Origin of the sequence: Pseudoalteromonas sp. SR43-2 (genome assembly GCF_014163885.1) — a bacterium.
Classification (GTDB): Bacteria; Pseudomonadota; Gammaproteobacteria; order Enterobacterales; family Alteromonadaceae; genus Pseudoalteromonas; species Pseudoalteromonas distincta.
In genome coordinates, this window is the sequence record NZ_JACJED010000019.1 from 1 (window position 1) to 102423 (window position 102423).

The following is a 102423-nucleotide window of genomic DNA, read 5'->3' on the forward strand; positions in this document are numbered from 1 at the left end:
AAATGCCACTCTAAATAGAGTGGCATTTTTGTTTACTCAGTAATTGATGTATTAAAGATCAAATGTGCGTGAAACAGCAAGTACAATACGCTCATCAGCATAATCGTAATCTAAGCTAGTGTTTTCAGCAGCCACTTCAATACCAAAACCTTCGTAGCTTGTTTGATAAGCTAGGCGGTAGTGCTTGTACGATTTTTTCTGGTTTGTATCCCAAGCCCACTTTTCACCATCAAGTGAGTTTGAAATATCAAAACTTGCACGTAGTGCGTGATTTGGAGCTAGTTCATACGTGTGAGCAACCATTGAAATTACATGACCCGCACCTGTTCCAAAGTAATCCCAGCTATACCAAAAGTTAAGCTCAGTTTGGCCGTATTCACTTGCATAACCAAACTTAGTGTAAGCTTCAGCGTAGTTACCGTCACTGTTATTACCTTGATAAGTGTAATAAGCAATACCGTAATCAACGCTAAATTGCTCATCAAGTTGTACATATTTACCTAAGTAAGCATCAAGCTCAAAATCAGTGTCGTCACCAAAATCTACGTTTGAAGCCCAAACACCAGCGTAAACACCACTATCAAAGGCATAATCTAAGCTGCCTTGAATTGCAGGGTCGCTATCGGTCTGTGTTACACCATTAAAAGTGTAGTCAGACGCCGCAGTGATTGTTGTTGACCAATCAGCTGCTGCAGTTGTTGATAAAAGTGCAAATGGTAGTGCTACTACAAGTTGTTTTAGTTTGTTATTCATTATTAATCCCTAGTGTACTGTGTCTATTTTTGTGTAATCAATTGCGTTTGCTTTTGGTGAGCTATCTATATTCGTTACTGTTTTAAATTTACTGTAACCAATAAAAGCTGCACAAATAAAGAACAAGCCGATAACTAATGCGCCTACCCACTGAATTTGTAAAAATTCTAATTTAAACAATAGTGTAAGTAACGATAGAGCAACAACATTTCCGATTATGTATTTCATTTTGCCAAAACGCTTTACGGTAAAGTTTAGGTTATCTGTATATAAACGCACTAACGAATCAAGTGAGTTAATTACAAATACAATACCTACAAATACCATAGCGAAGTTTTTAATACCTTGAGTTGGAATGCCCGCTTCATGGTAGTGATAAAGTACGCTAAACCAAATCGCAATAGGAATAGAAGGGAAAATCAACATAGCACCTAATACTTGGTATGTTTTAAGTCCACCAACAAAGCGAGATGTAAATTGACCAATCATTATGCTCCACGCAAACCACCAGAATAAGTAAAACTCATGGTAATCATTAAGCGGTAAAACAAATTCATTAATGTTTGCAAAGTAAGTACCAATAGAGCCTAAGTTATCTGTAAATGCAGACATTTGACTATCACCAATCACAAATGCCCCAACCCACATAAATGCGATTAAAGCTAAAAATAACCACGTAGTAGAAATACTTAAAATACGTACATATTTAATATCAGTACTTGAGTAAACAGCAAAACAGATAGCCGCAAAGACAATTAAATAAAACTCAGAAACTATACTTGTTCCATCGCCTAATTCGGGTAAATACCATGGTAGGTTTGTAAGCAGTAAATAAGCGGTAAATGCACATGTACCAATAATTACAACGTTGTTGATAAATTTAACCCAAGGAATTTCGAAAAATTTCACTTTAGGTTCTATTACACAGAAATAAAAGCACGTAAGAAAGTAAAATCCCCAGATCAAAAATCCCCAGTAGCCAAACTCAATAGCCAATGGATTTGCAAACGCGTATTCTGGGCTTGCTTTTATGTCTGCATAACCTGCAAACTCAGTTAAAGGAAACATTATGAGGCCAACATCAAGGCCAGAAGTAAATAGTATTGCTATAAACGTAAAGGTTCTAACTGGTGTTACACCTACTACGCGAACATTACCCCATTTAATTAAAATAGTGATAATAGCAAGTAAGGTAAAAATAATGCCTGCATTAAGCCAAATAGTCATTGTTACCCTCCAATAATGAATAAAAATAATTCATAAGCACTCCGTATTTTATTGTTTTATTCTCGCATTAACACAACGTAACCTATTTACATCGTGTGCCACTGCAAGGCACGCAATGGTTTAGCCCGACGAGGCTAAACCTAAGCATGTGGCTAAAATTAGATCTCCGAGCTACGTTGTGTTTCTTGCCAATTTGTTGTTATGGCAACATTCACATCCGATTTCTGTAATGGTTCTTTACCTAAAATTATGTCAGCTGCTTTTTCGGCAACCATAATAGTAGGCGCATTTAAGTTTCCGTTAGGGACTGTTGGGAAGATAGATGAGTCAACAACACGTAGTCCTTCAATACCATGTACTTGCGTATTTGAATTAACAACGGCCATATCATCCTCACCCATTTTGCATGAGCAAGAAGGGTGGTAGGCACTTTCTACAGCTTGGCGTACAAAGGCATCTATTTCTTCATCTGTTTGAATATGTTTACCTGGTTGAATTTCTTCATCGCGGTATTCATCAAAGGCACTTTGCTCAATTATGTCGCGTGTTAAGCGAACGCACGCTCTAAAGCCTTCAATATCGTCTTGGTGTTCAAGGTAATTAAATAAAATGGTTGGTGGTTGCTCAGGGTTCGCAGAAGCAATAGTGACACTACCGCGACTTTTTGGTTTGTTATGACCAACATGTACCTGAAAACCATGACCTGCAAATGCACTTCTACCATCGTAACGCATAGCCGCTGGTAAAAAGTGATATTGAATATCTGGCCATTCAACACCTGGTTTTGAGCGAATAAACGCACACGATTCAAAATGATTCGTTGCACCTAAACCCGAACGCGTTAATAACCAGCGCGCACCAATCAACCCTTTTGAAACAATGCCTAGTTTGCCGTTAAGCGTGATAGGTTGCTTACACTTGTATTGAAAGTAAAACTCAAGATGATCTTGTAAGTTTTGACCTACACCTGGTAGATGATGCTGTATTTCAACGCCTGCTTTTTCAAGCGCTTGAGTATCACCAATACCAGAGAGTTGTAAAATATGTGGAGAGCCGATAGGGCCTGCACTTAATATAACGTCCTTTGCAGCATGTGCAGTTTTAACGTCGCCATTTACTTTGTATTCAATGCCAGTGGCTTTTTTACCATCTAAAATCACGCGCTGTGCTAGTGCACCTGTAATAATTGTTAAATTACTACGCGATTTAACAGGGTCTAAATACTCACGCGAAGCAGAGCTGCGCACGCCGTCTTTTACAGTCATGTGCATTGGGCCAAAACCCTCTTGCTGCGATGCATTATAATCATCTGTAGACGCGTAACCGGCTTGTACACCTGCTTTGATAAAGGTGCGGTAAAGCGGGTTTTTCATTTCGTTGCCGTTATTAACGCCAAGCGGGCCTTTGCCACCACGGTAAGTATTTTCACCAAGATAAAAGCTTTCTGCTTTTTGAAAATACGGTAAACACGATTGGTAATCCCAGCCGTTTGCACCGTGTTGCTGCCATTCGTCAAAATCTTTTGCATGGCCACGTACGTATACCATGCCGTTGATAGATGACGAGCCGCCTAATACTTTGCCTCGAGGACAATGCATCTCACGGTTATCTAAATGAGGCTCAGGCTGCGTATGAAACTGCCATGCATATTTGTCACTATTCATAGGAATAGATAACGCGGTTGGCATTTTTATAAAAATACTTTTATCACTACCGCCAGTTTCAAGTAGTAACACGCGGTTACTTGAATCTTCAGATAAACGGTTTGCTAAAACACAACCCGCCGAACCCGCGCCAACAATAATATAGTCGTAATGATTACTCATAGTAGGGCGCCTTAAAATGGGCTTTCTATGTCGGCCATACCAACATAAATAGACTTAGTTTGCGTGTATTGATCAAGAGTTTGTATACCATTTTCACGGCCAATACCCGATTGCTTATAACCGCCAACTGGCATTTCAGCAGGTGAGTTACCGTATGCATTAATCCAACAAATACCAGCTTGTAACTTGTGAATAACGCGGTGCGCACGTTTAATATCGCTAGTAAATACGCCTGCGGCCAAGCCTAGGTGGGTTGCGTTAGCGCGTGCAATAACATCGTCTTCGTCGTCAAAAACAAGAACGCTCATTACAGGGCCAAATATTTCTTCTTTAACGATTGTCATATCGTCGTTGCAATCAATGAACACAGTCGGTGCTACAAAATAGCCATTAGGTGCAGATTCAGGTGAAAGCGTTGTACCACCAGTTAATAGCGTTGCACCTTCTTCGATGCCTTTATTAACGTAGCTCATTACTAGTTCTTGGTGCTTTTTAGAGATAAGTGCGCCAAAGTTTGTATTTAAATCTTGTGGGTCGCCAGCAATAATGTTTTTCTCAGTGCGCGCTTTAAGCTCATCAATAAACTGCTGATATACATTTTTATGAACGTAAATACGTGTACAGTTAGTACAAATTTCGCCTTGCGTATAAAAGTTACCTAACATAGCAGCGCTAACCGCTTGCTCTATGTTGGCATCATCAAATACTAATAGTGGAGATTTACCACCAAGTTCCATCGTGACATCTTTTAACGTACCGGCAGCACTCGCTACTACTTTTTTACCTGTGCCTACTTCACCCGTAAACGATACTTTATCAATATCGCTATGCTGCGTTAGCCACTGGCCTACATCGCCTGCGCCTTGAACAACATTAAACACACCTGCAGGTACACCAGCTTCAACAAATACTTCTGCAAGTTTAATAGCGCCAAGTGGTGTTTCTTCAGATGGTTTAAATATAAATGCATTACCAGCAGCAAGGGCAGGGCCCGACTTCCAACATGCAATTTGTAGTGGGTAGTTCCATGCACCTATACCCGCACAGATACCTAATGGCTCTTTACGTGTGTAGTAAAAGTCATCACCAACCATTTGTTGTTGGCCTACTTGTGCTGGCGCAAGGCCTGCAAAGTATTCAATTACATCAGCGCCTGTTTCAATATCAACACAATTTGCTTCTTGCATTGGTTTGCCGGTGTCGAGTACTTCTACAAGTGCCAGCTCATCATTGCGCTCGCGTAAAATAGCCACTGCTTTTAATAAAATACGACTACGTTCAATAGGTGTCATTGCTGACCACTGTGCAAAACCTTGCTTTGCACTGGCAATGGCTGCCTTTTGAACAAATTCGTCGGCAATTTCTACTGCGTAAATAACCTCACCCGTTGCTGGGTTTGTTACATCAAATGTTTTGCCGCTCTGGTTTGCAAGAAAATGGCCGTTAATAAAATTTTGATAGACAGGTGTAGTCACGCTAGGCTCCATATTGCTTGATAAGTGAAAGTACATAGCTCTTTGCTAACTTTTCACTGTGTTTAAACTGATTATTGTCTGATTTACTCAGTACTGCTCTTAACCATAGGCCATCGATCATTGCGGCGCTAAGTTCTGCAGCTTGATTTGCTTGCTCAATAGGCATTAATTGCTTAAAAGAAAATGCTAAATTACTTTGCAAGCGTTTACTGTTTACGTTTTGTAGTCTGTGTAATTCTTCATCATGCATCGATTGCGCCCAAAAACTTAACCACGTTCGGGTTGTATCATTACGCTGTTGTACAAGCGCAAAGTTGGCTTCGATAATAAACATTAAACGCTCAATGGCAGTGGTTTGATGATTTACTTTACTTATTAAGCCTTGCTTTAAGCTTGTTAGTAAGTATCTAACCGTGGCTTCAATTAACCCCTGCTTACCATTAAAATAATGACTAATGATGCCTGACGATAAACCTGCATTTTTACTAATGCTGTTTATTGTTGTGCCTTGTAGTCCCTTAGTAGCAACTGACTCTATAGTTGCGTCAATTAGCTGCTGACGTCTGACAGGTTCCATTCCGACTTTAGGCATAATTTTTATTAATTGAACGTTCAATAAACATAAGCTTAAGGTAATAGCTCTAACAATTCAAGGCTGAAGTAAATGCCTAGATGCCAAAATGTAGATTAATCATTAATAAAAGTGCAATTAATAAGACAAAGAAGATGAGGTTTTTATTTGTTTAATTTCATTTAAAACAGTGGCTTGAGAATTTAATTTTTAAATTTAATAATAGTAATGATTTGTTTACAGCAATAAATGAATAAAATGTCAAAAAACCATTAGAACAATAATAGTTAGAGTACTAATAGTATTATTTTGATACAAAAGAGCACTAAACCTGCAATTACTTAGTGCTCTAATAAATTTATATGGAGAGTAAACTTTGTGGTTTTATCGTTTTAAAGCGCTTGGTATTGAAAGGTCAGGCATTATTAATAACGCCTTTAAAAAGTAGGGGGTAACGTCTTAGTCTATTGCCAATGTAGTCATCAGCTAAAATTTGCTGGCAAATGAAATCAATATCTTTGCTTGCTTCAAATACCCAATCAAAGCGCTCTATAGCCAGTAAAAAACCACGCTTTAAATGAGTTTGAGAACGGTACTGTTCTAGGTTGTCTTGAATAATAGAGACTTTACTTGGATTAGCTTTAAGCTCTTCTACTACTTGATTAATAAAAGTAGTATTGAGCTTACTGGTCGGGCGGTGTCTTAGTTTTCGTGGGTGCATTAGCTCTCGTTTGCAATGTTATATAATTTTTTCAAAAAGTCGTCTTTATGCTTTTCATGTTCGTAGTCTAGGTGGTAAGTATTATGAAAACCAAAGCGCAGTTCTACGCCGCTGCCTTGTAGATATACGGTGTAACCGTCTACGTCTGAATATGCAGTAACTCCCTGATAATGTTTGCCTTCATCAGTCATTTCACCTTTTTGAATTATGCGTTCATATACGGCTAAAATCTGTTTATTGTCGAGTTCGTTTTTCATGCTTTATACCTTTTATTTAGTAACTCATACGATATAGATATGAGGGTCGATCATTTTAAAAACAATAGCTAAAAAAATGTGATATTGCTTTGTAATTTGGCCTTTTTAAATTATGCTCAAAATTCATTTATTGTTGAGCTTACACCATGATAGACAAGGCGTTACTACTAAAAACTCGTGAGTTATCGGATCAATTAATTGCATTGCAAACGCCTATTAGGATACTCGATGCTATTAATTGGGATAAACAAACTAAAGAGGAGTTTTTTAGACAGAAATGTCAAAAAAACCCACTCATCGATCGTGCATACTATCAACAGCGCGATCTTGGTTTTGTACCTAGCGAGTTACGCCAAGCGTTTTCTACTTTGCACCGTAACATTATTAACCAATTGGGGCAGTTAAATCCCATAGCTCAATACATGGGAAAAATGTGCACAGAGTATAAAACAGTATTAAGCATGCTTGAGTATCGTGGAACGCCAGAGTTTCATGACTTATCGGTGGAGTTATTTGGTCACCCTAAAGATTTATTTCATGCCGGTGAGCCCTCACTTTCTGAGCTAGCTAATATGCTAGATAAACCGCTGCAAAATTTACTTATAGCCGACATACTGCCTGACGACCCTAAAAATATTGATGCTGTTGATGCAGTGCGTATTCTGTCTGAGCAAGTAACCGCTAGTATGGCAGGCATAAATGTAGAGGTAATGCTTAGCGATGGTATTGTTAGTGATGCAGCCGCAGGTGCTAATAATATAAAGCTTAATCAAGATGTTAAGTTTTCTCAGCGCGAACTTGATATTTTAGAAGTTCACGAAGGGTGGATACACGTAGGTACCACTCAAAATGGTTTAGCACAGCCGTATTTAACATGTTTGAGTAAAGGCACGCCTAGCTCAACTATTACCCAAGAAGGCTTAGCAGTACTTACCGAAATTATTACTTTAAAATCGACTCCAAGGCGTTTATCTAAATTAGTTAACCGTATTCAAGCGGTTACAAAGGTAATTGACGGTGCTGAATTTGTAGACATTTACCGTGATTACGTAGCGCAAGGTTTATCAAAAGACGACAGCTACACACTCGCGCAGCGTGTATTTAGAGGCAGTACGCCAACAGGTTTGCCTTTTACAAAAGATATTGCCTACATTAAAGGCTTTGTACTGGTTTATAATTTAATACGCGTTGCAATACAGCTTGGTCGAATAGATAGACTCCCTTTATTATTGGTAGGTAAAATATCGATAGATGATTTTAGATTAATATCGCAGCTTCATGATTTAGGTGTAATAGAGAGCCCACAATTTGTGCCACCACACTTTAAAGACTTACGCGGTTTGGCAACTTGGTTGAGCTTCGGTCGTTTTATTGGCGACTTGTCGTTTGAAAAGTTAGAAAACGATTATAAACCGCTATTTTTATAATTAATCAACATAACTTACCGACATAAAAAAAAGCCCGTAACGGGCTTTTAAATTAAAGTACTTTAAATGTAATTATCGCGCGTTAGTGCTTTCAAATATTTTGTCAGCTGAGGCTGCAACAAAACCAGTATAAAGCTCGCCGTCTGCTTGAGGGTAACGAATAGCAAACTCATAAAAACAGCTAGGAATGCTCATATCACCGTCACTAAAGGTAACAGAGTATTCATCAGCAAGTGTTGATGATTGTTCTAGTAACACCTCTGGTGAGCCTTTAACTTCGCCGCCTGATGTATTAAGCGAAAAACCTGCATCTTTTAGAGCTTGGTTAACATCATGAATGTTATCAAACTTAGCAAGCGTATTAATATTTACGGTAAAGTGATTGGCGCGGTAACCCCACGCCGACATCCACGCTGCATATTCGCTTTCAGCTAGCAATTGCTTGTAAGTATCGGTGCTTACTTGCCAATGCGTGCCTGAATACAAGAAGTTGTCTGCTGTAACTGCACTTTCGTCAATTTGACTTACCATATCTGTCACGATGGCTTGTAACTCTGGCGAGCATTTTTCTACTAATAGTTCAGAGATAAATACTTTTGGCTGATTAGGATCGCTATGCTCATAGTGTTTTGCGTAAAGTTTTTTAGCTTCAAAGTGGTATTCACCACATTCTTTGTAACCAATTGCTAAAAAGTGAGCGGCGAGCTTTTCAAGACCCACTTTTTCTATATTAAATGTACGCAGCGCAATATGATCGTTAATGATGTCATCTTTTTGCGTTGACCCTAAAAGGTCGTGAATTTTATCTGCCGATGGAGTTACGTTTAAATAGTTTTCCCAAAGGTTCTCAAATAATGTATTTACATCAGTATGCATGTTAAGTCCTTAAATCTAAAATTTGGTTTTATTGCTTATTCAATTACTAAGCCCGGCGCTAGGGTTTGCGGTAAGCTCACTTTATCTGACTCCACAGATGCGACAGGGTATGCGCAATAATCGGCGGCGTAATAGGCACTTGCTCTGTGATTACCACTGGCGCCAATACCGCCAAATGGAGCTGCACTAGAGGCTCCTGTAATGGGGCGGTTCCAGTTAACAATACCGGCACGAATGCGCTTTAAAAAGTGAGTGTAATCATCTTCACTGTCGCTAAGTAAACCTGCAGATAAACCAAAGCTTGTGTTGTTGGCTTCAATAATTGCGCTGTCAAAGTCGGTGTAACGATACACTTTAATTAGCGGCCCAAAATGCTCTTCATCTGGCATGTCGGTAATGCTTGTTACATCAATAATGCCCGGGCTTACAAAACCTGTGCCTGGTTTTAATTGCTTAAGTTCAACAAGGATTTGTGCACCTTTTGAGACTAATTCACTTTGCGCGGCAACCATACCCAGTGCTGCTTTTTCGCTTATCATTGCACCCATAAAAGGCTGCTCTGTAGCAAAACTGTCGTCTACAACTATGTTTTTAGTTGCGCTTATTAGCTTTTCTAAAATAGCATCGCCGTTGGCTGATTTTTCAATAAATAAGCGGCGTGCACACGTACAACGTTGACCTGAGGTAATAAAGCCTGATTGAATAATATCGTGTACAGCGGCGCTTATATCGCTCACATCTTTTACAATAAGAGGATTATTGCCGCCCATTTCAAGTGCTAAAATTTTGCCAGGATGTCCTGCAAACTGTTTATGCAATAAGTGGCCTGTGTTTGAGCTACCGGTAAAAAACAAGCCATCTATATCTTTATGAGAAGCAAGCGCTTTACCTGTTTCAATTTCACCTTGGACAAGGTTAATAACACCCGCGGGCAAACCTGCTTTTAACCAAAGTGAGAGGGTAAATTCTGCAACGTGCGGAGTCAATTCTGATGGCTTAAATACAACAGTATTACCGGCTAAAATTGCAGGAACAATATGCCCGTTTGGCAAATGCCCCGGAAAGTTATATGGGCCAAAAATAGCCACAACGCCATGCGGTTTGTGTCTAATAAACGCTTTAGCACCGGGCATTGGGTTTTCGGTTGTACCTGTACGCTCATGGTACGCTTTTACAGATATAGCTACTTTACCTGTCATTGCGCCCACTTCGGTGCGGGTTTCCCATAATGGCTTACCCGTTTCGCGTGCAATAATAGTAGCAAATTCTTCGCTGTGTTCTTTTAATTGTGCTGCGAAGTTTTCTAAAATGGCGATACGCTCTTTAAGTGGTTTGTCTGCCCATTGTAATTGCGCGGCTCTAGCTGCTTTTATAGCTGAATTTACTTGATCAGTGTTTGCGCCATTACCTTGCCATACCACATCGCCATTACTTGGATTGATTGACTCAAATGCTGGACCAAGTCCCACATGCCACTGATTATTAATTAGGTGTGTATTCATAAATTATTTACAGGCGGAAAAATCGCGCTGCATCTCCTTGGCTTAAATTAAGCGCCTTAGCCACATCTTGGCTAATGACGAGGGTATGTTTTGCATGATTGTAGTGTGCGTCTTTGGTAAATGTCGCTCTAAAGCCACTTACGCCTTGGTTACATACAGCCAGCGTATCAGAGCTATTTTGTGATATGTGATCAAGCTCGCCAATCGTAACAGGACAAACTTGAGAGTCGCGAATGCTGCGAATATTTCCAAGCTTTGCTTCAACTGTTGGGCCTGCATCAAATAAGTCAACGTAGCCTCTGTGCTCAAAACCTTCCTTTTCTAATAGTTTTAGCGCAGGTTTTGTTTTTTCATGCACATGCCCAATCACTGCTTGGGCTTTTTTACTAAGCAAGTTCACATAAATAGGGTATTTAGGCATTAACTCGCTAATAAACACCTTATCGCCTAAGCCAACTAAGTGATCCGCTTGTGGAAATTCGATACTAAAAAAGTGCTCTTGTAGCCATTGCCAAAAAGGAGAATGACCGTCTTCGTCGCTAACACCGCGCATTTCTGCGATAACAGTATCGGCAAAACGCTCGCTGTGCTGAGCCATAAACAAAAAACGTGAACGAGATAAAAATCGACCCGTTAGGCCTTTACGGCTATTTTCGCGCAAAAATAATGTACATATTTCTGAGCAACCAGTGTAGTCGTTACACATGCTTAAAATATCAACGGTGTTATATACATTTAAAGTAGGCGAGTGGTGTACTGTTTTACCCAAATGATAATGATATAAAGGCACCGATAAACCTACCGCGGCTTCTATAGCGGTTGTGCCAATAACGTCACCTGTTTCACTGTCTTCTAAAACAAATAAATAGCTTTCATCAAGTGGCTGGTTAATGTTTTTGGCAAAGCTTTTTTCAGCACGTTCAATTTTTTCTTTAAGCTGTGTATCGTCCACAGGTAAAGAGGTAAACCCATGACCGGATTCAATCGCTATTTGTTTAAGCGCGTCAAAATCATTAGCAGTAATAGGACGTAATACTTGCATTTATTGCTTGCTCCAATAACACGCCATTAGGCGTGCTAATTTAAACTATATTAACCGTTTACTACGTCGCTAACGGCTTTTTCAAAGCGCGCTAAGCCTTCTTTAATATCTTCAAACGGAATAATTAAAGACGGTGTAAAACGAATTACATTCATACCCGCTACAAGATTCATCAAACCATTATTAGCACTGGCTATTAAAAAGTCGCGTGCGCGGCCTTCAAATTTGTCATTTAGTACCGCGCCAATTAATAAGCCTTTACCACGTACTTCGCTAAATACGTTATATTTTTCGTTAATTGCGTTTAATCCGTCACGGAATAATTGTTCGCGCTCTTTAACACCGTTTAGTACGTCTGGTGTATTTACTGTATCAAATGCCGCTTCGGCCACAGCACAAGCAAGTGCGTTTCCGCCATAAGTAGAACCGTGAGTACCAATTTTTAAATGCTCAGCAATAGGTGTACGAGTGATCATAGCGCCAATTGGAAAACCACCACCCAATGCTTTTGCCGTTGTTAAAATGTCAGGAACAACCCCTAAACCTTCATAGGCGTATAAATCGCCTGTGCGACCAACACCCGTTTGTACTTCATCAAAAATAAGTAACGCGTTATGTTTAGTACAAAGTTCGCGTACTTTTTTAGCAAATTCATCTGTTGGTGTAATAATACCGCCTTCACCTTGTAATGGTTCCATCATAACAGCACATGTTTTATCGCTGATCAGCGCTTCAAATGCCGCTATATCGTTAAAATCACAATGTACTATGTCCGCAGGTTTTGGACCAAAGCCATCTGAATAAGCCGCTTGCCCGCCCACAGTTACTGTAAAGAATGTACGACCATGGAAACCTTTATTAAATGCAATAATTTGCGTTTTTTCAGCGCCATATACGTCCAATGCATAACGACGCGCTAGCTTGAGGGCTGCTTCGTTTGCTTCTGCACCTGAGTTTGCAAAGTAAACTTTATCAGCAAATGTTGCTTCAACCATTTTTTGAGCTAAACGAAGTGCTGGCTCATTGGTCATAACATTTGATAAGTGCCAAATTTTTTCGCCTTGCTCTTTTAATGCTTTAACTAATGCAGGATGACAGTGACCCAAACAGTTAACGGCAATACCACCGGCAAAATCAATGAACTCATTGTTATTTTGATCCCAAACGCGTGAACCTTCACCACGAACTGGGATAATTGCTGATGGGTTATAGTTTGGTACCATTACGTCGTTAAATAAGTCTCTTGTTACTTGCATTTTTACACCTAAATTTAATGGGCTTAGATAAAAGATTAGTTGCTAACTCAAAGAAGAATATAGCCTTTATTCTTCAGCAAACACGTTATTATTTCTGTTAGGTGTCATTATCGAAGGTTAGCTGTTAAAATTGCAGTGCTATTTTGTGAAAAATGATTAAAATAAAAGTCAAAATAACGAAGAAAATAACCATTATGATAACTCCACAAGATGAAAAGCTACTTTCTGTACTAAAAACAAATGCAAGAGCGAGTATTTCTGATCTTGCGCGAATGCTTGACTTGTCTCGTTCAACAGTACAGAGCCGAATGCTCAAATTAGAAGAAACCGGTGTAATTAAAGGCTATAGCGTTGATTACGGTGACGACTACCTTAGTAAAATGGTATCAGCTCATGTGTCTATAAAAGTAAGACAAAAATTAACGACTAAAACAAACATTGAGCTTAAGCAAATTGATGCTATTTCACAGCTATATGCCATAAGTGGTGAGTTTGATTTAATTGCGGTGGTACAGGCTCAAAATTTAGAACAGCTTAGTCATTTGTTGGACGATATAGGAAATCTTGATGGGGTGGAGCGCACAACATCTTCTGTTATTTTAGAAACTAAATTTAAGCGCTAGAGTCAGTGAGTTTTTTGTTTTAGTCGTTAAGTGAACACTCGGTATACTCTAGGTCAATAATAAAAAGGCTAGGGTCTGTTTAACCTTCAAGGTTAAATTAACAGCCCCCAAAAGGTTCTTCCTAGGCGCTATTTTCTCTTGGTTGCCTACATAGATGTAGGGTAGGGGCGTGAGCAGGGCGCGGAAGCATTGCTCGGTTTTTACTTATTCTTACATGGATATAAGCAATTAGAATAACGCAGGAGCAGTTATCGAGCACACTAGGTTATAGATCTTGCGCCGCAATAAAATAGCGCCTAGTGTGAGCAAATTTTTATCCGCAATGATAAACAGACTCTAGATATAAATGCATTAATTTAAATGTTTAAGCGTGCTTTTTATAAGTTAATAGCAATAAATCATAGGTTTAAATATTGAAGCCATTGATAAGGTACAAAATTTTGTAAGGAAAATTTATACTTTTTTAATAAGCATGACTATACTTATTTTAATTTGTACAATATTTAGCAATGGATTATGCCCGTATATCTTTTTACTCTTTTGTTAGGTTTAACTGAGCCTCTCCAGTTTGGGACAAACTTACCCACCACAGCACCTAATAATGCAGTCAACCAAGTCGAGTGTATTTTATTTGAAATGGGAGCTCCTTTTCAGCTACAAACCTTGCCATGGTTACGTGCTCGTAGAGAAGTAAAGTTAGAGCGCTTAGATGGATATTTCACAACCCATTTAATGCCTGAAATGAAAGCTTATGGACGTATATCATCCCCCATTTTTTTAGAAAGCTGGTACTGGTTTACTCACCCAGAGAGCATTAATAAACCAAAAAATAAAATGCTTTATGGTGCAGTAAGAGGAAGTTATCAAGCAAATTGGTTTAAAACTCAAAATATTATTGCTGAGGTAGAAGTAAATTCATTAGAAGAAATAGTAAATGTAATGCACCATAAACGGATTGATAGAATCCTACTTGATTTAGATGATTTTGAATTAGCAGCCTCTAAGCTAGGGATTAATAAAGACGAGTACCAAAAAGAGTTTTTTAGATATGTACCTTTGGGATTATTTGCTTCGCATTCCCTTATCAAACGCCTTCCTGAATTTATGCAGCAGTTCGATGAAAATATAAATACTTGTGCGCAAGCTCCATTTTCACTATCAAAAAGTGAAGAAAAGCAAATACTTGATAGGCTCTACAGTAGCGCTAAAACTTTATTAAACTTACCTAGTTTAGTCGAAGAAGTTCAAATAAGTAATGAGTCTCCTTTGAGTGAGCCTGAAATTAAGAAACGAGACCAGCTATGGATAAAAGAAAGTAAACACGTTGGGCATGCTGATGGGTTAACTATGTTTGATTTACCGTTATCTAAGGTATTTAAAAAATGGCAATCGCAGTTTAAAGGTGTTGTTACTGAGCTTATATTGACTGATAGCCAAGGAAAAAATATAGCAATAAGTAAGTTAACCAGTGATTACTGGCAAGGAGATGAGAATAAGTTTACTAAAATATTTAAACAGTCAAAGGACTATAACTTTGATAGCGTAACATATGATGCATCAACACATCATTTTCAAGTACAGCTAAGTTTTCCTGTTTTAGATGATAATAATAGTCATATTGGAGTGTTGATTTTAGGTGTTGATGTAGAAAAAGCACTCCATTCGTCAAACGAAAAGAGTAACTAACTCGATACCTTTCATAAGTTAGCTAAGCTTTAGAACTTTAGCTTAGCTAACATTATATTATGGATGTATTATTTCTGAGGTCGGCTTTTTTCTTATAATTTCTTTTTTGGCTTCATCAAGCTTTATAAAATAAGCATTACCGCCAATACCTTTAAATTCTTCATCTGTAAATACAATAGTATTGTCATCAAAAAAAGTGATAGCTTCTTTTTGAGTTACTATTCCTAAGTCAATTTTTGATACATCGCCAGAAAAAAACTTATCACCCTCAAAATTTTCGAATAGCCAAATACTGGTTGAATCAAGTAATATTAGTTTTTTACGATCAGGGCTTAAAGCGGCCGATGTTATCCAGCATAGCTTTTCTAAAGTGGTACATGTTTTAAATGAGTCTATTAACTCTGCTTTAAAATTAGCGGCATGATCGCCCACTTTATAAACCTTAGTAATACCGTCAAATGGCTCTGTGCGGTTTTTAGTAAATAAATATAAGTGACGTCCTAGGGCTACAAATGCCTCTAAATCAAAATTACGGTTATTGGGCTTTATAGGACTGCCATCCATTTCGGGGTAGGTAAACTTAATTATTTCTGCTTGAGTCGTATCTGTTTTTATATCTATCGGGTTTTCTATTTTATAAATAGTGAGCCATCTACGATCGTTTTTGTTGTTACCAAAATCGCCTAAAAAGAAGTGCCCAAATTTGTTTTGGGTCATGTCTTCCCAATCAATGTTTTTAGCGTTTTCAACTAAAATTTCTTTAGCAATAGAACCGTCTTTATTAAGTCTGTATAGCTTTGGTTCATTGCCTCCGTCGTTAATAGCCCATAAACGTTGCTGTTTATCAAATTCTATTCCTGATATTTCTTTTAATTTAGGGTCAACTGAAATTTCTTTTTTACTGTATAGGGTATAAATTGAGGTACCAATAAATGCAGCTACAACTAAAAAAATGATGGTGGTAGTTATTAAAATGGTTTTTTTCAACATGAAATTAATGATATTTCAGAGTATTAGAATGATGTGTATTATCCATGATGAAGTAATATAAAAAAAGTAATTTAGGATTTTAAATTTTCTTCGGATATTTGCAGCTATAAATATTTATATATTGAACTAATGAGGTTTTTAATAGTTTGTTGGTTTGAATATTGCTCTGTATGTTAAGTATCATTTAAAGCGTATTGTATATAAGGTTAATGCACCTTTTTGGTGTAATTGAAATATTATTTGCACTGTAATAAAGCGTAAATAAAGTTTTGTTTAACTAATAACACGTTTAATGATTTTTAGATGGTTACCACATCGCCTTTTTGTTTAGTTGTATGGCCTGTGGCAAAGATTAAGTACCCTTTTTGGTTTAGTTGGAGCCTGCTATGTTGAATAAACGTTTTTTTAAAACAAAAGATGAAGCTGAAGTTACTTTTGAATTTTCTCATCCAGAGGCAGAAGAAGTTTGCTTATTAGGTGAATTTAATGATTGGCAACCAGTGCCAATGAAGCTTTATAAAAAACAAGGTGTGTTTAAATTTAAGCAACGCTTACCTATCGATCAACAATTTCACTTTCGTTATCTGATTAATGGAGACATTTGGGATAACGACCATCAAGCTGACGGTTATATCGGCAATACTTTTGGCACAGAAAACAGCATAGTAAATACTCAACGCACTAATTAAGGCGATTCAATGGATGCTCTTTCGCAGTTGTTTTACCTGCATGGTATTGGCTTTGAATTCACTAAGTATACAGGTGAACAGGTGTTTTTTAGCGAAGAAACGCGTAAACGTGCTTTGCAATGTTGTGGTGTTGATACAAATAATGAAGCAGGAATAGCTCAACTAACTTATGATTTAGATGCATCGCTTTGGCTTGATTTAGTACCTAGTGTGAGTTTAGTTGAGCAAAGTACATGTTTGTTAAAGCTTCGTATAGATGAACGTCAGCAATATTTAGCCGCTAATATTGATGTCCCTTCACTTGGAATGCACATAGCATTTGACAACCTTTATAACTTGGCCGTCACTGGTGAATATTACTTGCACGGCGTGCGTTATATTGAGCTGGCACTACCCATAGATAATATGCCAATTGGCTATCATGACGCTAATGTTCAGGTAGGTGAGCAACACGCTATTACACAAATTTGGTGCGTGCCTGAGCAAGTCTATCAAGTGGAAGACACAAAGCGCACGGGATTATCTATTCAGCTTTACACATTAAAAAATAGAGCGAATTTGGGTATTGGCGACTTTGACGATTTATTAGCGCTTACAAAACTATGCAGCTCCCAAAACATGGATTACATATTACTTAATCCACTGCATTTGCTATTCGCTGATATGCCAGAGCGAGCCAGTCCTTATAGCCCTAATAGTCGCGCTTTATTAAATCCTCTTTATATTTCTATCGTACTAAGCGAAGACGCAATAAATAACGAAAACCTTGACGCCATTATGCAGCAAGATGATGTCGCTGCACTTATTAAAAGTAATGATCAGTTTATAGATTATGAAAATGTAAGCCGTATAAAGTATACGTTATTTGAAGCGCTTTATAATCAGTTTGAATTAACGGCAAGTGATGAGCGTCGCCAAGCGTTTACTGATTTTTGTAATGCTCACTCTACTACGTTAAATACCCTCGAATCAGATAACCTAACATTTGCTTATTACCTGCAATGGCAAGCGCATATGCAACTTGCACTGTGTCAAAAAAGTTGCGCAGAGAGAGGCATGGCTATTGGCTTAATAAACGACTTAGCTGTTGGTTGTGCTGGCGATGGGGCTGAATTTAAAAACCAGCAATCGCTGTTTAGCCAAGGTGCAAGTGTAGGCGCTCCACCCGATCCATGGGCTGAAGCAGGTCAAAATTGGGGCCTCCCAGCCCTCAATCCCCAAAGCCTTAGTAATAATCACTACCAATTTTACCGCTCGCTCATTCGCGCAAACATGCAAAACGTAGGTGGACTTCGAATTGACCACGTAATGGCTATTAGGCGCCTATGGTGGTGCTTTGAAAGCAATGCTGAACAAGATGGCTGTTATGTTTACTACCCGTTTGAGCACTTACTCGCCATTTTAAAAATTGAATCACATATTAATCAGAGTATTGTTATTGGAGAAGATTTAGGCGTTGTGCCGCCAGAGGTAAGGCAGGCTTTGGCATCTAGCGGTATTTTTTCTAACAGCTTATTTTATTTTGAAAAACAACACAGTGGTGAGTTTTTATCGACAGATGAGCTAGCAACACAGTGTTTGTTAATGATAGCTAATCATGATGTGCCGCCATTTACAGGTTGGTGGCAGCATGCTGATTTAAATATTAAGCAACAATACAAGCTTATTACTTGCAATGAATACGAGCAATTAAAGCAACAACGAATAGAAGAGCAACATAGGATACTACGATTTATTAATCACCATGGCAATACAACTGAGCTTTTATTACATAGTGAAGCAGTGACTGTTTATAGCGCACTTGCATTGTGTTTAGCAGGCTCTCAATCGCGTTTATTTGCAATACAAATAGATGACTTAGATGAGCAGAAGTATCCGGTTAATATCCCCGGGACAGATAAAGAATATCCTAATTGGCGACGTGTATTAACGCATACCAGTGAAGAAATTTTTACCAAAAATGCCTCACTTTTAGCTGCTATCGATTCAATAAGGAAAGGTTAAATGAGCAGTACAACTAATGAAAATAGTTATGATGCACAAGTAAACGCATTAAATACAGGGCGATTTAAAGACCCATTTAGCTTTTTAGGGGCACATAAAACGAATGCCGAAGTTGAAATTCGTTTTTATCTACCTTGTGCAATAAGCGTAAGTGTTACATTAAATAATAAAACTATTAAGGCGCAGCGCTACCAGCAAAGTGACTTATTTATAGCCAAAGTTGATGCTTTGCCCACTGCACCATATGAATGCATTGCTCAGTACACAGATAGCAGCGTTACCTTTTATGATGAATACAGTTTCCAAAGCACACTTGATGCAGAGGCAATGTATTTATTTAACGAAGGCAGTCTTGAACATGCTTACTCGCATTTTGGTGCACATTTTAGTACTCAACAAAACGTAGACGGTGTACGTTTTTGTGTATGGGCGCCTAATGCGGCAAGTGTCTCTATTATTGGTGAGTTTAACTTTTGGCAAGCGAATCGCCACTTTATGCGCTTTCATCCTGCAAGTGGTGTATGGGAGTTATTTGTACCAGGCCTTAAAGCTGACATGTGCTACAAATTTGCAATTACCGCGCAAAGTGGAGAGGTGCTCGAAAAAGCCGACCCTTATGCATTTAAAATGCAACAAGCACCTGGCACTGCAAGTGTACTGCAGTATAAACTAAAACCTATAAAGCTTGGCGAGCAGGCACTTCAAAACAGACAAAAGCGTAACCATATAGATGCACCAATTAGTATTTATGAAGTGCATTTAGGCTCATGGCAACGGGCTGAAAACAACCGCTATTTAAGTTACACAGAGCTTGCCGACAAACTCGTTAGCTATGCCCTTGAAATGAATTTTACTCACCTGCAACTTATGCCAATAAGTGAATACCCGTTTGATGGTTCGTGGGGGTATCAGCCTGTTGGATTATTTGCACCTACCAGCCGCTTTGGCGACTACAACAGCTTTAAATACTTTGTAGAGCAGTGCCACAAAGCTAATTTAGGTATTTTGCTTGATTGGGTACCAGGGCATTTTCCAAGCGATCCGCATGGCTTACATCGATTTGATGGCACCCATTTATATGAGCATGCTGATAAGCGCCAAGGGTTTCATCCTGATTGGAATACCTACATTTATAACTACGACCGTCCTGAAGTTAAAAGCTTTTTAATATCAAATGCTATGTATTGGCTACATCAATTTGGTTTAGATGGCCTGCGTGTAGATGCCGTAGCTTCTATGTTGTATTTAGATTACAGCCGAAAAGAAGGCGAGTGGGTTGCTAATTGTTACGGCGGGCGTGAAAACTTAGGTGCAATTGAGTGCCTAAAGCAAGTCAATATGCGCAGCTATAAAAACAACCCAGGCATTATGATGGTGGCTGAGGAGTCAACAGCATGGCCGGGTGTCACCCAAAGTGTTGAGCACAACGGTTTAGGCTTTGGTTATAAGTGGAATATGGGCTGGATGAACGATAGTTTGCATTACATGCAGAACGACCCACTTTATCGTCAGCATCATCATCACGAAATGACTTTTTCGATGGTATACGCGTTTAGCGAAAACTATATATTGCCATTAAGCCACGATGAAGTAGTACACGGTAAAGGATCGTTAATTGAAAAAATGCCAGGCGATGATTGGCAGAAATTTGCAAATTTACGCGCTTACTACGCATTTATGTGGGCACACCCGGGTAAAAAACTCTTGTTTATGGGCGGTGAAATTGCACAGCGAAAAGAGTGGGGACACGATCATTCTATCGATTGGCATTTACTTGAGCACCAAAGCCATAATGGTATAAAGCAAACGGTAAAAACACTAAATACGGTTTATAAAAACCAACCTGCGTTGTATGAGCTAGATTCGAGCGCGGCTGGTTTTACCTGGATAGATAACAATAATAATCAGCAGAGCATTTTAAGCTTTGTTCGCTATGCTAAAAACGCAAAAAACTTTGTGGTTGTTATTGCTAATTTTACCCCCGCATCCTATGAAAACTACGTTATTGGCGTACCGAGTAAAGGGCGTTACAAGGTCATTTTAAATACAGATGATACTCAGTTTTTTGGCTCTGGCGTTGAGGTAACTAAAGATTCATCGCAGGTAGTTCAAGCAATAAACGAATCAAATCATGGTTTTAAACACAGTATTTCAATTGCCATTGGTGGCTTAACTACTATTTATTTACAAAAGGTTGATGATGAGTAACCGATTTGATGTAGCACCCGGTAATGTAGAACCACTTGGCTCTAGTGTTATTGATAATGGGGTCAACTTCGCGCTTTATGCGCCTGGGGCAAGCCAAGCTTATGTATGCCTGTTTGATAAAAGTGGCCATTCAGAAATACTAAAAATGGCGATGAACATCAACGAAGGGGGTATTTGGAGTATTCATATTTCGCCATTAAACGCCGGTGCGCTTTATGGTTTTAGAGTTGAGGGTGAATATAACCCTAAAAATGGTCAACTGTTTAACGAAAATAAGCTGCTGATAGACCCATATGCAAAAGACTTGTTTGGCGAGTTTACTTGGAGTGAACGCCACTACGGGCAAATGCCAATCGGTACTAAAAGCACTGTAAATAATGCGATTGATATACCTAAATCAAAAGTAGCGGCTCCTACGTTGTATACGCATAAAAAGCCTAACCACCGTTGGTCAAACACGGTTATTTATGAGTGTCATGTAAAAGGTACAACGTGTCGTCATCCTAAAATACCTAAACCTCTACAAGGGAAGTTTTTAGGGTTAAGCCACCCAAGCTTTATTGAACACTTACAAAGCTTTGGTGTTACAGCCGTTGAGCTTTTGCCTGTTCATTCTTTTATTAGTGAGCAATTTTTAACAGGGAAAGGTTTGCAAAACTACTGGGGTTACAACACGCTTAACTTTTTTACGCCCCATAAAGACTATTTGGTAAACGACGATATAAACGAGTTTAAGCAAATGGTGCAAGAGTTCCATGCTGCAGACATAGAAGTCATATTAGATGTTGTTTACAACCATACAGCTGAAGCAGGGGCGGATGGCCCTATACTATCGCTTAGAGGCTTTGATAACTTAGCCTATTACCGCACAGTAGATGGCCAGCCTGACGTATATATAAACGATACCGGCTGTGGTAATACCATAAATATTGACCACCCTAAAACACTGCAACTTGTACTTGATAGCCTTCGTTATTGGGTTGAAGTAATGGGAGTTGATGGTTTTAGGTTTGATTTAGCGACCATTTTAGGCCGCTCAAAAGCAGGCTTTAGCTCCGCACATACTTTTTTACAAGTAGTTGCCCAAGACCCTGTGCTTAACAAAGTTAAGTTAATAAGTGAGCCTTGGGATATAGGCCCAGGTGGTTATCAGCTTGGTGCATTTCCGCCGCCATGGCGAGAATGGAACGATCAATATCGCGATGTAATTAGACGTTTTTGGCAAAGTGAAACAGGCATTATTGCAAGCGTTGCAAAACGTTTGCATGGATCGTTTGATATTTTTGAGCACAGCCAACGTGGGCCGCTCAATAGTATTAATTTCATAACGAGTCATGATGGTTTTACCCTTGCTGATTTAGTGAGTTATGAGCATAAACATAACGAAGCTAATGGCGAGCAAAATCGAGATGGGCACAGTGCAAATCATTCGTTTAACTGTGGGGTAGAAGGTTTTACCAGCGACTCTAAAATAAACGCACTGCGCTTACAGCAACAAAAGAACTTTTTACTTACTTTAATTCTCTCAAAAGGTGTTCCAATGATTGCCGCTGGCAGCGAAATGGCGCACTCGCAAGGGGGGAATAACAATGCTTATTGCCAAAATAATCGCACTAGTTGGCTTGCCTGGAAAGATTCTCAACTTAATCATTCGTTAACACGATTTATTGATGATGCATTAAAAATTAGACGTGCGCACAGTGCGTTTAAACACAGTGTATTTTTAGATGATATAGACGAGCGTTTTACCGTTAAGTGGTTTACCGAACAAGGTAAAACCATGACTGATGCTCACTGGCATGAAGATACCAGGCAGTTTTTAATGTATAGCTTACTTGATAAGCAAAACAATCATGCATTGCTGATTGTATTTAATGCCAGTGAAAAAACAATTTTTTGTCAAATGCCCCCATCGCCAATTAATGCGCCGTGGCAAATGATTCTATCAAGTGTACATAATGCATCTGTGAGCAGTAATGAAGATGCGATGGTTGAAATTTCAGCACAAAGTAGTTGGGTTTTTAGTGCCAATTTAGAGGATGTTAGTCATGGTTAAACAAAGTGATCAAGTGTGTGTAGTAAAGAGCTGGCAAGAAGGGCCCGTTATTGATGAAAGTACGCTTAAAGATGACTTAACACGGCATTTTTATTATACCCTCGGCCGAGATAAGGTGGGTGAATCGCAGCATTATTTGTATCACGCATTAGCGCTTACTATTCGCGACAGACTTGTGGCCCGCTGCAGAGAAACGAATCAACAAATTAAGCAAGAGAAACGCCGCAAAACGGCTTACCTTTCTCTTGAGTTTTTGATGGGGCGTGCGCTAGGTAATGCTGTTTTAAATCTAGATTTAGATGAACAAGTAAGCTCAGCACTACAAGAGTACTGCACAACAATAGAAACAATTGAAGACGCCGAGCACGACGCTGGCCTAGGAAATGGTGGACTAGGGCGCCTTGCAGCCTGCTTTTTAGATAGCTGTGCTAGTTTAGCGTTGCCTGTTATTGGCTATGGCCTACGATACGAATACGGCATGTTTAATCAATCGATTAAAGATGGTAACCAAATTGAGCAACCAGATAACTGGCTACGTGAAGGACATCCATGGGAGCTAAGCGCACCAGAGCATGCAAAACGTGTGAAGTTTGGTGGCTATGTGCAAAGTTACACAGATAAATTTGGCAGAGAGCACCGTCAATGGATGTGCTCACAAGATGTATTAGCTGTACCGTACGATGTACCTGTCCCAGGTTATAAAAACAATATCGTAAATACACTACGTCTGTGGAAATCAGAGGCAACAGATGAATTTAATTTAACCGAATTTAATGCGGGCAGTTATTCAGAAGCCGTCGCACAAAAAAATCTAGCCGAACAAATTACCATGGTGCTGTATCCAAATGACAGCAGCGAAAATGGTAAGGAGCTTAGGTTACGCCAACAATACTTTTTATCATCGGCGAGTATTCAAGACGTAGTAGACCAATGGGTTTCTCAACATGGCGAGAGCTTTAGTGACTTTGCTGATTTTCATGTTTTTCAGTTAAACGACACGCATCCAAGTATTGCTGTTGCAGAGCTAATGCGTATTTTAATTGATGATTACGAATTAAATTGGAACGATGCGTGGCAAATCACAACTAAAACCATGGCCTATACAAATCATACGCTACTTCCTGAAGCGCTTGAAAAATGGTCTGTTTCGTTGTTTTCAAAATTATTACCACGCATTTTAGAAATAGTTTACGAGATAAATGCACGCTTTTTAGCACAAGTTGCACAGCAATGGCCGGGAGATGTTGAAAAGCAACGTGCATTGTCACTGATTGAAGAGGGTGATGAGCCGCAAATTCGTATGGCTTATTTAGCTATTGTAGGTAGTTACTCTGTAAATGGCGTAGCAGCACTTCATACTGAACTGTTAAAAGCGGGATTATTTAAAGAATTTTATGCACTGTGGCCAGATAAGTTTAATAACAAAACAAATGGTGTAACGCCTCGTCGATGGCTTGCGCATTGTAATCCAGTATTAAGCGAATTAATTGGTGAAAAAATTGGCCATGATTGGGTTAAAAACTTTTCAAAAATTAGTGACCTACGTCGTTTTTATGACGACAAGGCATTTCATGAGCAGTGGCAAAATGCTAAACGTGAAAACAAACAACGTTTAGTTGATTTAGTCAAGGCGCGCTGCGATATCGATTTTGATGTATCAATGATGTTTGACGTACAAGTAAAACGTATCCACGAATACAAACGTCAGCTATTAAACATACTTCATGTGATTCATTTATATGACCGTATTCGCCGTGGGGATACCCAAGGACTTGTTCCTCGTTGTGTTCTATTAGGTGGTAAAGCAGCGCCAGGTTATTACATGGCTAAAAAAATTATTAAGCTTATTAATAACGTGGCAGAGGTTATAAATAAAGACCCTCAAGCTGCGCCATATTTACGCGTCGCATTTTTACCTAATTACAACGTAACCGCAATGGAAGTTATTTGTCCTGCAACCGATCTCTCAGAGCAAGTATCTACCGCAGGCAAAGAAGCGTCTGGTACTGGCAACATGAAATTTATGATGAATGGTGCATTGACAATAGGCACGCTGGATGGCGCAAACATTGAAATTAGAGATGCTGTTGGTGCTGATAACTTCTTTTTGTTTGGCGCACAAGCGCACGAAATTGACGATATTAAATCACGTTATAATCCAGAGCATTTAATATCGCAAAATAGCGATTTAAAGAATGTGATGCAATTACTCGAGAGCGGGCATTTTAATTTATTTGAACCATGCTTATTTGACGACATAACAAATGCAATTAAGAGCCCGCACGATTCATGGCTTGTTGCTCACGATTTTGAAAGTTATGTAGCAGCTCAAAAAGAAGTTGATAAAGCTTACGCAGATCAGACCTACTGGACACAAATGAGTATTTTAAATACAGCAGCCAGTGGTATGTTTTCAAGTGACAGAACCATAAGCCAATACAGTGAAGATATTTGGCATTTAGAACCCCTCAATATTAGTGAAACAGACTTAACGACAACTAAAAGCCATGCCACTAACAGCCTAGACTAAATGGAGAGAGTATTATGCCTAATTATGCAAATCGCTACATAAGTAGCCTAACCAGAGAAACTTACGCGTTAATACTGGCAGGCGGTCGCGGTTCTCGCCTGCATGAGTTAACCGATTGGCGAGCAAAGCCAGCAGTTTACTTTGGTGGTAAACATCGAATTATCGATTTTCCACTATCAAACTGCATTAACTCAGGTGTGAGACGTGTTGGTATTGCTACACAATATAAATCACATTCATTAATACGCCATGTAAACCGCGCATGGGGGCACTTTAAAAAAGAGCTAGGAGAGTCGGTTGAAATACTACCTGCATCTCAGCGCCAAGGTGATGATTGGTATTGTGGAACCGCAGATGCTGTTTTTCAAAACATAGATATTATTCGTCACGAGCTTCCTAAATATGTGATGATTTTGTCTGGAGATCATGTGTATCGCATGGACTATGGCGCTTTATTGGCTGAACATGTGCAAAAAGGCGCAGATATGACTGTGTGTTGTATTGAAGTCCCAGTAGAAGAAGCCGCAGACACGTTTGGTGTAATGACCGTTGATGAAGAAAATAGAGTGTGTCGTTTTGATGAAAAACCAGCAATGCCGAGCTCCGTACCCGGCAAGCCAGGTACATGTTTAGCATCAATGGGGAACTACATCTTTAATACTGAATTTTTATTTGAGCAACTTAAAAAAGATTCTGAAAATGAAGGCTCTGGACGCGATTTTGGTCACGATATTATTCCAGCGATTATAGAAGAGCATAATGTGTTTGCCTTTCCATTTAGAGATCCAAACCAAGAAGGGCAACCTTATTGGCGAGATGTAGGTACGCTTGACTCGTTCTGGGAAGCTAATATGGAATTGGTAATGCCAGAACCACAACTTGATTTATACGATCCAACGTGGCCAATATGGACTTATCAAGAGCAACTACCACCTGCTAAGTTTATTTTTGATGATGAAGATAGACGTGGTATGGCTTTAGACTCAACAGTCTCGGGTGGGTGTATTATTTCGGGCTCTGCGGTTAGAAAATCCCTGTTGTTTTCTAACGTTCACGTTCGATCATTTTGTACCATTGAGCAGTCGGTTATTTTACCCGGTGCGGTTATAAACCGAGGTTGTAAAATTAAACGCGCAATAATAGATAGAAGCTGTGAAATACCGGCGGGTCTTGAAATCGGTTTTGACAAAAAAACAGATGAAGAAAACGGCTTTAGGGTATCTAAAAAAGGTATCGTTCTTGTTACACGTGATATGCTCACTGAGCTTGCAAAAAAGTTAGAACGCCAAGCGCGAGAAAATAAAAAACTAGCGTAACAACAAGTTAGATAAGCACGACAACATAGCTTGCTCATTTGTGAGCAAGCTCACACAGGTTTAAAGGAAATAATAAATTAATGCATGTATTAATGGTTGCAGCAGAAAATGACGCGTTACCAGGCGCAAAAGTAGGCGGTGTGGCAGATGTAGTACGCGATGCACCTAAGGCTCTCGCAAAGCAAGGTATAACGGTTGATGTTGTTATTCCTGATTACGGGTTTGAGCCGCTTGAGCGTATTTATGTAGGTGAAGTAACTGTTGCATTTAATGCTCAACCCCATGTATTAACCATTTTTAAAGTACAACAAGCCGAAAATAATGTAAGCCAAATTGTTATTAGCCACCCGTTATTTAGTGAATCAGGCAGTGTATATTGTAATGATGCACCGGGGAGGCCTTTTGCAACTGATGCGACTAAATTTGCTCTATTTAACGCAGCCGTCTGCGAAGCGTTATTACAAGGTGTATTAAAGCGCCCTACAGCGCTGCATTTACATGATTGGCACAGTGCCTGCGTTGCAGTTTTACTTAAGTTTGAGCCACGTTATAGCTCACTTAATACCTTACCTATTGCCTTCACAGTGCATAATATTGCACTGCAAGGGATAAGGCCTTTCAAACATGATGATTCAAGCTTAGAGGCGTGGTTTCCATCACTTAGTTATAATGGCCAGCAATTATGCGACCCGCGTTACCCTCATTGTTTTAATCCTATGCGCAGTGCAATAAATCTATGCGATAAAATACATGTTGTATCGCCAACTTACAGCCAAGAGGTTCTTGAACCTAGCAATTACGAACATGGTTTTTTTGGTGGCGAAGGGCTTGAGCAAGATCTGCAAAATGCAGCAAGCCAAGGCAAGCTTGTTGGTATTTTAAATGGCTGCGAATATCCAATCAATGCACTTGAAGGAGCAACTCTCGCTGATTTTTATAGCCAAGCAGAGAGCACTTTATTTACTTGGATGGCAAATAGCGAGCAGTTACAAAGTGGCTATTATATTGCCCACCAACGACTACAGCAATTTAAAGCAACGGTTAATAACGGTCCATTAGTTACAAGCGTTGGCCGTCTTACTGAGCAAAAAGTGTTGTTATTGTGCCAGCAGGTTAATGGGGTTTTAGCTATTGATAAAGTGTGCCAATTAATTAGTGAACATAGCGGCAGACTTATTATTCTCGGCTCGGGTGGCAAAGAGCTCGAAAGCATATTTACCAAAGCAATGGCGCGTAATTCCAATCTTTTATTTTTAAAGGGCTATGGTCAAGGTGTTGGCGATTTAATGTATCAATTAGGTGACTTATTTTTAATGCCAAGCTCGTTTGAACCGTGTGGTATTAGCCAAATGCTAGCAATGCGAGCGGGGCAACCGTGTTTAGTACACAGTGTTGGCGGATTAAAAGATACTGTTAAACACCACGAAAATGGTTTTAGCTTTAATGGAGACACGTTGGCAACGCAAACGCGTAATTTAATTAGCTGTTTAGCCGAAACTCTCTTAATTAAAAAGCAAAATCCTAAAAGATGGCATAAAATTAAGCACAGCGCAGAGCAAATGCGTTTTTCGTGGCCACAAGTGGCAACTGATTATATAACAACCTTATACCGGTAAAACGTTTGTGTACTTTAAAGTTTAGTGACAAATCTACCTGCTTAGGGTTTAATTACTTAGTATTATATAAAAGCTAAGAAGTAGGTAATGTGTCTGTATTTGTTGCAAGGCAAGCAATATTCAATCGAAGTAAAAAAGTAGTAGCCTATGAGCTACTTTTTCGTGATAGTCCAAAAAATTATTTTCCAGATATTGCAGAAGGCCAAGCAACAGCAAGGCTTATTATGGAAAATCAATTAAATTTAGGTACACGCCATATTACATCAGGCAAAAAAGCGCTTATTAATATAGGACCAGAATCACTAAAACTCGATTTATGTGCTTTCTTACCATGTCAAGACGTTGTGATTGAGCTGCTCGAAACCATAGAACCTACCGACGATAACTATGAGCTATGCCGAGGTTTATTTCATAGTAACTTCAAACTCGCGCTCGATGATTTTGTATATAAACCACAATGGGATCGTTTTTTAAAGCTTGTGAAGCTCATTAAATTTGATATTGCAATTACACCTCTTAGCGAAATACAGCCCATAGTTACTAAGTTACAAGCGCATAAACAAATAAAAATACTAGCCGAAAAAATAGAAACACAAGAAGACTATAAGCTCGCCTTTGATATGGGGTTTGATTATTTTCAAGGCTATTTTTTTGCAAAGCCTACCATGATCAAGCAAAACGACATTGATTATAATTATGGTTTAGTCGTCGCTATTTACGCAGAAATAATGAAGCAAAGCCCTGATATTAAAACCATCGCAAGCCTGTTTGAGCTAGATGCTGCACTCGCATATAAGTTACTAAGATTAATAAACAGCGGTGTGTTTCCTATACAAAGCCAAATATCGTCATTAAAGCAAGCGCTTGTGTATTTAGGACACGAACGCCTTAAAAAGTTTGTGAGCCTTATTGTTACTGCTCATACAGCGGGTAAAAAACCTGCAGAGCTAATGCAAGTGTGTGTTGTACGTGCTCGTTTTTGTGAGCTTGTGGCAAAAAAGGTTAATAAAAGTCAGTCAGGCGAAGCATTTTTAACAGGGTTATTCTCGTTACTGGATGCAATCCTTGATCAACCAATGAGCTTGCTTGTTGAAAAGCTACCTTTCCCTGATGAAATAAAAACGGCATTATTAGGGGACAAAAACACACTTTATTATATTTTAAACGTTGTTAAAGCATATGAAACAGGAAGCTGGTGGGCACTTGAACAAGCTGTACTTTTGCTAAATATAGACAGTGCTATACTACCTCCACTTTACCAGCAGTCAGTCGATTGGGCTGACAGTTATAAGAATAATATTTAACGGATAATAGCTTTAATGCGCAATTATAATATGGACTTTATTCGCGGCGTTGCCGTGCTTGGCCTAGTTTACATGAATGCTTACGCCTTCGGCATTTTTGAATACGGGTATACCTCCTTAACTACTCCTCCTGTTAGCGACTCAATTATTCACGCCCTTAGCAGCGTGTTTGTAGACGGGCGTTTTAGAACGCTGTTTAGTTTGCTTTTTGGTGCTGGGCTTTACATTCAGTGGCAACGTTACAAGTCTGAAGTGCAGATAAAAAGCAGGCTCTATTGGTTAATCCTCTTTGGTTTAGCGCATGGTTTTTTACTTTGGGCCGGTGATATTTTATTTGTTTACGGTGTATCTGGCTGGTTTGTTATTAAATATTTAGAAAGTGATAGCAATGTACTTTTAAAAAGAGGGCTTGCATTTACCTTGTTGTCGGCTGTGGTTACCTTACTTGTTATATCTAGCGTACCCGATGAAATAATTTACCGCGATACAGCACAGTTTATTGAATTATATAACCCACACTATATTGATTACTTTATTAGTAACCTTGCTATGAACACGTTAATGCTTGTTATGGTGCCAATAATGACAATGTGGATGTGCGTGGGCCTTATGCTCATTGGTATTTATTTATATAAACAAGACGTTTTTAGTAAAGGCTTAACGACTCAGCAATTAATAGTTTGCGGTGCAATGACCCTTGTTTTTTGTGGAATCAGGCTTTATGCATCACAGCTTAATGGCAGCTTAGGATATGGGGTGCAAGAATTTGTAAATATGTTTGCGGCGCTAGGTATGGCTACGCTGTATATTCAATTAATTGTTAAATTTTGCAATAACAGCGCACATGTTGGCACGCTTATTCAACAAGCGGGGCGCTTAGCATTTACTTTATATATTAGCCAAACACTCATACAATTATTGTTATATAAAGTGCTATTTACGCACTGGGTGCTCAATTTTGATCGTATTGACTACTGGTTAGTTGCAACGGCATTAGTTGCACTGCAGCTCATATTTACCTTTATATACAGCCGTTATTTTAACCAAGGCCCGCTTGAATTTGTATGGCGTAAATTAACGAAAGCAAAAATTAATGCTTAAACACCTATAAATTCTAAATTAGGGGCGAAAAAATAGTGTGGGTGGTTTACACTACTCGCCTTAAAAATTACTACGCTATAAGTGCCATGACCGAATTAAAACGTTTAAATAAATTTATTAGTGAAACAGGATTTTGTTCACGCCGCGAAGCCGATAAATATATTGAGCAAGGTCGTGTCAGCGTTAATGGCTACTCGCCTGAAATGGGCGTAAAAGTTGCTGCTACCGATGTTGTATTGGTTGATGGCAAGCCACTTAAAGCCACACCAAAACGCGTTTATATCGCTTACAATAAACCCGTTGGTATTACGTGTACTACCGAAAGTAAAATTCAAAGTAATATTATTCGCGCGGTAAATTATCCTACGCGTATATTTCCAATAGGGCGTTTAGATAGACCGTCTGAAGGGCTTATATTTTTAACTAACGAAGGCGACATCGTTAATAAAATTTTGCGTGCGGGTAATAACCACGAAAAAGAATATGTTGTTACGGTTGATAAACCGCTTAATCGTCAGTTTGTTACAAAAATGGCCAATGGCGTGCCTATTTTAGATACCGTGACTAAAAAGTGTAAAGTGACACAAACTGCCCCTAAAGAATTTAAAATAGTACTTACACAAGGTTTAAACCGCCAAATTCGCCGTATGTGCGAATACTTAGGCTATGAAGTTGTGACATTAAAACGTACACGCATTATGAACGTGACGCTTAAGGGCTTAAAAGTAGGGCAGTGGCGACATTTAACTGATGTAGAAATGGCGCAAATAAACGACTCGATTTCTGACTCAGGTAAAACTCAAGAACATTCGCTTGATGCTAATAAACAATCAGAAAATAATACGCCGTCGATTCCTAAAAAGCGTGATTTTCAGGGTGAAAATCCTCGCCGTTTTAATAAAGGCGAACAAGGTGGCGAGCGTAGTACTGAACGAAATTCAAGTCGCAACTCTGATCGCAGTAATGCTAATGGCGAGCGCAAAAATGAGCGCAGTAAAGCACCTTATCAAAAGCGTTCTACCACGTATGTTGGTAAGCCAAAAAGTATTAAAGAGAACAAGTCGTCACAGTCAAAACCTAGCTCGGGGCGTACTCTTAGCTTAAAAAAATAATCTGCAGCTAAGTGGTATTCTACTACCACTGTATTTCTTGTACTATATTGCCAAGTGGGCTTATAACGCCCACTAAATTTATATTGTTATTTTGCAAAGTCACCAATTTATTCTTATCTAAATACCATCTAAAAGTGTATTTTCTGTAGTTCTGTAAACTAAGCACTGTTAGTGTTGCACAACTGTACTCATAATCAGTTGGGCAACTACCTACCTCGAGTAATTGATGCTCTTGCTGCCATATATTATTGCTGTGTTTATTGGCCCATAATTTCACAGAAATACAAACTGACGTCCATAACCATAAGTAAATTAAAATAGGCAAAAACAGTGGTATAAATGCGCTGCGGAACTTCCCATGCTCAGCAATATAATTTTTAACTGTATGTTTAAATTCAAAGTTATTATTATATTTTTTATATAGGTGCCTTAATAAAACAATCGACAACACTATCGCCGTTATTGGAAATAACGTAAATGTTAAGGTGTTATATATACTGTTGGGGATAAAAGCGGGGTCAGCTTGTTCATCCCATGCAAGTAAAACCAGCGGAGGTGCTGTTACTAAGAGTAATAAGGCGCTGTTGAAGAGTTGCTTAAAGGTCAAAGGGTATTCACTTATAAAATGTTGCTTGTATAAAGCCCAAATTAGCGCTTAATATTTCGCTATTAAATGCTAAAGCCAATATAAAATAAGAGTATACCTAAATAAACTGCAATCGCCGATAACGAGTTTTTAGAGCGCAGGCGCTTAACAAGGTCGCGTGTGCCATCAACCATACCGGAAATAACCAGTAGTATGCCCCCTGTAAAACGGTAGTTGTTTAAGTTCACGTTACCATTATCGTCAGTTATAAAGCGTAAATAACCAAAAAGTATAAAAAGACTGCCTGCTATTAGTACTGCAATTTTAAAGTTTTCCAATGCTTTTCCATAATATTGAGTTAGATACTAAAACGCCACTAAGTTGAGTCATTATAATTTTACTATATTTCGAATTTAAATTTTGCCTAAATCCATTAATTGGCCTCATTATGTCGCTATATTAGGCGTATATGCGCTAAAGCCTGATTTATATTGTGCATTATCAAGTACACTTAGTTATATGAAGGTTAAGCTGTTAAGATGCGCCGTCTCAATAGTCTAGAAAGGTTATAGAAGTAGCATGTCAAAGTTTTTCTTTATGGGTAAGCCCGACATAATGGGTAAAAATAACAGTAATGGATTTGCGCCAAAACGTACTGCAAAGCCAGGCTCAGAGTTACACCCGCTCACGTTAACTGTAAACTCAGTTGAACGACAATCAGAAATAGAAGCAATATTAGAAGAGCATTCGCTGTTTGCTTCAATTGAAGTTAAAGCTGAAGTACCAGAAGATATTCGCGAACTAGACTTTGCGCTTAGCAAGTCAACACCACAAGTATTTGATAAAGTACCAGAGCGTAACGCACCTTGTGTATGTGGTAGCGGCAAAAAATATAAGAAGTATTGCGGTTAGTTTCTTAACAACTAAATATGTAGCCTTTCTTTTTTCATCGGTATTAAATAAAAATGCCACTGACCATGAGCCAGTGGCATTTTTAATGTTAACCGATTATATGTTTAACTACTTACGCGGTTCGTAATCAATTCTAAATATAACCGTGTAAAGTACTGGCACTACAATTAGAGTCAAAATTGTAGCAAAGCCTAAACCAAACATAATTGTTACCGCCATTGACTGGAAGAACACGTCAAATAACAGCGGGATCATACCTAAAATAGTAGTTATAGCCGCCATAGCAACTGGGCGTACACGGCTCACACCAGAGTCAAATACGGCCTCATAGGGCGATTTACCTTCCCTTAATTCGAGATTTATTTGATCAACTAATACAATACCGTTTTTAATAAGCATACCGCTTAAGCTTAATAAACCAAGTAGTCCCATAAAACTAAACGGAGCATTCATAGCTAACAAGCCCGCGCTTACACCGATAATAGCTAACGGAACCGTTGCCCAAATCACAAGTGGTTGCTTAAGCGAGTTAAAAAGTAATACGGTTACTGCGAACATCGCTAAGTAACCCAGCGGTAATGAGCCAAATATTGCTTTTTGAGCTTTGCTTGAAGATTCAAACTCGCCGCCCCATTCCAGTTCGTAACCGCGCGGTAATTCCATGTTTTCTATTGGTCCGCGAATACGCGCAAATAGTTTAGCTGGGGTTTCATCCCCTAATACATCGTGATCGGCCATAATCGTAATTGTACGTTTGCGATCGCGGCGCATTATTAGGCTGTCTTCCCACTGTACAATAAACTCGTCTACCACTTGGGTTACTGGTACAAATACACCAAGTACTGGGCTGTATATTTGAAGGTCGTGTACGCTTTCTACGTTTAAGCGCTCGTTAGCAGGAGAGCGGGCAATAATAGGCAGCAATTGTGTACCATCGCGATATACGCCCACTTGTTTACCCGATAAGCTTGTTAGTAATACATTGTCTAAGTCAGATTTACTAATACCTAAGCGGCGTGCCTTTTGCTCGTTAAACTGTGGGCGAATCATTTTAGTACGTGCACGCCAGTCATCACGAATATTGTATGCGCCATCATCATTACCAATAAGCTCTTCAGCTTTAGCAGCCAATTGTCTTAAAATAACAGGATCAGGGCCTGAAAAACGCGCTTCTATTTTTGCATCAGTAGAGGGGCCAATTTCCATTGGCTTAATTTTAAGCTGCGCAGAGAGCGCATGATTATTTGAGTAATCACGTACAGTTTGCATTACAGTTGCTACGGCTTCTCTGTCAGCCACACGAATAATTAATTGCCCGTACGCGGGATATGACTTTTCTGGTGCGTAGGTAAGCATAAAGCGTGGCGCGCCTTGGCCTGTTGTACTTGTTACTTCTTCAACAAGGTCTTCTTTTTGCAAAAATTCTTCAAGCTTTTTAACGCCCTCTAGGGTTGAGCGAATATCAGATCCTTGCTCTTGCCAGTAATCAACATAAAACATAGGTGTATTAGAAGCAGGAAAAAACGACTGTTTAACAGAGCCAAAACCAACAACCGCAGTACACAGTAAAACAACCATTAATATAAGCGTGGTTTTTCTAAAGTGCAGCGCTAAATCTAAAACCGCTTTATAACCATTAAAAATAAAACCTTTATACGGGTCTTCATCTTCTTGGCCTTCTTCGTTTTTAAATTCGTTTTCTTTGAACATTAAATTGGCAAAAAATGGCGTTAGCGTAATGGCTGTTATCCAGCTTAATAAAAGCGAAATAAACAACACCCAAAACAAGCTACCGGCAAATTCACCACTGGCATCAGAGCTTAAACCAATTGGCGCAAATGCAGTGACTGCAATAACTGTTGCACCTAGTAAGGGCCATTTTGTTTGCTCAACAATATTAACCGCCGCTTTGAGTTTTGTTTGCCCACGTTTAAGGTTGATTAGTATCCCTTCGGTTACAACTATTGCGTTATCAACCAGCATACCAAGCGCAATAATAAGTGCTCCAAGTGATATACGCTGTAAATCGATAGCAAACAACTTCATAAATATAAACGTACCCAATACAGTAAGCAGTAAAATACCACCAATTAAAACACCGCTTTTTAAACCCATAAATAACAGCAGTACTACAATAACAATCGCAATAGCTTCAAGTAAGCTGATAATAAAACCATCAACCGATTTTTGAACCTCTTGTGGTTGGTTGTATACCGAATTTATGTCAATACCATGAGGGCGTTGATACTCAAGTGAAGCTAAGTGATCGTCAATGTGTTTACCCACATCAACCACGTTAACTCCCGACATAAACGACACGCCAATAAGCAAAGCTTGCTGAGAGTTATAACGAATAACATTGTTAGGTACTTCTGCGTACTCTCTGTAAACCTTTGCTACGTCGCCTAAATAAATAAGCTCACTTGCACCAGGTTTTGAAATTAATAGCGTTTCGAGCTCTTTTACATCTTTAAACTCGCCAGTAGGGTGCAATCGAATTGACTCATCGCCCACGCGAATTTTACCCGCGTTAGATACCGTATTTTGCGATTGCAGTAACTGAAATATATGACTTGGTGCAATACCTAGTTGAGCCAATTTACGCGTTGATACTTCAACCATTACTTGCGGTTGTTGCTCACCTGCAACTGTTACTTTACTTACACCTTTAACCAAGACTAGCTCGCGCTTTAAAAAGTCGACGTAGTCTTTAAGTTCGTCATATGAGTAGCCATCACCGGTTACCGAATACATAACACCGTAAACATCGGCAAAGTCATCTAAAATAGTACTTGGGTAAACGCCGCTGGGAAGCGAAGGGGAGAGGTCGTTAATTTTACGACGCATTTCATCCCAAATTTGGCGAAGTTGCTCTTTTCGGTAGGTACTTTTCATCTCTACCGAAATTTGTGATTTACCGTTAGATGAAATAGACGTAACGTAATCAACATAAGGTAATTGCTGAATTGCGTTTTCCAGAGGAAAAGTTACTTCTTCTTCTACTTGTTGCGGCGATGCGCCAGGGTACATGGTAATAACCATGGCTTTTTTAAGCGTAAACTCAGGGTCTTCTAATTGCCCTAAATCAAAATACGACACGGTACCGCCAATTAATAGCAGCAGCGTAAACATCCAACTGATTACTTTTTTCTCAATGGAGAGTTGTGCAAAGCTCATAATTATAAGCCTCGCTCTTTATTCCATGCTCTTACTTTCATGCCTTCTTTAAGTGAGTGCACACCGGCAGAAACAACAATTTGGCCTTCTTTAATACCACTTAACACCTCAATACCATCGCGGTGTAGCTGGCCAATTTTTACTGCTTGTTTATGTACTTGGCTAGTTTCTGAATCAAAAAGCCACACGTAGGCATTATCTTTAATAGATTCTTGAGGTTCAGAAAACACTGACTCAATTGGCAGTATTGTGTAAGACACTTGCGAGCGAGTTACTTTACTTAAATCAATAAATACACTGCCCGTCATACCCGCTAGTAAATTAAAGTCCTCAGGTACTGGTAGCGAAAACACAACTTTATAGGTAAGCGTTGCAGGGTCTGCTTGGGTATCCCACTCTTTAATATCAAGTGTGTATTCTTTATTGTCAAAGCCATCGAATTTTACAGTAGGGTGGTAATCAGTGCCTTTTTGAAAACGAGCGACAATTTTTTCAGGAACCTGAATTTCTACATCCATTAAATCGCGTGTTTCTAAACGCAATATATTTTGTTTGGCTTGAATGTTTTCAAAGTTTTTAACAAATACTTTTGCAACTGTGCCTGAAAATGGTGCGCGTAGCTCGCTGTACTCAAGGTTTGTTTGTGCAATTTTAAATGCAGATTCAGCAATTTGCATATTAGCAGTGGCTTGATCTAATTCTGATTGGCTGGTGATTTTTTTCTCAAACAATTGCTCAATGCGGCCAAGTTGTGATTTTGCCAATTCAAAGCGCGCTTTGCGTTCGTCAAACTGCAACTGAAAATCTTCAGGGTCCAGTTTTGCTAATAAATCACCTTTTTCAACGTGTTCACCAGCAAGTACCGGAAACTTAATAAGTTCGCCGTTTACCCTAAAAGCAAGGTAAGAGCCTTGGTTTGCAACAACCTCAGCAGGAAAGCTGCGAATGTTGGTTTGAGAATCATGACCTATGTTGAATAATTTAACAGGGCGAATGGGCTCTTCTTTAACTTGTTGTTCTGGCTCAGAACAGGCTATTAAGCTTAGTAAAGTCGTAGTTAAAAAACATAGACGAAAGAGTTTCATGTCTTCTCCGTTGCAATGATGGCAAAATAATTAAGTGCAGCATACGCTGCAAACATATAAAATAAAAATCATTAAATTTTAGAAACTCAATAAGTTTTACTTATAATGTTGCAGAGTGCTATATGAAGCTGAATCAATTAATAATTTTAGATGCCATAGTGCAAAGCGCAAGCTTAAGCGGGGCAGCACTAAAACTACATAAAACGCAGCCAGCGCTTACACTTGCTATTAAAAATCTAGAAGAAAAAATAGGGTTTGAGTTGCTAGACAGAAGTAAGTACCGATTACAGCTTACTGAAAAAGGGCGTATTTTTCACCGCGAGGCGCAGCAACTTCTGCATGCCAACGACGAGCTAGCGCAGCTTGCTAAAGAATTGGCACTCGGTAATGAACCCCAATTTAGAATTTGTTACGAACAACTTTGCCATACGCAGAGTTACAACGAGATCATAAGTAATACTTTTAGATTGTTTACCAGCACCGAATTTAGCTTAACAAGCGGGAAGCGCTTTATTTCGTTAGAGCAAGTAAATAGTGGGCAAGCCGAATTAGGTATTGGCCCTTGGTTTGATTTATTTCATGCGACAGGTGATTTAGAAAGCGTACCTATAGGCAGGCTCGATATTGGCATTGTCAGCGCTAAAGGCGTACTCCCTCAAAAGCTAACCTATAGCGAACTACAAACGTATCCGTGTTTAGCTATGTTTGAAAGTGACTTGAGTATCGACAGCGACAGACTATCGTACTCAAAAGGCTCCGCCATGATGAAAATTGATGATGTATCGACCTTAAAATCGTTTTTACTTTCAGGTGCAGGTTGGGCAATGATGAGCCTAGAACACTGTGCACCCGAAATTAAAGCAGGCTCACTTCAAGAAATACACATAACTGATCGAGAGCATAAGTTTAGTGCACAAATTAGAGCCTTTAGACAACATGCAGTGCATCACGGCCCTGTAGCGCGCACTATTTGGGAGCAATTTAAAGTACTTAGTGAGGCGTATTTAAATGAACGCTGAAATTGATAAAGAAACACTTATTTATACTGTTATCGCAGGTATACCAATAGGCAAAGTAGCAAGTTACGGGCAAGTTGCAGCTCTTGCGGGATACCCGCAAAATTCACGGTTGGTCGGGCGCTTATTAAAAGTGATGCCAAACGACTCAGTTATACCTTGGCACAGGGTTGTGAATAGCCAAGGTAAAATATCATTCCCTGCAGGTAGCGAAAAATACCAAAAACAGCGCGAAAAGCTATTATCAGAAGGCGTATTGTTTAAAAATGACAAAGTGAATATGCGTGAGTGCCGATGGGAGTGATATGACTATTATGGGCAGGTAAGTGCCATAGCTGACTTTCAAGGCGTGAATCGATACTCTGTTGGGTGGCGCTTTCGGCTTAACCAACCTACCTTTTGACGTAGGTCGGATAAGTGGCGAAGCCACGCCATCTGACACAGTAAAATACCTTGCCAATTATTATCAATATTTTATGTTGTCGACTGGCTGGAGAGTGCCATGAGCGGACATTAGTAACGCCGCACTAAGCGGACTAAAATCGTTGGTTATAATGTGTAGCGAAGCGAAACTTAACCAACTGTTTTAGTTCCGTTTAAGTGCCTTGTTAGGCCAAACTTTATCGGCAAGCTCTATAATTGAATTAGAACTAGCGACTAAAGTTCTAAATTCTTTAATATGTATTGCGTTATATTTAAGCCAATTTTCGCCACTTGAAAAATGTTGGATTGCATTGATATTTTTCAATGTTCTTTGCGGAGTATAATCCCTACCTGTTTTGCTATCTGTATAATAGTGAACAACTACAAAGGCAGTGTTTTCTCTACAATCATCATTCATTCCATTTAATAATGCATACTGCCCCGCAATAAGTTTAGCCATATTTCCTGAATCAATTTCAATCAATAATGTACGGCCATCATCAAGAACTAGAGATTGATCAACGGATATCTCTACTTGCTCAAATCCTTCAAGATTTAGAGTATATCTCTGTTTTCCCGACAAACACCCTTTCCCAAATTTAGTTTCAAGAAGGCAAAGGAAATTCTTTTCATTGTCACCGGCTGCCATTGCAACTCCTGTTGGCTTAACAGCTCATTGAAAACCATTTTGGTGGTTTATAACACACCAAAACGGCGTGTATTACATACCCTGATAATTTCACCAATAATTACCTTTGTAAACAAGTAATTAAAATAGCTAGGAATTAAGCTTGTTATTTTGCACCAAAGCGGCGGTTAATAATGTTATCGGACAAAATTAGGCTCCTACTCAAAAAAGCGGGAATAAATTTAACTTTTTCAGTGTCCGGTTTTCGCTCAAACCAGACCATTCTAATTGGCTTTACCTGCCTAATAAACGTAATTACTAATTGAAATATAATGACAAACACACCCAGCAATAACAAATAAGTGCCAAATTGCGTGGCTAAATTGGGTGCTTTTAGCGCTGTAAAAAAAAGTGCCTAAACTATAAAAAATGCCGCCGGCAAGTAGCCAGTAAAGTGCTTTTACATCAACACTTGAATAAAGCGGATAAACAATAGCCAGTGCAAACCAGCCCATGAGTAAGTAGGTGGCGAGTGATATTTTTTTATTGCCGTTTTTTACAAATACTTTGTACGCAACGCCCGCCAGTGCCACCGCCCAAATAAATGTAAGTGTGGCCCATGACCAAGCACCGGTTAATGAGATTAATAAAAAGGGAGTGTAGGTGCCGGCAATTAATAAGTATATGGCGCAGTGATCGCACTTTTTATAAAAGGCTCTTAAGCGCGGTTGAATACTGGCGTGGTACAAAGTGGACGACAAAAACAGTACAAATAGACTGCTGCCATAAATTGCAGTACTAATATACGCTTTAGTGCTGGTGGCTTGGCTAAATAAATCCCACATAACAAACGCGGCAAATATAATACCGAGTGCATGGCTGATTACGTTTAATTTCTCTTCTTTACGGGAATAAGGCGCTTCTAACGACATAACTGTTCCTACCACTATTGGAATTAATTTCAGTGTACAACTGTACGCTGAAAGTTTCAATCTTAGCTGTGAGTAATTCTAAATAACTTTATTTGATACGCTACTTTAGCTTTTACTTGATTTTAAAGAGAATTAATTCACTATGTTGGTGTCTAGTGTAATACATATTACGAGCTGAAATAACCATGAAACAAGATCTAAAAGCTGCTTTACTTACCGCCATTGTTTATCCTGGAGCGGGGCATTTTTCTTTAAAAAAACACCTTATAGGCGCTATTTTTGCGGGTGTATTCTCTGTTCTTTTAATTTTAACCTTTCAAGATATATTTGCGATTGCACAGTGTACTGCAAATGAAATTGTAAACGGAAAAATCCCCATGTCGGTTACGGCCATTTTAAAAGCCGCGCAACAACCATCTAACGCCTGCGCTCAGCTCGCTGAATATAAGTACGTACCTTTAATGATTATAATTTGGGTGCTGAGCATAGCCGATGCATATCGTTTGGGCATAAAAGCGCTGCCCACTAAAAAATAAGCCACTTAATCAGAACTCGGTTTGGTTGGCTTATTAATATTTTACCCTGATACTTAGCTATTATTGATGGCGGTAATAATAATTATTACCGCTTTTCCATTTTTATACATATTTTTTGTAACCGAGATTTTCGCCCGCACTATGTAAACATCGTGTAAATTCCTTTATATACCCAGTAAAATCCTCAAACCCCGTTAAATCGCTCACTTGTTGCTATTTAGTTAATTAAAATCCTTTTCCTTGTACCTTTTTATTCATTTAATGTTAATAAATAAGTGGTACTTTATGCTCGTCAGATTAATTTTGTTTAACTATTAAGTGTTGGTTTTGTGTCAATTTATTACATCAAGCAATGACGACTGATAATTTCAATTTAAGGAAATACGATGAATAACAGTTCAAATAATCACAAAAGAAAGGATTTTAAAGTGGCGAGCTTATCGTTAGCTTTATTATTAGGATGCTCAACTATGGCCAATGCCGCTGTTGAAAAGTTAACGGTGAGTGGGAATCAAATTCTTGCAGGTGGAGAAAACACAAGCTTTGCAGGACCTAGCCTATTTTGGAGTAACACCGGTTGGGGGGCTGAAAAGTTTTATACAGCACAAACAGTAGCAAAGGCAAAAACTGAATTTAATGCAACATTAATTCGTGCAGCTATTGGTCATGGTACGAGTACTGGTGGTAGTTTGAACTTTGATTGGGAGGGCAATATGAGCCGTCTTGATACAGTTGTAAACGCAGCTATTAGCGAAGATATGTACGTTATTATTGATTTTCATAGCCATGAAGCACATACCGATCAGGCGACTGCAGTTCGCTTTTTTGAAGACGTAGCTACCAAATATGGGCAGTACGACAATGTTATTTATGAAATTTATAACGAGCCGTTACAAATTTCATGGGCTAACGATATTAAGCCTTACGCAGAAACAGTTATTGATAAAATTAGAGCAATCGATCCTGATAACTTAATTGTGGTTGGTACGCCTACGTGGTCGCAAGATGTTGATGTGGCATCACAAAACCCGATAGATCGCGCCAATATTGCTTACACTCTGCATTTTTATGCTGGCACGCATGGTCAATCGTATCGAAATAAAGCACAAACAGCACTCGATAACGGCATTGCACTATTTGCTACAGAGTGGGGAACAGTTAATGCTGATGGCAATGGTGGTGTTAATGCTAATGAAACTGATGCATGGATGGCATTTTTTAAAACAAACAATATTAGCCACGCTAACTGGGCTTTAAACGATAAAAACGAAGGTGCTTCGTTATTTACTCTAGGCGGTAGTTGGAATTCACTAACCGCGTCAGGCGCTAAAGTTAAAGAGATCATTCAAGGTTGGGGTGGTAGTACGGTTGCTTTAGACTCTGATGGCGATGGTATAAGTGACAGCCTTGATCAGTGCGATAATACTCCCGCAGGTACAACGGTTGATAGTATTGGTTGTGAGGTAACTGACAGCGATGGCGATGGTATTAGCGATAGTGTTGATCAATGCCCTAATACACCTGCAGGTGAAACTGTTAATAATGTAGGTTGCGTTGTTGAAGTAGTTGATCCTCAAAGCGATGTGGATAACGATGGAGTGAATGATGATATTGATCAGTGCCCAGATACACCCGCTGGTACAAGTGTTGATACAAACGGATGCAGTGTTGTAAGTTCAACAGATTGTAATGGTATTAATACATATCCTAATTGGGTGAAAAAAGATTATTCGGCCGGTCCGTTTACTCACAATAACACCGACGATAAAATGCAATATCAAGGTAATGCATACAGCGCAAATTGGTATACAAACAGCATTCCCGGAAGTGATGCTTCGTGGACGCTTATCTATAGCTGTAGTTAAGCGCGTTAAATAAAATATGCGTAGAAGGTAAATAATACATTCACCTTCTTTTTAAAAGTATTAGCCTTTATAAACACTTTGGTGTTGATCAGTGATGTTGTAGCTTGGGGAATTTATGTTATCTATATAGCGCCAATCGCTAGTAATTTGCTCTTTAGTAATAGTCAGTAACATATAACCACGATGTGATAAGTCACAATAGTTTAAGTCGTTTATTAACAATGAAAGCGAGTCTGCCATTTGTTTTGCTTGTGCCGTATTAAGCGCTAAATAATGCTCCATACCCGGGGATGTAACACCTGGTGCTGCAAACTCTACTCCTACGCTTTCGCCTTTTGCATTTTTTAATGTACCATGCCACGCATTGTGCGTATCACCTGCAACCACGACTAACTTTTTATTTAATGCAGTAACGCTTTTGTATAATGCTTCGCGCTCGCTTGGGTAACCATCCCACGCATCTAAATTGTAAGGCATTAAAGTATTTACGCGTGCAAGTTGCGCGGGTGTTACCGCTTTATTAGCTAAAACGGCTTTTTTAATGGCAACAAGCTCTTTTAATACCTGGGGTATTTTAGTGCGATCGGATTGCGAGAATATTTCAGTAGGTAGCCACATTTTAGTCATCAATACTTGCTGGCCCAATACTTGCCATTTTGCATTTGATTTAGTTATTGCACTCGTGAGCCAGTTTAGTTGTGTGTTACCTAGTAACTGCCTATTTGGATTATTTAAATCACTGGCAAAGCGCGCAACATCCATTTGTTTGGTCTCTAGGTTTTTATAGTCGCTGTAAGCGAGTTGTTTATCGCGTGCTATTACGCGAGTATCTAACATGTGTAAGCTTATTAAATTACCAAAATCGAAGGTGCGGTATATTTGCGGGCTTTGTTCGCCCATAGGCGGTCTAATTGGCAGCCATTCGTAATAGGCTTGAATAGCTGCTGCACGACGCTTAAAAAAGTCACCTTCATCAGGGGTATGATTTTCAGCACCACTTTTATAGGTATCGTTGGTAACTTCGTGATCATCCCATATTGCGATAAATGGCGCTGCAGCGTGAAGAGCTTGAAGGCCTTGGTCTGTTCTGTAAATTGCATAACGTTTGCGGTAGTCGTTAAGGGTGATAATTTCACCGCTGTTATCGGCTGCTAATTGGCGGCCAATGTTTTCAGCATTTTCGGTAGCGTATCCGCCCATTGGGTATTCGTAAATGTAATCTCCCAAATGCAGTACCACATCTAAATCTTTTTGTTTAGCGGCATCAGTGTAGGCATTAAAGTAACCAGCAGGGTAGTTTGAGCACGACAAAACAGCCATTTTTATTTGTTCAACATTGTTTATTGGTAGTGTTTTAGCACGGCCAATTGGGCTTTGTGTATTTAAACCCACAAATCGATAAAAGTACTCTGTGTTTGGATCAAGTTCTTGCACATCTATTTTTATTGTAAAGTCTCTGCTTTTATCTGTTTGTTCGCGCCCACTGCGGATGATGTTTTTAAATTGAGAGTCACTTGCCAGTTCCCAAGCAACAGTAACTTCAAAATTTGATTGAGAAGTAGTTGCACGTGTCCAAATTATTAAAGCATTACTGAGCGGATCGCCACTGGCTACACCGTGTTTAAATTCAATAGCCGATAGTGGTTTGTTTGTTAATGTTTGAGCACAACCTGTAATGGCACTCGATACTGCGACGGTAAATATGCTTGCTGCTGAGGTTTTTAAGAAATTTCGACGTGATGAAAGGGTCATACTGCACTTTTTGAATTATTTATAGTGGTGTGCACTTTAGCGGGTGGATATGACGTTTTTATAAACGCTAAATGTATTTAGTGTGACGGTATTAATACATTTAAACCCTTTTATTTATTAACTAAAAAATAGTCAAAAAATTAAATTAAATGGTTAAATTAACAAGGTATGAATTTTTTAAATTAAAGTGTTTTATGTAAAACTGTTTAATTACAGTTGCTTATGATTTATTTTTATGTTGGCACAACCCTTGAGTATGTAACTACGTCTAAACAATACACAAACAAGGAATACCATTATGAAACATTCAATTAAAATCGCTATGGCAAGTTTATTAGTATTAGGTTCTGCGCAAGTACATGCAACAGAAGTGGACCTAGATGTAACTGATATATTAACTCAAAGTGTAGCAAGCTACGTAATGCAAACCACAATCGAGCTTGAAAAATCACTAAAGGAAACGCTTTATTTTGATGCTAAAACTGTTTTAGAGAGTTTATTAGATGAGCCCGCTTTAACAGATAGCTCAGCGCTTAAAAATACTGACACTAGTATAAAAAACGTAAAATAAATCATTTAAAGGATTAAAACGATGAGCAGTGAACTTGGATTATTTGCATTAATGTTAGCACCCGTAGTCAGTATGATTAGCGCTTATTACTCGGTTCAAGTGTTTAAAGCTATAGGAGGTTGGTTTAATCTTTAGCCAATTATATAGCTGGTAATTAATTCGATTCATACAAAGCTGATCGACTTAGCAAAAGCGCACGTAAATAAAGGCAGAGTGTTTGAAAGAAGTAGACTTTATGAAACGTGCGATTTTTCCATTACCCATTTTTATGTTACCAGAAGGCTATACGCGATTACGCATATTTGAGCCTCGCTATTTAAATATGGTTAAAACCGCATTAAAAAACAATACAGGGTTTGTGCTTTGTACATTTGAGCACGACACGCCATTTAATATAAGCGCGCAAGGTTGCCTTGTTGATATTATTGATTTTGACCAAGACGACAACGATGTATTATTAATCGATGTGTTTGCTTCTCAAAGCGTTCAAATAAATGATGTTTATCAAGACGAGGACGAACTGCGACATGGTTTGGTGTCTTCTTGTAACACGCCATATTGGTATAAGGATTCTAACAACTCAGTTGGCGAACATGATTTATTGCATGATGCGCTTTTAAACGTGTTTAAAAGTAATCCGGAACTTAATTTACTGTACAAAAAAACTCAATTTGACAAACTGCCTTGGATTGCAGCTCGTTGGCTTGAGCTCCTACCTATTTCTATTGAGAAAAAACAGCAACTTGCGTTTGAAACGAACTTTGATAACTTACTGAATTTCCTCCATACTGTGATTAATAACGAATTTGCCTAAATTTTATGATCCTAAATTAATTATTGCCCGTATTACTTAATACAAAAGCAATAACGGGATAAATTATTATGGTAAGTCAACAACAGTCACCACGTTGTGAACCTAATACAGGTAAGTACACTGCCATGCCAGAAACGCCGAGTAAAGAACTCATGCAAGCTCTTATAGATGTTGCACAGTCACGCGATAAAAAAGCATTTTCCTATTTATTTGAATACTTTGCGCCAAAAATTAAACGCTTTGGAATTAAGCAATTTGGTGTTGAAGCTCAAGCAATGGAGCTTGTGCAAGACACGTTAACATCTGTTTGGCGTAAAGCACATTTGTATCACAGTGATAAAGGTGCGGCTACTACGTGGGTTTATACCGTTATGCGTAATGCTTCATTCGATATGCTTCGTAAAATGAAAAGTAATAAAGAAGAAAACATAAGCGAAGATATTTGGCCGTTATTAAACGAATCACAAGATACACATCACGAATACAGTGATCATTTAGAAGATAAACAAATTAAACGTTATTTAGACAAATTACCTATTGCTCAACGCGAAGTGGTAAGAGGCGTTTATTTTCAAGACATGTCGCAAGAGCAACTTGCACATCAACTTAATATTCCAGTAGGCACGGTAAAATCACGATTACGTTTGGCCTTGCAAAAATTACGTAATGAAATGGGAGATCAGCATGATTAAACATCACCCGAGTGAAACTTTACTGACACAGTATTGCGATGCATCACTTGCTACATCATTGAGTTTAGCCGTTTCTATACATGTAGATATGTGCCCTGTGTGCCAAGCTAAAGTAGCTAAAATTGAGGCAAGCAATGCAAACGCATTATTTAGCGAAGAGCCAGCGCAGTATGAGAAAACTCAAGCTGAGCAACCTGAGTTACTTGAAGAATTTGAATTGAATGTGCTTGATATGATCACGTCTGATGATTCTATCGACGAAGTTTATGAAGTAGAGCCTGTTTCTATTAAAGTTAATGAGCATAACTATCAGCTTCCACGTGCGCTAACGCGTATTTCTCACAGTAAATTTACCCAAGTGGGTAAGCTTGCTAGATCGCGTATTGCACTTGATGATGGCCCATTACGTTCTAGCTTGTTACATATTGATGCTGGTGGTGAAATACCAGAACACACGCACACTGGCTTTGAAGTTACTTTACTCCTAGATGGCGAGTTTAGTGATGAAGAAGGAAAATATGTACCAGGTGATTTTATATGGCAAGATGGTAGCCACCAACATACTCCTATAACAAAAGATGGTTGTTTGTGCTTTACAGTTGTCAGTAGTGCGCTACATTTTAATAAGGGCTTCAGCAAGTTACTAAATCCAATAGGTAATTTGATTTACTAAGAGAATTTATGCACACAGATATAATAAAAATAGGTATAAGCGCCTGCTTAGCAGGCGAAAAAGTTAGATTTGACACAGGTCATAAAAAGTCAAACTTCTGTATGGATGAGTTAGGTAAACACGTTGAATATACACGGTTTTGTCCGGAGGTAGCGGTAGGTTTACCAATACCTCGACCAACTATTCGCCAAGTTAAAGTGGGAGATACTATTAAAGTATGTCGCCCAGATGGCACTGGAGATGTAGGTCAACAACTTACCGAGTATGGTAAAAAAGTTGCAACAGAACAAGCTAAAGAGTTGAGCGGGTTTGTATTTTGCGCAAAAAGTCCAAGCTGCGGCATGGAGCGCATTAAAATATACAACGAAGCAGGCACGGGTAATACCTCTGAAGGCATTGGTTTTTTTGCTGAGCAAATAATGAAGCACAACCCATTATTGCCATGTGAAGAAAACGGTCGCTTAAACGACATGCATTTACGTGAAAACTTTGTAATGAGAATTTACGTATTTAAAAATTGGCAAAAGTTGGTACAAGAACCACTAACTGTTCACAAGCTTACTCAATTTCATTCTCAGTATAAGTACTTGTTGATGGCTCATAATTACCAAGCTTATCGTGATTTGGGTAATCTGCTTGGAACGTTCGTAGGTGACGACATAAATGCAGTTGCGGATGAATATATTTTTGGTTTGATGACGGGTCTGAAAAAGCCAGCTTCTCGCAGAAATAATTGCAACACCCTAATGCATTTACAAGGCTACTTTAAAAATGATTTATCGAAGGTTGAAAAACAAGAACTTCGTGATGCCATAGACGAATACCGCGAAGGATTGGTGCCATTGTATGTACCACTTACCTTGTTAAAACATCATTTGAAAGTTCATCCGAATGAGTACCTTGAAAAACAGGTGTTTTTTAACCCATACCCTCACGATTTAAAATTACGATTTGGTATTTAATGGATACATTATTTTGGTTTAGGCGCGATTTGCGCCTTTTTTCTAATGAAGCGTTAATTCAAGCGCTAAATAATGGCGCTAAACACGCCATTTTTTTTGTGTCTGAAAAGCAGTGGCAACAACACCAAGCTGCGCCTATTCAGATTGACTTACTCAAGCTCCGAGTTACTTATCTTCAATCACAACTTGCTGATTACGGTATTACTTTACATATTATTGAAGCGCCGAGCTTTTGTGATTGTACGCGAGAGCTTATTAACTTTTGTAAAGCAAACGATGTAAAACACGTAATTGCTAATACAGAGTATGAGCTTAATGAAGTAAACCGCGATAAAGCAATTTTGCATGAATGCGATGAGCTTTCTATTACTTTTACTTTGTACGAAGGTGACTTAATTGCGCCTGCAGGCTCTGTCAAAAATCAAAGTAATGAAATGTATAAAGTGTTTACTCCATTTAAACGTGCATGGTTAAAGCAGTATCAAGATACACACTTTAGTTTGCCACAATGGCCTTTAACTTCTGAGCCAATAAAATTTGATGAAAGCGACTTACTAAAAAGTGATGGATGCTCAGATAAGTGGCCGGTTGACGACGAAACACTCTCTACCGTAGTTGATAACTTTATATGCGACAAACTTACAAGTTACGACGACCAGCGTGATATTCCCAGTGTAAAAGGCACATCGGGTTTAAGCCCGTATTTAGCACTAGGTATTGTAAGCACAAAGCAACTGCTTATTAATATTCAGCAGCGTTATCCTGATATTTTAACTACATCAAAAAGTAAAACGTTTACGTGGATTAACGAGCTTGTTTGGCGCGAATTTTACAGACATTTAATTGCTGAATTTCCGAAGCTTTCGCGCGGCGATAACTTTAACGAAAAGTATAATGCTGTAGTGTGGCGTAAAAGTGAAAGCGATTTTAAAGCATGGTGCGAAGGGCGTACAGGTTACCCGTTAGTGGATGCTGCAATGCTACAACTAAAGCAAACCGGTTGGATGCATAATCGTTTACGAATGGTTGTTGCAAGCTTTTTAACTAAACATTTATTAATAGACTGGCGTGAAGGTGAACGCTTTTTTATGCAGCACTTAATTGATGGCGATTTAGCCTCAAATAATGGTGGTTGGCAGTGGGCTGCAAGTACGGGCTGTGATGCTCAGCCTTATTTTAGAGTTTTTAATCCTATCAGACAAAGCGAGCGCTTTGATCCAACGGGCAAGTTTATCCGTAAGTATTTGCCAGAGCTTGAAAACGTGCCAGATAAACACATTCATTTTCCACACACTTATTTAGCCGCAACAGGCAAAGATAAGGAATGTTACTGGCCAGCAATAGTTGATCATAAAGCGGCACGAGAACGTGCACTTGCTGCATTTAAGGTGTGATATGGATAACCAGTTACCAGTAGATAAATTTGTTGAAATATACCAACAGCTTGATAGTACTAATCTTGATTTATTGAGTGATATTTACTGTGACAACATACAGTTTATAGACCCGATGCATGAAATTAACGGCATTGTAGAATTGCGCAGGTACTTTGCTAACTTATACAGCAATGTTAAGCATTGCCAGTTTGATATTAGTGATTCGTTTAATAGCGGTAACAATGCTTTTATTTATTGGACTATGCATTATGCACATCCAAAGCTTTCATCAGGTAAAACTATCTCGGTAGACGGTCATAGCAAGCTTATTTTTAAAGATGGCAAAATTATTAAGCACAGAGACTACTTTAATGTGGGCGAGTTGTTATACAAACACATTCCTTTACTTGGTAGCGTTATAAAGCTAATTGATAAAAGGGCAGGTTAATTATGATCACACTTATAACGGGTGCTACATCAGGTATTGGCGAGCAGCTAGCAATTAAATATGCGCAGCTAGGTGACACTGTTATAGCTTGCGGCCGTAATAGTGATAAGCTCGCCGAGCTTGCTAAATACGACAATATCCAAGCATGTAAATTTGATGCAACTAACCTGCAAGATATAAAAGAGTCTACTATTGGCTTTCCTCATTTTGACCGTGTTATTTTAAACGCTGGTAATTGTGAATATATAGATGATGCGCGCAACTTTGATAGCGCGCTGTTTGAGCGTGTAATAAACGTTAACTTACTTTCTATGGGGTATTGCCTTGAGGCGTTACTTCCTAAAATAAATCCAGGTGGCCAACTTGTTTTGGTCAGCTCAAGTGTTACTTATCTTGCGCTACCTCGTTCAGAAGCTTATGGCGCATCAAAAGCGGGTGTAAGTTACTTAGCAAAAAGCTTAGCGGTTGATTTAAATGATGTTGATGTGACTTTAGTTCATCCTGGGTTTGTAAAAACGCCACTTACTAATAAAAATGATTTCCCGATGCCTATGGCCGTTACTGCTGAAAAAGCAGCTGACTACATGATTAAGGGTATTCAAAAACGCCGCAAAGACGTTCATTTCCCTTATCGTTTTACACTTATATTAAAAGCTTTACGCATTTTACCACTGCCGATTTGGCTTAAAATCGCAAAAGGATTAGCCCGTTGAAAAAAATAGCAATAATAGGAACTGGTATATCTGGTTTGACATGTGGGCATTTGCTTCACAAACATTACGATGTAACCGTATTTGAAAAAAATGATTACATAGGTGGCCACACAGCAACGGTTGATGTTGATGTGTGTGGCATCAAATACGCAATAGACACTGGCTTTATTGTATTTAATGACCGAACTTACCCATATTTTGAAAAGCTTCTTTCGCGCATCGGTATTGATAAACAAACAACCCAGATGAGCTTTAGTGTGCATAACGAAGCCACTGGTTTTGAATACAATGGACATACGTTTACAAGCTTATTTGCACAGCGTCGTAATATTTTTAGACCTAAATTTTGGCGATTATTGTACGACATTGTTAGGTTTAACAAACTGTGCAAAGCAATGCATGAAAAAGGTGATTACCAGTCTGATCAATCATTAGGGCAATTGCTTAACGATAACCAGTTTAATGACTTTTTTAAATACCATTATATTCTTCCTATGGGCGCGGCTATTTGGTCTACCAGTATTAAAGAAATGGAAAACGTAGGCGTTGAGTTTTTTGTTAAGTTTTTCTTTAATCATGGGCTTTTAGATGTAACCAATAGACCACAGTGGTATGTAGTACCAGGAGGCTCTCGTCAGTACATTAAGCCACTGATCAGAGGTTTTGCCGATAAAATTAACCTCAATACAAATATTAAATCAGTTACACGTCAAAATGATGAAGTAACAATAGAGTTTGCCAATGGTGAGCAAAGCAAATTTGATAAAGTAATATTTGCTTGTCATTCAGATCAGGCGCTTGCACTACTGGGTGATGCTACTGAGCAAGAAAAGTCAGTATTGGGTGCAATAGCTTACACTGAGAATTCAGTTGTGCTGCACACCGATACAAACCTTTTACCAGATAGAAAAGCGGCATGGGCAAGCTGGAACTACCTACTTAATAACAACACTGATAAAGCCGCTGTTGTTACTTACCAAATGAATATTTTGCAAGGTATACAATCTGATACACAGTTTTGTGTAACGCTTAACCATCTTGAAGGGATAAGCCAAAGTAAAATTTTGCGCGAGTTTACGTATCATCACCCTGTATTTAACCAAGAGTCTATTGCGGCTCAAAAACTTAAACACAGTATTGATGGACACAACAATAGTTACTTTTGTGGCGCTTATTGGTACAATGGTTTTCATGAAGATGGCGTACACAGTGGTGTAGATGTAGCCAAGCAACTTGGGGTCGAATTTGACTAGTGCAGTGTATTTAGGCGATGTTAAACATCGCCGTTTTGCTGTTAAAGAACATCGCTTTAGTTACCCTTTGTATATGATGTGGGTAGATTTAAATAATCCCAACCAATTGAATGGTGTGCATAAACACATAGGTACATCAGGTTTAAAAGCGTTAAAATTTAATGAAACTGATTATCTTACAGGTACCTCACAACTTGCTAAACTGCCTCTTATTGAGCGTGCACATGAACAACTTGCCAATTTAGGTATTACTGAAACCTTTACTCATATTTACATGCTTGGGCAACTTCGTTGTTTTGGTGTGTATTTCAGTCCTGTTAATTTTTACTTTTTTGGACATAACGACACCCGTTTTAAATACATGATTGCTGAGGTTAGTAATACACCATGGAACGAACGTCATTATTATTTGGTACCTTTAGAAAAAAAAGTGAACTTTAAAAAGGTTTTTTCCGTATCACCTTTCATGAATCTAGACATGAACTATCATTGGCATGTTAAGCAATCGTCTGATAAAACATTGATACATATTGAAAATAAGCGAAATGAAGAGCTGTTATTTGATGCTACACTTCGCTTAAAACGTAAAGAACTTACTAAAGAAGAAGTTAATAAGTTATTTAAACGTTTTCCGGCCATGACATGGTCTATTTTCAAAGGTATTTATTATCAAGCGTTAAAGTTGTTTATTAAACGAGTTCCTTTTTTAGGCCACTCAGGCAAGCCATAAAGCGCATAGATAGTCAGGACAATTAATAGGTATTTCAATGGATAAAGTGTCGAGCTTAAATTGCGAACAAAGCACAAATTGGTTAACTAACATATATAAAAAATTAGTGACTAAAGCCTTTTCGTCAATTGAAACAGGCCAAATAATTTTAATTGATGCAAATGAGCGTACAGTTTTTGGTGACTCATCTTCAGTTCTAAAAGCAACAATTATAGTAAACGATAAAGCTATGTATAAAGCATTTGCATTATCTGGTAGCGTTGGCGCTGGTGAAGCGTATATATTGGGGCATTGGTCTTGTGACAATTTAACCTCTTTCATTGAGATATTTGCTATAAATGAAAAGCAACTTGATGAGTTTGAAAAGAAATTCGCATTTTTTAGTAATATCACACATCGGTTTAATCATATAAAAAACAAAAATTCTGAATCGGGTTCTAAGAAAAACATCGTTGCTCATTATGATTTAGGTAATGATCTGTACGAATCATTTTTGAGTAAAGAAATGCTCTACTCAAGTGCCGTATATCCTACAAAAGAAGCGACACTTGAAGAGGCTCAACAATACAAGCTGAAACGCATTTGTGAGCAAGTTGAGCTTCAAGAAAATGATTCAGTAATTGAAATTGGTACAGGGTGGGGTGCTTTTGCTATATATGCAGCCACACATTACGATTGCCATGTAACAACTACAACCATATCTGATGAGCAACATGATTATGTCGCCAACAAAATTGTTGAACTTGGTCTTGAAAGTAAAATAACATTACTCAAGCTCGATTACAGACTACTAAAAGGTAAATACGACAAGCTTGTTTCTATCGAAATGATAGAAGCGGTGGGCCATGAGTACTTACCTAGCTTTTTTACCCAATGTGGTGAACTGTTAAAAGATGACGGTGCCATGCTCATACAAGCAATTACTATTGGCGATCAACGTTATAAGCATTACTTAAAAAACTCTGACTTTATCCAGCAGTATATTTTTCCAGGTGGGTGTTTGCCATCACTCAACGAAATGAGTGAACAGATTAAAAATAATACCGACATGGTAATTCATACTGTTAATGATATTGGCGCACACTACGCAAGAACATTAGCAGACTGGCGAAGCCGTTTTATAAAAAGCTGGCCTGATTTGGACCGCTCAAAATTTGATGAACGTTTTTATCGTTTATGGTTATTTTATTTTGCTTATTGCGAAGGCGCGTTTAGAGCCAGAGCTACAAGTACGGTGCATTTAATGGCGCGTAAACCACGTTTTGTTAGCGATAACGATGATATTGCGCTCGGTTACTAATTTTGTTTTATTTCAAGCAGTGTGGTTTTTATCATTGCTGCTTGAAGCTGATTCGCTACTTTTTAGTGGATTGATTATTGTTTTAATGTTTTGGTTGTCAAAACAAAAAAAACAAGACACCTTACTACTGATTAAAGCACTACCTTTAGCACTATTATTAGAATTTATAGCAGTAAAGTTAGGCTTGTTAGAATTTAAAGTTTATCCCTTCCCTCTATGGCTCGTCTTTTTATGGGCTGCGTTATTACTTTCTTTAAATACTTCTATGGTTTTTTTGAGTAAATTAAAGCTTTGGCAGGCCTTTTTAGTATGCATGGCTTTTGCGCCAGCAAGTTATTGGGCTGGAGCACGCTTTGAAGTAATAAGTTTAGGTTTACCTTTATGGCAGTTTTGGCTCGTTTACGGTGCGCTTTGGTCTACAGTGTTTACTGTTATTCTTTTTATAAACCAAAAAATCAAGTTATTCATCAATCGCTGATCGCCCACAATTCCCATTTCGTAACATTACTCATTGACTCAAGGGAGCTTATTTTGAAATTTTTACTAAAGGCAGTTACTTTTTATTTGCTTACAACTTCAATTGTTTTAGCTAACACACAGTTTAACAAAGTAGGCGAAGCACGAATGGAGTATTTATTTTGGGATGTATATGACGCGGTTTTATTTACCCCTTCAGGTAATTACAGCGCAGGATCGCATCCTATTAAATTTAAACTTACCTATTTACGTGACTTTGAAGCTAAAGAAATCGTAAAAGCAACAAATGAGCAGTGGGAGCATATTGGAAAAAAAGAGCTAGCAGACAAATACGACAGTAAATTATTGTCTATTTGGCCTGATATTAGACAAGGTGATTCGCTAACGTTAGTCACAAATAAGCAGGGTATGAGCACTTTTTATCATAATGATGAAAAAATTGGCGAAATAAATGAACCTCAATTTTCGAGTGATTTTTTAGCCATTTGGCTGGATGAAAAAACGTCTGAGCCGAAACTACGAAAGCAACTATTAGGGAATTAATATGAATGTATTTAACGCGTTTAAAACAGCTCTTGTAAGCTTATCTGCTTTGTTGCTGATAAGCTGTTCGGCACCAAATGTAGAGCATTATAAAAATACATCGCCAAACTTTGACTTTAAAACATTTTTTAGTGGAAATTTGAAAGCCTACGGTGTCGTACAAGACTTTAAGGGTGAATTGACCCGAAAGCTTGTCGTAGATATGAATGCGACTTGGGACGGTAACCAGGGCGTTATTGAAGAAGACTTTGTTTATGACGATGGCGAAACTCAAAAACGTATTTGGAAAATAACGTTAAATGAAGACAATAGTTTAACGGGTGTGGCAGATGATGTTATAGGTACAGCAAAAGGTAAAAGTGATGGCAGCGTATTTCATTGGAATTACGATGTAGAGCTTCCATACGATGGCAGTACTTTAGAAGTGAATTTTGATGATTGGATGTACCTGGTTACACAATCGCGCTTGATAAACCGCACATCTATTGTTAAGTTTGGTGTCGAGGTCGGGGAAGTGACCTTAGTGATCGAAAAAATATAGCTTATTTACCCAGTTGCTTAACTTGCGCCAAAATTGTACTCAAATTAAGTCTTTGTTAACCCAACACGCTGTATTTTACAGAGAATTATTTAAATTTTACTCATTTTTTAAGAATTTAAGCAAAAAATGCAATTTGCTGTTGCTAACTCTTTAAAAATGCATAAAGATAGGTTTTGCGAAGGCAAAATAATAACGAATAGGAATCTAACAATGAATAAAGCTCAATTAGTTGAAAAAATTGCTACTGATGCAGAAATCTCTAAAGCCGCTGCTACTCGTGCTCTTGACGCGTTTACAGGTGCTGTAACTTCTTCTTTAAAAGAAGGTGATTCAGTAGCATTAGTTGGTTTTGGTACTTTCTCAGTAAAAGAACGTGCAGCTCGCACTGGCCGTAACCCACAAACGGGTGCTGAGATCCAAATCGCAGCGGCAACTATCCCAAGCTTTAAAGCAGGTAAAGGTCTTAAAGACCAAGTAAATCCTTAATAGGTTTAACGAATTAAATTAAAAAAAGAGCTAATTAGCTCTTTTTTTTTATGTTTAATAAAGACATCAATTGATGCCTTTATATTATAAATTTATGCTTTTAAGGCTTTATCACCTCGACCAATGCCAACAGCGCCAGAACGTACAACTTCAATAATATCGGTTTCATGACGAAGAGTGTCTAAAAACGACTCTATTTTGTCTGTACTGCTCACTAGTTGTAGACTATAGCTTTGTCGGCCCATATCTAATATAGCACCTTGGAACACATCAACTACTCGCGTAACCGCTGCACGAGTCGTCTCGTCTTGAGCAAATACCTTAACAAGCAATAGCTCACGTTCAATGTGACTCATTTCTGTTAAGTCGATAATTTTAAGCACGTCGACTAGTTTGTTAACCTGCTTTGTAATTTGCTCTACAACTCTGTCATCACCCATAGTGGTAATGGTAATACGCGACAATGATTGATCGTCAGTTGTGCCCACAGTTAGGCTGTCGATGTTATATGCACGTTGTGAAAAAAGCCCAACAATACGTGATAGGGCACCTGGTTCGTTTTCTAATAAAATAGATAAAATACGACGCATTATGCTTTTACTCCTTTACGTAACCACATCTCATCAATGCCGCCTAACTTAATTTGCATTGGGTATACATGTTCTTTTTCATCAACGTTTATATCTAAAAAGACTAATCGGTCGTTAATTGACATTGCTTTATCGATAGCAGGTTGTAACTCATCTAGTGTGTTTACTTGTATGCCTACATGGCCGTAGCTTTCAACTAACTTAACAAAATCAGGTAGTGAATCCATGTAAGATGATGAATGACGCCCACCGTAAACCATGTCTTGCCATTGGCGTACCATACCTAAAGAGCGGTTATTAAGTGATACAACTTTTACCGCTAGGTTGTACTGTAAACAGGTTGATAGTTCTTGAATATTCATTTGAATAGAGCCATCACCCGTAATACACACAGACTCTTTATCAGGAAAGGCTAGCTTTACGCCCATTGCTGCAGGTAAGCCAAAGCCCATAGTGCCTAGGCCGCCTGAGTTTATCCATTGACGAGGATGCTTAAATGGATAATATTGCGCTGCAAACATTTGATGCTGACCAACGTCTGAACTTACGTAAGCATCGCCATTAGTAGCTTTATAAACCGCTTCTATCACGGCTTGTGGCTTAATTTTGTCGCCATCAGTGTTGTAGCTTAAGCACTTTTGTTCGCGCCAGCTGATAATTTGTCGCCACCAATCTTCTTGCGCGCTGCGGTCTATTTTAATTGGGCTTTTATCAATACCCGCTTGTAGTTGTTCAAGTACGGTTGCTAAACAACCTACAACTGGTATGTGTGCTTTAATTGTTTTAGAAATTGAAGTTGGGTCAACATCAACATGAACAATTGTGGCATTAGGGCAAAACTTTTGAACATTATTAGTTACCCTGTCATCAAATCGGGCACCAAGCGCTAAAATCACATCGGCGTTAGCCATTGCTTTGTTTGCCTCAAGCGTGCCGTGCATGCCTAACATACCTACAAAGTTTGGATGCACACCTGAAATACCACCCAATCCCATTAGTGTATTTGTAATGGGGGCATTTAATGATTCAACTAAATGCGTTAATTGCTCTGATGTATTTGAAATAACAATACCACCACCAGAGTAGATAACCAGTTTTTTGGCCTCTAAAATCGCTGTTACGGCTTTGCGAATTTGTTTTGAGTGCCCTTTAGTATTAGGGCTGTACGTTCTCAACTCGGTGGTTTTAGGAAATTCGTATTCAAACTTAATAGCAGGGTTAAGCATATCTTTTGGAAGCTCAACAACGACAGGACCTGGGCGACCAGTGCTAGCAATATAAAAAGCTTTAGCTAAGATTGTAGGGATGTCTTTAGCACTTCTACAGTTAAAACTGTGTTTAACTACAGGGCGAGAACAACCCACAATATCGGTTTCTTGGAATGCGTCGTCGCCAATCAAATTTGTAGGCACTTGGCCTGATAACACAACCATAGGAATTGAATCCATGTAGGCCGTTGCAATACCTGTAATACAGTTTGTAGCGCCAGGGCCTGAGGTTGCAAGTACAACACCAACGTCTCCAGTAGCGCGGGCATAGCCGTCAGCCATATGTGTTGCAGCTTGTTCGTGACGTACTAATATATGTTCAATGTCATCTTGCTGAAAAAGTGCATCATATAAGTCTAAAACCGAACCACCGGGATAGCCAAATATGTATTTTACCTTTAACTCTTTTAATGCCTGAACTACTAGTTCAGAACCATTATATTCTTGTTTGCTCATCCTCATTCCTCTGTGCGCTTTTTTATGCATAAAAAAACCCCCGCGTAGTGCGAGGGTTTTTAAAAAGCAGTATCACCTTTTAATACATCCCCGCTGGGCTTATAACTAAGACCAGTACGAGTACGACTAAAAGATTAATGTGTGTGTTCATAGTTTTTACTCTACTTAGCAAAACACTGCTTTTAAATTAAAGATTTTGTATAGGTTTATTTTTAAGGGTTTTAAGCCTTCATGTCAACCTTGAAAGCTGTTTTTTGCATTTTAAATTCGTTTTGTGGCTTTTTTTAATTTAAACCTGCAGAAAACCTATGTTTAATTGAGTTTACTGGCAGAAATTATGCATTTTAGATTGTAAGTTCGATTATAGATATAAAAGAGTGTGAGAGACCATTAGCTTTAATTGCATATGTTAACTATATGTTTTTATCGCATGTTTAAATTTCTATTATTAGGTATGATTGCTACATAATTATGTTTGAGGAAAACACAGTGAAAAAAGTGACGTTAATTGCGCTTTTAACTACGCTATTAAGCCCTATGGTGGCGGCTAATAACTTAAGTCCGCATGATGTTGGTATAACTAACGAAGAGCGTATTTTATATTGGCTTAAAAAAAGAGACCAAATATCTTCAAGTGAGTTAGATAGTTCATTTAAGTTATATATGAGTAACAAAGACGTTGCCAATCACTCTATTAAAAACGGCTTTAGGCTATTTAAATCCTCTTCCAACGTTTTTTCAAATACAAATAAACAACAGGTCACTTTTTCAACGTCGCTAGTGCCAGATCAAAGCGTTAATGATGTGAAAGTGTTAGCTATTTTAATTGATTTTCCTGATCTTAAACATGACGACAATCAACTTGTAGAGCAAGACACCGATATGTTTTACGCTGATTATTCAACTGAGCACTATCAGCAAATGCTTTTTAATACTCAAGGTTATACAGGCCCTGATGGACAAAGCTTAAAAACGGCTGCTGATTATTATAAAGCGGCTTCGGGAAATAGCTTAAACTTTAGCGGGCAGGTATATGGCTGGGTAACCGCTAATAGCAATGCAAAAATATATGGTGAGCGCCAAGGCAGTACACGGGATATAAATGCGTCCGCTTTAATTAAAGAGGCTGTGGAGAAAGCAGTTGCAAAGTTTAATATTAATTTAGCGGATTATGACTTAACTGATTTAGATGATATTGATGGCGACGGTATCCTTAATGAACCTAATGGCATTATTGACCATGTAATGGTATTTCATTCAAGTATTGGCGAAGAAGCGGGTGGCGGTTACCTAAGCACCGATGCTATTTGGTCGCACCGCTACTATGTATTTGATGAAAATAGCGGGCCGAGCGAGATTGCAGGCAGCAACATTAAGCTCTTTGGTTATACCATTAACCCTATTGATGCCGGGATTGGTGTGGTTGTGCATGAATTTGGGCATGATTTAGGATTATTAGATGAATACGACTTACAATCTAACACGGTAGGTGAGCCTGTCGCGTCTTGGTCAGTTATGTCGACAGGAAGTTGGGCTGGTTCGCCAAGAGGCTCAGAGCCAGTTATGTTTAGCCCTTATGCGCTTGAATATTTACAAAAGCGGTACCAGGGTAACTGGGTTAACCAGCTTACGCTTGATATGGATGAGATAGAGGCTAACTCACAGCAAACATTAATTAATACTGCGAGTACTTCACAACAGCAAAATCAAATAAAAATATCACTACCACCAAGGCTCGAAAAATTTAGGGCTCCAGTAGAAGGTGATTTTCAATACTATTCAAATACGGGCGACAATATTAGCAACAGCTTAGCTAATACAATAGCGCTACCAAGCACAACTGAGACACTTACTTTAAGCTTTATTGCTTATTACAGTATTGAGCGCGATTACGATTTAGTTCAAGTAAAAGTAGATGGCGAGCCAATCGCGAGTAATTATACGCAAGCGCTTAATCCATACTACGGTGATATTGGTCCGTATATCTCAGGTGATTCATTTCTTAATAGTGATGCTAAGCAACCTAACGGCTATTTGACCCATAAGTTTGATTTATCAGCTTATGCTGGGCAAACAATTGATTTAAAAATTGAATACATAACAGATGCGAACACACATTATTATGGTTTTGTTGTTGATGATATGCGCATTGAGCAAAGTGATACTTTAATTTGGCAAAATAATGCACAAGATCAAGTTAACACTGTGTTTAATGGCTTTGAAAAAGTTGGTAGTTACACATATGCATCGCCATCACATTACTATTTACAACTGCGTTCATACACAGGCGTTGACAGTAGTTTGCAAGCAGAGCAGTACTCACCGGGGTTATTATTGTGGTACAGCAATGAATCTCAAGCAGATAATAATACTACCGAGCATCCAGGCAGTGGTTTTGCATTAGTGGTAGATGCCGATCAGCGATCAATAAATAAAGGTAGTACGCAAACTCCGGCAGCTTCAGCAATTCAAATACGTGATGCTGCTTTTAGTCTATATCAACAAAGGGCAGGGTTAGGTGATGATGATTTATCAGCTATCACCGGGTTTACTGATAAAACCGATTATAGCTTTGCAGCGCAAAAACCATCGGGTGTTGTGCTTCCACAGGTTGGTTTTGGGTTTAGTATTATAAGCCAGTCAACAGACAGTGAAGATATAGAAGTAGAGCTTACTTACGATGTTACTAAGGGAATTAATTTTACTAAAAACGGTTTAACCGTTAATTTTAGTGTAGAAGGTTTTGCACTTACTCCAGCGGACAAATTTACGTGGAGTTTTGACGACGGGAGCTCCAGCACAGAGTTAACGCCTACTCATGAATACCAAGACTATGGCACTTATAACGTTGAGTTTATGGCAGATAATGGCACTTCACAGCAAGTAGCTGTAGCACAAGTTACATTAGTTGAACCATTAACTGTAAGTGAAATTGAATATGAAATAAACCAAGGAACTTTAACAGCTGAGGTATCGCTTACAGGTGGAGTTGCACCGTATACTTATAATTGGCAGCTAGGAGATGGAAGTACTTTAGCGACTCAATCGCTTACGTATAATTATTTGTACTCTGGCGATTACCAAGTAACGCTTACAGTGACAGATGACGACGGCACTGAACAATCAAAAGCGATTGATGTAACTGCTAATGTTCCGCTTAGCATAAACGCAAACGCTACAGTTAGTGATTTAAGCGCACAATTTAATGCCCAAGTAACCGGCGGCTTTAATAGTTACACTTACAGTTGGGATTTTGGTGATGGCAGTGCGTTATCAAATTTACAAAACCCAAGGCATACTTATCAAGCTGACGGGACTTATAACGTAACGTTGAATGTTACTGATACTCAAACCAATGATACTTTTACTCAAGAGTTATCTGCTACTGTACAAAAACAACAAAGTAGTTCGGGTTCAAGTGGCGGATCACTGGCGGGTTTATTAGGATTACTACTGTTAAGTTTATTTAGGTTTAATACTAACTTGCATAAATACATTAGGTAGTAAACGCAGTTAGCAAACATAAAAAAGCCCGCTAAATTAGCGGGCTATTTAAATTAATAACAAATATTAATTATAAACGGTCAATTACTGATTGAGTGAAATCAGTTGTACCGTGGCTGCCACCTAAATCGCGAGTAGTACGGTCACCTGATTTAATTACATCAGCAACAGCACTACGAATACGCTCTGCAGTATCGCCCATATTTAAATGCTCAAGCATTTGTATAGATGCTAAAATTACAGATGTTGGGTTAGCTAAGTTTTTGCCAGCAATATCAGGCGCGCTACCGTGTACAGCTTCAAAAATTGCTGCATCTTCACCAATGTTAGCACCAGGTGCCATACCTAAACCGCCAACTAAACCAGCACAAAGGTCAGATAAAATATCACCAAATAAGTTAGTCGTAACAATTACGTCAAACTCTTCAGGTGTCATTACCAGCTTCATACATGTTGCATCAACAATCATTTCATTTGATTCAATTTGTGGGTAACGCTCAGCTACTTCACGTGCTACTTTTAAAAACAAACCAGATGTTGATTTTAAAATGTTAGCTTTATGAACTGCAGTTACTTTTTTACGACCTTCGCGTACCGCTAGCTCGTATGCAAAAGTTACGATTTTTTCTGCGCCTTCACGCGTAATTATCGATTTTGCTTCTGCTTCATTACCGTCTTCACTTACTACTTGGCCAGCACCTGAGTACATACCTTGCGTGTTTTCACGAATAGTAATGATATCAATATCGTCGTAACGTGCTTTAGTACCAACAAATGATTTAACTGGACGTACGTTAGCGTATAAACCGAATTGCTTACGAAGTGTTACGTTAATAGATGTAAAACCTTCACCTACAGGCGTAGTTAATGGGCCTTTAAGAGTGATTTTGTTTTTAGCAATTGTATCAACTGTTTCTTGCGGTAATAACTCACCAGTTTTTTCAAGTGCAGCAAGGCCAGCATCAACAAATTCATAATCAAAGTCGCAACCTGCGGCTTTTAATATTTCAAGTGCTGAGTCGATAATGCTCGGACCGATGCCGTCGCCTTTGATCACTGTGATGGTTTGTTTGGCCATTGACTTTTCCTTTAAAGAGTTTGATTTGCACATAAATTATTACTCTGAGAGAGTAACCGCTTGTTAGAACATTTATGTGAACGTGCTTGAAAATTTAAGGGCGCATTTATACCAATTTATCACCCATTTTGCTAGTTTATACAAAAAATACTGGGTATACACGAAAGTTATAATGGGTATAAAGACATAAAATAGCGCCTAATAAACTAAATACTATTAAACAACTCAAGAGATTCTAATTGTTGATAAAAATCAGCTTGGTTATGCCACTTGAGTATTTTTAGCTGTTCATTTAACGTTTGCTGCTGCCACGGAGTTAGCGAAAGTTCTGGTTTAAACACATTTTGAGCAACAACCTTAAGTGTGATCCAAAGTTTATGGGCCTCAGTTAAGTGCTTTTTAGGTGTTTGCTCTGCTTCTAAGAGTGCTGCTGACCATGGGTTATCACTCAATAAATGAGTAAGCTGTTGTGTTAGTTGTTCGGTGTTAATTGAACTTACCCCAAAAAATGAGCAAATAGGGGCACTCAATGTTTTATTTGGTGTGTCGTCAATCAGCGTTTTACGAGAAAGCTGTGTCCCGCACTGCGTTAATAAAAAATGGGCGTAAGCGTATAAAGGTAAAGTGATGTGCTCAAACTGGTCGTGATCATTTTTACTAACCAATAAAGCCATTATTTTTACTAATCCATTTAATCTGTTAGTCACGTAGGCTTGCAATGGATGTGGGGTAACATTAACTAATTGTTCAAAAACAACCCGTTGAATTATTGCAGGTGCATTATAATAACCGACCATAGATAAACTATGTTTTAAGTCTTTTGCGGGCTGATGTTCTTTATTATATGGTTTTACTGCCTCGCATAAATTAGCAATTACGAGAGGGTGAGGCGCCATCAGCAGGCTTAATCCTTTATAGCTGTATTCGTGCTGTAACTTAATATTACTTATTAGCTCAAGTAAAGATTGTGCCTTATCAACCTCAAGCTCACTTTGTGGTTTTACATGTTCACTGTTAAATACTTTAAAGCTAATGGTTTTATCAGTGCAATGCCATTGTTTTGGATTTTCGTTAAGCGTTGCTTTTACTCTGTACCAGGTTAATTTATTTGGATTTTCTGTACTAATTAAAACATGCCGTTGTTGTGCATCAGTTGCTAAATAAATCATGGTTTGCTCAGCGTATAAAACGCGGCTTCCCGGTAATAATGGCCCTAAATGCGCTATTAGTGATTTAATTAATTGCAGTGCGAACAAGTTAGGTGTGCGAATGTACAAATCGGTAAGTGCTTTATATAAGCTAATATGTTTATTAGCCGTATTGCTCGTAATGTTCATGCTAATAATATTTGCTAGAGCAATCAGCGTTATGCCCCCATCGTAAAGCATTATTTTAGGAGCACTTACCAATGCTTGTTTATATTTATTTAATTTAGCTAGTAACTGCGTAACAGGTTTGGCTGAATCGCCACTAGCTAACATTACTTTTGCTGCTAACTGATGACGCATTTTCCAAATTTTTTTATCAGAATCTTGAAAAGGTGTTTGCTCGCAAAGCTTGTTTAATTGCGCTCCAACACATAAATGTTCAATGAGAGTAGCGGCTATGTATAGCTCACTTAAGGCACTATTATAATTTTGAGACTTACACAGTGCGGCAGTTATGACGCTCTGACTAACAACTAAATTTGTTGCATAAGAATAACTTGGATTATAAAGCGTTAATCGGGATTGTAATGCGAGTGGCTGTTTGCTGTAGAGCACTCTATATTGCTCAGCTAGCTTACTTGCCATTGGATATAGAGCTGTCCATTTTTGTTTATTGTTATAATAACTTAAAAACAGCTGCGTATTATTAAGCAGCTGCTCTAAGGTAGTTGAAACAGCTTCATCCATTAAACCTTCACCTAATTTTGTTCTTGGTATTTATTGTATGCACTCGGGCCCCATAAAAACAGCTGCCCATTTTTAAATAATAGGCCAGTACATTCATCCATAGTGGTAATACCGTCAGATGTTTTATGTTGTGTACGATAAAAAACTATCTGAAATACTTGTTCACCATCTCGTTTGGCATAAGTAAGATCGGGGCTGCCTAAGTAATCAAGAACACTATTTAGTGTTGTTGGCTTCTCAAGTGATAGTTTTTCGATGTAACGTTTATTGAAAGCCTCTCGGTCTTGCCAAATCATAGCTTGAGGATCGTCTTTATAAAAGGTAATCACCAATGCAGCTATCAGTGCATATAGCCCTAAACCTAAAATTAAATATCGGATAAATTTTTTCAATATGGCTTACTCTGACTCCGGTAACTAATATCAGTATACGTTTTGTAATGTTTAGAGGCTATTAACTTGCGACTAATTAAGTCTTAACTGCTTTAAACTAAAACCTAAATTTATATCGGTGCGTAAACTAACCAAGTGCTTTGAAATTACGTACATATCCATATTAGCGGCTAACTTTGCTTTAATACTCGGGCTTAGAGACTCATCTTCGGCTGCTTGTTCAATTGAGTTATAGTTATTAACTATTTGCTGCGCAGATTTAGTACCTATTCCTTTAACTCCCGGAATATCATTTGTTTTATCGCCCGCTAATGCCCAAAAATCAACGAGTTTATTTTGCTCAACACCAAAACGCTCTTTTATACTTGTCTCATCTAGATAGAGCTTTTTAAAGTAATCGTAAACTGTAATGTAAGGGCTAATATAAGGTAAAAAGCCTTTATCAGTAGAAACAACAGTGCTCGTTATTTGATTATTTGATGCCTTAAAGGCAAGCGTCGCAATAATATCATCAGCTTCATCGTTAATAGGCTCAAATACTACAATACCTGTTTCTTCAATTGCGGCTTTAAAATGCAATAGAGCATCTTTTAATACTTGGGGCATTGGCGCGCGTGAGTGTTTGTAGTCTTTATAAAAATGATAACGCCAGCTTTTGTCACCATCGAACACAGCAATGGCATGGGTTGCATTACTCGTATCTAAAAGCTTTTTACAGGCGTGGGCTACACGTGCACAGCACGTTTGTATCATTTGCTCGTCGCTATGATGTTTTTGATTCGCGTCAACGGCGTAAATGCGCCTAATTAAATTAAGCGCATCAATAAGAAGTAAATGGGGTTTCAAACTATAAAACTCATGCTTTTATTTTGTAACATGGAACATATTTACTACCAGGGAGCTTCATGCGACCTTGAAGAACAAATGCCTGTAATAATTTATCCATATTTGTCATAAGGGCAGGTTCGCCACTTAAAATGTATGGACCGTTTAGTTTAATGGCTCTAACGCCTTCGTCTTTTACATTACCAGCAACAATACCAGAGAAAGCTCTACGCAAATTAGCCGCGAGTAGCTGTTTAGGCTGATCAAGGTGTAAATCTAGACTTGCCATATTTTCATGTGTTGGTGCAAAAGGTTGTTGAAAGTCGTTATCTATTTTTAATGTCCAGTTAAAGTAGTAGGCATCACCTTCACTTTTACGGTAATCACGAACATTAGCCATCGATGACTTTAGTTTTTGACCGACTAATTCAGGATTATCAATAATTACTTCAAACTTATCCAAGGCTTCCTTACCAAGTGTCATTTCAACGAACTCGCATAGCTCTTTAAAGTACGCCTCGCTTTGTTTGGGGCCAGTTAAAATAACAGGTAAACATTGCTTAGTATTATCTGGGTGCAACAATATGCCTAATAAATATAACAACTCTTCAGCAGTACCTGCGCCACCAGGAAAAATGATAATTGCGTGAGCTGTTCTAATAAAAGCTTCAAGGCGTTTTTCAATATCAGGTAAAATAACGAGTTCGTTTACAATAGGATTTGGTGGCTCGGCAGCAATAATGCTTGGCTCTGTTAAACCTAAGTAGCGATTATCGGTGTTACGTTGCTTTGCGTGGCCAATAGTTGCGCCTTTCATTGGGCCTTTCATGGCACCAGGACCACAACCGGTACAAATATTTAATCCACGTAAACCAAGTTCGTAACCTACTTGTTTTGTGTACTTATATTCAACCTCGTTTATTGAATGTCCGCCCCAGCAAACAACCATGTTAGGCTCGCTTTTAACACGCAGTGCACCTGCATTTCTGAGCATATCGAACACCATATGGGTTATGGCTTTTTGCTCTTTTAAATCTTTTTCGTATTTTTGACAAATAAACAAAATATCACGAATAACAGAAAATATATGTTCGTGAATACCTGTAATTATTTCGCCATCAACAAATGCGGTTTCGGGTGGGTTTTCAAGCTCAATTTTAATACCTCGTTCGCGGCTTACTAAACGAATATCAAAATCTTTGTATTTGTCGTATATATCGTTACTGTCGTCGGTATGGCTACCTACATTGAGGACTGCAAGTACGCAGTTTCTAAATAATTTATAACGCTCACTAGCAGACGATTGCTCTAATAAATCAACTTCTAATTGCGACAGTAAATCTAAAACCCCAGTTGGGTTTAACTGTATTAACATAGACGTGCTCCTACTACTAAATCGTAAAACTACTTGTCATAAAAGTTATAATAGCTATGACATTATTTACTGGTACAAAGTCTATCTCGCCCTGAATTTTTGGCTTCGTAAAGTGCATCATCAGCTCTATCAAATGCCTTTAATAGGGTATCGCCTTTTTTAAATTGAGTTGCACCTACCGAAATAGTGATCTCAATTTGTTTTTCTCTAAATTTAAAAGGTATATTTTTAATTACCTTTCTTACTTTATCCAGGGGTAGGGTTGCGTTTTCAAGCGACACACCTGGCATTAATAGTACAAATTCTTCACCGCCATAACGCGCTATAAAATCAGACTTTCTTACTGATTTTTGCAACGCTTTTGATATAACTTGTAAGGTAATATCACCTGCGGTGTGGCCAAATCTATCATTAATAGATTTAAAGTGGTCAACATCAATAACTGCAAGCGTAACATCTGATGGCTGCACATTAAACAAATGCATTTCGTGATTGTAACGTTCGTCAAATGCAGCCCGGTTAGGCAGTTTTGTAAGCCCATCTAGTAAGCTTTTAAAGCGCTGTTCATTTAAGCGTTTTTTATACGTTGTTAACTTATCTTCTAAAGTAACAATTCGAGTATTTATTTCATTAAAGCTAGCGCTAAGCATTTCTCTGTCTTTTCGTTCTAACTTTTCTTTTGCTATAAAATCTTCGCTTATTGATTTTAATTCGTTATCTACGAGTTCTTTTAAAGATGAGATTGATGTAGCTTTTTGCGTTTGCTCATTAAGATTTTTTATTTTTAGTTCAATGCTTTTATTAAGTGAGTCAAACTCAACCTCCATAGACTCAGAGTGCTTGCTAGTTGAGACGATAGAGTTATGAAGATCTTCGAGGGTTTGATTTAATGAAACTAAAAAGCTTTGCGCGGATTTACGCTCTTTACTTATATTTTTAACCACTACATCAATAATACTAATTGCAACATCAAGTAATGTATCGATTGAGTCACTTTCTGTAATATTATTTTTTATATTATTAATTTGTAGCGTAGCTTCTTCTTCAAGTATAAGTTCATTTGCGAGCTCAAGTAGTTTTTTTGCACGCGCCTGTTTTACTGGGCGCTGCTGATCAACTTGAGGGTCTTGTTTGGTAAGCAACGCTTCATGATAAAAGCTAATAAGTTGATCAAGTAGCGGAATGTAACCATGAGTTGAATGAACGTTATTAATCTCGTGATCGAGTAAATTTCTTAGAGTTCTACGGGTATCGTCAGGTAAACCTTTAGTTTTTTGTAATTGTTTACCGGCACTTTGAACACTGTTGAATAAATTACGTTGCTGAGCTTGTTGAATCGATTCTTGGTTTTTAAGTAGGACTAAAGTTTCACTAATAAGGGGAGCAAGGTTTTCAAAACTCATGCCTTTATTAAGCGCACTTCTAAATTTGGCGAGGCGATTATCTAACTCGATATCTAGTCCTTTACAGCTCAACGATAGTTTAGCTGTAAAGTCACATAGAACATCTACTTGATGTTTACGAGCACTCTCAACAGCCATACGCGCATCAATTGCTTGTTTTAGCTTTTTATCTGTTGCGTTAGATCTTTGTGACACCTAAGCATACCGCCATCAAATTAATTTCATTATCTTCAGTTTACAACAAATTTTTATTATGTGTAGTTATCTAGTAAAAAACTTAGAAATTTTAATAAGCTACTACTTATAAACTCGTATATAGGGTCATTTATCGTATTTAATTCACTTTTAAATAGGGGCTTGTTAGTCTTGTAAGCAATTAAGTTTCCACTAAGAGTCTCTATGAAAAAGTTATTAGCCCTTTCAATTTTAGCTGCATGTTCTGCACCTGTATTTGCCGATGTAAATTATTCTTTAGAAATTTCGCAGCCACAGCATCATTTAGGTGATGTAAGTGTTGAATTTCCAAAAACAGCGCAAGCACACCTTGATATAAAACTTCCTGCGTGGCGCACGGGTCGCTACGAAATGTTAAACCTTGCAAATGGCATTCGCTACTTCAAAGCCAAAGATGAAGATGGCAAAGAACTAAAATGGGAAAAAATAGATCACAGTACATGGCGTGTACATCTTAATGAACCTACAGAAGTTAATGTTGACTACCAAGTGTATGCAAATGAGCTTGGTAAACGTGCTCGCCACATTGACGACAGCCACGCATTTATAGATGCGTCAGGCTTTTTTATGTTCAGTGACTCGTTTCGACAAGAGCCTGTAACCGTTAATTTAGACGTACCTAAAAAGTGGCGTTCTGTATCGGGTATGGACAATTTAAAAGGCAAAAACTCATTTAAAGCTGCCGATTACGACGTACTTGTTGATTCACCAATCGAAACGGGTATTAACCAACTACACACATTTGAAGTAGAAGGGCGTGAATACGACTTAGTTGTTTGGGGCGATGGTAACTACGATGTAGATCTAATGCTTACAGATCTTAAAAAATTAGTTGCCACGGGTAATGTAATTTGGGATGACTACCCGTATGAACGTTATGTATTTATGGTGCATGCAACATCAGGTGCTGGTGGTGCAACAGAGCATCTAAATTCAACAATTATTCAACGTCCACGTGACCGATTTGGTAGTCGCGAAGATTACTTAGGTTTTATTAGCACAGCCGCACACGAATTTATTCATACATGGAATGTAAAAGCATATCGCCCTCAAGGTTTAGTGCCATACGATTACACTAATATGAATTACTCTAAACTGCTTTGGATTGCAGAGGGTTCAACAAGTTATTTTGAAGATCATTTATTAGTGCGCTCAGGCATTCAAACAACGGATGAATTTTTTAAAGTGATGAGTAAAACAATTAATCGTCATTTGCAAACACCGGGCCGTGAAGTACAAAGCGCAAGCGAAACAAGCTTTGATAAATGGATTAATCAAGGTGGCGATCACGCACGTAACTACAGCACTAATATTTACTCAGAAGGTTCGTTACTTTCACTTGCCTTAGATATCGACCTACTTGAAAAAAGCCAAGGTAAAATAAGCTACCGCGACGTACACAAAGCACTTTATAACAATCATAAAATGCCCGCTGGATTTACAGATACAGATGTACTTAATATTTTAAAAGATTTAACAGGACGTGATTATTCAAGTTGGTGGCAAGAAAATGTTGAGTCGCCTGCAAGTATTAACTTTGACGACTTACTTACTAAAGTAGGTTTAAAATTTGAGCGGCCTGAAAAAGCAAAAGCGCTTGCAAGTATTGACGCTACCGCTAAAAATACGGGCGAGTTACTGACGTTAAGTTATGTACGCCGTGGTGGCAGTGCGTGGAAAGCGGGTTTAACTACCAATGATAAAATTGTTGCTATAAACAAACATCATGTAGGTAAAGATTTAAAAACCAGCCTAGAGACGTTTAAGGCGGGCGATAAAGTAACCATTGACTATCTTCGTCGCGATGCTCTTGAAAGCTTAACATTAGTATTATCAGAAGATTTTGATAAGCCTAAAAAAGTAGTTGCTGATAAAGAGGCAACGCCTGAGCAAAAAGCACTATTTAAAGCATGGATTGGCGTGGAACATCCAAATGATGTGACAAAAAAATAAATTCAGTTTTTATAGCATTTAAATATAGTTAACGATTATTAAAAAAGAGCTTCGGCTCTTTTTTTGTTTTGCATAATGACGTATAAAATGTACATGGAGATTTAATATTAAAATTAAATTTAATTATTATTTAGTATTTTCCTATTATTAAATAAAATTATTTATGGATATAGCCTTAAAATGAAATTAGATAACCCGACTTCAAACTTAACCCATCAATTTGTAATTAACGACTATTTGCATCAGTTATTTGATGCGGTAAATGTTATTTCTGTTCAAGGTTATGACAATGAGCGTCGTGTTATTTATTGGAATGAAGGCAGTGAGCGACTTTATGGATATACCAAAGAAGAAGCCATAGGGCAAAAAATAGAAGACCTTATAATTCCAGAGCCAATGTGTGAGTTAGTTATTAATGCGCATAGTGACTGGGTAGAAAAAGACATAGAAATTCCAGCATCTGAAATTATTTTACAAGACAAGAATGGAAATGATGTATCCGTTTTTTCTAGCCATGTTATGTTTACAAATCAATATAATACAAAGCAAATGTACTGTATTGATATTGATTTATCTGAGGTTAAAAAGGCACAGGCAGATGCGTCATTTAATGAGCATATGCTAAAAACTATTTTTGGGGCAATTCCTGACTTATTTTTCTTGATGGAAAATGATGGAACTATTATTGAGTATCATGCCAGTAATGAGACCGACCTTTATACCAAGCCAAAGCTGTTTATTGGTAAAAAAATGGGGGATGTACTCCCTCAAGATGTAGCCAAAAAATTTGAAACTTATATCAGCCTCGTATTAGAAAAAGAGCAGATGATGAGCTTTAATTACGAGTTGACCTTGCCCCATGGGCTCGTTTATTTTGAAGCAAGAATAAATAAAATAACAGAACATAACCAGTTAATGGTTATTATTCGAGATATTACAGAACAGCATAAATCAGATGAACTAATTAGACATCAAGCGTATTACGATAGTTTAACTTCGCTTCCAAATCGTTTTTTAGCACTAGATCGTTTGTCGCAATTACTTATTGAAGCAAAAAGAAATAACGAAAAAGCTGCGGTACTGTTTTTAGATTTAGATGATTTTAAAAAAATAAATGATTCTTTAGGCCATGAAACAGGAGACAAACTTTTAATTGAATCAGCGCAAAGGCTACAAGATGCACTACGAAAAGAAGACACGGTAGGGCGCCTAGGTGGAGATGAGTTTATCGTATTATTACGAGGTATAACTGATCATCATGCTGCGCTAAAAATCACTGAAAAACTGCTCAATAATTTTAGGGCCCCTTTTAAAATTGAAGGCCGAGAACACATACTAACAGCAAGTATTGGTGTAGCCATATACCCAGAAAATGGTACAACCGTTGCTGATTTATTAAGAAACGCTGACACTGCAATGTATCAAGCAAAATCATATGGTCGTAATACTTATTCATTTTTTACTAAAAAGATGAATGTAATTATTCAGCGCCGACTCGTAATAGAAGAGCAGATGCGTGGCGCCCTTGAACGTAATGAATTCGAGTTATACTACCAACCCCAATTTGACGCCAAAAATAAACACATCATTGGCGCAGAAGCGTTATTACGCTGGCATAACCCTGTGCTAGGTAATGTAACACCCGATGAATTTATACCTATTGCCGAAAATACAGGATTAATTGTACCCATTGGCAAGTTTGTAATTAGCCAAGCATTAGATTTTTTAAACACATGGCAAAATACTTGTAAACGAAAACAGCAATACACTATTGCCGTTAACTTATCACCTCGCCAATTTAGAGACGTGGGATTACTCAGCTTTATTCAAAACTCACTAAGTGAAGCAAACGTAAACCCCGAACATTTAGAGCTTGAAATAACTGAGGGAGTATTGATGAGTTGCCACACTAATGTTGTTGATATATTGACTGAAATAACAGCATTAGGCATTAACTTATCAATGGATGACTTTGGTACGGGTTATTCGTCATTAAGTTATTTAAGAGAATATCCTTTTAATGTACTCAAAATAGATAGAAGTTTTATTGATGGTATTGTACTAAATAATGAAGACCGTAATCTCGTAAAGGCAATTATTGCCATGTCGCACAGCTTAGGACTGACAGTGGTAGCCGAAGGTGTAGAAACAAAAGAGCAGCATACTTTGTTGAACGCATTGGGTTGTGATTTTATGCAAGGCTTTTACTTTAGCAAACCGATTCCAGCTAAAGAATTTATTAAATTTTCACAAAATGCTATGTAAAAAACGTTATATTGTAACAAATAGTTACACGGCTATTGACCTAATTAGCTACTGACGAGTAACCTGTTATAGAAACAAATAAAAAGGATTCTATAATGCGTTTAAAACCTCTTGTAGCTACATTAGCAGCCACATTTGCACTATCACTTTCAAGTAGTGCCATAGCCGACGAAGGCATGTGGCAACCACACCAACTTCCAGAGTTAGAATCAATTTTAAAAGCCAAAGGGCTTGAAATTGATGTTGAATCTATTTCTAAATTAACCGAATTCCCAATGAATGCGGTAATTAGCCTAGGTGGCTGTACAGCATCGTTTGTATCGCCTAAGGGTTTAGTTGTGTCAAACCATCACTGTGTTTATGGCTCGGTACAATACAATTCAACACCTGAAAACAACATTTTAGAAAATGGCTTTTTAGCTAAAAGCCCTGCTGAGGACTTACCAGCAGCGCCGGGTTCACGCGTATACGTCACAGAAACAGTTACTAATGTGACTGACAAAGTTAGTAAAGGTATTGAAGAACTAAGCGGTAAAGCACGCTACGACGCAATAGTAAAAAACGAAAAAGCGCTAGTAGCCCAGTGTGAAGCCGACGAAAGCTACCGTTGTAACGTGTATTCGTTTCATGGTGGTTTAGAGTTTTACCTAATTAAGTCACTTGAAATTAAAGACGTACGTTTATCTTATGCACCAGCTATGGGCGTAGGTAAATACGGTGGCGATATAGATAACTGGATGTGGCCGCGCCACACAGGCGACTTTGGTTTTTACCGAGCTTATGTAGGCAAAGATGGTAAACCAGCAGAATACAGCGAAGACAACGTACCTTACGTACCTGACTCTTACCTAAAAGTAAGTGCCAAAGGCGTGCAAGAAGGCGACTTTGTAATGGTTACAGGCTACCCAGGGCGTACTAACCGCTACCGTATAGCAACAGAGGTAGATAACGTATTTAACGACAGCTACCCTAAAGCACGCGTTCATAACTCAAAATACGTGTCGCTTATTGAAGAAAACTCAGAAGACGGCAGTAAAGCGCGTATTGCTTACGAAAGCACCATTGCAGGTTATAACAACTATATTAAAAACTATGGTTCGATGATTGAAAGCTTCAAAAAAGGCACTATGCTTGAGCGCAAAAAACAGTTTGAGCAAGACCTAACACAATGGATCAATAGCGATAGTGAGCGTAAAGAGCAATACGGAAGCGTATTAGGTGAGCTATCTGAGCTAATTGTACAATCACAAGAGCACAGTGAACGCGACCGAATGTTAGGTTATGTACATCGCTCACAGATGATCAGTACAGCACGACGTTTATACCGCCTAGCTTACGAAAAACAAAAGCCAAATAGCGAACGTGAATCTGGTTATCAAGAACGTGACTTACCTCGCATTAAAGCAGGGCTTGAGCGCATGACGCGCCGTTATGATAGCAAAGTAGATAAAGCTATTTTACTGCACTTTTTAGAGCTGTATGCAGCACTTCCAAAAGAAGAGCGCTTTAGCGAGGTTGATAACGTATTTAAAGTACAAAATGGGTTTGATAAAGCAACCCAAAGCGCGTTACTTGATAGCATGTATGAACAGTCAAGACTCGATAATGCCACTGTTCGCAATTCATTATTTGAGCAATCGTTTAGCCAGCTAAATCAAAGCCAAGACCCATTTGTGCAGTACGCTAAAGCAATATTTAAAGTAATGAAAGCAGAGGAAGATAAATCAAAAGCACTTGCAGGTAAATTACAAGCAGCTCGCCCAGAGCTAATGAGCGCAATCATTGCGTTTAACAAAGCTAAAAACAAACCTGTATACGCCGATGCCAACAGCACACTACGAGTAACCTATGGCACCGTAGGCGGCTACTCACCTCAAGATGGCTTGGTAGCAACACCGTTTACATCGCTTGAAGGATTACTCGCTAAAAACACCGATGTTGACCCATTTAATGCACCTAAAAAGTTACAAGAGCAAATTAAAGCCAAGCTTTACGGTGATTACACGGGCGGCATGAATACAGTACCTGTTAACTTTTTATCAAATGTAGACACTACCGGTGGTAACTCAGGTTCGCCAACACTTAACGGTAAAGCAGAGCTTGTAGGCTTACTGTTCGACGGTGTTTACGAAAGTATCATTGGTGACTGGGATTACAACCCTGAGCTTAATCGCTCAATTCATGTTGATTCACGCTACATGCTGTGGGTAATGGATAAAGTAGATAATGCACAAAACTTGTTAGACGAAATGACAATCGTAAAATAAGTAATTAGTGAGATAACAGAAGGGCGCTTACCGTAAAGGAAGCGCCTTTTTTGTTGGTATTTGATTCGTTTATGACTGCTAAGTGCCATGATCGGATAATCGAAACCTTAGTCGCTTGTTATATTTAAATTTTACGCTCAAAGGCTAGATATAAAGTTGCAAATAAAAAACCACTAAAGCCTTTTTCCATTTTTGATAACACCCACCCATCTCTTGCCAACTCGTTTGCTTTAGCGTTTGCTCTATTTAACATACCACCTGTAGCCCAGATTTGAGAAACTGCAATAAACTTATACTCCATGTAACACTCCTTTAAATATAACTGCTTTATCAGAGGACTCTTTCTCTATTTTTAAGCGAAAACGTCCTTATTTTATGAGCTTCTATTAATAGCAAAAAGCATAAGTTATTGCTAGCTATATATATTATGCATATGATGGGTTATTTGAACATATAAAAAAGGGGGGAAGTAGTCATTAATTAATTACTCACTCAATGACTGATTCTCGCTCACAGCAGGCTTCAGCAAAGTGCGACTTGCTGTCATTTAAATAGAAATTAGCAAAGGCGACCTCATTTTCTTACCTTTTTGTTGGTGTTTGACTCGTATATTTATGGCTGCTAAGTGCCAATTGCAGACGGTCAGGAACCATAATATCTGAAGTCAAGATTTGATCTCTTGTCTTCCATTCAAGATTTAAAATATGATTAATTTAATAAGAGTGCTACCGCTAACTTCGCTATCGTTAGTATGCAACTCACAGACATTGGTGACGCCCTGTTAAGGTGTGACCAACGCAACGACGCTGTAAACCACTTTAAACACTAGATGCACAAAATAGTAAAATGCTTCGCGTTGCGAATCGTTCCTGTAACAGCTTGTTATACAATAGTTACAGGAACCAAAACTGTCGTATCAAAGTCTTTGGCTTTCTTCTTGCTTTCAGCCTCAATTACGTCATCTGAAAGACCAACGAACTCTTCAGCCTTGGAAATAGTGCGGGTAATATGTTCCCAATTTAATCGACCAGTTATGGATGACTGACTATGTGCTATTTCGTTGCGAACAATTTCAAGTTTTTCTAAAAAAATTTTAAAGTTTGTTTTACTAAACCTAAACCTAGCTAAGAATTTGGGAGTCTTCCTAAGAATTTCTTTTTTGTCACAAAGCTGAGCACACTCAACCATAGCGAGATAATCACTACTCCCTCGACGAAGTTCAATAGTTTCATTTACTTTAGTTTGCCTATCTTTGTTTAAAGTCTGAAGCCAAGTGTCGTTGGGATAGTAGTAATTAATCCAAAAATTTACATGTAATTCAACTAAAGAAATTACACCAAATAGATATGTCCTTGGAATTGGCTTATTCAGATCTGAACGTGAAACAATACCCACTATTTGACCATCACGAGTTACATACTTAGATTCAGTTGTCTCCAAAATCTGGAGCAGATGAACTAATGAGGTATTTTCATCTATTTTATGTTCTTCTTCTATATCCTTTACATATTCGGCTACTAAGCCTTGATTCAGAGCTTTTCTTTCTATTTGTCCGACAATATCACCATCATCATTAACGACACATGTCACATCAAAATCTCTCGATTCGAGCGCATGTTTTGCGTGGGGTGCACTATCTGTTTCTTTGCAGCAAAGTACTGGTTCGAACAATGAAAGTAGCTTCGCATTTTCAACGAAAATGCCATGTAGAGACTCAAACCTAGTTCCCTGACGTCGATAACCTGTTTTTGGCGACATCCAAAGTTGGTAACCCATGTAGATAAATCCTAATTGTTATATAACGCGGTGAGTAATGGTTGGCTAAGATGTGGAGTGGAGCGAAGCGAAATTAATCCAATTACTTCGAACCCGACTTATGGTCTTATTATAAAACGGCATTCTTCTTTCGCTCTCGACGATAGGAAATTTTAAAAGATGGCAATTCAATGAAATAACTATATTTATCGCTGTTTACAACCACGCAATCTCTAGAGGTGAGACTTATACCATATTTTTCTTTTGTATCTCGGTATATTTTCTCTGTAAGTTTATATATTTCTAATGAGTTTTTTCTTAGGGTATACCATTGAAAAAGCGAATATAAAATCAAAATAAATCCAGCAACAATACCAAATTTCAAATTAAATACATAAGCTATCACTGAAGCATCCTTCATACATATAGCTTGACCGACTGCTAATGAGCTAATGATTGCACTCCACTTGAATTTTTCACGCTGTTTAGAAATTAGTCTCCGTTGAGATAAGTGATATTCTCGTTCTTCCGTTAAACTTAAAATTTTATCTAATTCAGCATCTTTAAAAGGGGGAGATGTAAGTTCATTTATGTGCATATAAAGTTTCCCTTAATATAAATTAACTATTGAACTGGACTTCCCGTGTAGAGTATATCATACGCTTAATTACTCGACGCAAAAAAAGACCTCAGGGTCAAATCTTGACTTCATATATCATAATTTTTGACAGGCGGCTTCTCGCTACAACCCGAGCTTCGTCAATGTTCCATAAGCTGCCGTTTGCTTATGCAATTTTAATAGCAGCTATGGTTCCGGAAAGGATCAACTTTAACTGCTTGTATGGACCTGTCAGTGTTGAATTGCAGGAATTATAACTTCAGCTATGTATAATCCGGACGCTACTAAATAAGTTACTACAGGAATGCCGTACTCTAGGAGCATTAGATCCCGGAAAGTGCGGTTTGAAGACTCGATAAGTATCTTTCTGTCTGCCTCGTAATCTTCAAGCCATTTTGTAAGCTCATTATTTGTGAACTTGTTCGAAGTTATCTCTTCGCCACTTTCGATCTTTCTAGATAAGGTGTCAATTCCACGCTCGTATTTATCGAAAATATCAAAGCTACGTGCGAGTTTGTATTTAGCAAAATCAGAATGAGCAAACTTGACGAAGTACACTAAGTAATACGTCGCAATGAGAACTAGTGGTGTGATAGGGCTAGTGGATGTGCTTTCAAATTTTAGCCAGCCAATCTGTGTTAGTTGAACGCCAGCGATTAGCAAATAGGCAGTAATGCTTGAAAATAAAAGGAGTTTTGCTCGATGTTTTCTTGTATTTTCAGAAATAGGCTCTTTAAAAATAGAACTAAGAACCCTGTTTGTATCTGACTTTCTTGTTTTCAGCCCTGTATCGACAACAATTGTTCCCATGATTAATCCTTATTTTATGAGGCAATGATCCGAAGGTTTGGACTTCCCAGCTTTCAATAGACAGTTTTTAACTCAGAATAATACGCTTACTCAAACTTAGCAGGTGAAACACCGCTCGTGTGTGAATGACGCTTTTTTGGATTGTAAAACATTTCTATAAAATTGAATATCTCAGTTTTCGCATCTTCGCGTGTCGAATATATCTTAAGCTTAATTATTCGTTTTTTAATCGTTGCGAAAAAGCTTTCAGCAACCGCATTATCATGAATATACACTCGAAGAGCAGTTTGACCAATCTATTAACGACGATATTTAGCCAACCTCAATGACCGCTTTTCGCTCCGAGCTGCCATTAACTTTAATCACCTCACCTCAACATCCTTTAATATATTTCATGTGCATTTTATAACCAAGAAGTGCTAGGTTAGTGGTAAATTAATTGAAGGAAATAATTATGAAATTAGAGTCATTAGCACTGCACCACGGTTACGAATCTGAGCCTACGACTAAATCGGCAGCGGTGCCTATTTATCACACTTCTTCTTATACATTTGATAACACGCAGCATGGCGCTGATTTATTCGATTTAAAAGTACCTGGAAATATTTACACCCGCATAATGAACCCAACCAATGCCGTACTTGAACAACGTATTGCCGCGATGGAAGGGGGCGTAGGTGGGCTAGCTGTTGCCTCTGGGATGGCCGCTATTACGTATGCTATTCAATGCTTGTGCGAAGTAGGCACTAATATTGTAAGCACCAGCCAAGTATATGGTGGTACGTATAACTTATTTGCACATACCTTACCTAGGCAAGGTATTGAAGCGCGCATGATTAAAGCCGATGACTTTATCGCGTTCGAGAATGCAATTGACGACAACACCCGTGCTGTTTTTTGTGAATCTATTGGTAATCCTGCAGGTAATATTGTTGATATTGAACGTTTAGCACGTATTGCACATAGCAAAGGTGTACCGCTTATTGTTGATAATACCGTGGCTACGCCGTATTTATGCCGCCCATTTGAGCTGGGCGCCGATATAGTGGTTCACTCACTTACAAAGTATATAAACGGGCACGGTACTGCTATTGGCGGCATGATTGTCGACTCAGGTAAATTTGATTGGAAAGCGAATGCCACGCGTTTTGCAATGATGAATGAGCCCGATCCGTCGTATCACAATGTGGTTTATACCGAAGCCTTTGCTGAAGCTGCATTTATTGGTCGCTGCAGAGTAGTGCCACTTAGAAATACTGGCGCAGCGATTGCCCCTAAAAACGCATCTGACATTTTAATTGGCCTTGAAACCTTAGGCTTAAGAATGGATCGCCACTGCGAAAATGCACAGCACTTGGCTGAGTATTTAGAAAATCATCCAAAAGTGCTTTGGGTTAATTACGCAGGGCTTAAATCAAGCCCGTATAACGAAATGAGTCAAAAAATTACCAGTGGTAAAGCATCCGGTATTTTAAGTTTTGGTATTGCTGGTGGCCTAGAAGCAGGTACTCGTTTTATTGATGCGCTAAACATGATTTTACGCTTAGTTAATATTGGCGATGCCAAGTCGCTTGCGTGCCATCCTGCGTCAACCACACACCGCCAATTAAATGATGAAGAGCTTGCTAATGCGGGCGTAAGCCGCGATTTAATCCGTTTGTCAGTCGGTATTGAAAACATTGCTGACATAATTGCCGATGTAAGCCAAGCGCTCGATAAAGCATAGTTACCTCACTACCTTTCATAAAAACTTTAAATCATAAAAAGCGTTAGTTGAAAATAAACTATCGTTTTTTATGTTTTTCTAAAACCAATTAACAAGTATACACCCTTATTTTATATACCTTTTTTATAAAACCTCCCTAAGAATTTTATATTTCTATCGTTTATTTTTCATTCATATGTCAATTTTGTATTGACACTAAGATTACTTACTACTACATTTGTAACAGTACCACTACAAGTGTAGTAATAGGAGCGACAATGAAACTTAGTGATTTTGAAATGGATATTATGCAGCTGCTCTGGCAGGAAGAACCCTGTACCGCGAGTCAACTACATAAAGTGCTTTTAGCTGATAAGCAAAAAGATAAAAAAGTAGCCTATACAACAGTTAAAACTATCGTAGATAGGTTAGAACACAAAGGGGCGATTGAGCGCTGTGGACATGAAGGTCGAGCTATTGTTTTTAGAACAATCGTGACTCAAGACACATTATCGGGGCAAGCTATGCCTAGTTTTATGCAACGATTTTTTAAAGGTAATTCTCGTAGTTTAATCGCCCACTTTATCAAAGAAGAAAAGCTAAATGATGAAGATATAGAATATTTACAAACGCTTTTAAAAAATAAGAAGTTAGATTAAAGGAGAGGGTAATGACGGATTATTTACTAACTTGCACACTTATTAGCTTATGTATTTTGCTTACAGTAAAAGGACTAAAAAATGCCCCAGCACGATTAAACTTTTACATTTTAATGACTGCCTTGGTATGTTGGTTTGTCCCTTGGCAGTACTTTTCCCAGTTATCGTTATTTGAAGGGGAAAATCGTTACACATTCAACGTGGCGCAATTGATTCCCGATGTTAAAGCATTAATACCAAGCGCTGAACAAGTAACAAAAGGCGAGTTACAAACCGATATGAGTATATGGGACTTTTTACCATCACTTAATAATGTTTTTATGGTTTTAGTATTAGCTGGTTTTGGATTGTTTTCATTACGCATGAGCCTTTATGTAAAGCTTATAAAAAACTTATACATTAACTCAAAGCCAAGTCCTGAACTTAAACACATTAACAATCAGTATCCAATTAGACTAACAACCCATACAGAACCTGCTTTTGCTACAGGGTTAATAAAGCCTGTTATTTGGCTAGAGTCGACGATGGTAAATCGTGAAGAATTAGATTCAGTAATTCAACACGAAGTAACTCATTTACAACAAGGCGATATTTATTGGACGTGGCTTATTTGTTTTATAGAAAGCGTTTTTTGGTGGAATCCTATTTGCCTAAAGTTAACTGGTTTAGCAAAAGAGCAACTCGAACTTAGCTGTGATGAGTTGTGTATGCAAAAGCTAAAAGGTAAATACCAATTGGATTTAGCAAGTTTATTGCTACAAGAGCAAAATGCTAAAAGCTCGCCTAACTTTTTTACCCCCCCACTTTTGAATATTGCTCATTCAAAGAGCTTTAATATTCAGAGGATCAAAATGTTAAACAAGGAAAAAACAATGAAAAGTAAATATTTGGTTATGGTTGCGGCGGCAATGTCTTTTAGTGCTTTAGCTGCAGCGCAAATTGTAGATGGTAGTTCAGATAACAAGCAGCCAAGTAATAATACGTCTCAGGCTCCTGTTAAAAGTGAAGAATATAAACAACAACTTGCACAGCTTCTAAAAAGTGCTGCTGGGGCAAAAAGTGATACCCCTGAACTGTTAAACCAAGCTGCGCAAGGCATTCAAGATTGGCACTTGAATAGAGACAAACTTACGGGGTTTGAAGAAGCTGAAATCAAACTACAAAGCTTTAGGCTGCTAAATCACGTTTACTCTAAACTTGAGCAATATGAAGACATACTGAGTTCTTACGAAAAATGGTACGAGCCGGGCAGTAACCCACCTTACTTTTTAAAAAATTCACTAGCAACGGCCTATATACAGCTAGGGCGTTATGAGCTTGCTGTTGCAGAGCTTGAAGATTTATCAAAACAGCTTGAAGGTAAGCTACATGTTGGCTCTGCTGATAACTTAGCACTGGCATACATTTACCTTGATGATTACGATAAAGCGTTAAAAACCCTAGAGAAGGTTGATGCAAAAGACGATGTATACGGAAATATCCTTAAATATTATGTTTATGATAAACAAAATAACCGTAAAAAGATGGATGAAATTAAAAGTAAAATCCCAGAAGCATTTGCAGTTACCCCCGCGTTATTACCACAAAGCGGCATACCTGGTTCGCAATTGTTGAGATTGCTATAAGTTTTTAATTACGATGAGGCTCGGAGTATCTGAGCCTCTGTTTAATGTTATTGGTACAAATACAGGTTTATTCATTAAAATAGGTCTAGGTTATTTAAATCTCTGGGTAATCGCTTAGCGATAACTTAAATAAAAATGGCTAAAAGTAGTGATTTTTCACAATAGTTGGTATGTTACAAGTAACATTTTATTTAATTGTGTGTGATGAAAAAAAACAAACGTTCTTCTCTTCAAGATATTGCCGATGCGGTTGGTGTAACCAAAATGACGGTGAGTCGTTATTTACGTAATCCGGAAAAAGTATCAGAGTCTACTCGCACTAAAATTAGTGCAGCTATTGATACGCTAGGTTACATTGCAAATAAAGCCCCTGATTTACTCTCTAATGCTAAAAGCTACTCTATTGGTGTACTAGTCCCATCGTTAACGAATCACGTGTTTGCTCAAGTTATAAAAGGCATTGAAGATGTAACAGGGCCTGCAGGGTATCAAACAATGTTAGCCCATTATGGTTATAACCCTGAAATTGAAGAAAAACGGGTTGAGTATCTATTGTCGTATCACGTTGATGGTTTAATTTTATCAGAAACCACACACACAGACAGAACGCTAAAAATGATTGAAACGTCAGGCGTACCTGTGATTGAAATAATGGATACGCATCACTCTCCTATGCAGCAAGCGATTGGTTTTGATAACGTTAAAGCCGCTTTTGATATGACGACGGCACTTTTAAATAAAGGCTATCGCAATATTGTTTATATAGGTGCAAGGCTCGATGTACGAACACGCCTAAAATTTCAAGGTTATTCAGATGCTATGTTAGCTAAAGGCTTTACGCCTAAAAGTGTGATGACTGATCAAGCTTCATCTTATAGTTTAGGCGCCGAACTTTTACAAAAAGCGCGTACTGACTACCCAAATACTGACTGTTTGTTTTGTACTAATGATGATTTAGCAATTGGGGCTATTTTTGAATGCCAGCGAAACAACATTTTAGTGCCTAGCCAAATGGGGGTTGTGGGTTTTCATGGTCATGATATTGGCCAAGCAATGGTGCCTCAATTAGCAAGTGTGATCACCCCTCGTTATCAGATAGGTAATGTTGCGGGAAGAGAGTTGTTGAGCCGGATTAATTCCGATTTGGATACTAGCATGAATTATAAGCAAGTAATTGATTCTGGTTATATAGTTCATCTAGGTGAAAGTGTTTAAATACTCTAATTATATGAGCCTAATTACCTGTGCCTAATTACCTGAGCCTAAATAACAAAAGGCTCAGGTAATTTTTATATGTGTGATGATAACTCTACATACTGTAATTTTACAAAAACAGAGAAATAAGCATAGCGATAAGTGCGCCAACAGTACCAATAATGGTTTCCATTACTGTCCACGTTTTAAGAGTTTGCATTTCGCTCAAACCGAGATAGCGACTCGCTAACCAAAATCCTGAGTCGTTTACATGGGAGAGCACAATAGAGCCCCCACCAATAGCGATAGTGACAGCGGCAAGCTGCGCTCCATCAAGGCCTAAAGGCTGAAGCATTGGAATAATTAAGCCACACGCTGTAAGCATAGCTACTGTCGCAGAGCCTTGAATGACACGTACAGCGGCTGATAATACAAAAGCGAGTATTACAATCGGTAAGCTTGAGCCAGCTAAGTAATTACCTAGTGCAGTACCTACTCCTGAATCAACTAATACTTGTTTAAATACCCCACCGGCACCAGTGACAAGAATAATAATTCCTGCAGGTTGTAAGGCACTACCACAAATTTCCATGATTCTAGCATTCGGGACACCGCGCCTTGCGCCGAGCAAATAAAATGCCATTAGGCAGGCAACTAAAATTGCTGTAAATGGATGACCTATAAAGGCTAACCAATTATATAAATCAGAGTCTTTTTCAACAAAGCGACTACCAATAGTATTTAAACTAATCATAATTAACGGCAGAGCAATTAAACCTAATGCTAATCCAAAACTAGGCGTCCCTTTACCAACTCTTTGGTTATCGTCGATTTGTTCGTGCTGTGGGAGTTCTACATGAATAGATTTTGAAATAATAGAGCCCCAAATTGGACCTCCTATAATCATTGCCGGTATGGCAGCAATAAGGCCAAATAAAATCATATAACCATAGTCAGCGCCTAATTGAGAGGCAACCAAAATCGGCCCTGGCGCAGGAATAAGAAACGCCTGACAAGATGCTATTCCCGCAAGTAGCCCAATACCAATTTTAACAACGCTGCCACCGCCTTTTCGTACCACAGCAAAAACAATACCGATTAAAAGTACAACGGCCACATCAAAAAAGAGGGGGAGGGCACAAATAAAGCCCGTAAAGGTAAGCGCCCAATTAGCGTTTTTTTCTCCAAAACGGTGTAAAAGTGTGTGGGCAATGCGATCCAGCGCGCCGGTTTCTTCCATAACTTTGCCAAACATGGCGCCTAAAGCGACCACCACCGCTACAAAGCCTAGTGTTCCGGCCATTCCTTTTTGAATTGTAGCGGCAATTATTTCTGGGCTCATTCCTGAGAGTAATCCTGCAATCATAGAAACAAGGATCAAAGAGACGACAGCATGTAGTCGTACTTTCATTACTAAAAAAAGCAATAAAAATATGGAGCCTACCGCTGTTAGTATTAATGATAAATCTGACATTTTTCCCTACTTATATTCAGTGTGAATTATGATGTTTAGTGTGTGTTTAACTTCACTTTCGTATTTGTTACGGGTAACATGTTACCCGTAACTCAATATAATATATACATTGAAAATAATTAATTATTAAATTAAGGCGAGGGGAAATACATGAGTAACACAAATGTAGGTCGTATTTATATTGTAATGGGGGTTTCAAGCACAGGAAAGTCAAGTGTGGGTGATGCATTAGCAAAGCGCATTGGCGCTAAATTTATCGACGGAGACGACTTACATCCCAAGGCTAATATATTAAAAATGTCATCTGGGCAGCCTTTAAATGATGCTGATCGTGTGCCTTGGCTCGAAAGAATACGTGATGCTGCATTTAGCATTGAAAAGAAAAATGAAGTCGCGGTAATAGTCTGCTCAGCATTAAAAAAGAAATACCGAGAACAAATATGTGATGGAAATACAGGCATTACCTTTTTACATCTTTTTGGTGATTTTGAGCTGGTTAAAAGCCGTATGCAGGACAGAAAAGGACATTTTATGCCTATTGATTTGCTCAAAAGCCAATTTGAAGCGCTAGAAGTTCCAAAAGAAGATGAGCTCAATGTTATAAATATAGATATTAATAACTCATTTGAGCAAGTAGTCGAAAGCTGTATTAGCGCAACTAAAATGAATAGCAACAAGCAAAAAGTTTTTAGTTAATCAGTTAACTGTTACTTTTAACATTTAGGGGCTTTATTTGTTATGAGTTAGCGTCTGCTCGTGGTGTTTCTAAAATCGCTTTTTTTTCATCTTCAGATAATATTATCCAATCAAAAATTTCTTCGTTAGTACGCCCACAACCGGTGCAGTAACCGCTGCGCCTTTCGCATATTCCTAGGCAATCAGTTTTAAATTTAGATTGTTTTTTGTTTTGATTTAATTGGCGCATATTAAAGTCCTAATGGTGGTGCAATTTCAAAGCGAGTAGAAAACCCGTTACCTTCTTGATTAGTAGCAAGTGTAATGACTGGGGTTTTAGTATCAAGTACAAAGGTGCTGTAAATTGAACTTGCTGTTTCTTTTTGGCTTTCCAACCAACCTGTTTTGGTTAAGCATTGGCGTAATTGCTTAGCCAGTTTTTGATGAGACTTTATTGTTTGCGTTTGTGTTTTAACAGGTGTTTGGCATTGGTAGCTTGCTTGCTCTGACTTATTTAAAGTAACCGTACAGTTTGCTCCAATCATATGAGTACTAGTACGCCATTGATTAGTAAACTGGTTATTTACTTTATCTGTTTTGATTGAATTAAAACCAGACTCATAACTGTTTATAAGGTTATTTATGGTGCTGCATTCATCGAGTGTTACTGTGGTTTTTACAGACTGATTCGTTGTAGTAGTAGTGGTTGTTGTAGTTGTAGTCTGATTAGTTTTGCTGGTACAGCCTGCTAAAATAAATGCGACAATAGAAGGAATAATAAAGTTTTTCATAGTTCACAGTAACCGATTAATTTAGCCACGCACTATATCACACGTGATTTACTGTAAAAATAAAAAGGCCCATATAAATATGAGCCTCTTTGTTAGTCGCAACTAATGCTATTTATGGCGACCTTGCAAGCATTTAACTACATCTTCAAGGGCTAAGCCTTGGCGTTGTAGCAATACTGTCAGGTGATAAATTAAATCAGCAGACTCGTTTGTTAGCTCATCGTTATCGTGTTTCATAGCGGCAAGGGCAACTTCTACGCCTTCTTCACCTACTTTTTGACAACTACGGCTTAAGTCTTTTGCAAATAATGACGCTGTGTAGCTTTTTTCAGGGTCGTCATTTTTACGCGCAACAATCACATCTTCTAACTGTGCTAAAAAGCTCAGGCTTGGTTTTGCATCATCGCCAAAGCAGCTTTGTGTGCCTAAGTGGCACGTTGGGCCTTCTGGGTTAGCAAGGACTAAAATTGAATCGTAGTCACAATCGGTATGCACAGATACTACGTTTAAGTAGTTTTCTGATGACTCGCCTTTAGTCCATAAACGCGATTTTGAACGCGAGTAAAACGTTACCTTATTAGTATCAAGCGTAACAGCGAGTGCTTCGCTGTTCATAAAGCCTTGCATTAAAATAACACCCGAGCGGGCATCTTGAATAATAGCAGGGATCATGTCACTTTTAGCGAAATCTACTTGAGCTTGGTTTTGTTGTGTTACTTGCATAATCTTGCTGCCACTTGGTTATCTATTAAAAATTGTTTTAGTTCGCCAATGTTAATCACATTTTTATGAAAAACGCTGGCAGCTAATGCACCATCTACTTTGCTTTGTTTAAATACATCAACAAAATCTTGCATACTACCCGCACCGCCAGAGGCGATTAAAGGAATGTCACACAGCTCGCGAATTTTACTTAGTTGCTCGTTGTCGTAACCGTTACGAACGCCATCTTGGTTCATACAGTTTAATACAATTTCGCCTGCGCCTAGGTCTTGTACGCGTTTAACCCATTCTTGTGTTTTATAGCGCGTACGGCTTGATGCATTAGGATCGCCAGTTAATTGGTAAACTAAATACTCGCCGGTAATTTCATCAAAAAAGCTGTCAATGCCGACTACAACACATTGCTTACCAAACTCATCGTGTAATTCTTTAATAAGTTCAGGACGCGCAATAGCAGGGCTGTTAATGCTTATTTTATCAGCACCGCGCTCAAGTACACGCGCTGCATCAGCCACTGATTTAATACCGCCCGCTACACAAAATGGAATATCGATATTACGTGCAATGCTCTCTACCCAATTCACATCAAGTAGGCGTTTTTCAACGCTTGCGCTGATTTCGTAAAAAACCAGTTCATCGGCGCCAGCTTCGCTATAGGCTTTAGCCATTGTTAAAATATCGCCAACTATTTCATGGCCTTTAAACTTAACGCCTTTAACTACTTGGCCGTCTTTAACGTCTAAACACGGAATTATGCGTTTTGATAACATGCCAGTGCCTCCTCAACGCTAAATGCGCCATCAAGCAATGATTTACCTAAAATAACGCCGCCCACACCAAGCTCTTTAAGCTTTTTAATGTCATCTAGTGAGCTTACGCCACCTGAAGCTTGCACTTTGATTGTGCTGTTGTGGCGAGTTAAATCTTCGTAAAGCTCAAACGATGGACCTGTCATAGTGCCATCTTTACTGATGTCCGTACATAAAAAATCAATAACACCTAAGCTTACATAAAAATCTACCAGCTCAAGTAAACCAAATTCAGATTCACTTAACCACCCGTGCGTTGCTGGTGCCCAGCCCGTGGCTGTTTTATTTACATCAAGAGCAATTACAAAATGCTCTGCGCCAAATTGCTCAATCCAGGCTTTTACTTGTTCGCGTTTTTCTACTGCCATTGAACCAATAACAACTTGGTTTGCACCAGCTTTAAGCCAATCACTTACATCTTGCTCTGAGCGAATACCCCCGCCCACTTGGTACGGTACGTTAAGTGCTTTGGTCGCAGCTTGAATATGTTTCCACTGTTTTTTATTTGGATCGCGTGCACCTTCTAAATCAACAAGGTGAAGTTTACCTGCGCCGCTGTCGGCGTATTCTTTTAAACGCGCGCCAAGTTCGAAAGGGTAAAACTGTGCTGTATCGTATTTACCTTGGTACAAGCGCACAATTTGATTTTGTAAAACGTCTAATGCTGGAATAATCACAAATAATCTCTTTTTTGTTAGTTAATGGGCAGCTTACAACTGCCAATCAACAAAATTTTGTAATAAACGTGCGCCAACTTTTGCGCTGCGCTCTGGGTGAAATTGCATGCCTGCGTAATTGTCTTTAGCAACAATGGCTGAAAAGGTTTGACCATATTCGCCGCTCACTAGTGTGGCGTCGTTTACGGTGTGCGCAAAGCTGTGAACAAAATACACTTGCTCATCAAGCGTCAGCCCCTTAGTTAATGCATGCTCTTTGTTAACGCTTAAGTTATTCCAACCCATATGCGGCGACGTTAAATTGCCTACATCAAGCGCTTTTACTTGCCCTGGTATTTTACCTAGGCACTGTACGTTACCTTCTTCGGTGCTTTCGCACAGTAACTGCATACCTAAACAAATACCCATAAGCGGGCGCTGGTATTCATTTATAGCTTGTTGCCAGCCGTTATCTACTAGGCGTTTCATAGCAACCGACGCGTGACCTACACCTGGCAATATAGCGCGCTCAAAACCCGCTAATTGCTCTGGTGAAGTAATTACTGTTGGCGTTTGACCTAAGCGTTCAAACGCAAAGCGCACTGAATTTATATTGGCACAACCGGTATTAATTATGGCAATCATAAACATCCCTTAGAGCTGGCTGTTTGTTGGGTCGTGTCTTGTGCTACGGCCATACGAAGTGCGCGTGAAAACGCTTTAAATAAGCCTTCTACTTGGTGATGACAGTTACCGTCGCTTACTGATAAAATAAGGCTAATAGCGGCATTATCACTTAAGCTTTTGAAAAAGTGCTCAACCATTTGCACGTCTAAGTCGCCTGCTTTTTCGCGGCTAAAGTTAGCGTTTAATACAAATGATGCACGGCCCGATAAATCAATTTGTGCTTCAGCTTTACACTCGTCCATAGGGAGCGCAAAACCATAGCGTGCAATTTGCGATTTAGTGCCAAGGGCTTGTTTAAGTGCGACACCAAGAGCAATACCAATGTCTTCAACAAGGTGGTGCTCGTCTATGTGTAAATCGCCTTTGGCTTTAATGTTTAAACCAATGTTTGCGTGGGTGCGAATTTGATCAAGCATGTGATCAAAAAAGCCAAGTCCGGTGTCTATGCTGCCATTTTTAGTTTGATCTAAGTTTATGGCTACATCAATTTGGGTTTCTTTAGTGTTGCGTGTAACACGACCTTCGCGGTTTGCGGTAGTCAATTTTGTCACTATCGCACTCCAATCGCCGTCGTATAAAATACCTTCACAACATAAGTTTTGAGCAAGGCCAATATCGGTCTGGCGATCGCCAATAACAAAAGAGCGCGCTAAGTCTACTTTGCCAGAGCGCATAAGCTCGGTAAGTAAGCCCGTTTTAGGTTTACGGCAATCACAGTTTTGCTCATCAAAGTGTGGGCAAATTAATACTTCGTCAAAGCTAATGCCTTGGCTTTGCATTATGTCCATCATTTTGTCTTGTGCTATGTCAAAATCAGCAGTAGGAAAGCTATCTGTGCCTAAACCATCTTGGTTAGACACCATTACTAAACGGTAACCTGCGGCTTGTAATTGTAATAACGCAGGAATAACACCAGGTAAAAATGCTAGCTTTTCAAGGCTATCTACCTGTTTGTCGGTAATTGGCTCTTCAATAATAGTGCCGTCGCGGTCTATAAATAAATAGGGGTTACTCATGATACTTCGTTTCCTGCTAAAGATGCTGCGGTAGCCGGCGTTTGTAAGCCATCTAACCAAATTTTTACTTGTTCAAGTTCTTGCTCACTACCAATTGAAATTCGTAGCCAGTCGTCTTCACCGTATAGTGTAAAAGCGCGCATAACCAAACCTTGCTCAAGTGCAATTTTAAAGTAGTTTTTATCGGCTAATTTTAAAGTAACAAAGTTACCTTCACCAGTGAGAATTTTTAATGCAGCAGGGGAGGCGTTTAGCCAATCTACCAACTTAACTTTTAAGCTATTTAAAATAGTAACTTGGCGGCGCATTGATGTAATTGCATCGGGTGCAATTGCTTGCGCTGCAATACTTGCTACAACACCAGATACCGGATACGGCGCAATGACTTTACGAATTGGTGCTAGTGTTGCTGCTTGTGCAAGCGTAAAGCCCGTTCTGAGCCCCGCTAGCGCAAAGGCTTTAGAAAGCGTGCGCAGAACCACCACATTACTAAACTCATTAATAAGTTTAGTCGCGCTTTGCTCTGGGCAAAATTCTATATAGGCTTCGTCAACAATAACTAATGCTTTACCTGCAAGTGCTGTTGCAATCGCTTTCACTTTATCAAGTGGCGTTAGGCTGCCCGTTGGATTATTTGGGTTACAAATAAATACCAGTTTTGAGCTGCCAACAGCTGCAACTATTTCGTCAGCACTGCCATTTAATAATAATTCTTGTGTAAGCGCGTTAATACCAACGTTGTGTGTATCGGCGGTAACTTTGTACATACCGTAGGTTGGTAAAAATAGCGCAATACTATCTTTAGCTGGCTCACAGTATGTGCGCACTAAAAGCTCAATGCCTTCATCTGCGCCGCGCGTCATTAATACATTTTCGCTTTCAAGCTCTGTATAAGCTGCATACCTGTCAATAACCAGTTGCGGTTGTGGGTCGGGATAGCGATTTAAATCCTCAATACTCAGTTCAAGATTTTTAGCATACGGGCTTTCGTTAGCATTTAGCCACGTAGTACCGGTTAGCTTTTCACTTTTTGCAGAGCTGTATGCAGCAAGGACTGCAATATTTTTAGGTAATAAGCTAGACGCTTGTGCGCTCTCATTGCTCATTTTTAATTGCCTCTAAACGAATTGAAACCGCATTAGCGTGGGCATCAAGGCCTTCTGCATCTGCAAGTGGTAAAATTGCTTTTGAAAGCTGCGTTAAACCACTTTTAGTAATTGTTTGCACTGTGTATGTACGGAAAAAATCAAGCAAGTTTAAACTCGAGTAAGTTGCACTATAACCATATGTTGGTAACACGTGGTTAGTACCCGATGCGTAATCGCCTGCAGATTCTGGTGTGTAGTCACCTACAAATACTGAGCCTGCATTTTTAACTTTGTCTAGGTAAGGTGTTGCATCGCCTAGTTGTAAAATTAAGTGCTCTGGGCCGTATTGCGCCGATACGTCAAATGCTTGCTCAATTGAATCAACCAAAATAAGTGAAGAATTAGTGAGCGCTTGCTCGGCTGTTTCTTTGCGGCTCAAATTAGCTAACTGGCGTGTAAGTGCCTGCTGAGTTTGTTCTATAATACTTTCGCTGTTACATAGTAAAATAACTTGCGAGTCTGCGCCGTGCTCTGCTTGTGAGAGTAAGTCGGCGGCTATAAATTCTGGGTTTGCACGTTCATCTGCAATAACTAATACTTCAGAAGGACCTGCTGGCATATCAATTGCCATACCTGGGATAGTTTGCGCAACGAGCTGTTTAGCCATTGTTACGAAGCTATTACCTGGGCCAAAAATTTTGTTTACTTTAGGAACTGATTCGGTGCCATAAGCCATTGCTGCAATTGCGCCTGCGCCACCACTTTCTATCAAAGTACTAATGCCACATAACTTAGCTGCATATAAAATAGCAGGGTTAATTGCTTTATCACCCTGTACCGGCGTAGCAAGTACAACGGTTTTAGCGCCGCTTAACTGTGCTAATACACCTTGCATAATAACCGACGATGGCAGTGGAGCACTGCCACCGGGTACATATATACCGACTGCTTCGATGGCTTGATATTTCAGTTCACATACAACGCCTGGTTGGGTTGATAATTTAATATCTTTTGGCAACTGCGCTTCGTGAAAACGTTTAACATTTACATAAGCGGTGTCAATTGCGTATTTAAGCTCAGCACTTAGTGCTTGCTCAGATGCGTTAATTTCATCTAGCGGTACGCGCAAACGTGGGTTAGCTCTATTATCAAACTCTTTGGCCATGCTAAGTAAGGCCTCATCGCCTTGCTCTTTTACATTAGCTAAAATTGTTTTGCATATTGCTTCAACCTTTGCGCTTACAGAAACTGCAGGGCGCATTAGCGCCGCTGCTTGTACTTGTGAAGATTCCTCATTCCAACGAAGCATGGTACTTACTCCATCATTTTTTCAATTGGCATAACTAAAATAGAGTTAGCGCCTAGGGCTTTTAACTGCTCCATTGTTTCCCAAAATAATGTTTCGCTGCTTACCATGTGCAGTGCTACGTATTCTTCATTACCCGCAAGGGCAAGTAGAGTCGGTTGACCAGAACCAGGTAAAATTTCACAAATTTCATCAAGTTTGTTTTTTGGTGCGTGTAGCATGATGTATTTGCTTTCTTTAGCTTGTCTAACACCACGTAGGCGCGGCATAAGCTTATTGATTAGTGCTAGTTTGTCAGCGTCTTGCAGATCTTTATTTTGAATTAAACATGCGTTTGATTCTAAAATTGTATCACCTTGAATTAAGCCGTTAGCTTCAAGTGTTGCGCCAGTAGATACTAAATCACAAATTGCATCAGATAAACCTGCACGTGGTGCTACTTCAACAGAGCCAGTAAGCATTACTGTACTTGCGTTGATGCCTTCGCGCTTTAACCACTGAGTTAAAATTTCTGGGTAGGTAGTTGCAATACGTTTACCTTCAAACCAGCTCTTATCGCGAGCGCCTAGCTCTTGTGGCCATGCAAGAGCAAGACGACAGTAACCAAAATCTAGTTTTGAAAGTTTGTTTACTTCGCTTGGAACACCTTGGCGTTCACGTTCTGCTTGAACTTCTACTAGTACGTTTTCGCCAACAATACCTAAATCACATACACCGTCCATTACTAAACCAGGAATATCGTCATCGCGCACACGTAGTACGTCAATTGGCATATTAGTTGAGTGTGCAATTAAGCGTTGTTCACGAAGGTTAAGTTTAACACCTAACTGTTTTAACAGATCTTGACAATCTTTAGATAGGCGGCCGCCTTTTTGGATGGCGATACGTAGACGATTTGTGTTACTCATTATTCATTTTCCTTTAATTTAAAAACTAAAAACCCCGAGGGGAACCTCAGGGCGAAAATGAATCAATGTTTTTTGAATCGCCAGAGGTTCCTTTTAGGAATAACCTCTCAGCGAAAGACCTGACAGGTTATTCCGGTGAATGGTGGTGATGATGTACTGTTGTCAGGTTTAAGCGCATTTTTTATCCTATGTAACTGCTCGTTGTTATAGTAACGTTCAGTTGTTATCTGTTTAAATAAATTTCGCATTCATAAAAACATAAACAGCGATATTATGGCAAGTTTTTTTTAGCTTAATTAAAGCATATCTTATAACTGTCGATAATATTAAGAAGGAAAGTGCAATTTTTGCATATATTTGTTTGTTTATTAGCCAAACCAAGCGTTTAGATAATTTAACAGTAAACTAAGGAAGTGTGTATGGATATCATGATTCCTTACTTAGGAAGAATAACCAGGCTAGAAGTTGAGTCAAAAAGTGCTTTTCATATTGCGGGTGTGCAAAGTGGATCGGCCGCTGAAAAAGTGGAGCTAGAGAATAAAAAAAGGCGTGAGTTACAAAAAAAGAAAAAGCTCAATATGCTTGACGACCAAAATAGTAAAAAAAAGTCTAACGTAGATGATGACGAAAACTCCCATTTAGATACATGGGCTTGATAATACCAATTTTACTAAATACATAAGCAATTAACTAAAAAGGCCCTTGCGGGCCTTTTTACTATGTATTTTGCTTATGCCAATTAGCTTAAACTCTTAAGCAGATAGGCATTAGTATTGGTTTTTGCTTTTAAATATATAAAAGCTAAATATAGCGAACACGCATACCTGAGCTACAATACCTTGCCATGTTGACTTAATACCAAGCCATGCTATTTCAAAGCTCATTGGTAGCGGGGCAATACCTATTATATCGGCCTCTTGTAATGCAATAACGGCTTTGCCCATAAGCACAAACGAGAGTGCGAATAATAGGTAAGTGGTAATTGCAAAAAACTTAGCAACCGGTAATTTAATTGAGTACTTAATTAATACCCACGTAATAATAGCCAGTATTGCTACAGCTATCGCAAAACCCGATGCAATAGATGAATATTGAGCAGGCGAGCTTTGCGTTAATAAAGACTGATAAAACAATACGGTTTCGAATACTTCTCGGTACACGGCAATAAAAGAAAGCCCCGCTAATCCCCAAAGTGTTCCCGACTCAAGACGCTTATTTATATTGTCTTTTATATATTTTTGCCATTGTTGCGCACTTGTTTTACTGTGCATCCATACGCCAACATACAGTAAGATTACAGCGGCAAACAATGCACCAGCACCTTCCATAACTTCGCGACTTGCACCACTTATTTCTATTAATGTTTGCGCAGCAGCCCATGTTAAGCCACCGGCAATAAGTGCTGTTACCCAGCCAACATGTACGTATTTAAGCGCATCTTGACGTTTCGTTTTAATAAGCACAGTCATAAGGGCAATAATAACTAAGAGTGCCTCTAAGCCTTCTCGCAGTAATATTATTAAACTAGCAGAAAGTAGAGCGCCATCAGTTAGCTTGGTTTCGTTTAGCATGCTATCTGCTTTAGCGAGTTGTGTTAGTGCGGCATTTACTTTTTCGGCAACGACGGCTGTATCTTTTTCGTTTTTGAATATTTGGCGTAGGTTCATCAGTTGTACTTCGATGTTTTTACGCAGTGTTTCGTCGTAGGCATTTAAGTTGTTTTCAACAAGCTCAAAGCCATCTAAGTATGCGCTAATTGCTAAATCACTTGCTTGTGAGTAATTGCCTTTAGCATGCGCAGCTTGCGCTGCAAGTAACTGCGTGCGAGTAACTGTTATCGGATTTTTTTTAGCGCTAAATAATTGCTCTGGATTACCACGAAGCCATTTAACGTAATGTGCTTGTGCTTCACTTTGACCTACCGATAATTGTGCAGGGTTTAGGTTTACAATCTGCGAAGCGGTAATGTTTTGTTCTACATTTTGTGGTTTTTGAACATCTTTAAATGCCAAGCTACCTACATAAAAAGCTAAAGACCATCGTTGTTGTTCATTAAATTGGGTAAAAGCAACCATAGGCGTGTCGTCAATGCCGTTACTTACAGCGTCAAATAACCCCATTAATGAGCGGTTTGTTGCGCGTTCTTCATCGGTAAAGTTGGTAGGCTCTGGCGATAAATTTTTTGCAAGCGGGCCGTCGCCTTGACCACTAGGGCCGTGACACATTGAGCAGTTAGTAGCAAAAAGCGCTTTAGTTTGCTCAACCGGAAGCAGCGATGTAGGTAATGATAGTTGTGGCATAAAGGTAAGCAGCGACTCACGAAGCGCTGAGCTTGCTGCACGTACATTTGCAACACTCGCTTTATTAGCAATCGCTGTATGCAGTGCTTTAGCTTGTGCCTTTACTGTATCAAACTCATTGGTTTGGCTTGATAGCTGTCCAGCTTGCTCAATAATGACGTGCGAAAATTCAGTCATTTCTTGATATTCGTCAGGGTCTAGTATTTCACCATTTCCAACAGCTGCCACGTAATCTACACCTACATACTCTGCAAGCTGTGCAATTTGTTTTATTTTTGTTTGCTCATTAGGTGAGGCCGACACATTAAAGCTTGCCATAGCCATTATAAAAAGCACAAAAAAACAATGAAATTGTCGTTTGCCCAGAGAGACCAAATTTAAAAACACGTGAGAATTATTTTTGGACATTGAAAAGCCCTACAGAGGAAAAGCCAAAATTATAATTGTTTTCATTTGCATTTCAAGCGGATTAATTTAAACAAAGAAGATAAATAAAAAGGATAACAATTTATAAAACTTTAAAGTGTTTTTGTAACACGTGAGTAACAGTAACCAAGTGATTTATATAATAACTTGGTTACTGAGTTGATTGCTCACAAAGCATTTATTACTTTGCTTGCTCAGCTGACTTAATGCTGCTTTGAATAAGCGGCGAAATAGTTAAGCCTTGTACAATAATAGAAAATATAACCACAACGTAGGTAACAATAACGATTAGGTTATGTAGGTCAGAGCCGCCTACAAAAACTTGCTCGCGTGGGATTGCTGCCGCCATTGCCAGTGCAAGACCACCGCGTAGCCCACCCCAGGTTAAAATTTTAACACTGTGTTTATCGTAACTTCTAAAGCGTTTAAAGATAACAAAGGGTGCGCCTACGCTAATAAAGCGTGCTAGTAATACTGCAGGTACCATTAGTAAGCCTAAGCCAATTTCACCAAGCGTGATTGGCATCGTCACTATAAGCATACCTATTATTAAAAACAGTAGGGCATTTAAAAAGCTATCGGTTGCATGCCAAAAATCTTTTACGTAACGAGTGTCTTCAGGCCCCGTGCGCTCAGTTGCTTTAGTACGAGTAATGTTACCCATTAATATGCCGCTTGTTACCATGGCAAGTGCGCCTGATATTTCCCAAATATTTGCAGCAGCAAAACCTGCGGTAGGAATAGTTAAGGTTATCAATAAGCGAATGTTTACATCGCGGCTGTTAATAATTAAAAAGTGGCCAACCAAAGCAATAACCAAACCAAACGCAATGCCGCCTAGGGCGTCTACAAAAAAGAGTTCTGCTATATCGCCAAATTGTGCATCGGTGCCATAAAAAGCAACCGAAAAAATGGTCGTAAATATTACTAAACCAATACCGTCGTTAAATAGCGACTCACCTTCTACTTGAACTGAGATTCCTTCTGGCGCTCGCATTTGTTTAATAATAGCAAGTACAGCAATAGGGTCGGTTGGGCTAATAAGCGCGCCAAATAATAAACAGTATATAAACGGTACATCAAAGCCAAATAAGGCAAATAGATAAAAACTTAAATAACCAACTATAAAAGTGGAAGCAATAGTAGAAAATAGCACTAGTGCGGTTATTTCCCAGCGCTGTTTACGAAGCGCCATAAGGTTAATTTCCAATGCGCCAGCATAAAGTAAAAATCCGAGCATACCTTTGAGTAATAACTCGTTAAAGTTAATACTGGAAACAATTTGGGTCATGGCTAACGCATTTTGATCGCCTAATAATTTAACGGCAAAAATCAATAATAAAGAAATAACAACTGAGCCTGTAGTAATGGCAATTGTAGTTTGCATTTTGAGGATATATTGGTTTGCAAAAGCAATAAAAATTGCAATGGCAGAGAGAAAACAAATGAGATACCAAGCATTCATTGGCTAACCTTACTATTTTTTTAACGACACACGAAAAAGAGGATTATAAACCCGCGTATGGTACTCCTGTAATATTTCAGAGTCACAGTTTTTATGCCTAAATATAGCTTTTAATACGGATTATTTTTAGTAAGAGTTAATAGAAAATTAGGCTTTGTAAATATTGTCATTATTAAATTAAATGCACGTTATAAATACACAGTGTATTGTAAAATCGAATGATTAATCTCACTATTAAAGTGCGTATTAATTCGTAAAGTAAAAGTGGGTTTTGTAATTACTTGCCCTTAATGCTTTGCTTACGTAAAATCCCGCTATTATTTATTTTAAAGTGATTGGTATTATCAAACAGCTGTTTAGTGCAACCGGGCCTTTAGCGTTATCTTTAGATGGGTATACGCCTCGACAACCACAAATTGATATGGCAGTAGCTGTTGCGGATGCATTAAAAAACAGTTCGCAATTAGTTGTTGAAGCAGGCACGGGTACGGGTAAAACATTTGCATATTTAGCCCCTGCACTTAAGTCAAAAGGGCGCACGATAATATCAACAGGTTCTAAAGCTCTACAAGAGCAGCTTTATCACCGAGATTTACCGCAACTAGTTAAAGCTTTAAGTGCTTCAAAAAAAACCGCCTTATTAAAAGGGCGCGCCAATTACCTATGCACCTACCGACTTAATCAACATGTTGCACATGTACCTACTGACGACTCTGACGTAATGCATCAACTAGCTATGGTAGCTAAGTTTGCAAGCGAAACACAATCGGGCGATTTAGCTGATTGTATAGGTATAGAAGATGATGCCAAAGTACTGCCTTATGTAAATTCAACAGCCGATAATTGTTTAGGTAAAGACTGTCCAGATTTTCAAAGCTGTTATATACGCAAAGCACGTTTAACTGCGGCCGATGCCGATGTGGTTGTAATTAATCACCATTTGTTTTTTGCTGATATGGCTGTAAAAGAAAGTGGCTTTGCTGAACTTATGCCAAAAGCTGATGCTTATATATTTGATGAAGCCCATCAGTTAAGCGAAATTGCCAGCGATTACTTTGGTGAAAGTGTTAGCACTAAAAAGTTGGTAGATTTAATTAATGATTTACGTGCTATTTATAGAGCTGAAATTCCCGATATGCTGCAACTTGGTAAAAGCTTAAACAAGCTTGAGACAAGCGTTGCTGATTTACGTTTACAATTTGGTGTTGATGGCAGCCGTGGCGATTGGCGAGAAAAACTAAGCGATAAACAAATTTGCGCGGCGCTCCATCGTGTGATCAGTGATTTAGATTTTGTTTACCAAGTACTTAAACTTTGCATAGATAGAAGCGACAAAATTGAGCATCCATTTGAACGTGCACTTGCGTTTAAAGGGCAGTTAGAGCGGGTTTTTGATACAGCCCAAACCGGCTTTAGTTATTGGTATGAAACAACGCGCCGTTATTTAACAATTAATATAACGCCATTGAATGTATCAGCTAAGTTTGCTCAAATGATGCAAGACACGGGCGCAGGATTTGTATTCACTTCTGCCACACTTTCGGTTGATAACAAACTAGAGCATTTTAATGCAAGCCTAGGTTTGAAACCAAAACAAAGTATGATGGTAGATAGCCCATTTGATTACCCTAATCAGGCGCTGCTGTGTTTACCTCGCTACTTACCCGAATCGCACGCTGATAATATGCCACATGCAATTGTAAAACTAACGCTTGAGCTTATAAAATCAGCACAAGGGCGTTGTTTTGTGTTATTTACTAGCTATCGAATGATGCACTTAGTGGCCGAAGGGCTAACTACACAAATAGACTACCCAGTTTATATGCAAGGGCAAATGTCTAAGCGTATAATTTTAGAGAAATTTACTCGCCATGGTAATGCGGTATTACTCGGCACGGCTTCTTTTTGGGAAGGTGTTGATGTACGCGGCAGTACATTAAGCTGTGTTATTATAGACAAATTGCCATTTGCAGCCCCTGACGATCCATTGCTACAAGCTAAAATGCAAGATTGCCAAATGCAGGGAAAAGACCCTTTTTCACACATACAATTACCGCAGGCTGTTATTGCGCTAAAGCAAGGTGTAGGGCGTTTAATTCGAGATAGTAAAGACAAAGGCGTACTTGTAATATGCGATAATCGCTTAGTTACACGCCAATATGGCCAAGTATTTTTGAAAAGCTTACCACCGATGCGCCGCACGCGAAGCTTAGAAGATGCCAATACATTTTTAAAACAAATTAATTAGAGTACTAAAATGATCAAAAGTAATATCCTTGCCCTTGATGCTTCAACTGAAGCACTTTCAATTGTTTTACATTACCAGGGCCAAACGTTTCATCATTTTGAAGAGTGTCCGCAGCAGCACAGCCAAAAAATACTTCCACTTGTGGATGAACTGTTAACTAAAGCAAACTGTAAATTAAAAGATTTAGACGTAATTGGTTTTGGCCAAGGGCCAGGTAGTTTCACCGGTGTACGTATTAGTGTTGCTATAGCGCAAGGTTTAGCGTATTCAACTAATTTGCCGCTTGTTGGTGTGTCTACACTGGCAACTATGGCTCAACAAACATTTGAACAAAATGGCAGCCTGAGTGTTTATCCAAGTATAGATGCGCGTATGGGTGAGATATACTTTGCACATTACCAAGCGCAAAATAATCTAATGCTTTTAGTTAACCAAGAATGCGTTATAAAACCTGATTTACTAAACAATGAGTATATAGCAACCACTGAGCCATCTGTAGCAGTGGGCACAGGTTTTAAAACCTATCCTGATGCGCTTAATGACTTTGAAAACGTGACAATTAATACTGATATTACATTGCCTGATGCACGTTATATGTTAGCGCATGTTGAAGCCGCGTTTTTAGCGGGTGACGTTGTAAAAGCGAGTGACGCTCAACCTAAATATGTGCGCGATACGGTAACGTGGAAAAAGCTACCAGGACGTGAGTAATCATATTATTTGCAAATTGGTTGTTTTTAAATCATAATTTTATGCATTATTAAGGTTGGAGACGCGTAATGACGCTGCCTATTGGTTCAGGTTTTTTTACCGGAGATATTCCGGGTAGGGTTAGCTCTACCAAAGTTGTTACTAATAAACCACAGGGCTTATTAGACCAACCGGCTGCTAAAAAAACGAATACCGATTATGTAAAAAGCAGTGTCGAGGGTGTTGAACTGGCTAATCAGCTGTTTAAAAGCAGTGCTAAAAGCAATGAATACAGCCAAACAATTTACGACCAACCGACAGCTCAAGTAAGCAAAGCGATTTCTACTTATACTGAATTTGCTAATTTAGAACGCAGAGCAGAAGTACAAAATTTAATAGGCGTTGATATATACGCTTAAAGTGCATTACCGCGCTTTACTTGAATATAGCTATAAGATTTAATAAAAAGCCCGAACATGTGTTCGGGCTTTTTGTGTTCAAAACCATGTCTCGTCCTGAAATATGTTTACACATATAGGACTTATTATGACCAAGTCAAATAATACACCGATCAAACGAACACAACGAGATTATTCATTAGGCTTTAAATTACAAGTTGTCGACGCTGTA

The 102423-nt window shown here is 38.6% G+C and carries 89 protein-coding genes and 1 pseudogene; 46 read left to right on the plus strand and 44 right to left on the minus strand.

Annotated elements, in window-relative coordinates; translation table 11 throughout:
• Positions 1-51 precede the first annotated feature (51 nt).
• From H5120_RS15150 to H5120_RS15180, 7 genes are all read right to left on the minus strand, one after another.
• Positions 52-753, minus strand: a complete 702-nt coding sequence (locus tag H5120_RS15150) for a TorF family putative porin (RefSeq protein ID WP_024603578.1) — start codon at positions 751-753, stop codon at positions 52-54.
• A gap of 9 nt (positions 754-762) precedes the next feature.
• Entirely contained in the window at positions 763-1980 is a 1218-nt protein-coding gene (locus H5120_RS15155; RefSeq protein ID WP_149592981.1) for a BCCT family transporter, read from the minus strand.
• A 158-nt stretch (positions 1981-2138) separates the two neighbouring features.
• Positions 2139-3806 carry a choline dehydrogenase gene (gene betA / locus H5120_RS15160; RefSeq protein WP_182675397.1) on the minus strand — a complete coding sequence of 556 codons (1668 nt, stop codon included), beginning with the start codon at positions 3804-3806 and terminating at the stop codon, positions 2139-2141.
• Between the two features lie 11 nt (positions 3807-3817).
• Positions 3818-5281 carry a betaine-aldehyde dehydrogenase gene (gene betB, locus H5120_RS15165; RefSeq protein ID WP_182675398.1) on the minus strand — a complete coding sequence of 488 codons (1464 nt, stop codon included), beginning with the start codon at positions 5279-5281 and terminating at the stop codon, positions 3818-3820.
• Position 5282: 1 nt separating this feature from the next.
• Positions 5283-5858, minus strand: a complete 576-nt coding sequence (betI, locus tag H5120_RS15170) for a transcriptional regulator BetI (protein WP_002958618.1) — start codon at positions 5856-5858, stop codon at positions 5283-5285.
• A 409-nt stretch (positions 5859-6267) separates the two neighbouring features.
• Positions 6268-6573 carry a hypothetical protein gene (locus H5120_RS15175; protein WP_002958617.1) on the minus strand — a complete coding sequence of 102 codons (306 nt, stop codon included), beginning with the start codon at positions 6571-6573 and terminating at the stop codon, positions 6268-6270.
• Positions 6573-6830, minus strand: a complete 258-nt coding sequence (locus tag H5120_RS15180; protein WP_008169639.1) for a DUF3081 domain-containing protein — start codon at positions 6828-6830, stop codon at positions 6573-6575. Before H5120_RS15180 ends, H5120_RS15175 begins: the two co-directional genes overlap by 1 nt.
• A gap of 146 nt (positions 6831-6976) precedes the next feature.
• On the opposite strand from H5120_RS15180, the gene H5120_RS15185 reads away from it, so the two are divergent.
• Positions 6977-8257, plus strand: a complete 1281-nt coding sequence (locus H5120_RS15185; protein WP_002958615.1) for a flavohemoglobin expression-modulating QEGLA motif protein — start codon at positions 6977-6979, stop codon at positions 8255-8257.
• Between the two features lie 72 nt (positions 8258-8329).
• Here H5120_RS15185 and H5120_RS15190 read toward each other — a convergent pair whose 3' ends face one another.
• The 4 genes from H5120_RS15190 to H5120_RS15205 are packed head-to-tail and all read right to left on the minus strand — an operon-like array spanning position 8330 to position 12933.
• Positions 8330-9133, minus strand: a complete 804-nt coding sequence (locus tag H5120_RS15190; protein WP_182675399.1) for a DUF1338 domain-containing protein — start codon at positions 9131-9133, stop codon at positions 8330-8332.
• A 35-nt stretch (positions 9134-9168) separates the two neighbouring features.
• Positions 9169-10635, minus strand: coding sequence for a succinylglutamate-semialdehyde dehydrogenase (astD, locus tag H5120_RS15195; RefSeq protein ID WP_182671202.1), 1467 nt, complete (start codon positions 10633-10635; stop codon positions 9169-9171).
• A gap of 7 nt (positions 10636-10642) precedes the next feature.
• The gene (astA, locus tag H5120_RS15200; RefSeq protein ID WP_024595454.1) at positions 10643-11677 is read right to left on the minus strand and encodes an arginine N-succinyltransferase; all 1035 of its coding nucleotides are present in this window, start codon (positions 11675-11677) and stop codon (positions 10643-10645) included.
• 50 nt (positions 11678-11727) lie between these two features.
• The gene (locus H5120_RS15205; protein ID WP_182675400.1) at positions 11728-12933 is read right to left on the minus strand and encodes an aspartate aminotransferase family protein; all 1206 of its coding nucleotides are present in this window, start codon (positions 12931-12933) and stop codon (positions 11728-11730) included.
• Positions 12934-13127: 194 nt separating this feature from the next.
• Here H5120_RS15205 and H5120_RS15210 point away from each other — a divergent pair, with 194 nt between their 5' ends.
• The gene (locus H5120_RS15210; protein ID WP_002958609.1) at positions 13128-13556 is read left to right on the plus strand and encodes an Lrp/AsnC family transcriptional regulator; all 429 of its coding nucleotides are present in this window, start codon (positions 13128-13130) and stop codon (positions 13554-13556) included.
• A 516-nt stretch (positions 13557-14072) separates the two neighbouring features.
• Positions 14073-15242, plus strand: a complete 1170-nt coding sequence (locus H5120_RS15215) for a cache domain-containing protein (protein WP_182675401.1) — start codon at positions 14073-14075, stop codon at positions 15240-15242.
• Positions 15243-15299: 57 nt separating this feature from the next.
• Here the strand turns inward: H5120_RS15215 and H5120_RS15220 are convergent, their stop codons facing one another.
• On the minus strand, positions 15300-16232 hold the full coding sequence (locus tag H5120_RS15220; RefSeq protein ID WP_182675402.1) for a hypothetical protein: 933 nt from the start codon (positions 16230-16232) through the stop codon (positions 15300-15302).
• Positions 16233-16618: 386 nt separating this feature from the next.
• Between H5120_RS15220 and H5120_RS15225 the strand changes: the two genes are divergently transcribed.
• From H5120_RS15225 to rluF, 10 genes are all read left to right on the plus strand, one after another.
• The gene (locus H5120_RS15225; protein WP_002958606.1) at positions 16619-16921 is read left to right on the plus strand and encodes an isoamylase early set domain-containing protein; all 303 of its coding nucleotides are present in this window, start codon (positions 16619-16621) and stop codon (positions 16919-16921) included.
• 9 nt (positions 16922-16930) lie between these two features.
• Positions 16931-18925, plus strand: a complete 1995-nt coding sequence (gene malQ / locus H5120_RS15230; protein ID WP_182675403.1) for a 4-alpha-glucanotransferase — start codon at positions 16931-16933, stop codon at positions 18923-18925.
• Complete coding sequence (gene glgB / locus H5120_RS15235; RefSeq protein ID WP_182675404.1) at positions 18926-21133, plus strand: 1,4-alpha-glucan branching protein GlgB; 2208 nt, start codon at positions 18926-18928, stop codon at positions 21131-21133.
• Complete coding sequence (gene glgX, locus H5120_RS15240; protein WP_182193805.1) at positions 21126-23189, plus strand: glycogen debranching protein GlgX; 2064 nt, start codon at positions 21126-21128, stop codon at positions 23187-23189. Before glgB ends, glgX begins: the two co-directional genes overlap by 8 nt.
• On the plus strand, positions 23182-25719 hold the full coding sequence (locus H5120_RS15245) for a glycogen/starch/alpha-glucan phosphorylase (protein ID WP_182675405.1): 2538 nt from the start codon (positions 23182-23184) through the stop codon (positions 25717-25719). Before glgX ends, H5120_RS15245 begins: the two co-directional genes overlap by 8 nt.
• Before the next feature lie 14 nt (positions 25720-25733).
• The gene (glgC, locus tag H5120_RS15250) at positions 25734-27035 is read left to right on the plus strand and encodes a glucose-1-phosphate adenylyltransferase (protein ID WP_002958601.1); all 1302 of its coding nucleotides are present in this window, start codon (positions 25734-25736) and stop codon (positions 27033-27035) included.
• 80 nt (positions 27036-27115) lie between these two features.
• Positions 27116-28651, plus strand: coding sequence for a glycogen synthase (locus H5120_RS15255; RefSeq protein WP_182675406.1), 1536 nt, complete (start codon positions 27116-27118; stop codon positions 28649-28651).
• 89 nt (positions 28652-28740) lie between these two features.
• On the plus strand, positions 28741-29955 hold the full coding sequence (locus tag H5120_RS15260; protein WP_182675407.1) for an EAL and HDOD domain-containing protein: 1215 nt from the start codon (positions 28741-28743) through the stop codon (positions 29953-29955).
• Between the two features lie 30 nt (positions 29956-29985).
• A complete protein-coding gene (locus H5120_RS15265) occupies positions 29986-31056 on the plus strand; it encodes a DUF418 domain-containing protein (RefSeq protein WP_182675453.1) in 1071 nt (356 codons plus the stop codon).
• A gap of 86 nt (positions 31057-31142) precedes the next feature.
• Positions 31143-32168 (plus strand): 23S rRNA pseudouridine(2604) synthase RluF, encoded by a 1026-nt coding sequence (gene rluF, locus H5120_RS15270; protein WP_182675408.1) that lies wholly within the window; start codon positions 31143-31145, stop codon positions 32166-32168.
• 669 nt (positions 32169-32837) lie between these two features.
• On the opposite strand, the gene H5120_RS15275 is transcribed toward rluF, so the two are convergent.
• Positions 32838-33092, minus strand: a complete 255-nt coding sequence (locus tag H5120_RS15275) for a MetJ regulator of methionine regulon (protein WP_182675409.1) — start codon at positions 33090-33092, stop codon at positions 32838-32840.
• A 241-nt stretch (positions 33093-33333) separates the two neighbouring features.
• Between H5120_RS15275 and H5120_RS15280 the strand changes: the two genes are divergently transcribed.
• A complete protein-coding gene (locus H5120_RS15280; protein WP_182675410.1) occupies positions 33334-33666 on the plus strand; it encodes a PBPRA1643 family SWIM/SEC-C metal-binding motif protein in 333 nt (110 codons plus the stop codon).
• Positions 33667-33774: 108 nt separating this feature from the next.
• Here H5120_RS15280 and H5120_RS15285 read toward each other — a convergent pair whose 3' ends face one another.
• Both H5120_RS15285 and H5120_RS15290 read right to left on the minus strand, forming a co-directional pair.
• The gene (locus tag H5120_RS15285; protein WP_182675411.1) at positions 33775-36843 is read right to left on the minus strand and encodes an efflux RND transporter permease subunit; all 3069 of its coding nucleotides are present in this window, start codon (positions 36841-36843) and stop codon (positions 33775-33777) included.
• A 2-nt stretch (positions 36844-36845) separates the two neighbouring features.
• Positions 36846-37928 (minus strand): efflux RND transporter periplasmic adaptor subunit, encoded by a 1083-nt coding sequence (locus H5120_RS15290; protein ID WP_149592959.1) that lies wholly within the window; start codon positions 37926-37928, stop codon positions 36846-36848.
• Positions 37929-38050: 122 nt separating this feature from the next.
• Here H5120_RS15290 and H5120_RS15295 point away from each other — a divergent pair, with 122 nt between their 5' ends.
• Together H5120_RS15295 and H5120_RS15300 are read left to right on the plus strand one after the other, a co-directional pair.
• On the plus strand, positions 38051-38947 hold the full coding sequence (locus H5120_RS15295; protein WP_182675412.1) for a LysR family transcriptional regulator: 897 nt from the start codon (positions 38051-38053) through the stop codon (positions 38945-38947).
• Positions 38937-39248 carry an MGMT family protein gene (locus H5120_RS15300; RefSeq protein ID WP_182675413.1) on the plus strand — a complete coding sequence of 104 codons (312 nt, stop codon included), beginning with the start codon at positions 38937-38939 and terminating at the stop codon, positions 39246-39248. The genes H5120_RS15295 and H5120_RS15300 overlap by 11 nt, the downstream gene beginning before the upstream one ends.
• A gap of 282 nt (positions 39249-39530) precedes the next feature.
• Here the strand turns inward: H5120_RS15300 and H5120_RS15305 are convergent, their stop codons facing one another.
• Both H5120_RS15305 and H5120_RS15310 read right to left on the minus strand, forming a co-directional pair.
• Positions 39531-40016, minus strand: a complete 486-nt coding sequence (locus H5120_RS15305; RefSeq protein WP_182675414.1) for a hypothetical protein — start codon at positions 40014-40016, stop codon at positions 39531-39533.
• Positions 40017-40297: 281 nt separating this feature from the next.
• On the minus strand, positions 40298-40927 hold the full coding sequence (locus H5120_RS15310) for a hemolysin III family protein (protein ID WP_182675415.1): 630 nt from the start codon (positions 40925-40927) through the stop codon (positions 40298-40300).
• 185 nt (positions 40928-41112) lie between these two features.
• On the opposite strand from H5120_RS15310, the gene H5120_RS15315 reads away from it, so the two are divergent.
• Positions 41113-41463, plus strand: coding sequence for a hypothetical protein (locus H5120_RS15315; protein WP_182675416.1), 351 nt, complete (start codon positions 41113-41115; stop codon positions 41461-41463).
• A 386-nt stretch (positions 41464-41849) separates the two neighbouring features.
• On the plus strand, positions 41850-43328 hold the full coding sequence (locus H5120_RS15320) for a cellulase family glycosylhydrolase (RefSeq protein WP_182675417.1): 1479 nt from the start codon (positions 41850-41852) through the stop codon (positions 43326-43328).
• 60 nt (positions 43329-43388) lie between these two features.
• Here the strand turns inward: H5120_RS15320 and H5120_RS15325 are convergent, their stop codons facing one another.
• Positions 43389-45080, minus strand: coding sequence for an alkaline phosphatase (locus H5120_RS15325; RefSeq protein ID WP_182675418.1), 1692 nt, complete (start codon positions 45078-45080; stop codon positions 43389-43391).
• Between the two features lie 298 nt (positions 45081-45378).
• Here H5120_RS15325 and H5120_RS15330 point away from each other — a divergent pair, with 298 nt between their 5' ends.
• The 15 genes from H5120_RS15330 (at position 45379) to H5120_RS15400 (ending at position 56659) form a co-directional block, all read left to right on the plus strand.
• Positions 45379-45651 (plus strand): hypothetical protein, encoded by a 273-nt coding sequence (locus H5120_RS15330; RefSeq protein WP_182675419.1) that lies wholly within the window; start codon positions 45379-45381, stop codon positions 45649-45651.
• A gap of 235 nt (positions 45652-45886) precedes the next feature.
• On the plus strand, positions 45887-46465 hold the full coding sequence (locus tag H5120_RS15335) for an LON peptidase substrate-binding domain-containing protein (RefSeq protein WP_182675420.1): 579 nt from the start codon (positions 45887-45889) through the stop codon (positions 46463-46465).
• 68 nt (positions 46466-46533) lie between these two features.
• Entirely contained in the window at positions 46534-47157 is a 624-nt protein-coding gene (locus H5120_RS15340; RefSeq protein WP_182675421.1) for a sigma-70 family RNA polymerase sigma factor, read from the plus strand.
• Positions 47150-47830 (plus strand): ChrR family anti-sigma-E factor, encoded by a 681-nt coding sequence (locus tag H5120_RS15345; RefSeq protein ID WP_182675422.1) that lies wholly within the window; start codon positions 47150-47152, stop codon positions 47828-47830. The genes H5120_RS15340 and H5120_RS15345 overlap by 8 nt, the downstream gene beginning before the upstream one ends.
• Before the next feature lie 8 nt (positions 47831-47838).
• Positions 47839-48792 (plus strand): DUF523 and DUF1722 domain-containing protein, encoded by a 954-nt coding sequence (locus tag H5120_RS15350; RefSeq protein WP_182675423.1) that lies wholly within the window; start codon positions 47839-47841, stop codon positions 48790-48792.
• The gene (gene phrB, locus H5120_RS15355) at positions 48792-50186 is read left to right on the plus strand and encodes a deoxyribodipyrimidine photo-lyase (RefSeq protein WP_182675424.1); all 1395 of its coding nucleotides are present in this window, start codon (positions 48792-48794) and stop codon (positions 50184-50186) included. The genes H5120_RS15350 and phrB overlap by 1 nt, the downstream gene beginning before the upstream one ends.
• 1 nt (position 50187) lies before the next feature.
• Complete coding sequence (locus tag H5120_RS15360; RefSeq protein WP_002962464.1) at positions 50188-50616, plus strand: nuclear transport factor 2 family protein; 429 nt, start codon at positions 50188-50190, stop codon at positions 50614-50616.
• Between the two features lie 2 nt (positions 50617-50618).
• Complete coding sequence (locus tag H5120_RS15365) at positions 50619-51329, plus strand: SDR family NAD(P)-dependent oxidoreductase (protein ID WP_002962466.1); 711 nt, start codon at positions 50619-50621, stop codon at positions 51327-51329.
• On the plus strand, positions 51326-52582 hold the full coding sequence (locus H5120_RS15370) for an NAD(P)/FAD-dependent oxidoreductase (RefSeq protein WP_149603675.1): 1257 nt from the start codon (positions 51326-51328) through the stop codon (positions 52580-52582). Before H5120_RS15365 ends, H5120_RS15370 begins: the two co-directional genes overlap by 4 nt.
• Entirely contained in the window at positions 52575-53312 is a 738-nt protein-coding gene (locus H5120_RS15375) for a DUF1365 domain-containing protein (RefSeq protein WP_182675425.1), read from the plus strand. The genes H5120_RS15370 and H5120_RS15375 overlap by 8 nt, the downstream gene beginning before the upstream one ends.
• 37 nt (positions 53313-53349) lie before the next feature.
• Positions 53350-54612, plus strand: coding sequence for a cyclopropane-fatty-acyl-phospholipid synthase family protein (locus tag H5120_RS15380; protein ID WP_182675426.1), 1263 nt, complete (start codon positions 53350-53352; stop codon positions 54610-54612).
• Positions 54590-55090 carry a DUF2878 domain-containing protein gene (locus tag H5120_RS15385; protein WP_149603678.1) on the plus strand — a complete coding sequence of 167 codons (501 nt, stop codon included), beginning with the start codon at positions 54590-54592 and terminating at the stop codon, positions 55088-55090. The genes H5120_RS15380 and H5120_RS15385 overlap by 23 nt, the downstream gene beginning before the upstream one ends.
• A gap of 53 nt (positions 55091-55143) precedes the next feature.
• The gene (locus tag H5120_RS15390) at positions 55144-55632 is read left to right on the plus strand and encodes a chalcone isomerase family protein (RefSeq protein WP_182675427.1); all 489 of its coding nucleotides are present in this window, start codon (positions 55144-55146) and stop codon (positions 55630-55632) included.
• Position 55633: 1 nt separating this feature from the next.
• The gene (locus tag H5120_RS15395) at positions 55634-56173 is read left to right on the plus strand and encodes a DUF3833 domain-containing protein (RefSeq protein WP_182675428.1); all 540 of its coding nucleotides are present in this window, start codon (positions 55634-55636) and stop codon (positions 56171-56173) included.
• Between the two features lie 210 nt (positions 56174-56383).
• Complete coding sequence (locus H5120_RS15400; RefSeq protein WP_002962474.1) at positions 56384-56659, plus strand: HU family DNA-binding protein; 276 nt, start codon at positions 56384-56386, stop codon at positions 56657-56659.
• 92 nt (positions 56660-56751) lie between these two features.
• Here H5120_RS15400 and ilvN read toward each other — a convergent pair whose 3' ends face one another.
• Both ilvN and H5120_RS15410 read right to left on the minus strand, forming a co-directional pair.
• Entirely contained in the window at positions 56752-57249 is a 498-nt protein-coding gene (ilvN, locus tag H5120_RS15405; protein WP_002960314.1) for an acetolactate synthase small subunit, read from the minus strand.
• Entirely contained in the window at positions 57249-58973 is a 1725-nt protein-coding gene (locus tag H5120_RS15410) for an acetolactate synthase 3 large subunit (RefSeq protein WP_024596926.1), read from the minus strand. The genes ilvN and H5120_RS15410 overlap by 1 nt, the downstream gene beginning before the upstream one ends.
• A gap of 489 nt (positions 58974-59462) precedes the next feature.
• On the opposite strand from H5120_RS15410, the gene H5120_RS15415 reads away from it, so the two are divergent.
• Positions 59463-62477: an immune inhibitor A domain-containing protein gene (locus H5120_RS15415; RefSeq protein WP_182675429.1), complete on the plus strand. Its 3015-nt coding sequence runs from the start codon at positions 59463-59465 to the stop codon at positions 62475-62477.
• A 70-nt stretch (positions 62478-62547) separates the two neighbouring features.
• Here H5120_RS15415 and H5120_RS15420 read toward each other — a convergent pair whose 3' ends face one another.
• The 6 genes from H5120_RS15420 to H5120_RS15445 all read right to left on the minus strand — a co-directional run bounded on the left by H5120_RS15420 (position 62548) and on the right by H5120_RS15445 (position 69640).
• On the minus strand, positions 62548-63555 hold the full coding sequence (locus H5120_RS15420; RefSeq protein WP_039487666.1) for an isocitrate dehydrogenase: 1008 nt from the start codon (positions 63553-63555) through the stop codon (positions 62548-62550).
• A gap of 206 nt (positions 63556-63761) precedes the next feature.
• Complete coding sequence (locus H5120_RS15425) at positions 63762-65450, minus strand: hypothetical protein (protein ID WP_182675430.1); 1689 nt, start codon at positions 65448-65450, stop codon at positions 63762-63764.
• Between the two features lie 11 nt (positions 65451-65461).
• The gene (locus H5120_RS15430) at positions 65462-65845 is read right to left on the minus strand and encodes a DUF3192 domain-containing protein (RefSeq protein WP_182672401.1); all 384 of its coding nucleotides are present in this window, start codon (positions 65843-65845) and stop codon (positions 65462-65464) included.
• 69 nt (positions 65846-65914) lie between these two features.
• Positions 65915-66688, minus strand: coding sequence for a flap endonuclease Xni (gene xni, locus H5120_RS15435; RefSeq protein WP_182675431.1), 774 nt, complete (start codon positions 66686-66688; stop codon positions 65915-65917).
• 10 nt (positions 66689-66698) lie between these two features.
• Positions 66699-68042, minus strand: a complete 1344-nt coding sequence (gene ppnN / locus H5120_RS15440) for a nucleotide 5'-monophosphate nucleosidase PpnN (protein WP_182672392.1) — start codon at positions 68040-68042, stop codon at positions 66699-66701.
• A 62-nt stretch (positions 68043-68104) separates the two neighbouring features.
• Positions 68105-69640, minus strand: coding sequence for a GGDEF domain-containing protein (locus H5120_RS15445; RefSeq protein WP_182675432.1), 1536 nt, complete (start codon positions 69638-69640; stop codon positions 68105-68107).
• 204 nt (positions 69641-69844) lie between these two features.
• Between H5120_RS15445 and H5120_RS15450 the strand changes: the two genes are divergently transcribed.
• The 3 genes from H5120_RS15450 (at position 69845) to H5120_RS15460 (ending at position 76164) form a co-directional block, all read left to right on the plus strand.
• Positions 69845-71632 (plus strand): M61 family metallopeptidase, encoded by a 1788-nt coding sequence (locus H5120_RS15450; protein ID WP_182675433.1) that lies wholly within the window; start codon positions 69845-69847, stop codon positions 71630-71632.
• Between the two features lie 180 nt (positions 71633-71812).
• Entirely contained in the window at positions 71813-73897 is a 2085-nt protein-coding gene (locus H5120_RS15455) for a bifunctional diguanylate cyclase/phosphodiesterase (RefSeq protein ID WP_182675434.1), read from the plus strand.
• A gap of 95 nt (positions 73898-73992) precedes the next feature.
• Positions 73993-76164, plus strand: a complete 2172-nt coding sequence (locus H5120_RS15460) for a S46 family peptidase (RefSeq protein WP_182675435.1) — start codon at positions 73993-73995, stop codon at positions 76162-76164.
• A gap of 124 nt (positions 76165-76288) precedes the next feature.
• Here the strand turns inward: H5120_RS15460 and H5120_RS15465 are convergent, their stop codons facing one another.
• From H5120_RS15465 to H5120_RS20315, 5 genes and pseudogenes are all read right to left on the minus strand, one after another.
• On the minus strand, positions 76289-76465 hold the full coding sequence (locus H5120_RS15465; RefSeq protein WP_165722958.1) for a hypothetical protein: 177 nt from the start codon (positions 76463-76465) through the stop codon (positions 76289-76291).
• A 581-nt stretch (positions 76466-77046) separates the two neighbouring features.
• On the minus strand, positions 77047-77940 hold the full coding sequence (locus H5120_RS15470) for a CBS domain-containing protein (RefSeq protein ID WP_182675436.1): 894 nt from the start codon (positions 77938-77940) through the stop codon (positions 77047-77049).
• A gap of 109 nt (positions 77941-78049) precedes the next feature.
• Positions 78050-78517 (minus strand): hypothetical protein, encoded by a 468-nt coding sequence (locus tag H5120_RS15475; protein ID WP_182675437.1) that lies wholly within the window; start codon positions 78515-78517, stop codon positions 78050-78052.
• A 252-nt stretch (positions 78518-78769) separates the two neighbouring features.
• Positions 78770-79348 (minus strand): hypothetical protein, encoded by a 579-nt coding sequence (locus tag H5120_RS15480; protein ID WP_182675438.1) that lies wholly within the window; start codon positions 79346-79348, stop codon positions 78770-78772.
• 86 nt (positions 79349-79434) lie between these two features.
• A pseudogene (locus H5120_RS20315) lies at positions 79435-79614 on the minus strand (IS3 family transposase); the annotation flags it as partial.
• Positions 79615-79802: 188 nt separating this feature from the next.
• On the opposite strand from H5120_RS20315, the gene H5120_RS15490 reads away from it, so the two are divergent.
• From H5120_RS15490 to gntR, 4 genes are all read left to right on the plus strand, one after another.
• On the plus strand, positions 79803-81074 hold the full coding sequence (locus H5120_RS15490) for an O-acetylhomoserine aminocarboxypropyltransferase/cysteine synthase family protein (RefSeq protein ID WP_182675440.1): 1272 nt from the start codon (positions 79803-79805) through the stop codon (positions 81072-81074).
• Between the two features lie 257 nt (positions 81075-81331).
• Positions 81332-81712 (plus strand): BlaI/MecI/CopY family transcriptional regulator, encoded by a 381-nt coding sequence (locus tag H5120_RS15495; RefSeq protein ID WP_004586391.1) that lies wholly within the window; start codon positions 81332-81334, stop codon positions 81710-81712.
• A gap of 11 nt (positions 81713-81723) precedes the next feature.
• Positions 81724-83337 carry a M56 family metallopeptidase gene (locus tag H5120_RS15500; protein WP_182675441.1) on the plus strand — a complete coding sequence of 538 codons (1614 nt, stop codon included), beginning with the start codon at positions 81724-81726 and terminating at the stop codon, positions 83335-83337.
• A 204-nt stretch (positions 83338-83541) separates the two neighbouring features.
• A complete protein-coding gene (gene gntR / locus H5120_RS15505) occupies positions 83542-84552 on the plus strand; it encodes a gluconate operon transcriptional repressor GntR (RefSeq protein ID WP_182675442.1) in 1011 nt (336 codons plus the stop codon).
• Between the two features lie 109 nt (positions 84553-84661).
• Here gntR and gntU read toward each other — a convergent pair whose 3' ends face one another.
• On the minus strand, positions 84662-86005 hold the full coding sequence (gene gntU, locus H5120_RS15510) for a gluconate transporter (protein ID WP_182675443.1): 1344 nt from the start codon (positions 86003-86005) through the stop codon (positions 84662-84664).
• Between the two features lie 150 nt (positions 86006-86155).
• On the opposite strand from gntU, the gene H5120_RS15515 reads away from it, so the two are divergent.
• Positions 86156-86701 carry a gluconokinase gene (locus H5120_RS15515; RefSeq protein WP_182675444.1) on the plus strand — a complete coding sequence of 182 codons (546 nt, stop codon included), beginning with the start codon at positions 86156-86158 and terminating at the stop codon, positions 86699-86701.
• A 40-nt stretch (positions 86702-86741) separates the two neighbouring features.
• On the opposite strand, the gene H5120_RS15520 is transcribed toward H5120_RS15515, so the two are convergent.
• From H5120_RS15520 to hisG, 10 genes are all read right to left on the minus strand, one after another.
• The gene (locus H5120_RS15520) at positions 86742-86930 is read right to left on the minus strand and encodes a DUF1289 domain-containing protein (RefSeq protein WP_165723885.1); all 189 of its coding nucleotides are present in this window, start codon (positions 86928-86930) and stop codon (positions 86742-86744) included.
• Position 86931: 1 nt separating this feature from the next.
• Complete coding sequence (locus H5120_RS15525) at positions 86932-87471, minus strand: hypothetical protein (RefSeq protein ID WP_182675445.1); 540 nt, start codon at positions 87469-87471, stop codon at positions 86932-86934.
• A gap of 108 nt (positions 87472-87579) precedes the next feature.
• A complete protein-coding gene (gene hisIE / locus H5120_RS15530) occupies positions 87580-88194 on the minus strand; it encodes a bifunctional phosphoribosyl-AMP cyclohydrolase/phosphoribosyl-ATP diphosphatase HisIE (RefSeq protein WP_182675446.1) in 615 nt (204 codons plus the stop codon).
• Positions 88185-88964: an imidazole glycerol phosphate synthase subunit HisF gene (hisF, locus tag H5120_RS15535; RefSeq protein WP_182675447.1), complete on the minus strand. Its 780-nt coding sequence runs from the start codon at positions 88962-88964 to the stop codon at positions 88185-88187. The genes hisIE and hisF overlap by 10 nt, the downstream gene beginning before the upstream one ends.
• Positions 88946-89680: a 1-(5-phosphoribosyl)-5-[(5-phosphoribosylamino)methylideneamino] imidazole-4-carboxamide isomerase gene (locus tag H5120_RS15540; RefSeq protein WP_182675448.1), complete on the minus strand. Its 735-nt coding sequence runs from the start codon at positions 89678-89680 to the stop codon at positions 88946-88948. The genes hisF and H5120_RS15540 overlap by 19 nt, the downstream gene beginning before the upstream one ends.
• Positions 89681-89713: 33 nt before the next feature.
• Positions 89714-90304: an imidazole glycerol phosphate synthase subunit HisH gene (gene hisH / locus H5120_RS15545; RefSeq protein ID WP_002960265.1), complete on the minus strand. Its 591-nt coding sequence runs from the start codon at positions 90302-90304 to the stop codon at positions 89714-89716.
• Entirely contained in the window at positions 90301-91362 is a 1062-nt protein-coding gene (hisB, locus tag H5120_RS15550) for a bifunctional histidinol-phosphatase/imidazoleglycerol-phosphate dehydratase HisB (protein WP_008138596.1), read from the minus strand. Before hisB ends, hisH begins: the two co-directional genes overlap by 4 nt.
• Entirely contained in the window at positions 91359-92468 is a 1110-nt protein-coding gene (gene hisC, locus H5120_RS15555) for a histidinol-phosphate transaminase (RefSeq protein WP_182675449.1), read from the minus strand. Before hisC ends, hisB begins: the two co-directional genes overlap by 4 nt.
• Complete coding sequence (gene hisD, locus H5120_RS15560) at positions 92458-93759, minus strand: histidinol dehydrogenase (RefSeq protein ID WP_182675450.1); 1302 nt, start codon at positions 93757-93759, stop codon at positions 92458-92460. The genes hisC and hisD overlap by 11 nt, the downstream gene beginning before the upstream one ends.
• Positions 93760-93764: 5 nt before the next feature.
• Positions 93765-94664 carry an ATP phosphoribosyltransferase gene (gene hisG, locus H5120_RS15565; RefSeq protein ID WP_002960257.1) on the minus strand — a complete coding sequence of 300 codons (900 nt, stop codon included), beginning with the start codon at positions 94662-94664 and terminating at the stop codon, positions 93765-93767.
• Between the two features lie 419 nt (positions 94665-95083).
• Between hisG and H5120_RS15570 the strand changes: the two genes are divergently transcribed.
• Positions 95084-95320, plus strand: coding sequence for a hypothetical protein (locus H5120_RS15570; protein WP_149603697.1), 237 nt, complete (start codon positions 95084-95086; stop codon positions 95318-95320).
• Positions 95321-95431: 111 nt separating this feature from the next.
• Here H5120_RS15570 and H5120_RS15575 read toward each other — a convergent pair whose 3' ends face one another.
• Both H5120_RS15575 and H5120_RS15580 read right to left on the minus strand, forming a co-directional pair.
• Entirely contained in the window at positions 95432-97288 is a 1857-nt protein-coding gene (locus H5120_RS15575; protein WP_182675454.1) for a cytochrome c/FTR1 family iron permease, read from the minus strand.
• 283 nt (positions 97289-97571) lie between these two features.
• Positions 97572-98855, minus strand: coding sequence for a sodium:proton antiporter (locus H5120_RS15580; RefSeq protein ID WP_182675451.1), 1284 nt, complete (start codon positions 98853-98855; stop codon positions 97572-97574).
• Between the two features lie 331 nt (positions 98856-99186).
• Here H5120_RS15580 and H5120_RS15585 point away from each other — a divergent pair, with 331 nt between their 5' ends.
• The 3 genes from H5120_RS15585 to H5120_RS15595 all read left to right on the plus strand — a co-directional run bounded on the left by H5120_RS15585 (position 99187) and on the right by H5120_RS15595 (position 102212).
• Entirely contained in the window at positions 99187-101103 is a 1917-nt protein-coding gene (locus H5120_RS15585; protein WP_182675452.1) for an ATP-dependent DNA helicase, read from the plus strand.
• Between the two features lie 9 nt (positions 101104-101112).
• On the plus strand, positions 101113-101814 hold the full coding sequence (gene tsaB / locus H5120_RS15590) for a tRNA (adenosine(37)-N6)-threonylcarbamoyltransferase complex dimerization subunit type 1 TsaB (protein WP_182672377.1): 702 nt from the start codon (positions 101113-101115) through the stop codon (positions 101812-101814).
• 68 nt (positions 101815-101882) lie between these two features.
• The gene (locus H5120_RS15595; protein ID WP_182672376.1) at positions 101883-102212 is read left to right on the plus strand and encodes a hypothetical protein; all 330 of its coding nucleotides are present in this window, start codon (positions 101883-101885) and stop codon (positions 102210-102212) included.
• The last annotated feature ends 211 nt before the right edge of the window (positions 102213-102423 follow it).

What these genes read in the sequence shown, in the direction of transcription:
- H5120_RS15150 (WP_024603578.1), bottom strand. Translation starts at nt 753, where the DNA reads ATGAATAACAAACTAAAACAACTTGTAGTAGCACTACCATTTGCACTT.
- H5120_RS15155 (WP_149592981.1), bottom strand. Translation starts at nt 1,980, where the DNA reads ATGACTATTTGGCTTAATGCAGGCATTATTTTTACCTTACTTGCTATT.
- betA (WP_182675397.1), bottom strand. Translation starts at nt 3,806, where the DNA reads ATGAGTAATCATTACGACTATATTATTGTTGGCGCGGGTTCGGCGGGT.
- betI (WP_002958618.1), bottom strand. Translation starts at nt 5,858, where the DNA reads ATGGAACCTGTCAGACGTCAGCAGCTAATTGACGCAACTATAGAGTCA.
- H5120_RS15175 (WP_002958617.1), bottom strand. Translation starts at nt 6,573, where the DNA reads ATGCACCCACGAAAACTAAGACACCGCCCGACCAGTAAGCTCAATACT.
- H5120_RS15180 (WP_008169639.1), bottom strand. Translation starts at nt 6,830, where the DNA reads ATGAAAAACGAACTCGACAATAAACAGATTTTAGCCGTATATGAACGC.
- H5120_RS15185 (WP_002958615.1), top strand. Translation starts at nt 6,977, where the DNA reads ATGATAGACAAGGCGTTACTACTAAAAACTCGTGAGTTATCGGATCAA.
- H5120_RS15190 (WP_182675399.1), bottom strand. Translation starts at nt 9,133, where the DNA reads ATGCATACTGATGTAAATACATTATTTGAGAACCTTTGGGAAAACTAT.
- astD (WP_182671202.1), bottom strand. Translation starts at nt 10,635, where the DNA reads ATGAATACACACCTAATTAATAATCAGTGGCATGTGGGACTTGGTCCA.
- astA (WP_024595454.1), bottom strand. Translation starts at nt 11,677, where the DNA reads ATGCAAGTATTACGTCCTATTACTGCTAATGATTTTGACGCGCTTAAA.
- H5120_RS15205 (WP_182675400.1), bottom strand. Translation starts at nt 12,933, where the DNA reads ATGCAAGTAACAAGAGACTTATTTAACGACGTAATGGTACCAAACTAT.
- H5120_RS15210 (WP_002958609.1), top strand. Translation starts at nt 13,128, where the DNA reads ATGATAACTCCACAAGATGAAAAGCTACTTTCTGTACTAAAAACAAAT.
- H5120_RS15215 (WP_182675401.1), top strand. Translation starts at nt 14,073, where the DNA reads ATGCCCGTATATCTTTTTACTCTTTTGTTAGGTTTAACTGAGCCTCTC.
- H5120_RS15220 (WP_182675402.1), bottom strand. Translation starts at nt 16,232, where the DNA reads ATGTTGAAAAAAACCATTTTAATAACTACCACCATCATTTTTTTAGTT.
- H5120_RS15225 (WP_002958606.1), top strand. Translation starts at nt 16,619, where the DNA reads ATGTTGAATAAACGTTTTTTTAAAACAAAAGATGAAGCTGAAGTTACT.
- malQ (WP_182675403.1), top strand. Translation starts at nt 16,931, where the DNA reads ATGGATGCTCTTTCGCAGTTGTTTTACCTGCATGGTATTGGCTTTGAA.
- glgB (WP_182675404.1), top strand. Translation starts at nt 18,926, where the DNA reads ATGAGCAGTACAACTAATGAAAATAGTTATGATGCACAAGTAAACGCA.
- glgX (WP_182193805.1), top strand. Translation starts at nt 21,126, where the DNA reads ATGAGTAACCGATTTGATGTAGCACCCGGTAATGTAGAACCACTTGGC.
- H5120_RS15245 (WP_182675405.1), top strand. Translation starts at nt 23,182, where the DNA reads ATGGTTAAACAAAGTGATCAAGTGTGTGTAGTAAAGAGCTGGCAAGAA.
- glgC (WP_002958601.1), top strand. Translation starts at nt 25,734, where the DNA reads ATGCCTAATTATGCAAATCGCTACATAAGTAGCCTAACCAGAGAAACT.
- H5120_RS15255 (WP_182675406.1), top strand. Translation starts at nt 27,116, where the DNA reads ATGCATGTATTAATGGTTGCAGCAGAAAATGACGCGTTACCAGGCGCA.
- H5120_RS15265 (WP_182675453.1), top strand. Translation starts at nt 29,986, where the DNA reads ATGGACTTTATTCGCGGCGTTGCCGTGCTTGGCCTAGTTTACATGAAT.
- rluF (WP_182675408.1), top strand. Translation starts at nt 31,143, where the DNA reads ATGACCGAATTAAAACGTTTAAATAAATTTATTAGTGAAACAGGATTT.
- H5120_RS15280 (WP_182675410.1), top strand. Translation starts at nt 33,334, where the DNA reads ATGTCAAAGTTTTTCTTTATGGGTAAGCCCGACATAATGGGTAAAAAT.
- H5120_RS15285 (WP_182675411.1), bottom strand. Translation starts at nt 36,843, where the DNA reads ATGAGCTTTGCACAACTCTCCATTGAGAAAAAAGTAATCAGTTGGATG.
- H5120_RS15290 (WP_149592959.1), bottom strand. Translation starts at nt 37,928, where the DNA reads ATGAAACTCTTTCGTCTATGTTTTTTAACTACGACTTTACTAAGCTTA.
- H5120_RS15295 (WP_182675412.1), top strand. Translation starts at nt 38,051, where the DNA reads ATGAAGCTGAATCAATTAATAATTTTAGATGCCATAGTGCAAAGCGCA.
- H5120_RS15300 (WP_182675413.1), top strand. Translation starts at nt 38,937, where the DNA reads ATGAACGCTGAAATTGATAAAGAAACACTTATTTATACTGTTATCGCA.
- H5120_RS15305 (WP_182675414.1), bottom strand. Translation starts at nt 40,016, where the DNA reads ATGGCAGCCGGTGACAATGAAAAGAATTTCCTTTGCCTTCTTGAAACT.
- H5120_RS15310 (WP_182675415.1), bottom strand. Translation starts at nt 40,927, where the DNA reads ATGTCGTTAGAAGCGCCTTATTCCCGTAAAGAAGAGAAATTAAACGTA.
- H5120_RS15315 (WP_182675416.1), top strand. Translation starts at nt 41,113, where the DNA reads ATGAAACAAGATCTAAAAGCTGCTTTACTTACCGCCATTGTTTATCCT.
- H5120_RS15320 (WP_182675417.1), top strand. Translation starts at nt 41,850, where the DNA reads ATGAATAACAGTTCAAATAATCACAAAAGAAAGGATTTTAAAGTGGCG.
- H5120_RS15325 (WP_182675418.1), bottom strand. Translation starts at nt 45,080, where the DNA reads ATGACCCTTTCATCACGTCGAAATTTCTTAAAAACCTCAGCAGCAAGC.
- H5120_RS15330 (WP_182675419.1), top strand. Translation starts at nt 45,379, where the DNA reads ATGAAACATTCAATTAAAATCGCTATGGCAAGTTTATTAGTATTAGGT.
- H5120_RS15335 (WP_182675420.1), top strand. Translation starts at nt 45,887, where the DNA reads ATGAAACGTGCGATTTTTCCATTACCCATTTTTATGTTACCAGAAGGC.
- H5120_RS15340 (WP_182675421.1), top strand. Translation starts at nt 46,534, where the DNA reads ATGGTAAGTCAACAACAGTCACCACGTTGTGAACCTAATACAGGTAAG.
- H5120_RS15345 (WP_182675422.1), top strand. Translation starts at nt 47,150, where the DNA reads ATGATTAAACATCACCCGAGTGAAACTTTACTGACACAGTATTGCGAT.
- H5120_RS15350 (WP_182675423.1), top strand. Translation starts at nt 47,839, where the DNA reads ATGCACACAGATATAATAAAAATAGGTATAAGCGCCTGCTTAGCAGGC.
- phrB (WP_182675424.1), top strand. Translation starts at nt 48,792, where the DNA reads ATGGATACATTATTTTGGTTTAGGCGCGATTTGCGCCTTTTTTCTAAT.
- H5120_RS15360 (WP_002962464.1), top strand. Translation starts at nt 50,188, where the DNA reads ATGGATAACCAGTTACCAGTAGATAAATTTGTTGAAATATACCAACAG.
- H5120_RS15365 (WP_002962466.1), top strand. Translation starts at nt 50,619, where the DNA reads ATGATCACACTTATAACGGGTGCTACATCAGGTATTGGCGAGCAGCTA.
- H5120_RS15380 (WP_182675426.1), top strand. Translation starts at nt 53,350, where the DNA reads ATGGATAAAGTGTCGAGCTTAAATTGCGAACAAAGCACAAATTGGTTA.
- H5120_RS15385 (WP_149603678.1), top strand. Translation starts at nt 54,590, where the DNA reads ATGATATTGCGCTCGGTTACTAATTTTGTTTTATTTCAAGCAGTGTGG.
- H5120_RS15395 (WP_182675428.1), top strand. Translation starts at nt 55,634, where the DNA reads ATGAATGTATTTAACGCGTTTAAAACAGCTCTTGTAAGCTTATCTGCT.
- H5120_RS15400 (WP_002962474.1), top strand. Translation starts at nt 56,384, where the DNA reads ATGAATAAAGCTCAATTAGTTGAAAAAATTGCTACTGATGCAGAAATC.
- ilvN (WP_002960314.1), bottom strand. Translation starts at nt 57,249, where the DNA reads ATGCGTCGTATTTTATCTATTTTATTAGAAAACGAACCAGGTGCCCTA.
- H5120_RS15410 (WP_024596926.1), bottom strand. Translation starts at nt 58,973, where the DNA reads ATGAGCAAACAAGAATATAATGGTTCTGAACTAGTAGTTCAGGCATTA.
- H5120_RS15420 (WP_039487666.1), bottom strand. Translation starts at nt 63,555, where the DNA reads ATGGCCAAACAAACCATCACAGTGATCAAAGGCGACGGCATCGGTCCG.
- H5120_RS15425 (WP_182675430.1), bottom strand. Translation starts at nt 65,450, where the DNA reads ATGGATGAAGCTGTTTCAACTACCTTAGAGCAGCTGCTTAATAATACG.
- ppnN (WP_182672392.1), bottom strand. Translation starts at nt 68,042, where the DNA reads ATGTTAATACAGTTAAACCCAACTGGGGTTTTAGATTTACTGTCGCAA.
- H5120_RS15450 (WP_182675433.1), top strand. Translation starts at nt 69,845, where the DNA reads ATGAAAAAGTTATTAGCCCTTTCAATTTTAGCTGCATGTTCTGCACCT.
- H5120_RS15455 (WP_182675434.1), top strand. Translation starts at nt 71,813, where the DNA reads ATGAAATTAGATAACCCGACTTCAAACTTAACCCATCAATTTGTAATT.
- H5120_RS15460 (WP_182675435.1), top strand. Translation starts at nt 73,993, where the DNA reads ATGCGTTTAAAACCTCTTGTAGCTACATTAGCAGCCACATTTGCACTA.
- H5120_RS15465 (WP_165722958.1), bottom strand. Translation starts at nt 76,465, where the DNA reads ATGGAGTATAAGTTTATTGCAGTTTCTCAAATCTGGGCTACAGGTGGT.
- H5120_RS15470 (WP_182675436.1), bottom strand. Translation starts at nt 77,940, where the DNA reads ATGGGTTACCAACTTTGGATGTCGCCAAAAACAGGTTATCGACGTCAG.
- H5120_RS15475 (WP_182675437.1), bottom strand. Translation starts at nt 78,517, where the DNA reads ATGCACATAAATGAACTTACATCTCCCCCTTTTAAAGATGCTGAATTA.
- H5120_RS15480 (WP_182675438.1), bottom strand. Translation starts at nt 79,348, where the DNA reads ATGGGAACAATTGTTGTCGATACAGGGCTGAAAACAAGAAAGTCAGAT.
- H5120_RS15490 (WP_182675440.1), top strand. Translation starts at nt 79,803, where the DNA reads ATGAAATTAGAGTCATTAGCACTGCACCACGGTTACGAATCTGAGCCT.
- H5120_RS15495 (WP_004586391.1), top strand. Translation starts at nt 81,332, where the DNA reads ATGAAACTTAGTGATTTTGAAATGGATATTATGCAGCTGCTCTGGCAG.
- H5120_RS15500 (WP_182675441.1), top strand. Translation starts at nt 81,724, where the DNA reads ATGACGGATTATTTACTAACTTGCACACTTATTAGCTTATGTATTTTG.
- gntR (WP_182675442.1), top strand. Translation starts at nt 83,542, where the DNA reads ATGAAAAAAAACAAACGTTCTTCTCTTCAAGATATTGCCGATGCGGTT.
- gntU (WP_182675443.1), bottom strand. Translation starts at nt 86,005, where the DNA reads ATGTCAGATTTATCATTAATACTAACAGCGGTAGGCTCCATATTTTTA.
- H5120_RS15515 (WP_182675444.1), top strand. Translation starts at nt 86,156, where the DNA reads ATGAGTAACACAAATGTAGGTCGTATTTATATTGTAATGGGGGTTTCA.
- H5120_RS15520 (WP_165723885.1), bottom strand. Translation starts at nt 86,930, where the DNA reads ATGCGCCAATTAAATCAAAACAAAAAACAATCTAAATTTAAAACTGAT.
- H5120_RS15525 (WP_182675445.1), bottom strand. Translation starts at nt 87,471, where the DNA reads ATGAAAAACTTTATTATTCCTTCTATTGTCGCATTTATTTTAGCAGGC.
- hisIE (WP_182675446.1), bottom strand. Translation starts at nt 88,194, where the DNA reads ATGCAAGTAACACAACAAAACCAAGCTCAAGTAGATTTCGCTAAAAGT.
- hisF (WP_182675447.1), bottom strand. Translation starts at nt 88,964, where the DNA reads ATGTTATCAAAACGCATAATTCCGTGTTTAGACGTTAAAGACGGCCAA.
- hisH (WP_002960265.1), bottom strand. Translation starts at nt 90,304, where the DNA reads ATGATTGCCATAATTAATACCGGTTGTGCCAATATAAATTCAGTGCGC.
- hisB (WP_008138596.1), bottom strand. Translation starts at nt 91,362, where the DNA reads ATGAGTAACCCCTATTTATTTATAGACCGCGACGGCACTATTATTGAA.
- hisC (WP_182675449.1), bottom strand. Translation starts at nt 92,468, where the DNA reads ATGAGCAATGAGAGCGCACAAGCGTCTAGCTTATTACCTAAAAATATT.
- hisD (WP_182675450.1), bottom strand. Translation starts at nt 93,759, where the DNA reads ATGCTTCGTTGGAATGAGGAATCTTCACAAGTACAAGCAGCGGCGCTA.
- hisG (WP_002960257.1), bottom strand. Translation starts at nt 94,664, where the DNA reads ATGAGTAACACAAATCGTCTACGTATCGCCATCCAAAAAGGCGGCCGC.
- H5120_RS15570 (WP_149603697.1), top strand. Translation starts at nt 95,084, where the DNA reads ATGGATATCATGATTCCTTACTTAGGAAGAATAACCAGGCTAGAAGTT.
- H5120_RS15575 (WP_182675454.1), bottom strand. Translation starts at nt 97,288, where the DNA reads ATGGCTATGGCAAGCTTTAATGTGTCGGCCTCACCTAATGAGCAAACA.
- H5120_RS15580 (WP_182675451.1), bottom strand. Translation starts at nt 98,855, where the DNA reads ATGAATGCTTGGTATCTCATTTGTTTTCTCTCTGCCATTGCAATTTTT.
- tsaB (WP_182672377.1), top strand. Translation starts at nt 101,113, where the DNA reads ATGATCAAAAGTAATATCCTTGCCCTTGATGCTTCAACTGAAGCACTT.
- H5120_RS15595 (WP_182672376.1), top strand. Translation starts at nt 101,883, where the DNA reads ATGACGCTGCCTATTGGTTCAGGTTTTTTTACCGGAGATATTCCGGGT.